Source organism: Streptomyces sp. NPDC004610 (assembly GCF_040609715.1).
Classification (GTDB): domain Bacteria; phylum Actinomycetota; class Actinomycetes; order Streptomycetales; family Streptomycetaceae; genus Streptomyces.
In genome coordinates, this window is record NZ_JBEXLA010000014.1 from 113,965 (window position 1) to 216,088 (window position 102,124).

A 102,124-nucleotide genomic window follows, 5' to 3' on the forward strand; every position below is an offset into this window, starting at 1 on the left:
GACCCCCGAACCCGGCGAGCACGACATCACGACCACGGTCAACTTCGACACGGTCAAGGACGGCGAATCCTGCTGACCGTCCCGCCGACCGGCCCGGCCCTCGCCCGTGCGAGGCCGGACCTTCGCCGTACCCGAGGAGGCCGCCCGTGCACACCCCGCAGATCACCAACGAAATCCGCGAACTGGCGCCCGTGGACGGCTGGGCAAGCTACGAGGCCACCGGCCGGGCCTGCGTCGTCTGCCCCTGCGGCCTCAACACCGGCTTCATCGACAAGACCACCGCCGCCGAGGTATACCGCGAACACCCCAGGACAGGCACCGACCGCACCCGCTGGCTCACCGAGAAACCCGAGCCGATCCGCATCACCGTCGACGGCGGCGGGCCCGTCATCCGCGAACTGATCCGCCGCATCGTCAAGAACAACTCCCGTGGCGCCGCGTAGAGCCCTCCAGGTCTGCCCCACCCCCGGCTGCCCCACCCTCACCCCCGGGGGGCGCTGCGACCCCTGCCAGCGCAAAGCAGGCCGCCAGCGACCCAGCGCGGCCTCCAAGGGCTACGACACCCGATGGGCCCGCACCCGCGCCGCCTACCTCCGCGCACACCCCTACTGCGAGTGCCACGCGTGCCAGGCCCAGCCCCCGCTGCTGCGGCCCAGGGCAACCGAGGTCAACCACCGTGACGGGCTCGGGCCGTTGGGCCCACGCGGTCACGACTGGGCGAACCTCCAGGCCATGACCAAGGCCCACCACTCCCGCGAGACCGCGAAACACCAGCCAGGAGGCTGGAACGACCGCGAAGAGTGACAGAAATACAAAACCCCAGGTCAGAAGCACTTTTGATTGCAAAAGTGCAGGTCAGGGGGGTGGGGGGTGACCCCTGGCCTCTAGGGGGGCCGGAACGCCGGGGAGGTCTCTGAGGGGTCGGTCAGGTTCAAAGGGTCGAGACCGTCACGCAAGGTGACGGGTTGTCTGGTGCTGCGCAACGCGGCTCGGAGGAGTGATCGTCATGTCCCGTGGAGGTGCCCGTACTGTCTCCGGACCGCCGCCGGACCCGGCCGCGCTGCGCCGCAACCGGCCTTCGGACAAGGCCGGATGGACTCTCCTTCCCTACGAGGGCCGTCCGGGGATGCCGCCCGGGTGGCCGCTGACCGAGGCCACCGAGCGGGAATGGCATCTGTGGTGCGAGCTGTGGGAGAAGCCGCAGGCGGTGATGTGGGAGGAGCTGGACCAGGTCTTCGAGGTGGCGCTGTTCGTGCGGTGCCTGGCCGAGGCCGAGCAGCCGGACGCGAAGGTCGACGTCCGCAAGCTCGCCCGGCAGTACCTCGACAGCCTCGGCCTGTCCGTGCAGGGCATGCTCCGCAACCGGTGGAAGATCAGCCCGGGTGAGCCCGGCCCGGTCCTGGTCCCGGACACGCCGGAGGACGCGGAGACGCCGGCGCGGCCGTCGGCGCGGGACCGTATGAAGGTTGTGCCGTTCCGTGCCCCGGGGGCGTGAGCCCGAGGCCGCAGAGTTCGTCGTCGACTTCCCCACCATGTGGGTGGTGCCGGACTGGATCGAGCGGCACTGCCCGGTCCCGGACGGGTTCCGCGCGGGCGGGGACCTCCAGCTCTACCCCTGGCAGCTGTGGTGCACCGCCAACCACTACCGCGTGAAGCCCACCGCGGTGGTGGGGCAGTTGGCGCCGGCGTTCCACTACCGCCGCTCGCAGGTGATCGCGCCGCAGAAGACGGGCAAGGGCCCGTGGTCGGCGACGGTCGTGCTGGCGGAGGCATGCGGGCCGGTCGTGTTCGGCGGGTGGGCGCGCGGCGGGGAGCGGTTCATCTGCGCGGACCACGGCTGCGGGTGCGGCTGGTGGTACCGGTACCGGCCGGGTGAGCCGATGGGTGTGCCGTGGCCGACGCCGCTGATCCAGCTCACGGCGACGTCCGAGGACCAGGTCGCGAACGTGTACCGGCCGCTCACGTCGATGGTGAAGAAGGGGCCGCTGGCCGAACGGATCAGGGTCGGGGAGGAGTTCGCTCGGATCGGCGAGGACGGGAAGATCGACGTCGTCACCTCGTCGGCGATGTCCCGGCTGGGCAACCCGATCATCTTCGCCCTCCAGGACGAGTCCGGTCTCTACACCGCGGCGAACAAGCTGCGGAAGGTCGCCGAGACCCAGCGCCGCGGCGTCGCCGGTATGGGCGGCCGCAGCATGGAGACGAGCAACGCCTTCGACCCGTCGGAGGACTCGGTCGCGCAGACGACATCGCAGTCCAAGCGGCGGGACATCTTCAAGTACCACCCGCAGGCCCCGAAGTCGCTCTCCTTCAGGGACAAGCGGCAGCGCCGGAAGATCTTCCGGCACGTCTACGCGGGATCGGACCACGTCGACCTCGACGCGATCGAGGCGGAGTGCGCCGAGATCATGGAGAAGGATCCGGCCCAGGCCGAACGGTTCTTCGGCAACCGCAACGTCGCGGGCACGGCCGCCTGGCTGGACGGCACGAAGTGGGCGGCCAAGGCCCGCAAGCGCCGGGTACGCGCGGGCACCAGGATTGTGCTCGGGTTCGACGGCTCGGACATGGACGACTGGACTGCGATCCGCGCGGAGACGATGGACGGCTTCCAGTTCACGCCGCTCTACGGGATGGACGACCGGCCGGCCATCTGGAATCCGGCGGATTTCGGCGGGCAGGTGCCTCGGGCCGAGGTGCGGGCGGCGATGGCACAGGTGATGCGCCGCTACGACGTTGTCCGGCTTTACGCCGATCCGCCCTATTGGGACACGGAATGTGACGATTGGATTGACGAGTACGGCGAGGAGCGGGTGATCCGCTGGTACACCCGCCGCCTGGTGCAGATGCACGCGGCGGCTGAGCGGCTGCGCACGGATGTCCTCAAGCGCAACTCCGACGACGGGTCGCGCTCGGCCGCGTTCACGCACGACGGGTGCGAGTGGACGCAGTCGCACGTCGAGAACACCCGCAAGGCCGAGCGCCCCTCGGGGCTCTATGTGCTGCGCAAGGCGTCCCCTGCTCAGAAGATCGACGTCTGTGTGGCCTCGGTGCTGGCGCATGAGGCGTGGGGCGACGTGATCGCGGCGGGGCTGGCCGAGCCGGCGGTGTCCTACTACTACGGGTCGTGACCGAAGGGGGGCGCTGGTGGCCACCCTTGTGCAGGCGCTGGAGCTGGTGGGGCTGCTGGAGTCGGAGCTGATCCGGCGGCGGCCGGAGATCGAGCGGAATGACCGCTACTACCGGGGTGAGCAGCCGCTGAACTTCGCCAGCGACGAGTTCGCGAAGTTCCACGGGGACCGGTACCGGGACTTCGCCGACAACTGGGTCCAGGTCGTGGCCGACAGCCCGGTGGAGCGGCTGGGGGTGACGGGGTTCCAGGCGGCCGGGGAGGAGCGCGCGGACGCGGATCTGTGGCGGGTGTGGCAGGTCAACGGCTGCGACGGCGAGAGCCAGCTCGGTTTCACCGGCTCGGTGAACAGCGCGCGCAGTTTCGTGCTGGTGTGGGGTGACCCGGACGACGAGGAGAATCCGGTCGTCACCTTCGAGGACGCGGCCCAGTGCATCGTGGCCTACGAGCCCGGGTCGCGGGTGAGGCGGCGGGCGGGGCTGAAGCGGTGGCAGGACGGCAACAGGGACTTCGCCACCCTCTATCTTCCTCACGAGCTGTGGAAGTTCGAGCGCCCCCTCGCGCGACAGGACAAGTCCCCGCAGATGGCCGGGGTGGACGAGGCGGCGCTGTGGCTGCCGCCGGGTGAGCGGGAGCGCCGGCGGACGTGGGAGCCGCGCGACGAGATGGTGCTGGGCGAGCCGAACCCTCAGCCCAACCCGATGGGCCTGGTCCCGCTGGTGGAGCTGCCCAACAAGCCGGTCCTGGTGGGTGAGCCGATCTCCGACGTGTCCGGTGTCGTGGCGATGCAAGACGCAATTAACTTGATTTGGGCCCAATTGTTCACGGCATCGGACGCTGCTTCGTTCCCGCAGCGGGTGATCATGGGTGCCGACCGGCCGGTGATCCCCAAGCTGAACAGTGCCGGGGAGATCATCGGGAAGCAGGCCGTCGACCTGGACAAGTTCCAGATCGACCGGGTCGCGTGGATCACGGGCAAGGACGCGCGGATCGCGGAGTGGCAGGCCGCGAACCTGTCCTGGTGGACCGGCATCATCGAGGTCGCCGTCGGGCACGTCGCAGCCCAGACCCGCACCCCGCAGCACTACCTCGTCGGCAAGATGGCCAACCTGTCCGGGGATGCGCTGCTCGCCGCGGAGACCGGCCTGGTCAAGCGGACCGACCAGAAGAAGCTGTGGACCGGGCAGGGCCTGCGCGAGGTCGCCCGGCTGATCCTCCTCGCGCGCGGCGAGGACGCCAAGGCCCGCGCGATGCGCGCGGGCAGCGTGCTGTGGGCGGACTCTGAGTCCCGTTCTCAGGCCCAGCTCGCCGACGCGCTGCTGAAGCTGAAGGACGTCGGTTTCCCCTTCGAGTGGCTCGCCCTGCGCTACGGCCTGACCCCCACCGAGGTCGCCGATGTGGTGGCGATGCGGGAGGCGGAGGCGGAGATGGACCCGATCGGCGCCGCCACCCGCATGCTCGCCCAGGCCCCCGGCCCCGGCGAGGACGACGGGGACGAGGCGGCCGGGGACGGCGGGCCGGGGCTGTGACGGTTCCGGTCCAGGCACAGCGGCACCAGGCCGAGCGCGCCGTGCAGGCGGCGACCACCGCGGCGGCGGTCCGCGCCGTGTGGGGCTCCGTCGACCCGGACCAGTTGGAGGCGTCGTGGCTGCGGGCGGCGCCGCTCGCCGCCGACCTGATCCGCGCCGGACAGCTGGCTGCCGCCGCTAGCGCTGAGGAGTGGCTGACCGGGGAGGCCGGCCCCGGACGGGCGGCGGTGGACCCGCGGGCGGCGGTCGCCGCGACCGGGGATCTGACCGGGCCGCTGCTGTATCCGCTGCTGATCGCGTTCAACCGGCTCAGGCGGGGCCTGTCGGTTGCCGCGTCGATCCTGTCGGGGGCCGCGTTCCTGGAGATGGTGACCCGCTCCCTGGTCGCGGACGCCGGGCGGATCGCGGACATGGCCGGGATGATCGCCCGCCCGCGCGTCGTGTCCTACGTGCGGGTGGTGCACCTGCCCGCGTGCGCGCGGTGCCTGATCCTCGCCGGTCGCGAGTACTCGCTGTCGGAGGGGTTCGTGCGGCATCCGCGGTGCGACTGCACGATGGCGCCGCGCAGGCCCGGCGATACCTGGGAACTCCCTTCCCCGGCGTCGCTGTTCGAGGAGATGACCGAGGCGCAGCGGCTGCGCGCGTTCGGGCAGGCCGCGATGGCGGCGATCGCGGACGGGGCGGACATCGCGCAGGTCGTGAACGCCCGGCGCAGCATGGCCACGGTGACCCGGTACGGGCGTCAGGTGCAGGCCACGCGCGAGGGCACCACCCGGCGCGGCCTGTACGGGGCGCGGCGGGCGAAGTTCCAGAAGGCGGCCGGTGTCCGCTTCGGCGAAGCCACCCGCGGCCGGGCCCGCGCGGTGACGCCGCGGCTGATGCCGGAGGAGATCTACCGCCTGGCCGACGGCGACCGCGAGCAGGCGATCCGGCTGCTGGAGCGCAATGGCTACCTCTTCGCCGACAGCGGCGCCGCCGGTTCCGATGGGGCGCCGTCGGCGGGCCGCTCCGGTGGTGCGGGCGGGGAAGCCACCGGGGGTGGCCGGGCCGGTGCCGGTGTGCCGCCGGTTCCTCCGGGTGCGGGGCGGGTTCCGGCGGCGGGCGGGGACGAAGTGCCGCTGATGGGCGACCTCCTTCCGGCGGAAGGGGGGAGCACGGACATCGGCCGTCTGGAGGCCGGGATACGGGCCCTGTTCGCAGGGGACTTCGCCGGGTTCACGGTGGAGGTCACCCGGGTGCGGCCCTCGGCGAACCGGGTCATGGTGACCGCGAACGTCATGCGCGACGGGGAGCAGGCGGGGGAGATCTGGCGGACGTTCCGCCGCGACGCCGAGGGCCGCCTGTACGCCACGCACAATGTGCTGGAGCTGGAGGCACCGTTCCGGCGGCGGGGGTTCTCCAACGCGGTCAACGCGCATCTGGAGGACTGGTACCGGCGCTCGGGCGCGGACCGGATCGAGCTGAACGCGGCCGAGGACAACGGCGGTTTCGTCTGGGCGCTCAAGGGCTACGACTTCGTCGCCGCCGATGACGCCGAGGGCATCGCCGACCAGCTGGAGCGGCGGCTCGCAGAGGACGCGTCCTGGCTGGACGCGCACCGGGACGACGACGGGACGCCCGAAGACGAGTACGAGGCCCGCGAGGACGCGTACGCTGACGGGGCGGCGCTGCTGCGCCGGATGCGTGACGAGCCGTTCGGCAGTGCCGGATTCCCGACGGCGAGCGAGATCGCGGCCCTGGGCCGCCGTCCGGAGCACACTCCGGAAGATTCGTGGCTGGGCAAGAGGACACTGATGGGGTCGGTCTGGAACGGGGTGAAGTACCTGTGAGCGAGCGCAGCGAGGAAGCTATCGCACGCAACCGTGCGATCAGCGCGTTCCGCCGGCAGTGGATCGCCGATCACGGCGGCCGTGAGCCCGAGGACGACGACACCCCGCCCGAGGAAGAGTGGGCCTACATCCAGGAGACCCGCCGCCTGTCCGGACTGGACCCCGACCGCGGGCACCCGGTCGGCCAGCCCCCGCCTGTGCGCCGCCGACGCCGCGAGACCTGACACTGTTGGCACCCCCCGGCCTTTCAGGAGCGAGGACATGGAACTGGACCCGCTGAACCAGTTGCAGATGAACTTCCGCCTGAACGAGGACGGGATCTACCAGGCGGTCCCGCTGAACCTGGACGACCTCCCGGAGGACGAGCGCAGGCGCCTGGCCGAGGAAGCCGCAGAGATCGAGGCGCACTGCCTCGCCGAACTGGAGAAGCGCGGCCTGCTGTGACCCCTGCGGACATGAACCCGCTGAACCAGCGGCAGGGGAACTTCCGCGAGGACGGCACCGCGATCCCCTTCAACTTCGAGGACCTCCCCGAGGACGAGCAGCGGCGCAGGCAGGAAGAGGCCGCCGAACTCACCGCCTTCTGCGAGGCCATGGCCGACGCCGCGGAGAACAACCAGACCTGACCCGCCCCACCTACGAGCCCCCGGCCCGCATCCGTTTCCGGTGCGGGCCTTTCTCATGCCCGCGCGCAACGCCCAGGGCACCCCCCTTTCACCCCGCAACGGGAGACCGATCATGCCGATCACGCACGCCCCCCTGCCCGTACATCCCCGCTCCGGCGTCCGCGCGCTGGGCTGGCGCAAGGCCCGCCCCGGCGAGGACCCGGACGAGTTGTTCCCGGTCTGGCCGGTCCTCGGCGGCGCCGGGGACGACGAGGACCAGGACGACGACGGCGACGGCGGGGACGACGGGCAGGACGACGACGCCGGGGACGGTGACGACGGCCAGGACGACGACGGGGACGGTGACGGGGACGACGAGGCGGATCCGGAGGGCGCCGACCAGCTCGGCGACGCCGGGAAGAAGGCCCTGGCCCGGATGAAGGACCGCCTCAAGGCGGAGAAGACCCGGCGGCGCCAGGCCGAGGACCGTCTGCGCCAGAACACCGGCAGCGGCGGAACTGATGACGCCGTGGCGAAGGCGACCGCTGCCGCAACGGCCGCGGCGAACGCCCGGGTCCTCAGGGCGGAGATCCGCGCGGCGGCGGCGAAGAAGCTCGCCGACCCCCGTGATGCCCTCAAGTTCCTGGACCTCGGCCAGTTCGAGGTCGACGCGGACGGCGAGGCCGACGCAGAGGAGATCGCCGAGGCGATCGAGGAACTGATCAAGACGAAGCCCTACCTGGCCGCGCAAGGCGGCAAGAGGTTCCAGGGCACCGGCGACGGAGGGGCAGCGCGCAAGGCGGGCCGTCCGAAGCAGCTCAGCGAGCGCGACCTGAACACCATGACCCCCGAGCAGATCGTCAAGGCCCAGGAGAAGGGCCAACTGGACGATCTCCTCGGCGGCAGAGGCTGACTAGGAGGGCCCCGTGTCCATCAACAACTTCAAGCCGCTGATCTGGAGCGCTCAGCTCCTGGTCGCGTGGCGTACCGCACTCGTCTACGGCGGCCCGCAGGTCGTCAACCGGGACTACGAGGGAGAGATCGCCGAGTCCGGCGACGTCGTCAAGATCACCTCGATCAGTGACCCGACGATCTCGGACTACGTGCCGAATTCGACGGTGATCACCCCGGAGGAACTGACGGACGCCCAGCGCAACCTCGTCATCGACCAGTCGAAGTACTGGGCTTTCAAGGTGGACGACGTCGACAAGCGGCAGGCCAAGGGCAACGTCGTGCCCGAGGCGATGTCCCGGGCCGCCTACCGGCTGCGTGACGTCACCGACCGCTATCTGGCCGGTCTCTACACCGGTGTCGTGGCGGGCAACAACCTCGGCACCATCGCCGTCCCGGCGAACACCCCGACGGCCGCCTACGACAGCATCCTCGTCCCGCTCGGAGTCGCACTGGACGAGGCGGACGTGCCCACCGAGGGCCGCTACTGCGTCGTGCCGCCCTGGTTCTACGGACGCCTCCAGCGCGACGACCGGTTCATCGACGCGTCCAAGTCGGGCACCACCGAGGCCCTGCGCAACGGGTTCGTGGGCCGCGCGGCGAACTTCAACATCATGAAGTCGAACAACACCCCGAACCCCACCGGCGACGACAACGTGATCCAGGCCGGCGTCAACGCGGCGATCTCCTTCGCCGAGCAGATCAACAAGACCGAGGCGTACCGCCCCGAGTCCAGCTTCTCCGACGCCGTGAAGGGCCTCGCCCTGTACGGGGCGAAGCTGATCCGCCCCGACGGCATCGCCATCGCCACCGCCTCCCAGACCTGAGCAGGAAGGAGAACCCGTCATGCCCCGTACCGCTGTCGCGTACCGCACCCTGGCGGCGAACGCGTCCGTGAACGCAGCCACCGGAGCGACGACCGTGGACGCCACGCTCGTCACCAACGGTGTGGTCATCAACGACGCCGTGCCCGAGTACACCCTGATCCGCACCACCCACACCGACGGCGCCGCACACGACCTGATCGTGCGAGCGGGAGACAGCCCGCCCGCCCTCGCCGCCGGGCAGGGCGACCTGGTCGCGGAGGTCGCGGCGACCTCCGGGGTCCGCTACTTCGGACCGTTCGAGTCCGGCCGCTTCCTCCAGTCCGACGGCACCCTGCTCATCGACTTCGAGACCGGCTACGCCGGGACCATCGACGTCCTGCGCATCCCCCGGAGCGTGTGATGACCGGCCCGAACACACTGCCGGACGACGTCACCGAGGCCGAACTCGCCGAAGCCGTGCAGGCCCTGCGCCGTGCCCGCGGGCACCGGACGCCGGAGGCCACCGTCCACATCCGCGGCGAGGGCGGTGCCGTCTTCGAGATGGACCCGGCCCGTATGAGCGACGACATGAAGCGGCGGCTGCGTCTGGGCTACCTGCGGGAGGTCAGCGCCGACGGCACCCCCCTCAGGGACCGGGCCGCCCCTGTTCCGCCGGCAGCAGCAGCCGGTCAGGAGCCGGTGGCCCGTCCGCCCAAGTCCGCGCCCAAGGCGGACTGGGTGCTCTACGCGGTCCGGGAACTCGGGCTCGCCCCGGAGCGTGCCGAGGCCATGACCCGGCGGGAGCTGATCGACCTGCCCGCAGACCACGCCGAGCACCCGGGCCCGGCACCCGGCGACCAGTCGGACGGCGCCCCGTCCGGGGACGGGCGGCCGTCCGACGACGCCCCCAAGGCGGAGTGGATCGCCCACGTCGTGCGCCGCGGTCTCGCCTCCGTCGAGGACGCCGCCACCCTCACCAAGGACGATCTGATCGACCTCGCGTCCTGAGGAAGGAGGTGGCGCCGTGGCCCTGTCCCCGCTGGCATCGGTCGCCGACCTGACCGCGCGCGGCCTCACCGTCGCACCCGAGGAGGAGACCCTGGCCGCCGTCTACCTCGACGTCGCCTCGGCCGCGGTACGGGAAGCGGCCGGCGTCCCGATCAGCCAGACCACATCCACCGTCACCCTCACCGGGCCCGACGATTCCCAGTGGCTGACCCTGCCCGGCCCGCCCGTCACCACTGTCACCTCGGTGGAGATCGACGGTGTGCCGGTGACCGGCTGGCGGCTGCGCTCCCACCGGCTGTGGCGGGCGTGCGGCTGGCAGCCCGGCTGCGAGCCCGCCGAGGTGGAGGTCGTGCAGACCCACGGCCTGCCCGTCGTGCCCGCGGACATCGTCGACCTGGTGTGCCGGATCGCCGCCGCGACCCTGATCGCCTTCCGGTCCCAGCCGGACGGCGAGGGCCTCGCCGCCCGCGACATCCGCTCGGAGCGGATCGGGGACTACGCGGTGACCTACGGCGACTCCGGGCGGATCACCGAGGTCGAGCTGCCGGAGTACCTGCGCGAGCAGCTGGCCGCGCGGTTCGGCGGCGGCCTCGCGGTGGTGAGGTTCCGGTGAGCCGCGTCGGACGCCTCCTCAACCGCCGGGTCCCGCTGTGGCGCGCGGTCACGGTCGACGATGGCGGAGGAGGCCAGGACGTCACCTGGGTGCACCTGGACACCGTCCGCGCCCGCATGTCCCAGCCCACCGCGCGCGAGCGGCAGGCCGCCGACCAGGCCGAGGCCCGCCTCGATGAGACCTGGTACTTCGCGCCCGGCACGGACGTGCGCCGCGGCGACGAACTACGGCCGGACGGGCGGGTGGTGGAGGTGTTCGCCACCTTCGAGCCCAGCGAGCCCGGCACCTACCTGCGCGCGGACTGCACCGTCCGCCAGCCCACCACCGGAAACTGAGGAAGACCATGGCCATCCTGTCCGTACAGCGGCTGCCCCTGTCCGGGCTCCAGCCCACCTACGCCAACGCCGCGAGCGGCGGCGACCAGGCCCCCGTCGGGGAGAAGCTGGTGCTCCACGTCCGCAACGGCGACGCCGCCGCCAAGACCGTCACGATCGCCACGCCGGGCACGGTCGGTGACCTCGCCGTCGCGGACGCCCAGCAGGTCATCCCCGCCTCCGGGAACGCGTTCATCCCGCTGAAGTCCGTCTACCGGGACCCCATGACCGGGCGGGCCGCGATCACCTACAGCGCGGTGACCTCGGTGACCGTCGCCGTCCTCCAGCTCCCGTAGCCGTGGCACGCCGGTCGCGGCTGGACGGGCTGCGCGGGGCCCTGCGCGCGGTGGGGCGGGTGCCGGAGGCGATGCGGGAGGCCCGCGCGGAGACCCTCCGGGAGTGGGCCGACAACGTCGAAGCCAGCGCCGAGGACCGGGTCCCGGTCCGCAGCGGGGACCTCAAGGCCCAGATCGAGCAGCGGGTGTTCGAGCGGTACGGGCGGGCCGAGGTAGGGGTGTGGGACCCCGACGCCCTGGAGTACGCCCAGTACGTCGAGCAGGGCACCAGCTCCATGCCTGATCAGCCGTTTCTGGTCCCCGCGTTCGACCTGCACCGCAGGCAGGTGACCCGCACCTACCGGGTCGCGTTCCGCCGGAACGTGGGGGGTGGCAGCCCGTGACGGTCGCGCTGTGGCCGCTCCAGCAGGCCGTCATCACCGCTCTGCGCGCCGACCCGGCGCTCACCGCGGTGGTGACCGGGGTGTTCGACGAGGTGCCGGAGGAGCAGCCGCACCCCTACGTCTCCCTGGGAACGGTCACCGAGACCGCCGCCGACGCCCACAACCAGCGCGGCCTGGACGCCCGTGTGGTGCTGCACATCTGGTCGAAGTACCGGGGCTTCAAGGAGGCCGCCGTCATCCTGGCCGCCCTCGACGCCGCCCTGGACCGCGAGCCGCTCGCGGTGGCCGGCTTCCGGGACGTGTCCGTCGCGCACGAGCAGCACACCGGGATGCGTGACCCGGACCCCGACATCAGGCACATCAACGTCAGCTACCGCGTGTGGCTGACCGAAGCGTGAGAAGGAGGCAGACCCATGGCCGGTCTGGACGCTTTCGGTACCCAGCTGCAACGCGGTGACGGTGCCACCCCGAGCGAGACGTTCACGGCGATCGCGAACGTCACCGACATCACCCCGCCCGCGCTGGAGCGGGAGACCTACGACGTCACCGCACACGACAGCGCGGACGGCTGGCGGGAGCACACCGGCGGCCTCAAGGACGGCGGTGAGGTCGAGATCGAGATCAACTACGATCCCCGCGAACACGATGCGCTGGTCGACGACTTCAACGACACCACGCCCCGCAACTACAAGATCGTGTGGCCGGGCAGCCTCGGCTCCTGGGCGTTCGCGGCGGTGCTGACGAACTTCGAGCCGGAGGCGCCGCACGACGACAAGCTCGCCGCGTCGGCCACGTTCAAGGTGTCGGGCAAGCCCGTCATCACCACCGGCGCCTGATGGCGCGGACCGTCGTCTACGAGGCGGACTGGTGGCCGCACATCAACCTCAGCGGGCAGCGCGCCGAGCTGTGCGCGTGGCTGGCCGAGAACGGCATCGACCCCGACGACGTCCCGGTCGGCGCCAGCATCGTGATCGAGCCCCTCACCCCCGGCGGGGGTCGCGCGATCCGGCACACCGTCCATCTGCGCAACGCCGCCGGCTGCAAGTACCACGACGAGGCCCTCGGCGACCCCGCCCAGGAGGAACGCGTCGTCCCCCTGGTCGCAGATCCCCCGCCGCACTGGCCCACCCTCAAGGAGAGTCCCTGATGACGCAGTACCTGTCCGCCGAGCAGATCCTCAACGTCGACGACCTCAAGTACGAGGACGTCGCCGTGCCGGAGTGGGGCGGGACCGTGCGGGTGCGGGAACTCACCGGCACCGACCGCGACAAGTTCGAGTCCGCGTTCGTCGGCAAGGACGGCAAGTCCGTCCGCGCCGAGGGCCTGGAGGGCTACCGGGCCCGGCTCGCCGCGGCCTCGATCGTGGACCAGAACGGCAAGGTCCTGTTCCGGTCGGCGGCCGAGGCGAAGCGGCTCGGCGAGAAGTCCGCAGCCGCGCTCCAGCGGGTGTGCGACGCCGCCACCCGCCTGTCGGAGATCACGGAAGAGGACGTCAAGGAACTGACGGGAAACTGAGAGCGCGGCCCGCCCGGCAGTTCTACTTCCGGCTGGCCGCGCACCTCGGCGGGATGACCGTCCGCGAACTCCTGGCCCGCACCACGTCCAGCGAGCTGGCGGAGTGGCAGGCATACGAGCAGCTTTCGGGCCCGCTCGGGCCCGCGCGCGGTGACCTCCAGGCCGCGCTGATCGCGTCCGTCGTCGCGGGCGTCAACCGCGGCAAAGGCCAGCGCGCCCCGAAGATCAGCGACTTCATGCCGCGCTGGGACCGCACGAGAACCGAGAAGTCGCCGGAGGAGCTGTTCCAGCTCGCCCGGATGACCAACGCCGCCCTCGGCGGCAGCACCAACACCACAACTCCATAGAGACCTAGCGGCACGCCCCCTGAGGGGGGCTGCGTCTGCCCGAGGGGGTGATGGCCTGTGGCCACCCTCGCGAGCATGACGGTGCGCCTGGGCATCGACACCGACGCCGTCCGCGCCGGAGCCGACCGCGCCAAGAAGATCCTCGGCGGCCTCGGCAAGGCGGTCGCCGGGCTCGGCGTCGGCCTGCCGGTGGTTGCCGCGCTGGGCGCCGGGGTCGGCGGTCTGGTCGCCGCGTTCGCCTCCGCCGGGGTCGCGGTGAAAGCGTTCCAGCTCGCGGTCGGCCCGCAGATGCAGGAGGTCGCGGCCGTCGCGGACCTTGCCGCGGAAGCGGAGAAGGCCGCCGCCGAAGGGGCCGAGGACGCCGCCGAGAAGCAGCAGGCATACAACGATGCGCTCGCCGAGCTGCCGCCCGCGACGAGGGCGACGGCGAAGGAGTTCATCGGCCTGAAGTCGGACTACGCCGCCTGGTCCGACAGCCTGTCCGGCACGACGATGCCCGTGTTCACGCGCGGGTTGCAGGCGGTGCGGCGGCTGCTGCCGCTGCTCACCCCGTTCGTCAAAGCCGCGGCCGGAGCGTTCGGCGAGTTCGTCGACTCGATCGACCGGGCCAGCAGGGGCAAGGGCCTTCAGTCGTTCGCCGACTCGATGGCGAAGGTCGCCGGGCAGAATCTGGAGTCGCTGCTCTTCGGCCTGAAGAACATCGCCGTCGGTATCGGCGGGGTCATCAAGGCGTTCCTGCCGCTGTCGGACGAGATGTCCGGCGGCTTCGAGGAGAGCACCGCGGCGTTCGCCGCCTGGGGGCAGGGCCTCGGTGAGAGCGAGGGCTTCGCCGAGTTCGTCGCGCTGGCCAAGCAGGGCGCCACCACCCTGGGCACCCTCGCCACCACCGCGCTGGTCCTGTTGCAGGCGTTCGCGCCGCTGATCGGCCTCACCGCGGTCGTCGCCCTGCACCTGGCGCAGGTCATCAACGCGATGCCGCCCGGCGCGGTCCAGGCCATCGCCTACGCGATCCTGGCCGCGGTCCTCGCGTTCAAGGCGTTCGCCCTCGCGAGCAGGGCCGTCGACACCGCGTCGGACCTGATGGAGTCGCGGCTCGGACGGGTCGCCCGCCGCTGGGTGTCGACCGCGACGACAGCGGTCAAGGCGCAGCTGCGGATCGCGGCGGGCGCGGTGCGCGCGGGCCTGCGCACCGCGGGCGCGTGGGCGGCGACCGCCGCCAGAGCGACCGCGACATGGCTCGCCACGATCCTGCGGATCGCCGCCGTCACCGTCGCCCGCTACGCGATGATGGCCGGCCGCGCCCTGTGGTGGGCCGCCCGCATGGCCGCCAGCTGGTTTGTTGCCATGGGCCCGATCGGCTGGGTCCTGCTGGCGGTCGCCGGTCTGGTCACGCTGATCATCGTCTACTGGGACGAGATCAAAGCCTGGACCGCCGCCGCCTGGGACTGGGTGTGGCAGAAGATCAAGGCGGCGATCGGGTTCGCGCTCGCCTCGATCGGCCTGCTCGCCCAGGTCCCGGGCTGGATCGCGGACTGGTTCACCCGGGCCAAGGACTGGGCGATCGAGAAGGCGCTCGCCCTGGTCGCGTGGATGCTCGGCCTGCCGAAACGTATCTACGGCGCGCTGGCCGCGCTGCCGGGGTTCCTGCGCGAGCGGGCGCTCGCCTCGCTCCGCGCGTTCCGGGACGCCGCCGTGGACCGGGCGACCGCGTTCCTGACGTGGATGAACGGGCTCCCGCGCCGCATCGGCAACGCGGTGGGGTCCCTGGGAAGCCTCCTCTACGGCAAGGGCCGCGACGTCGTGACCGGCCTGTGGAACGGCATCAAGTCCATGGGCGCGTGGCTGCGTTCCACCCTGACCGGCTGGGCGAGAGACCTGATCCCCGGGCCCATCGCCGACGCCCTCGGGATCTCCTCGCCGTCCAAGCTCATGGGCGACGAGATCGGACGGTGGCTGCCGCCGGGGATCGTCGAGGGCGCCGAGGCCGCCGCTCCCGCCATGAACAAGGCCCTGGCCGGGCTGGTGCAGGTGCCGGGCCTGGACGCCGTGAACCGCTCCCGCCGCTCCCAGCTCGCCGCCGCCCCCGCAGGGCTCCGTATCGAACTGGCCGGCCCGGACGACATGAAGCGCCTCATCCGCAAGATCGTCCAGAAGACCGGCCGCGGCGGCACCACCGACGCCGCGTTCAGCGCCGCGTAGGTGCCGGTCTGCGGACCAGGCACGGCCGCCCGGACGAGCATCCCAGAGAAAGGGGGCGGCGGTTGTGCCGTTCGACATCCTGACCGAGATCGAGCTGCCCGGCGGGCAGTGGATCCCCGTGCGCACCTACGAGCGCGACACGATCGAGGTGACGACCGGCCGCCCGGACATGGGCACCCAGACCGACCCCGGCAGCCTCACCGTCACCATCGACAACCGGGCCGCCCGCTACTCCTGGCGCAACCCCGAGTCGGACCTGTACGGGCTGATCGGCCCCAACACCCGCATCCGCACCAGCGTGCCCGGCCAGGTGACCTACCTCCAGCTGGACGGCAGCCCCGCCAACCTGGCCTCCACTCCCGACCACACCAGCCTGGACATCACCGGTGACCTGGACGTCCGCTGGGAGGGCGAGGCGGACTGGCACGGGGCCGGTGCCCGGATGCTGGTCGGGAAGTGGGCAGACGCCGGGCAGCGGTCCTACCACCTGCGGATCCAGGACGGGTTCGTCGTCCTCCAATGCACGACCGACGGCACCTTCGGCGAGTGGCACTCGGGAGAGCTGCCCGCGCTGCCGCGCCGTGCCGCCCTGCGCGGCGTCCTCGACACCGGCACCCCCGCCGGGGGCTTCACCTTCACCTTCTACTGGGCGCCGTCCCTGGACGGCCCCTGGACCCGGATCGGCGAAGGCGTCTACCCGACGGGCGCGTTCAGCACGTTCGTGTCCACGGCCCCGCTGACGGTCGCGCCGTCGCAGCTCGACGCGCTGGCCGTGCCGCAGCGTCCGCCGATGGCGGGCCGCTGCTACCGCGCCGAGGTCCGCAACGGCATCAACGGCACCGTCGTCGCCTCGCCGGACTTCTCCGCGCAGGCGCCGGGCACGACCGGGTTCACGGACTCGGCGGGCCGCGCGTGGACAGTGGCCGGGAACGCCACGATCCGGGACCGCGAGGACCTGATCGTCGCCGAGGTCCCCGAGTGGCCGCAGGGCTGGACGCCGGACGAGTCCGACGGCTGGGTCACCATCGAGGCCGCCGGGATCCTGCGGCGCCTCAGCCAGGGCCGCAAACAGCTCCAGTCCACCCTGCGCCGCCGCATCCCCTCCGGCCTGCCCCTCGCCTACTGGCCCATGGAGGACGGACGTGATGCGACCAGCGCGTCCAGCCCGCTCCCGATGGTGAGGCCGCTGTTCATGCGGGGCTGGGACATGGCTGCGGACGACGGCCTCGCCGGATCCGCCGCGCTGCCCGTCATCCGCAGCCAGGCCACCCTGTCCGGCACCATCTGGCGCGGCCCCACAACCGGCCAGTGGCACACCGAATTCATCTACTTCCTCCCCAACACCGGGCCCGCCACCGCCCGCACCGTCCTCCAGTGGACCAGCAGCGGCACCGTCAAGCGGTGGCGGCTGATGCTGAAGACGCTGGAGGCGTCCGTCCTCGGCTACGACAGCGAGGAGCAGCTCGTCATCAACCAGCCCGTCACCCTCGGGACGAACCTGTTCAACGCGTGGGTGCGCTGGCAGCTCATGGCCGCACAGGACGGCAGCACGGTGGACTGGAGGGTCCGCTGGATCCCCATCGGCGGCACCGGCGGCGCCGTCACCGGCTCCTACACCGGCACCGCGGGCCGTATCACCGGCGTCCGCGGCACCGACGGCGGAGCCTCGGGCGACCTCGACGGCCTCGTCATCGGCCACATCGGCGTGTTCGCCGAGGAGAACACCTTCATCTACAACTTCGCCGACCACGGCTTCAACGGCGACTCCGCATGGGCCCGGATGCGCCGCCTGTCCAGCGAGGAAGGACTCCCCATCGGCCGCGTCCGCGGCCCCGTCCCCTCACTGCCCATCGGCCCCCAGCGGCAGGACACCGTCCTCAACCTCGTCCAGGCCGCCGCCGACTCCGACGGCGGCCGGCTCCTGGAGGACCGGGCCCGGCCCGCCCTGCTCTACCGCGACCGGACCAGCATGTACAGCCAGACCCCCACCCTCACCCTCTCCTACAGCGACGCCCCCGGCCTCGCCCACCCCCTCGACCCCGTCGACGACGACACCGCCTACCGCAACGACCGCACCGTCACCCGCGACGGCGGATCCAACGCCCGCGCCGTCCTCGAAACCGGCCGCCTGTCCATCCAGGCCCCGCCGGACGGCATCGGCCTCTACGACGACTCGGTCACCCTCTCCCTCCACACCGACGACCAGGCCGAAACCGTCGCGTTCTGGCGCCTGCACCAGGGCACCGTCGACGCCCCCCGCTACCCGCAGGTGAAAGTCCTCCTCCACAAGGCCCCCCAGCTGATCCCCGCGGTGCTGGCAACACCCGAGGGCAACCTGATCCGCATCACGGGCCTGCCCAAGCGGGTCGGCGGCGGCACCGCCGACCTCCTCGTCGAAGGCATCAAGCACGAACTGACGCTGGAGACCTGGACGGTGACGTTCAACTGCTCGCCCGGCCAGCCCTGGAACGTCGCCAAGGTGAGCGACCCCCGGCTCGGCCGCGCCGACGCCAGCGCCGCAGGATCCACCGTCGCCGTGCCCGTCTCCGCGACCGGCACCCAGTTCGCCGTCCACACCCCCGCCCGCGACCACCGTGCGCCCGTCCCCTGGATCACCTCCCTCGACCGGCTCACCACCAACCCCGACATGGAAGCCGACCTGGCCGGGTGGACGCCGACCGGCGCCACCACCGCCCGCGTGCCCACGCCGGCCGCGGCACCGTTCGGCGGGGACTGGAGCATGCAGCTCACCCCCACCGGCGCCGCCGCCACCGCCTACGCAGAGTCCACCCCGGTCACCACCGGCATCACCGCGGGCAGCACATACACGGTCCACGCATGGGTGCGCTGCGCGGTCGCCCGCACGGTCAACGTGAACGTCAACTGGTACACCAGCGGCGGGACGTACATCTCCACCACGGGCGTCAGCCAGGCGGTCACGGCCGGGGTGTGGACACGGATCAGCGGGACGCTCACCGCACCGGCCACCGCCGCCCGCGCCTCCCTGGCGCCCACCATGACCGGCACCCCGCCCAGCTCGCACGTCCTCCTGGTCGACGTCGCGTTCCTCGGCACCGGCACCCGGGGCCAGTACGCGCGGGACTTCCCCTTCGACCTTCGCACCGGGGGCGAGGTCATCCGCATCCGCGGCTGCGAGCCGGCCGCGCGGGACACCTTCACCCGGAGCGCCGGCAGCACCTGGGGCACCGCCGACAACGGCCTGGGCTGGGCGCAGAACGGGGGCGCCAACTCGGACCGCAGCGTCAACGGGACCTCGGGCGTGATCACGCTTGCGTCCGCTCCGGACACCGTGCGCTTCCAGCGGATCCTCGCCGGGATCGCCGACGCCGAGGTCCTGGTCCGCCTCAGCGTGGACCAGATCGCCACCGGCTCGTCGTTCGTCCCCGGCGTCCTGCTCCGCTACACCGACGCCAGCAACTACTACCGCGCCCGCCTCCACTTCGGGACGGGCGGGGCCATGTTCACCTCGATCACCCGCACCACCACCGCCGTCGGCGGCACCCTCTCCCTCCCCTACACCTACACCGCCGGCCAGTGGTTCCGGCTGCGGGCCCGCATCACCGGCCACCGCATCCAGCTCCGCGCCTGGCCCGACGGCACGCGTGAACCCCGCGCGTGGCACAGCGACGAGACCGTCACCACCAGCCCCATCGCCACCGGCCAGATCGGCCTGACCGGCTCGGCGTTCACCGCCAACACCAACGTCAACCCGCAGCTGCGGTTCGACGACTTCCAGGTGCCCACCCCGCAGCTGATGACCGTCCAGCGCTCCGTCAACGGCATCACCAAACCCCACCCCGCCGGCGGCGAGGTCCGCCTCGCCCAGCCCGCCATCGTCGCCCTGTAGGAGGACCCGCGTGCCGTTCGAGACCTGGCAGCCCGGCATGATCATCACCGAGGAACGGCTCGCCGCGATCTCCCCGACATGGCAGGACTGGACACCGGCCTGGACAACATCCACCGGCAACGCCACGCCGAGCCTGGGAGATGCGGCGGTCACCGCCCGGTACGCCGTCGCCGCGACCACCGTCCACTACGAGCTGGTCATCACCTTCGGCGCCACGACCAACTTCGGAAGCAGCCCCGGTTCCGCCGACAACTGGCGCCTCTCCCTGCCGGTGGAGGCCGCGGCCACCACGACGATGGCCGGCTGGGGAGAGATCACGGACACCTCAGCCGGCGTCGGCTCGCGCACCCGCGTCCGGGTACGGCTGACGACGACCAGCCACATGGAGCTGGAAATGTCCGGACCGAGAATCGACGGCACCGCACTGGCCGGGCCGGGGCTGATCGACTCGGCCTCGCCGTGGGTCTGGGCGAACGGGGACATCGTCCGCCTCATGGGCACCTACGAAGCGGCCGTCTGACCACCCACCACACCCCACGCCCCGCGCCCCTCCGGCCGGGGCTTTCCTATTTCCTGGAGCCCTTCATGGCCTGGTACAAGGGCGCGACCCGGTTGGAGTTGCAGCCGGAGTCCCGCGAGCAGAGCAGCATCCGTCCGACCCAGTTCATCCTGCATTCCGTGGTCGCCCCGTGGGACGAGAAGCGGATCTACGCCTACTGGCGCGACTCCACCAGCCTGGAGTCCCACTTCGGCCTGGACTACGACGGCAGCCTCGGGCAGTACCTGTCGACCACCACCCGCGCGGACGCCAACGCGGGCGCCAACCGGCGGCCCGACGGCTCGGGCGCGGTGTCCATCGAGACCGCCTCCAACACCAACGCGTCCGACCCGTGGACCAAGCAGCAACTCGGCGTGCTGATCGACCTCGGCGTGTGGCTGCACCGCGAGCACAAGATCCCCCTGCGGATCTGCCGCAGCGCGAGCGACCCGGGGTTCGGCTACCACTCGCTGTTCCGGTCCTGGTCGACGTCGGGCACCGCCTGCCCCGGCGCGGCGCGCATCAAGCAGTTCCGGGAGGTCGTGTTCCCCGGCATCGTCGCCGCCGCCAATCCCACCACGTACGCGGTCCGCAAGGGCGACACGCTCTGGAGCATCGCCGCCGCCAAGCTGGGCAAGGGGACGCGCTGGACCGAGATCGCCAAGCTCAACAAGCTCTCCGACGCCGACGAGATCACTCCCGGCCAGAAGCTCAAGCTCCCCAAGAAGTAAGGAAGGACCACCATGTTCACTACCGCTTTCTGGAAGGCGACCGGCGAGCGCACCACCCGCACCGTCGCCCAGACCCTCGTCGCCACCCTCGGCCTCGACACCACCGGCGTCCTCGACGTCGACTGGGGCCAGGGCCTCGCGCTCGGCGCATCCGCAGGCGTCCTCACCATCCTCACCGCGCTCGCGGCCGGAACCGTCGACGGGCCCGGCCGGACGGAGAGCGCTCGGAGGACCTGATGACCGTGCCCGAGGCGTCCGTCGCCGTGGAACTGGCTCAGCTGCGGGGGGAGATGCACGCAGGCTTCGAGCAGATCAAGGGGACGCTCGCCCTGCTGGTGGAGCGGACCAACAGGACGGACGCGGATGTCCGGGAGTTGCGGGCCGACCTGGATGCCGAGCTTCAGAAGATCCGGGAGGAGGAGGTCAAGCCTCTGCGGGCGAGGGTCGATGCGCTGGAGAGCCGCCGCTTCCCGCTCCCGGTCGTCGGCGCGCTGGCCACAATCTGCGCCCTGCTCGTCAGCGTCATCGCGCTCATCCTCACCAGCTGAACCACCACGCCCCCTGCCATGGCCACCGCGGCCGTGGCAGGGGGCGTTTCGGCGTGTCCGGGGGTGTAGCAAACGCGGTAATAAAATGACGCCGATTCCTACATCAGACCGGGCTCAGCGGACGTTCAACGATCGCCGCGCTCCAGCGATCAGGTTCTGGGCATCCGCGCCATAGACCGCGGACTCCCGCAGGAGTCTCCAGGTGCGCAGGTAGAGAGCGACACTATCGGCGTCGTCGAGCCACATCTCGGCGTGCCAGACCTCAGTCACGACCTGCTGGTCGTTGTAGATCCAGAAGCCCGTGCCGGGAGGGACCTTCATCGACGCAGCGAGCGGCACGATCCCCAGCTCGACGCTGTCCATACCGATGACACCGGAGAGACGATCGAGCTGAGCAGCGAGCACCGAGGGCGAGCAGACAAGGGACCGCAGCACCGGCTCCCAGAGGAGAACGTGATACTTCCGGCCTCCGCTGTACAGAAGCTTCTGCCGCTGCATGCGGGCCCGCACCGCCGCCTCGATATCCCGGGGCGACTGGTGGAGTTCAACGGAACGGGTGAGGACGGCGCGCGCGTAGTCCGGTGTCTGGAGGACCCCGACGATCCACGAGGATTCCCAGGCCCGGAGCACGGAGGAGCTGGCCTGAGCCTCATTGTGCGCGTCCTGGACGTGTCGGTGCCCCGTGGCGAGTTGCCGCCGCCAGGAGCGGATATGCGACTCGAATCCGGCGAGCCGGGCCCGTAGCTCCTCGTACACCTCTGGCTGACCGCATGCCTCTGCCCACTGGCGCAGGTCCTCGATCGTGGCCGTCTGCCTGCCCAGCTCCAGTTTGGAGATGCGCGAGTTCGGCCAGCCGAGAATCCGGGCGAGCGCCGTGCCGGTGAGCTGACCGTCAGGGGCTGTCAGCCGAAGTTCGCGGAGCCGCAGCCCAAGCGCTTCGCGTGCCTTCTGGTAGTCAGTGCTCACCGGGCCATACTCGCTTCCGCTACTCCTGTGCGTGAACCGCCGCGTTGAACTGCTCGTAGGGAACGGCGAAGTGGCGGGCCACGTCGCGCAGCCTGTTGTACTGGTTGACGCGGGCGGGTTCGGTGATCAGCTCGGCGCCGGTGAGGTTGTCGTCATCGTCGAACAGGCACGAGGCGACGATGTGGGAATCGAAGATCCAGAAGTCTTCGTTGGGCAGGTTCAGCTGTTCGGCGTCCGCCCGCCACATGTTCCCCACTTCTTCGCCCAGCGCAGCGTTCTTCACGGCGTGCGCAAGAAGGTACAGCTGGCCGGGCGTCGGTGGGCTATCGACGATCCGGACCCGTCCGACGTGCGCACCGTCCTGGGTCTTTGCGCGGATCATCTGGCTCCACGGCGTCTCCAGGTCCCAGGTGGGCTGCTCGCCGCGAGCGAACTGGGCGTAGGTGTCCGTGGCCTCGTCCACGGCGTACCGGCGGCGCATCTCCAGATGCCACGCGCTGTGCTGGAAGTTCTCGAAGAGCCGCGCGAACTGCTCCGGTGTGAAGATCCGCGGCTCCGTGTCCCTGTCTCGGGGGCCGAAGTCGATCAGCGTGTTGCGGGGCATCACGATCGGGATCTCGTCCTCGTCGATGTGCTGGAGCTGGGCGAGGGCTTCGGGGTCGGTGAGCCGGGGCCCGTGCACGATGATCTCGCCGCTGTCGAGGTCCTCATGCACTGCGGGGCAGCTCCCTTCGCCGCTGCCCGTGCCGTTGAAGCGCAGCCGTCGGGCCATGACCAGTCCTTTCGCCGGAAACCGATCACCCCAGCATTCCCACGCGGGAAGCCTGAAGCTATGGACCTCTCCCACCCTTCTGAGAAAAGGCAAGGGAAGCAAGGGAAGGGGTGAGAAAAATCAAGAAAAGCGCCTCGCGTCGGCCAAATACCTATCCCTACCGTCCTGTTCATGGCCCAAGAACGCGAATTGAACGACGCTCCGAGCGTCGACCCCTTCACCGCCGTCGAGTCGCTGCGGGCCGCGCTTGATCAGGTCGGCATAGTGCTGCCGTCCCTCGCCGTCGCCCACGGCTCGCCGAGTATTCCACTCGTCGATCTCGGCCGAGTACGCGCAGACGTCGCGGTGCGGCTGGCACACGCACTCCAGCGAGGAGCCCCCGTATGAGCACACTCGTCAACGACATCCCGGCCGAGACGCTCGTCCTGCCAGCGTTGGGCACGCTGTCCGACGCGCAGGTGCGGGGCGAGGTGTGCGTGTGGGACGCCGCCGAGAAACCGCTCACCGTTGAGACGGCGGTCGACCTTGGCGAGCGCGAGAGCGACGGGGACCGCCGCTGGTTCCCCCGAGCCTGCCGACACCACGCCGAACAGCACGCACAGGAGCAGCACCGCACCGGAACCCCCGGCGGCACCAGGGGCGATCCGCTGGACATCACCACGATGCGTAGGGCCGTGCAGCGTCTCCTCGGCCCGGCGGCGGATCCGCCCGGCGAGCACGACATCGACACCCTCACCCTCCAGCTGCGCGGCCACATCATGCTCGTCATCCCGGAGATCGAGCGCCTGGCCGCCACCCTCCCCGCGGAGGACATCCCGCGTGCTTGTGCCGTCGAGGGCGTGGCCGAGGCCCGCAGGCGGCTGGACGCGCAGCCCCGCAGTACCGTGCTGCCCGCGGGGATCGCTCACGCGCAGCGCCTCGCCCGGTCCGTCCGGGCCCTGTGCGACCACTACGAGACCCTGACCGCCGTCCCGCCGTCGTCCGGCGAGGTGGCGCCGTGACCGCGCACTCCATTCTCGATGCCGAGCTGGGGCAACTGACCGACGAGATGCCCGCACCGGGCACACTGACCGTGGGCCAGCGGCAGGGCGAGGCGTGCGTGTGGTGCGCGGTCCACGCCCACGCCGTCGGCGGTCTGAGGCCGCTCGCGTTCGCGGGGGAGCCGAGGCCCTCGGCCTGTCACCGCTGCTGGGCCATCAGGCTGCGCGCACTGCGGACCTACACCGCGTGGCGCGCGCACTCGGACACCTGCTGGTACTGCGCCGGCAGCCGCTGCGCCGCCGCGCGCCCCCTGGCCGCCGCCCACACGGCGGCCCGCGCGGCGGTGACCCGGGACCCGGCGTACTGCGGCCGGTGCAGCGGCGCCCTGCTCGTCACCCACGACAACGTCGTGCCCTTCATCCGGGAGGGCCTCAGCGGCCTCTACCGGTCCTATGCCCACACCATCTGCCCATGACCAGCCCTCTGTCCCCACCCGACCCCCTGCCCCACTGCATCCAGTGCTGGGACTGGGCCTCCGCCCGGCGCCGGGCCCTGGCCGCCGGCAACCTCGCCCGCGTCATCGACCTGAACATTCTCCTGCGCACGCACCACACATGGGATCCCGTCCGCGCCTACCTGGGCGGCCAGATCGGACACATACCCAGGCAGCCGGGCACCCCCTGAACCGCCGTCCGCCCCCCAGGTCGGCGAGGGGCGCACGGCAACCCCTGCGGTCCCGGCCGGTGACCCCGTCCCGGCCGGGACCGCTCAGCGCACGAGCCCATCCCAACCGCCGGAACCTGACAGACCCGACGCCCGAAGCCTCATCACACAGACCGCGGACCCCTCGCTGCCCAACTCCAGTGCTGCGCAGCCCTACGAGGACCGCAGCCCCGAACTCCCGTACCCCCGGAGCACAACCCCCGCGCGGTACGGGACAGCCCCGCCGGCATCCAGCGGCGGGGAGGCAGACGCCAACGCATCCGACAGAATCGGAGGGCACCATGGCAACACCAACCACCGACACCGATCGCTCGCGCGAGACCTACCAGGTCACCCGCGACCCGCGAACCTACGTCAGGCCGGACGTCTGGGACCGCGAGATCGCCCTGCTCATGCGCGACCACCCGTTCGACGAGGTAATGGCCGAACGCCTCTTCTCCGCCGCCGTCTCCTACCTCATCACCGCCATGGAGACGTGGGGCCAGCAGCGGGAGATGTGCTGCGGGCGGATCGTGGACATCGCCGTCCACGTGTTCATCCTCGACACCCGGAACTACCGCGAATTCTGCGCCGAGCACTTCGGCGGAAGGTTCCTGGAGCACATCCCGGAGATCGCCTTCAAGTACGACGGCTCCGTGGAGCGCACCGCGCACATCATCGCCGACAACGGCTTCCCCGTGGACTGGAAGCTGTGGGAAGCCGACTTCGCCAAGTGCGGGCCGTGCAGCCCCGGTTCCAACTGCCACTGATCCGGTAGCCCCGTAGGGGCCGCGCCCGCCCGGGACCGCCACACGGCGGCCCCGGGCGGTGTGCTGTTTACGCTCATATGCGAAGTATCTGGGTTTCCCGTTCGCCACCGGAGGCAGGCGAGTAGTTTGACGCCCCTGGAACCCCACCGCCTCCGGAGGATCGATGTCCAGCGCCGCCCCCACGACCGCAGCCGAGTACTGGGACAAGTACAAGCCCCACCGCGGGCAGGGGCCCCAGCCCAGACCTGCGGCCACCCGCTTCGAATGGACCGGAACCCCCGGCCACGGACCCGGTGCGGAACTCCTCGGCAGCCCGGCGGCAGCACTCGACCTCGGCCCGGCGGAAGGCGAGAACGCGGCCTTCCTCGCCCGCACCGGCGTCGCCGTGACCGCCGTGGACTTCTCCCCCGCACAGGTGGCCAGGGCCCGCGCGTTCTGGGCCGACGTCGAAGGGCTGGAGTTCGTGCACGCGGACGCCTGCGCCTTCCTCGACGGGGACGCGCGGTTGTGGAACACCGTCTACTCGACGTGGGGGGCTGTCTGGTTCACGGACCCTGAGGACCTCCTCCCGCTCGTCGCGCAGCGGCTCGCCCCTGGCGGCGTCTTCGCGTTCTCCCACCGGGAACCGGTAGCCGGCCAGTACGGGGCACAGCCCATGGGCGGCAAGTGGCTCGAAGACCGTGAGACGGAGCTGACGGTGTACCGCTGGCAGTACACCGCCGAGCAGTGGTCGGACATCCTCAAGCGGCACGGATTCACCACCGTCCACACGCGGATTCTCCCCAGCCCCGACCCCGGCGCCCTGGGCACACTGCTCGTGCAGGCGCGGACAGCCTGACCGCACAGACACCGGCCCCGGTCGTCATCACCCGCCGACCGGGGCCGTTCTAGGTCTGCTCGTTGTGGTGAGCGGGGGAGTGCGGGACAATGGGATCGGACCAGCTCAGGACCGATTCCACTCAAGCGGATTGCGTGAGCGGTGCGTGAGCGGAGGTCCCACCGGGCCCCGGATTTTCCGGAGTGGTCCAGAGTCGGGGCCCGCGTGAACAGGGACTTTCGGAGCATCTGGAGTCTGCCAGAGTCTCTCAGAGTGAAACCTAGCGACTCATAATCCGTCGGCCGTGGGTTCGAGTCCCACCCGCCCCACCAGCGTGCCTCTTCGCAGGAACGTTCTGGCCTGCATTCTGATCGCTTCCTCCGCTTGTTTCGGCGAGAGTCGAAGCCTTTCAAGATCGCTTGCCGGCCCGCTGCTGGCCCGAGCGCCAGACGATCAAGACATGAGACGGCCCCCGGTCGGCGAGGCGCCGACCGGGGGCCGCTTCGGACCACCTCTGAAATTTCGGAAGCGGCCTTCGAGAGGGGTCAGGTCACTGGGCGGGCTGTCCGCTGCCGGGGCAGGTCTCCCTGCTGCCGGGCTTCTGGTGGTGCGCGGCGGGCCGGCCGGGCTCGGCGCCCACCCCGGATCCGCAGACCGAGCAGGCGCCCGCACACCGGCCGGGATCGAACCGGCCGCCGGGCCGGTGGTGCATGCATCCCATATCTAGCTCCTCACTCGCGTGGTGGTGCTGGACTGGACGTGCTGTGCAACTCCCCGCCCGGGAACGGGGACCGGCCGGCGGGGAGGACCTAGAGCTTACGGATGAAGACGCGGGCGCTGTTGTGGAAGAACACCGTCAGACCCTGCTTGTCGGGGCGCTCGCCCTCCCGGGTCGACCAGCGCTCGATGCGGGCGATCTCGGGGGACTCGGCCCGGCCGAGAGCGGCGGCGAGCCAGCCCTCGACGTTGTCGCCCGGCTTCGGCTCGGCCCAGGTGGCGGGGGTGCCTTGCTGCGGCTGCTCGTCGTGCTCGTGGCGCTCGCCGTCGGCGAGCTGGCCGACGATGCCCCAGCGGGATTCCTTGCCGTCCACCGTGACGGCCAGACCGTTGGGGGTCTTGGTGTCCCCGGCTTCTTCCAGGGTCTGTACGCGGGTCACCCCCGGCGTGTTCTTCAGTACGTCCAGGGCGAAGGCGGCGAACCGGCGGGAGCGCATGGGCATCAATTCCTCTCGGGGCGGGCCGCGCCAGTCTAGGAACATCTGGGGCCCGACGCGCCGGTGGTGCCTGCGGTCCCGGCCGGGACACGGGTCACCGGCCGGGACCGCAGTGGTTGCCGTCCGTCCCCCGCCGACCCGAGGGGCGGACGGCGGCTCATAGGTATACGGGCGGGCAGACGGTGTACTGGCCTTGTGCGCGGCGGCGACGTTCACATCGAGCGCGGCCCAGGCGTCCGCCGCCCAGACCGGCTTGCCGTCGAGCATGCACGGTGAACTGGTCGACCTCTTCGAGTGACAGGCCCTGGAGGAATCGGCGTGCGTCGTCGGCGCGCAGCCCACCTTCACTCCATCACCCCCGTGCGGGGGAGCGACGCGCCGTACTCCCTCAGGGGGACTTCCTACTCGCAGTAGTGGTCCAGGACATCCGGCAGACGCCGTGCCCAACCGTCGAACGTCAGGTCATCGGGCGCGGTGAGTGTGCAGTCGTACGGAATGTCGTCCGTCACCTCGATGAACAGGGTGCACTGCCGGTCGGGCTTCGAGAGGGTGTGGCTGATGGTCGCGATGTCGCGCCAGGGGAATTCGATGCCGGTGCCCCGGTACCCGACCAGTCTGATCTCGATCCCGTCGGGATCGATGACCACGGCACGTTCGTCGTCCTCGGCGTGGAAGAACTCGGTTTCTCCGACGGGTGCGGTCACGGTCGTCGGCGGTGGCATGACGAGTGTGGTGGGGTAGGGGGCGTCCGCCAACTCGGTGAGAGAGTCCAGTAGTTGCTCCGTGGTGGGGCGGTGGTCGGGGTTCTTCTCCAGGCATGCGCCCACGATCGCGCGCAGGTCTTCCGGGACCGGTGACAGGTCCGCCGGTGAGTGCACCGAGCGGTACATCAGCATCATCGGTGTGCCTGCCCCGAAGGCGCTGCCGCCCGCCGCCGCCACGAGGACGGCGCCGAGCGCGAACACATCGGCGGCGCCCGTCACCTCCCGGCCCTCCGCCTGCTCGGGCGCGAGATAGCCGGGGGTGCCGAAGGTGTGGCCCGTCAGTGTCAGCCGGGTGGACTCGACGGCCCGCGCGATACCGAAGTCCACGACGCGTGGGCCGTCCGGCGCCATGATGATGTTGCCCGGCTTCAGATCGCGGTGGACCAGTCCGCACCCGTGCACGGCCTGAAGGGCCTCTGCGAGCGCCGCGCCGAGGAGTCGCAACTCCCCTTCGGGCATGGGCTCTTCGGCGGTCGCGATCATCTGGGCGAGGGTCGGGCCGGGTACGTACGCCGTGGCCAGCCAGGGCGGTTCGCCGTCCGGGTCGGCGTCCACCACCTGTGCCGTGTGGAAGCCGCCGACCCTGCGCGCCGCGTTCACCTCGGCCCGGAACCGGGCCCGGAAGGCGGTGTCGGAGGCCAGCTCCTGCCGGGCCACCTTCACCGCGAGCAGGCGTCCGCCGCGCGACCGGGCCAGGTACACGGTGCCCATGCCGCCCGCACCGAGTTCCCGCACCACGACGTACGAACCGATCCGCTCCAACTCGTCCTCCCGAGCCAGTGCCCAGTTCCCAGTGCCCAGGGGCTCAGCGCACGTCGATGTAATCGGCCGTGCTGGTGGTGGCGCCGGTCGTGGAGTTGCCGTGGTACACCCAGCGGTAGTAGCCGTCGACCGACGCGGTCACCGTGGTCTTCAGACCGCCGCTGCTGCTGGTGGTGGCCTTCTTGACCGTCCTGTAGGTGTCGGTGCCCTTGGCGCGGAACTGGAGGCTGACCGTACGGCCGCTGTAGGCGTCGTACTTCTTCGTGCTCCAGTTCGCCCGGGTCAGCTTGCCCGTGACGGTGATCGGCTTGCCCTTGGTGACCGGCTCCGGCGAGGCGTTGGTGGTCGCCTTGGCCGCGCGCCTGAGCTGGGCGGTGAGGGACCGCGTCTCCAGCTCCTCGGCCTTGAGCTGGCCGTTGGGCTTGAACAGCTGCAGCACGACACCGACCTTCCAGGTCGTGGCGTCGCTGTTGGAGTCGACGTGCTCCTGGCTCGGGTGCGGGTCGATGAAGAGGCGGCCCTCGCACTCGGTGCGCTTGGAGTCGATCTCGTAGCAGGTGTAGCTGCCCGCCTGGATGTAGTCGTTCCCGGTGGCCGCCGCCGTCTTGATGCTGCCCCGGTAGAGGAAGGGGTGCGCGTCGTACGAGAAGGGGTCGTCGGTGCTGTACCCGGCGGGCAGCCTGACCTTGAAGCTGAGGGGTGGCTCCACCTCCTTCGATGTGCCGACGACGATCGGCTTGCCGTTGTTGATGACGATGTCCGACACGGTGATCCCGGTGTCCGCCGCCTGGGCCGTCGGCGCGTTCAGCACCGAGAGGCCCAGCGCCCCCACGAGCGTGGTCACCGCGACGGTTCGTCTGCCTGTCTTCATGCACAACCTCTTCAGGTGAAATCCACTGCAAAGGGCGGCAGCTTATCCGAAGAGTTCTGAGAGGCCGAAGAGTTTTGAGTGGCTGAAGAGTTGTGAGAGCCCTGAGGGTTTTGAGAGTTCTGGCGGAAAGCCCCGCTCCCGCCGTCCGGGTCTCCTTCGGGTGAATCCGGTGGAACGGCGCGAGGGCCGGGGGCCGGGTGCCCTGTGGACCGTGGACTGTGGACCGTGGACTGTGACCAGGACGCCTTCGCGATCGCGGGGGCGTCCGCCTGGGCCGCAGAGTGAGTTCCGGAGGTACCTATGACGACGTCCGTCTTCTCGTCCGCTGCCGGTGTGGAGGGCGCCTCGCTGATCGGGCGGGCCGCGGAGCTGGTGCCGGTCCTGCGCGCCAACGCGGCGCGCACCGAGGAGGACCGCAGGATCGTGGGCGAGAACATCGCGGCCTTGGGCGAGGTCGGTCTCTTCCGGCTCACGGTGCCGCGGCGCCTCGGTGGGCACGAGGTCAGTATCAGGACCCTTCTCCAGGTCAGCTCGGAGCTGGCGCGCGGCTGCGGTTCGACGGCCTGGGTGAACGCCCTCGTCAATGTGAGCAACTGGATGGTCGCGCTGTTCCCGGAGCGGGTCCAGCGGGAGGTGTGGGGGAGCGATCCGGACGCCCGGGTGTGCAGTGTGCTGTCCCCCAAGGGGATCAGCGGGCAGGCCGACGGCGGCCGGGTGGTCACCGGGAAGTGGGGCTTCGCCTCGGGCAGTCCGCACTGTCAGTGGGCGCTGCTGGGCCTTCCCCTCGTGGACGCCGCCGCCGGACAGCGGATCGACCAGGGTGTGGCGCTGATCCCGATGGAGGAGCTGACGATCGAGGACACCTGGTTCATGGCGGGCATGCGCGGCACCGGGAGCAACACCCTCGTCGCCGACAAGGTGTTCGTCCCCTCGCATCGCATCATGTCGCTCACCAAGGCCATCGGCGGTGAGTACGGCACCGAGCGCACGGACGAAACCCTGTACCGGTCGGCGCTGGTTCCGGTGCTCGCCCTGGTGCTGGCCGGGCCCCAGGTGGGGCTGGCGAAGGCCGCGCTGGAGGTGGTCATGGAGTCGCTCGCCGAGGGGAGGGGCATCGCGCACACCTCCTACGAGCGTTCCCGTGAGGCGCCCTCCACCCAGACGCAGCTCGCCGAGGCGGCACAGCTCATCGACACCGCCGAACTGCATCTGCTGCGATGCGCCGATGACATCGACGCCTGGGCCGCGAAGGGCACGTACATGCCTCTGCTGGGCCGGGCCCGTGCCCGTATGGACACCGGGTACATCGCGCGCTGCGCGCGGGAGGCGATCGACCGGCTGCTCAGTGTCCAGGGCGCGGGCAGCTTCGCGGAGGCCGCCCCGCTCCAGCGGATCTGGCGGGACCAGGAGACCGGGAGCCGCCACGCGATCGTCAACCCGGCCATCGCGACGGAGCTGTACGGGCGGGCCCTGCTGGGTGTCGAGGAGCAGGTCACCCTGATGATCTGACCGGGTGCGGCTGGTCGCTGAGGAGGGGGGCGGAGGCCGTGCCCTGCGGGGCATCGACCCGCGGCGCCGCCCGTCGGCGGTCCTGAGCCGCCTGCCCCGTCATCGCCGCCCGCCGACGCGTCCTGAGCCGCCCGCCACCCTCATCACCGGGCCCGCCCGCCACCCTCATCACCGGGCCCGCCCGCCACCCTCATCACAGGACCCGCCACCTTCATCACCCCCGGCCCAGTGATGAGTTTTCGCGCCCGTACCCGTCACACCTACGACAGGCCGGGACCGGACGGAAGGGTGATGTCATGAGTGCGAGTGCGAGTGCGAGTGCTGGTGTGGGCGTGTGGCTGGAGGAGCTGGGCGTGAGCGGGCCGGGTGAGGGCGACGAGCCGGCGTTCTCGGGGCTGGCGGAGCGGCATCGGCGGGAGCTGCATGTGCACTGCTACCGGATGCTCGGGTCGTTCGAGGACGCCGAGGACGCCGTACAGGAGACGTTTCTGCGTGCCTGGCGGCGACGGGAGACCTTCGAGGGGAGGTCGACGTTCCGGGCCTGGCTGTACCGGATCGCCACCAACACCTGTCTGGATCTGCTCGCCCGGCACCGCCCCGAGCCCGCGACCGGTGGTGAGGTGCCGTGGCTCCAGCCCTACCCGGACCGGCTGCTCGACGAGTTGCCCGCGGCGGACGCGGACGAGCCGGAGGCCGTCGCCGTCGCGCGGGAGACGATCGAGCTGGCGTATCTGGTCGCGGTGCAGCATCTCGCGCCGCGACCGCGGGCCGTGCTGATCCTGCGGGATGTGCTCGCCTGGCCGGCGAAGGAGGTCGCGGCACTCCTCGGGGACTCCGTCCACTCCGTGAACAGCGCGCTGCAACGCGCCCGCGCCGGGATGCGGGACCATCTGCCCGCCGAGCGGCAGGACTGGACCGGCGGTGAACCGGACACCGGGACACGCGAGCTGGTGCGCCGCTACACCGACGCCAGCGTGGCCACGGACATCGACCGGCTCGCCACCCTGCTGCGGGACGACGTCCGCTGCTCGATGCCGCCCACCCCGGGCCTGCACATCGGCCGGGACGCGGTGGTCCGAGACTGGGCCGGGAGCGGTTTCGTGGGGATGCGGGGCCTGCGCCCCGTCCTCACCCGGGTGAACCGGCAGCCCGCCGTCGCCTTCTACCTCTGGCGGGAGCGGGAGGGCGCGTATCTGCCGCTGACCCTCGATGTCCTGCGCGTCACCGGCGGGCTGATCGCCGGGATCGTCACCTTCCACGCCGACCGGTTCCCGCGGCTCGGGCTGCCGGAGCGGCTTGCGGCGGACGGTACGGAGTAGCTCCGGTGTGAACGCGCGGTGCGCCCCGTCGGGCATGCCGGTCAAGATCCTCACCCTCTCCCGGGTCGCCGATGTCGACCCCACGGCTAGCTATACCCCCTAGGGGTATGTTACCGTGCGGCAGCTTGATACCCCCTAGGGGTATTGAAATGTCGCTGATTCAAAGGGGTGGTGGAGTGATGTCCGACGTCAATCCCAGACGGTGGTGGGCGCTCGCCGTACTCGCCGCGGCTCAGTTCATGGTGATCATGGATACGTCGATCATCGGCGTCGCGCTGCCCGAGATGCAGAAGGATCTCGGGTTCTCGCAGGGTGAGTTGCAGTGGGTGTTCAACGCCTATGTGATCGCCTTCGGCGGGCTGTTGCTGCTCGGTGGGCGGTTGTCCGATCTGCTCGGGGCGCGGCGGGTGTTCAACGCCGGGTGGGTCGTGCTGATCGCCGGGTCCGTGGTCGCCGCCGCCGCGCAGAGCGCATGGGTCGAGGTCGTGGGGCGGGCCGTGCAGGGCGTCGGGGGCGCGCTGATCGCGCCGGCCGCGATGACGCTGCTGATGATGCTCTTCGCCCACAACCCCCGGGAACTGGGCAAGGCCATGGCGCTCTACGGGGCCGCCGCGCCCGCCGGGGGGACCGCCGGGGTGTTTCTCGGCGGGGTGTTCACCGAGTGGCTGAGCTGGCCGTGGATCTTCATCATCTATGTGCCCATCGGGATCGCCACCCTCGCCGCCACCAAGGTGCTGCCCGCCGTCCAGGGCCGCAAGGGCGGGGTCGATGTGCTGGGTGCCGTCGCCGTCACCGCCGGGCTGGCGCTCGCGGTGTTCACGGTGGTGCGGGCGCCCGAGGTGGGCTGGGGTGCCACGGAGACCGTGCTCCAGCTGATCGGGGCCGCGGTGCTGCTGGGGCTCTTCCTGGTCGTCCAGCGGGCCGTGCGCGAGCCGCTCATGCCGCTCGGTATCTGGCGGGTGCCCCGGCTCGGTTCCGCCAACCTGGCCATGACGCTGCTCGGGGCCGCCTGGATCCCGATGTGGTACTTCCTGAATCTGTATCTCCAGCAGGTGCTGGGCTACGGGGCCTTCGCCTCCGGTGCCGCGCTGCTGCCCATGACCGGGCTGCTGATGGTGTTCATGACGGTCATCACCGCCCGGCTGATGGGCCGGTTCGGTGCCAAGCCGCTGATCGGCACCGGGCTGCTGGTCCTCGCGGGCGGGCTGCTGTGGCTGTCCGCCGTCGAGCCCACCGGCACCTTCGTGGTGGACGTCCTGCCCGCCTCGCTCGTCGCCGCGCTCGGGATGTCGCTCGCCTACATCCCGGCGATGATGGCCGCGATGTCCGGCGCCCCGCAGGAGCAGGCCGGGCTTGCCTCCGGCATCGTCAACACCACCTATCAGGTGGGGTCCGCGCTCGGGCTGGCGGCACTGACCGCCGTCGCCACCTCCCAGGGGGCCGGGCAGCTCGGTGATCTGCCCGCGCTGACGGACGGATTCAGCGCCGCCTTCGTCTGGGCCGCCGTGATCGCCGCGGTCGGCGGGCTCGTCACCCTGCTGGTGATGCGCCGGGAACCGGCCGCCGCGGCGGCGCAGGAGCGGGCGGGGACGGGGGAGCGGGCCGGGGTCTGAGCACCTCGGGCCGGTGGCCTCGTACCACGCCGAACGGGCCGTCCCCTGGGGGACGGCCCGTTCGGCGTGCGGGGGGTGGGCGCTCAGGACGCCGCCGCCCGGCCCGCGTAGGCGTAGCCGGCCTCGTCGACCGTCTTCGCGATCAGGGCGTCCAGTGCCTCGTCCGGCTCGGCGGCGGTGGTGACCGTCACCAGGCCGGTGCCGATCTCGACCTCGATCGCGGTGATCTCCGCGAGCTCGCCGACGGCCTTGGTCACCACGCCCTGGCAGTGGGCGCTGCCCACGCCCTCGACCCGGTAGACGGTCGTGACCTCGGCGGTGGAGTGGCAGCTTCCGTCCGTGGTGCAGCAGTTCGACATGGCGTTCGTTCTCCCGTGGGTCGGTGGTGGGTGGGAAGGGGATGCTCGGATATCCCCGGATACCCCCCCGATACCCCTCAGGGGTATCGGGGGACTCGACTGCCATGTATACCCCCCGGTGGTATTCGTCCGCAAGCTCCGCGTCGGCGGGCCGCCCTTGACTCTGGATACCCCCTGGGGGTATGTTTCCCTCAGTCGTCCGGTCACGGGCGGTGAGAAAGAAGACGAACGAGGAGTCGGTCATGAGCAGCGCCGCGCACCACGCACACGCCGGTCACCAGGGGGACCACGCAGGCCAGGGGAGCCACGGGGGTCAGGGGCACGGGGCCTCCGCCGTCGGTCACCGGATCGAGCTGGTCACCCCCCGGATCACCGCCCGGGAGAAGACCGATCTCCGGTTCAGCGTGGTCGAGGACCGCGAGCACGGACGGCTCCTCGCCGCCGCCGAGGAGTACGAGGAGTCGCACGGCAAGGAGCTGCATCTGATCGTCGCCTCGCGCGATCTCGCCGTGTACCGGCATCTGCACCCGGTGCTGGGCGGGGACGGCGTCTGGTCGGTGCCGGTGGAGCTGCCGAAGGGCGGGGAGTACCGGGTCTTCGCCGACTTCCGGCCGCGCGGCGGCGACGCGGTGACCGCCGGTGCCGATCTGGTCGCCGAGGGGGCCGGTGAGTCCGCCGCGCTGCCCGAGCCCACCGGGGTCGCCCTGGTCGACGGCTACGAGGTGCGGCTGGACGGCGAACTGGTCGGCGGCGAGGGCGGCGCCCTGGTCTTCTCGGTGCACAAGGACGGGCGGCCCGTCACCGACCTCCAGCCCTACCTCGGCGCCTACGGCCATCTGGTCGCCCTGCGCGCCGCCGACCTCGCCTATCTCCACGTCCACCCGGGCGGCGAACCCGGCGACGGAGTCACCCCGGCCGGACCCGAGGTCTCCTTCCACGCCGTGGCCACCGGTCCGGGCCCGTACCGCCTCTTCCTGGACTTCCGGCACGGCGATGTCGTACGGACCGCCGCCTTCACCACGCGCTGAGACGACTCCCTGAAAGGGGCCGCTCAGGGGCGGGTCGCCGCGAAGTACGGCATCGAGTCCAGGTCGGTGACCTCCACGTTCTTGCCGGTGCGCGGGGCGTGGATCGCCTTGCCGTCGCCGACGTAGAGGCCGTTGTGCTGGGTGTTGTTGTACCAGTAGATGATGTCGCCCGGCTGGAGGTCCGCGCGGGCGACCTGGCGGCCCGCCGTGTACTGCTGGTTGACCGTACGCGGCAGGGAGACGTCCGCGGCGGCCCAGGCGGAGCCGGTCAGGCCCGAGCAGTCGAAGGAGTCCGGGCCGGTCGAGCCCCATTCGTAGGGCTTGCCGAGCTGGGCGTAGGCGAACTCGATCGCGGTGCGGGCCCGGCCGCTCGCGGCGCCGTCGTAGGTGTCCGGGGCGTCGCTGCTGCCGGCCGCCTCGTCCGCCTTCTCCTCCGCCGCCTTCAGCTCCGCGCGCTCCTCGGCGGTCAGGCTGTTCAGCAGCTTCTGGGCGTCGCGCAGCTTGCCCTGGATCTCGTCCTTCTTCTCGCTCATCCGCTCCTGCGCGGTACGGGCCGCCGTCAGCTTCTCCACCGCCTCGGCGCGGGTCTGGGCGATCTCGCGCTGCTTGCGCTGAAGGCTGTCCAGCAGGGTCCGCTGCCGCTCGCTGGTGCGGTCCACCAGGGACGCCTGCTCCAGGAAGTCGTCCGGGTCGGCGGAGAGGAAGAGCCGCACGCTCGGATCCAGCCCGCCGTCGCGGTACTGGGAGGCGGCTATCGGGCCCATCTCGGCGCGGATCTCATTGATCTCCTCCTGCTGCCGGGCCACCTCCTCCTGCGCCTTGTTCGCGGCCTCCTGGAGGGTCTTGCGCTTCTCCTGGGCCTCGTTGAACTCCTCGGTGCTGGCCTCCGAGTCGTGGTACAGCTCCTCGACCTCGGTGCGCACCTGCTCCACGGACGGCTTCGGCTCCGCCTGGCTCTGGGCCGTCGGCAGCAGCGAGAACGCCCCCGCCGAGGCGGCCAGCACGGCGAGCCGGGGCCGGGTCGGCGGCTTGGGGCGGCGGTGGGTTCCCATGCTGCGGCTCACATTCCTGGGGAGGGGCGATGATCCCGACGTGTCCTACGTCAACACGTGCGACGTCAACAAGTGCGATGTCAACAAGTAAGACATCAACTTAGTAGCTTCGTAGATGAGGGTGCAATGCGGGGGGCGGGGGAGACGGTGAGACGGGCGGGGCTCAGGTGAAAGGCGTCGGTACGCAGCCGAAGAGCAGCGGGATCACCGGGGGCAGCGCCGCCCCCACCGCCAGCGCGGCCCGCAGCACCGGATGCGGGCGCCGCTGCGGATGCAGCACCCGCCGCAGCCGCACCAGCGCCCCGGCCCCGCCACCCGCCGCGCTCGGGCCGCCCATCGCGAACGCGCCCGGCGGCACCGAACGCGCCGCCGCCATCTCGTACATCGCCGTGGCCAGCAGATCCGGGGAGTGCTGGTCGAGCGCCCGGTCGTCGGCCGCCATCTCCAGCAGGACCGCCGTCTGCTCCCGCGCATGCCGGGCCAGCGGCAGCCACCCGCACAGCCGCGCGAACGCCTCCGTCACCGCCAGCGCCAGATGGTGCCGCCCCGCGATGTGCGCCCGCTCATGGGCGAGGACGGCGTCCAACTGGCCCGGGGAGAGCAGCCGCAGCGCGCCCGCGCTCACCACGATCCTCGGACGCCGGCCGGGGAGGCAGTACACGGCGGGCCGTTCGTGCTCGACGACCGTCGCCGCCAGCCGTGGGTCACGGCGGCCCACCAGATCCAGCACCCGGCGGTGCCGGGCACGGGCGCGGCGGCCCCGGAACAGCTCCACGGCGACGGCGGCCAGCGCGGCGGCGACCACCATCAGGGGGAGGGCGACCGTCAGCCGGTCGGTGATCGTCGGATCCGGCACCCCGGTCGTGGCGGTCAGACCGCACCAGTGCAGAAAGCCGACCAGATCGGCGTGCAGATGCTCGGTGGGCGCGGCCAGATGGTGCGCTGCCAGGGCCACCGCCAGCACGAAGGAGACGATCAGCCCCTGCCAGACGGCGACCGCCAGCGCCGGGGCCCGGTACGGCCACGCGCGGCGCAGCAGCAGCCCCGGGGCCAGCAGGCCCACCACCGCCGCGTACCCGAGCAGGGGCAGTGCCGGGCTCACGAGCCCGCCTTCCGCCCCACCGTGCGCAGCGCCCGGCGCAGGGCACTGATCTCGTCGGCGTCCATCTGCTCCACGAAGTGCGCGAGCGCCACCGGCCGGTCCTCACTCGTCCCGAGCGCGTCCTCCATCAGGGCCGCCGCGTACTGCTCCCGGCTGCGCACCGGGGTGTAGACCCAGGCCCGGCCCTGCTTGCCGCGCACCAGCCAGCCCTTGTTGTAGAGGATGTTGGCGACGGTCATCACGGTGGTGTAGGCGAGCGGGCGCTCCTCGTTGATGTCGTCGACGATCTCCCGCACGGTCGCCGGGCGCCGCCACCGCCAGAGCCGGTCCATGATCTCCGCCTCCAGATCACCCAGCCGCCGCATCCGCCGCTCTCCTCGTTCCTTCGGGTTCTCCCGGCCTCTTCCGGCCCCTCCGCAGGCCGCCATCGTAGGCCGGGGCCGGGCTGCTCAGGAGAAGCGGGCCACATAGCGCCGCTGCCAGGGGGTCTCCACCGCCTTCGGCGAGTAGTGCGCGCGGACATAGGCGACGGCCTCGGCGGCCGGGACGCCGTCCAGGACCGCGAGACAGGCCAGCGCCGTGCCGGTACGGCCCCTGCCGCCGCCGCAGGCGACCTCCACCCGCTCGTTCCCGGCCCGCCGCCACGCCTCGCGCAGGGCGGCGGCGGCGTCTGTCCGGTCCGCCGGGAGCCGGAAGTCGGGCCAGCGCACCCAGCGGTGCTCCCACTCCACCGGCTCCGGTGCCCGGCCCAGCAGATACAGGGCGTACGAGGGCCGGGGCCCCGGCGGCAGCGGATGCCGCAGGGCGCGTCCGCGCACCAGCCGTCCGGAGGGCAGCCGTAGCACTCCGTGCCGCGCGGGATCCCAGGTCCCGTTCCCGGTCCCGTTCCCGGTCTTGCTCCCGGTCTCGGTCTCGGTCTCGGTCTCGTTCTCGGTCATCCGTCGACCCTAGACCGGCTGAACGCGGGAGGGGCGGGGTCCGTACCACTCGTCGTACGCCCGGGGTTCAGGGACGGGGGACGGAGGGGCTCGGATGGAACGGGTGCGCGCGGTGCTGCTCGCGGTGGGGGGCGCCGCCGGTCTCGCCCTGGTGGCGGGGTGCGGCGGGGACGCCGTCCGGCCGCAGCCGGTGGGGAGCGGGGTGCCCCGGGTGTCCGCGGCGCCCGAGGTTGGGGTGATGGCGCCCGCCAAGGTCGAGGTGATCGCCGCGCTGGCCGGGTGCGAGGCGCAGATCCGGATCGACGCGGACGAACTGCGCCAGGGCGTCTGCGAGTCCGGCGGCGACGGCTATGTCATCACCACCTTTCCCGAGGACCGGCTCAAGGAGACCTGGCTCGACTCGGCCAGTGTCTACGGCGGCACCTATCTGGTCGGCGCCCGCTGGGTCGTCGGCGCCGAGCCCGCGCTGCTGACCGGGCTGCGGGAACGCCTGGGCGGGGACGTACGGGAGTTGCGGGGGATCGGGCCCACCACCGGGCCGTAGGGCCGGGTCGGTAGGGCCGAGTCGTAGGACAGGGCCTTGGCTGCGTGCCCTGGTCCCGGGCCGCGGAGCGGAGCCGTGGTTCTGCTCGGGGGGCCGGAGTGGGAAGCTGGGTGTTCATGACGACCCTGAACTCCCTTGATCCGCTGGCCGTCGCGGTCACCGAGGCGATCCGGACCGGTGATCTCGCGGCGCTGCGCGCGCTGCTCGCCGACCGTCCCGACCTGGCGTCCGCCGGGATCGCCGAGGCCGAGGACAGCGAGCGCGCCGGGACCCGCAGCCTGCTGCACATCGCCACCGACTGGCCCGGTCACTACCCGCGCGGTCCCGAGGTCGTCGCCCTGCTGGTGGCGGCCGGGGCCGATCCCGGCGCCCGGTTCGTCGGCGCGCACACGGAGACCCCGCTGCACTGGGCGGCCGGCAACAACGACGTCACCGCGATCGACGCGCTGCTGAAGGCCGGTGCCGACATCGAGGCGCCCGGCGCGGTCCTCGGCGGTGGCTCCCCGCTCACCGACGCCTGCGGCTTCGGCCAGTGGCGGGCCGCCCGGCATCTGGTCGAACGGGGCGCGCGGGTCGGCCTCGACGAGGCCGCCGCCCTCGGCCTGCGCGACCTGGTCGAGGAGTATCTCCGCGAGAACACCGACCGGGACGCTCTGGACCGCGCCTTCTGGAGCGCCTGTCACGGCGGGCAGCTGGAGACCGCCCGCCGGTTGCGCGAGCTGGGCGCCGACCTGGACCGGGCCGGGTACGACGGGATGACCCCGCTGGACATCGCGCGGGCGCAGGACGCCGACGCGGTGGTGGCCTGGCTGGTGGCGGAGGGGGCGCGGGGCGCGAAGGCGGGGTGAGCGTCACAGGGGGGACTGCCACTCGGTGGTCCCGCCCCCGGTGACCCCGCTGGCCCCGGTGCCCTCGCCGTCGTCCCGTACGGTCAGGCGGACGACCTCTCTGCCGTCCGGCAGGGGGGTCGTGGTGTCGACGGTGATCTCCAGCCGGGTGACCGGCGGGCGGTGGGCCGCGGCGGTGAGGGCGCGGCGCAGGACCGTCAGGAGCTGGGCCGCGACCGGCGCCGGGACGCGGGAGTCGATCGGGCCGGTGAACCGCACCGACGGCTGGAAGCCGAGCAGCGCCGCCGCGGTCGCCGTCTCCCGCAGGACCTTGCCGCGCAGGGTGGTGGGCGCCTCGGACGGCGGCTGCTGGAGGGCGTAGATGGTGGTGCGGACCTCCTGGATGGTGGCCTGGAGTTCGTCCGCCGCCCGGCCGAGGGTGTCGTGGACATCGGCCGGGGGTGTGCGGCGCTGGGTGGACTCCAGCATCATCGCCGTCGCGAACAGCCGCTGGACGACGAGGTCGTGCAGATCGCGGGCGATACGGTCGCGGTCCTCGTAGACCGCGAGACGGCCCTGCCGCTGCCGGGTGTCGGCGAGGACCAGGGCGAGCGCGGCCTGCGAGGCGAACTGCGTGGCCAGCAGCCGTTCCACGTCCGTGTACGGCCTCTCGCCCCGGGCGCGGGGCAGGGCGAGGGTGCCGATGAGCCGGCCGCCCGCCTGGAGCGGCAGCATCATGCTGGGGCCGAAGCGGTGCCGGACATGGGTGGTCATCCGGGGGTCGGTCGCCGAGTCGTCGATGAACACCGGCTCCCCGCCCAGGAGCTGGACCAGGACCGGGCTGCCGGGCGCGATGGTGGTGCCCACGATGTCGCCGGGGTCGGCGGGGGCGGACGCGATGACGATCTCCATACCGCCCTCGGCGGTGGCCTGGAGGATGACGCCCGCGGCGGCCCCGGCGACGACCCGGGCGCGTTCGGCGACCGTGCGCAGGGCGTCGGCGCTCTCGCCGGTGAGCAGGGCGGTGGTGACCGCCGCCGAGCCCTCGATCCAGCGCTCGCGGTGCCGGGCCGCCGCGTACAGGCGGGCGTTGCCGATGGCGATACCGGCGTGGGCGGCGAGCAGCCGCAGCAGTTCCCCGTCGGCGGGGGTGAAGTCGCCGCCGCCACGGGTGCCGGTGAGGCGGAGCCGGCCGAAGAGGCGGCCGTCGACGTGGATGGGGACGTCGAGGGAGGGGGAGTGCGCGGCCTTACAGGTGCCGGTGCCGGTGCCGGTGCCGGTACCGGCACGGATGTCGGTGAGGCCGTCGCGGGCCGGGTCCGTCATGTCGAGGACGGCGTGCCGGGCGCCGGTCACCTCGGCGGCGCCGGACACGATGTGGCGCAGGGTGCCCGCGAGGTCGAGATCGGCGCCGACGCCGAGGACCGCGTCCAGGAGCGGGGCGGGCAGCGGGGTCGGCGGCGGGGCCGGGAGCGGGGTCGGGAGCGGGGTCGGGAGCGGCGCGGCGGGGTCCTCGGGCATTCTCAGGGGCCCAGCGGGTTCAGCTCCAGCGGCTGGATCCGGCCCTCCAGCATCGCCCCGAGCCCCTGCACCGCGCAGATGTCGGGGCGTTCGGCGATGTGCACCGGCATTCCGGTGGCCTGGCGCAGCATCTCGTCCAGGCCCGGCAGCAGCGCCGAACCGCCGACCATCACGATCCCCCGGTCGACGAGGTCGGCCACCAGGTCGGGCGGGCACTCGCGCAGCACCTTGCCGATGCCGTCGAGGATCGCGGTCAGCGGGGTCTGGATGGCGTCCCGGACGGCCGCCGTGTCCACCCGGACGCTGCGGGCGAGACCGGTGGCGACATCGCGGCCGTGGATCTCGGTGGAGGCCGGGCCGTGCTCGTTCAGCCCGTTGCCGGACAGGGCGAGCTGGAGCGGCCGGACGGACTGGCTGGGCAGCATCAGCTCATGGGCGTGCCGCAGATGCTGCACGATCGCCTGGTCCACGGCCTCGCCGCCGACCGGGACCCGCTTGGCGGTGACGATCGAGCCCAGCGAGAGCACCGCGACCTGGGTGGCCGCCGCCCCGCACACCAGGACCATGGTCGCCTCGGGCTGCTCCACGGGCAGTCCGCTGCCGACGGCGGCGGCGATCAGGGTGTCGACCAGTTCGACCCGGCGGGCGCCGAGGCCGACCAGGGTCTCGATGGTGGCGCGCTGGGCGAGCGGGTCGGAGTCGTGCGGGGTGCAGGCCGCCGCGCGCAGCCGGGGCTTGCGGCGCAGGGCGCGGCGGACCTTGTCGCCGAGGAGATGGCGCAGCATCCGCTGGGCCATCTCGATGTCGACCACGGTGCCGCCGGAGACCGGGCGCACCACCCGGATGTAGTGCGGGGTGCGGCCGGTCATCTGCTCGGCGAACTCACCGACCGCGATCAGCGCGCCGGTACGGGTGTTCACGGCGGCGGCGGAGGGCTGATCGACGACCAGGCCGTCGCCCTTCACATAGACCCGGGTCCGCGCGGCGCCCAGGTCGACGGCGAAGTGGCAGCGGCGCAACGCCTCCAGGCTGGCGGTCATGGCGGATCCTCCCGAGAACACGGAGCGGGCCGCCGGGCGGCGGGCCTCTGCCTGGAATCCTCCGCCGGGGAAGGGGGTGGCGCCTGCTGTGGGGGGCCGGGTGGGGGGCCACTGAATGGGGGAATTATCGCGTTTGTCGGGTGTCGGAGTTGCTTGTCGCCCCTGCTTCCCTCGCTTTAGCTTCCCTCTGCCTCTCTCTCCTCTGCTTCCCTCCCCTGCGCTTCCCTCCTCAGATGGTGCGGGCCTCCTCAAAGCGTGCGGGCCGCCTCCATCAGCGTCGTGAGATCCGTGCCCAGGAAGGACGCGCCCGCCGCCGTCGCCGCCCGCTGCTCCGCCGCCGCCGAGCCGATCACCAGGCACCGGGAGGCCGGGACCCGCAGTTCCTCGATGGCCCGCGTCAGGATGTCCGGCTCCGGGGGCAGCGGGGTGCGCCGGTCGTTCCGGCCCTCGATGGCCTCGAACTGCTCCAGTTCGTGCCGGTCGACGAAGGTCCACAGCGCGTCGTCGGAGGTGTCCCCGACGATGCCCACCCGCAGCCCCCGCCCGGTCAGCGTCCGGACGCAGGCCACGGCGTCGGTGGCCGGTTCCGCCCGGCGCGCGGCGGCCTCCTCGATCTTCGCCAGCCGCACATGCAGCTCCACGCCGTACGGGGTGAACCGGAACGCGTCCAGCAGGTCCAGCGGGTGCGGGCGCTCGCTGCGCTGGCGCGCGACCGTGCCGTCCGGGTGCGGCAGCGGCACCCCCGCGAGGGCGTCCGCCGCGCTGCGCCGCTCCACCACGACCTCGGCCAGCCGCCGTGCCGCGTCGGTCTGCTCCTCCGGTTCGTAGAGCCGGGTCAGGGTGCCGTCGAAGAACAGCAGGACGGCGTCCACCTCGCGCAGGGCGCGCTGGGCGCTGACGACCGGCGGCGCGAACCGCAGGGCGATGTCCCAGCGGACGGTGCAGCCGGGGACCGCGTCGGGGGAGAGCCGTTGGGCGAGGGCCGCGTCGGTGGGGAAGCCGCGCAGCGTCACCCGGCGCAGGGCGTCCCTCAGATGGGTCCGCAGTACCCGCTCGGCGTCGGCGCGGCCCTCCCGTACATAGGTCTCCGGGTGGACGATCCGCCACACCGCGCTGCCCCGGGCCCCGAGGGAGTGCCGGGAGGCGTCCCAGCGCACCGACTCCTCCAGCACGCTCCGGCGCTCGGTCAGATCGACCTCGTAGTACCGGTCCCCGGTGCGGACCACCGTCCGGGTCACGCTGCTGGAGGGGGCCGCGTGCGGCGGTTCGGGGAGGTGGGGAGGCAGCGGGTACGGTCCCCGGACCGGCGGCAACGGTTTCGACCGCTCCGGCAGGATGACGGGCAGGGGCCCGCGCCCGCCGTCCAGCCGCGCCCGCACGGCGGGCGGTACGACGATCAGGCCCTGCGTTTCGGATCGGTCCAGCGCGGTGAGGGCCTCGGCCCAGTCCTCGGCGTCCGTCACATGGGCGAGGCCCAGCCGGGCCCCGCCCAGCTCCCGCAGCAGGCCCGGGAAGCCCTCGACCGCCGTGCGCAGCAGGTCGGGCACCGGACGGCCCGGCCCGCACGGCAGCGAGTAGCCCCCGGCGTGGGCGCGCGGCGGGAACGCCGCCTGGCTCAGCCCGGCCGCCGCGACCAGCCGGGTCAGCGCCCGGCCCAGCAGCGCGTGCAGGTCCGCTGCCCGGGCGCCGTCCGTGAACTGGAACACGAGGAGGGTGTCCGGCGGGTGCTCGCCGTTCTCCTGGCTGTCTTCCCTCTCCGCACCCTCCTCGCCGAGTTCCTCGCGCAGTTCGTGGCCGAGGGCGAGGAGGTCGGGGCTGGTGCCGCCGGAGAGTTCGTACTCCTCGAAGACCTCCAGGGCCTCCCGGCCCCGGCCCCGGCGGCGCAGGGCGATCAGATACAGGCGGCGGAAGTCCTCGTGGGAGGGATGGGCGTCGACCAGGACGGCGAGGTCGGCGGCGGCCCGCTCCACCTCGCCGAGGTCGAGGTCGAGTTCGGCGCGGGTGCGCAGCAGGCCCAGCCGGAGCTGGACGAGCCGGGCGCGGGCGGTACGGGCGGCGGGGCCGGGGACGCCCTCCAGAGGGGTGTCGGAGCGCCAGAGAGCGAGGGCCTCGGCGATCTCCGCGTGGGCCCGGATGAGTTCGCCACCGGTGCGGCTGCGCTCGGCCCGCCAGACCAGGTCCTCGCAGTGCGTGACGTCCAGGTGGTCGGCGCTGATGTGCAGGGCGTAGCCGTCGGGGCGGGCGGACAGCGCGGCCTCGGGGCCCAGCAGGGTGCGCAGCAGGGCGGCCATCACATCGAGCGTCTCGACCGTGTTCCCGGGCTCGTCCGGGGAGTCCCAGATGCCCTGGCGCAGTTCGTCATGGGTCACCGTGCGGCCGTGCTGGAACAGGAGCATCGCCAGCATGGCCTGGTCGACGGGTGGCAGAGCGGGCCCGCTCCCCATGCGCACCGGCCCCAGCAGCAGGTAGCGGCGTTGGGTGTACCAGTCCCGGGCGTCGTCCCCGTCCCACGCGATGAGCCGGTCCCTGCCCTCGGCCTGGGTCCTGGGCGAGGGGGACATCAACTGATCCAGGACCTCGGCGCACCGCGCCCGCAGCGGCGTCGGCAGATGGGTCAGCGACGACGGCTCGATGGGCAGGTGCACCCGGGACGTCCCGCACGCCAGTTGGAGCAGCAGCTCGCCCAGGGCCCGCAGATCCTCCGACCGCTCCGCCGGACCCGAGCCGCGCCCCGGCTCGAACGGGCTGAGCTTGACCGCCCCGTCCGGTTGCAGCACCACCCGGGACGGGATGACGCCGCCATGCGTGAGCCCGGCCGCGTGCAGGGTCTTCAGGGCGCTCGCGAGCTGCCCCGCCAGTGACACGAAGAGCGGCACGGGCAGCCGGTACCCGTACGGGGCCGCCAGACCGCCCAGGGCCAGACCCTCCACGAACTCCATGACGAGATACGGCATGTCGTCCTCGATGCCATGGCCGTGGACCGCCACGAGATGGTTGTGCCGCACCTTCCGCAGCAGCAGGGCGTCCCGTTCGAACGCCGCGCCCCGCGCCGGGTCGGTGACCCTCGCGTACGTCCGCAGGGCCATCGTCCGCTTCAGCCTGGATCCCGTCACCTGCCACACCGGCCCGGTCGCCGTCAGCCGCCGCACCGCCCGGAAGCGCCGCGCCAGCCCCTCCGGCCAGTCCGGTCCCGGCCCCTCAGGCCCTCCCGGCCCTCCCGCCCCACCTCCCAGCCGCCGTACGCTCCCCGGGCTCACCGTGGCGAACGCCTCGCCGTCCGGTGCCGGGGCCGTGCCGTCCGCCGCCGGGGCCGTCGCCGCGAACTCGCCCGGCGCGCGGCCCGCCCGGCTGTCGATCAGACCGCCGACCCGTGCCAGCAGTTCCGTCGTCCGGCCCCGGTCGCTGCGCGGCAGCCCGCGCAGCAGCAGTGCGCGGACGCCGGGCCGGAAGGCGTACGTGCCGGGCGGGCCCGCGACCGCGGTGAGCATGCCGCTCAGGACGACCTCGGCCAGATGCTGCGGGCGCGGATCCGGCTCCACCGCCGCCTGCACCAGCCGCATCACCGGCAATGCGGGCCGCCCCACCGCCACATGCCCCGCCAGCCGGAACGCCTCCGGCGACGCGGTCGAACGGAACCGCCGGACCAGTTCCTCGGGGGTCAGCCGGGTCAGATCCGTACGGTCGCCGTCCCCGTCCGGCGGCGCCGGGCCCAGTGATGCCACCGCCGCCGGGAACCCGGTGCCGCCCGGCGCGGCGACCAGCGCCGCCCAGTTCGCCAGCCAGCCCGCGTCCGGCTCCAGCACCGGCAGCGGGAGCACCCCGGCGCCGGGCCCGGCCTCCGGAGGGTCGTACGGGGTGAACGTCAGGGACGCGGCCGGGGCCGCCGGGTGCGGGGCGCTCAGCCGGCCCGGGACGGCGGGCAGGGCCGTGTCCCGCCACAGATGCTCCGGCAGCGGCTGGAGCACGGCGAGCGGCATCCGCCGGGCCCAGCGGCGCAGCGTCCGGTACCAGCGGTCGCCCGCCGGGCCCCGGCGCCACTGCGGGCCCATGCAGTCACTGATCACCAGCGTCACGGTCCGGCCGTCGGCGGGCGCGTGCGCGGCCTGTCCGCGCACCGAGCCGTCGGGGCCCGCGGCGTGCAGGGTGACCGTGCGGAACACCCCCGACTGGGCCAGCGCCCGGTGCAGTTCACGGACCAGGGGGCGCCACAGCGGCATGGTGGGGCCGGTGTCGTGCACCAGATGCAGCCGCAGCCAGCGCTCCCGCGCGGGGCGCAGCACCGGTAGCCACCAGCGCGGATCCGCGTCCAGCCGGGCGATCCGGTCGGCGGTGGCCCGCTCGTCCAGCTCCCGGCCCACCGGGGCGTCCGCCCGCCGCTTCAGTGGCCGCAGCGCCCGTTGCAGCGCCAGCGGGTGGCGCAGCATGGGCGGCGCCGGGGCGAGCAGGGAGACATGCCGGGGCCCCGAGGCGGAGGGTCCCGGCCCGGGATCCCCGGCGGGGCCGGGGAGGTGGAGGGGGACGCGGGGGTCGGCTCCGTGCCGTTCCGGCGGGGGAGGGGGAGAGGGGGCCGGGGACACCTCCGGTTGCCGCTCCGGCACGGGCGGCCGGTCGGGCGTGGCGTTGTCGTCGCCAGGGGCCGGGACCGGGGTCGGAGTCGGCGTCGGGGACTGGGTCGAGGGCGGTTCCATCCGCCCCGCCAGCCACAGCAGTTCGGCCAGTTCGCGCGGGGCCGGGCGGTCGCCGGAACCCGCCTCGGCCAGGGCGTCGGCCAGCCGGGCGAGGAGGGCGGCGGCGGCCCCTTCGGTACCGCCCGGCCGGTCAGCAGGCATCAGCAGGAGCCGTCGGAAGGCATCAGAAGGCATCAGTCCCCGGGTTCTGCCCCAGATAGGGCATCAGCCGCTCCGCCAGTTCGTCCAGCGACCCGGCGTCCAGCTCGGAGGCCCCGGCCAGATAGATGGCGTTCAGCAACTGGTCCGTGGCCAGCTCCCCGCCGCCCACCCGGGACAGGAACCGTTCGATCAGCCGCCGCGCGTACGCGTCGGGCTCGCCCAGGTGGGCGCGGACGATCCCGGCGAGATGCTCGTCGTCGGGCTGGCGCAGCCGCAGGGTGACACAGCGGCGCAGGAACGCGGGCGGGAACTCCCGCTCCCCGTTGCTGGTCAGCACCACGAACGGGAACGCCAGACAGCGCACCCGGCCCCGTTCCACCGGGACCCGGGCGTCGGTGCCGTCGGCCAGCACCTCGGCCGTCGGGGTCCGCCGGGCGGCCCGCACCAGCTCCGGGATCTCGTACTGCCCCTCCTCCAGCACATTCAGCAGATCGTTCGGCAGATCGAGGTCGCTCTTGTCGATCTCGTCGATCAGCAGCGCGCGCGGGCGGACGTGCGGCAGCAGGGCGGTGCCGAGCGGGCCCAGCCGGAGATGGTTCTCCACGCCCTCGCTCTCGCCCTCGCCGTCGTCGGGCCGGGTGCTGCGGGCCGCGTACAGCCGGGACAGCGGGTCGTACTGGTACAGCCCGTCGTGCAGGGCGCTGCGGCTGGTGATGTTCCAGCGCAGCACCGGGCCGAGCCGCAGCTCCCGGGCGACCGCGTAGGCCAGCGAGGACTTGCCGGTGCCGGGCGGGCCGGTGACCAGCAGCGGGCGGCGCAGATACAGGGCGGCGTTGACCAGTTGCACGGTCTCGGCGGTGGCCCGGTAGGTCTCGGCGCGATGGGTGCGGTCGGGGGAACCGGCCGAGGAGTCGTCGGACGCGCCGGGCGGATCGAGCGGCGGACCGCCGTCGAAGGCACGCCAGGGCGGGGGGTCGGGCAGGCTGTCGATGCCGTCGTGCGGCTCGCCGGTGCCGGTGTAGACGGGCCACAGGGGCATGGATCGCGCGTCCCTTTCTTTCGTTTTCCTTCGTTTTCCTTCGTTTCCTCGGTGCCGGTCATCGGTTCAGGCCACCGGGGAGTGGTCGCAGGCGGTCGGTTCCGGGAAGCGGCGCGGGTCGTCCCACATCAGCTGGACGTCGTACGCCCAGTGCTGGTCCGGTTCGTCGGCCGCGGCGGCCGTCTCGCGCAGGTCCAGGAGGTGCCGGGGGAGCTGCGCGGGCGGGACGCCGGTGACGGACTCGGCGACCCGGTCCAGGAAGGCGGTGCCCGCGCAGTCGCCGGGGTGCCCGAGGCCGGGACAGCCCGCGCGCGGCCACAGCAGCACCGGTACGGGGGCCAGCAGCCCCACCTCGAAGTGCGCTCCCGCGGCGCCGGGCGCGGTGGCGTACGCCGCCATCACGACCTCCGGGCCGCGCAGCCGATGACGCAGTCTGGGCGGGTGCTCGGAGGTGTCGCAGGCCACCCGGTGCGGGGCGGTGCCGCCCTCCGCGTCCAGCTTCTGCCACTTCTTGGCGAGCTGGTGGCGATGGCCGCCGCTGCGGTGCCGGGAGCGGTCGGCGACCACCAGGGGGTAGGCGCAGCCCAGCGGGGTGGAGTCGTCGGCGCCGCGCGCCCAGCGGGCCACCGGTTCGTTCAGCAGATCGCGCGGCAGGACGAAGGTGAGCAACTCGTCCGCGCCGGGGGAGAGTTGGGTGAACGCCTCGTCGATCCGCTCCTGGACATAGGCCCGCACCCCGCCGCGCGGCAGCCGGCGCGCGCCGACCGGGCGGCGGTGGCCGTCGCGGTAGGCGAAGACCTCGACGGTGACCTGATCGGCACCGGCGCCGCTGTGCTCGATCTCGACGACGATCGGCGACCAGTCGGCGGGCGACCAGTCGGTGGGCGGCGGGGAGGCCGGGGGCGGGGGCTCCGAGGGTTCCGCGGGCGGTCGTGGGGCGAGCAGTCGTTCCAGCAGGTCCGCCAGTCTCGGTACCGCCTCCGCGTCCGCCACCTCCCACTGCACATACGCCGCCACCCGCTCCAGCGACCCGAAGCCGCCCTCCGGCAGCGGTGGCCCGAACTCGCCCACGGCGTCCACGTACACCTGGTCCGGCCGGTACGGCAGCCCCGCCCGCTCGGCCCGGCGGACCAGCCCGTACAGCCGGTGGCGGAGTTCGCGGCAGTGGCCGTCGGTGGGGACGAGTTCGCCGAGGCCGCCCCAGTGGCGGGCCATCACCTCGGTCGGCAGCATCCGGCCCACCCGGGTGTCCGGGCCGCCCGCGACCGCCGTGACCATCCCGACGACCCTGCCGTCCGCCAGGGTGGCCGCCGCCCCGCTGAACCCGCCCGCCAGCGGCTGCCCGTGCCCGGTCAGCGCCTCCAATTGCACCCACTCGCCGGAGATCAGCGGGCCGGGCAGCGCCCGGTAGGAGGCGACCATGCCCTCGTCGTAGCCCCGGGGGAAGCCGTACGCCACCAGCTCCGCGCCCCGCCCCTCGGCGCCGGGCGGCGCGAACGCGGCCGGGGTCACCGGCACCGCGCGCTCCAGCTCCAGTACGGCGAGGTCGCCCGGGTCGGTGGCGCCGCCCCGCCAGCCGCCGTGCACGGCGACGGACGCGGTGAGGGCGCCGAGGTCGGCGCGGCCGGGGAACCGGACGGTGACCTCCGCCGTCTCGCTGAACCGGACGACATGGGCGCAGGTCAGCACCCGGCGCGCGGAGATCAGAAAACCGGCGCCGACTTCCCTGCCGCAGTCGATCCTGGCGTGCCAGGCGTCCGTCCTCATGGCGCCACCGGCCTCAGCGGGCCGTCGCCGGGTCGGTGTCGCGGGCGTCGGGGGTGAGGGGGCCCGGTGTCCAGGTCAGTTTGACGATGAGGTGGCCCTCGGCGGCGCCCTTGGCGATGACCGCCCCGGTCTCCGCGCTGAGCTTCACCCCGAACTCCAGCTCCACGGCGTCCGGCTGGAGGGTGCCGTCGCGGAACACCCGCAGCGCGGACTCGGCGGCGGCGCGCACGCCGGTGAGTGCGCTCTCGAACGTGCGGGCGGCCTGTGCGGGGGAGTCGCCCCGGGAGATCAGCCGGGCGCCCGGGTCGTCCGGATCGCCCTCCACCACGATCAGCGCGCCGTCCTCGGTCTTGAACTCCACGAGACTGTCCATACGCCGTCCGCTCCCCGTGCCCCTGTTGTGCCGCTCCGACGCACTCCATTCTGGCGGAGGTCACTTGCCGCTGTCCCGCCGAACACCCCCCGGGCGTGCGGGACATGCGGCGGCGCCGCCACCCTGGGACGGGGGGACGGCGCCGCGCGGCCTTCGTTGCGTGACTCTTCGAACCGTCAGACCAGCCAGCCGACGAAGTGGAGGAGACCGGCGAGGATGTCGGTGAGAAGGTTCATGATCGTGCGTTCTCCTTGCGATGACGCATTGCTGCGCATGAGTGTGGGACCTGCGCTCAACTGCGGTATGCATCCCGCCGCTTGCGCACCGTAAGTATCGTCAACCGCATGAGCCCCGGGCACCCTCAAGGGCGACGATCACCTGTTCCAGGGAACAACTGATCGCCTGTTCGGTCCACGGCCCCCTCCCGTACGATCCCCAGCTCGGCCAAGTCCTGTGGACGGATGCGGAGTTGGTCCGCCGTGGCCCGTACCTGCGCCGGTTCCCGCTTGAGGATCTGGGCGGCAAGCTCGGGCGCGATGACCGAGAAGTAGCTGTCGGGGGTGGCGTAGGTGTTGCCGGGCGCGGCGAGGGCCAGTGCCCCGCCCGAGCCGCCCTCGCCGATCACCAGCGTGGTGACCGGCGTCCGCGCGGCGGCCACCGCGCCGAACACCTCGGCGATGGCCGCGCCCGCCCCCTGCCGCTCCGCCGCCGCGTCATTGGCGGCGCCCGGGGTGTCCACCAGGGTCAGCACCGGGATGCCCAGCCAGCCGGCCAGCCGGATCAGCCGGGCGGCGGTGCGGTACCCGGCGGGCCGGGTCGCCGCCCCGGTCTGCGCCGCGTAGGCGACCGTACGGCCCTCATGGGTGCCGAACCCGCACAGCATGCCCTCGGGGTCGGTGCCGCCGCAGCGGTCGCCGCTGATCTCCGCGCGCTCGCTGAAGTAGGCGTCCAGATACTGGCGGGCACGGGGGCGACGCGGGTCCCGGGCGGCGACGACCGCGTCCCATCCGGTGACGGGGAGAGCGGTGGCGCCGAGCGGGGCGGGTGGTGGGGCGGGGGTGCGCTTGCGGGTCCCCTCGGTCTCCTGCATGGCCTGCCCGGCGTCCTGCCCGGCCTGTCCGGCGTGCCGCCCGGTGCTCGCGGCGTCCCGCCTGGTCTGCCCGGTCTCGTGCCCGGCGTCCCCGGTCTCCTGCCCGGTCTGCCCGGCGTGCCGCCCGGTGCTCGCGGCGTCCCGCCCAGCCTCCCCGGTCTCCCGCCCGGCGTCCCCGGCGTCCTGACCGTCCCGCCCGGCCTGCCCGGCGTCCTGCCCGGTCTCCCCGGTCTCCCGCCCGGCGTCCCACCCGGCCCGCGGGGCGTCATACCCGGCGTCCCCGGCGTCCCCGGCGTCATACCCGGCCTCCCCAACCTCCCGCCCAGGACCCAGCAGCCGCAGCCAACGCCCCATCACCCCCCGCAGCTCCCCCGCCGGGATCACCGCGTCCGCTGCGCCTGCCGCTAGCTGGGCCTCGGCGGTGTATGCCGTCGGGTCGGTGTCCGGTGGGCGGACTCGGGAGCCGGCGAAGCCGACCTGCGCGCCGGGCAGTGCCAGGATCACATCGGCGCCCGCACCCAGCGTGGCCCAGCCGCCGCCCGTGGTCGGGTCGCGCAGGACGGCGATCTGCGCCAGCCCGGCCCGCCGGGTCAGCTCCGACTGCCGGGCCACCCGCTGGAGCTGGGTGAGCGCCACCATGCCCTCCTGCATCCGGCTGCCGCCCGTCGCGATCAGCGGCACGACCGGCAGCCGCCGCTCCCGGGCGTACGCGTACGCCGCCTCCAGCCGGTCGCCGGTGCGGGCGCCCAGTGAGCCGCCGAGGAAGCCGAACTCGAAGGCGATCAGCACCGCCCGGGTGCCCTCGACCCGGCCGGTGCCGCAGACCACGGACTCCGTCTCGCCGGTGCGGGCGGCGGCGCGGGCGCGGGCGGCGCCGTAGCCGTCCCAGGCGAGGGGGCCGTCGGGGGCGTACTCGCCGGTGGGGTGGGGGAGTTCGGTGAAATCGTCGGTGAGCAGGGCGAGGAAGGCGCGGGCGGAGAGCCGGTCAGCCATGGCGCAGGGCCCGCTTCATGATCTTCCCCATGTCGTTGCGGGGCAGGGCGTCGAGGTGGTGGACGACCCGGGGCCGTTTGTGCGGGGCGAGCCGCCGGGCCACATGGTCGGCCAGTTCCTGGTCCGGCGGCGGGTTCTGCGGGTCGGTCGGCACGATCCAGGCGACGATCCGCTCCCCGAGGTCGGGGTCCGGCTCCCCGGTGACGGCGGCCTCGCGCACCCCGGGGTGCTCCAGCAGGGCGTTCTCGATCTCCCCGGCGCCGATCTTGTAGCCGCCGCTCTTGATCAGGTCGGTGGCCTTGCGGCCGACGATCCGGACCGAGCCGTCGGGGTCGCGGACGGCCATGTCGCCGGTGCGGAACCAGCCGTCGGGGGTGAACGCGGCGGCGGTGGCCTCGGGCCGGTTGAGGTACGCGGTGAACAGATTCGCCCCGCGCACCTGGATCTCCCCGACGCTCTCCCCGTCGAGCACCGGGACCGGCGTCCCGTCGTCCTCCACCAGCCGCAGTTCCACCCCGGGCAGCGGGACGCCGACGGTCCCGGCGCGGACCGTCTCGGCGTCCACCCGGACACTGGTGTTCATCAGGGTCTCGGTCATGCCGTACCGCTCGACGACCCGGCGGCCGGTGGCGGCGGCGATGCGCTCATGGTTGTGGACGGGCAGCGCGGCCGACCCGGAGACCAGCAGCCGCGCCCCGGCCAGCCCCTTCACCAGCTCGGGTTCGCCCGGGAGGGCCTCGGCGATCCGGTGGTACATGGTCGGCACCCCGAACAGCATGGTCGCCCCGTCGTTCAGCTCCCGGGCCACGCCCACGGTGTCGAACCGCCCCAGATGCCGTACGGCCCCGCCCCGCCGCAGCGGCCCCAGCACCCCCAGCACCAGCCCGTGCACATGGAACAGCGGCAGCCCGTGCACCAGGACGTCGGCGTCCGTCCACCGCCAGGCGTCGGCCAGCGCGTCCAGGGTGGCGGTGACCGCCCGGCGGGGCAGCACGGCGCCCTTGGGCGGGCCGGTGGTGCCGGAGGTGTAGACGACGAGGGCGGGCGCGGCGGGGTCGGTGTCGTCGTCCGGGGCAGGGGCTTCGGCGCGGGCGTCGACGTCGATCCGCTCCAGCCCGGCGAGGGCGGTGGGGAGTTCGGTGCCGGGGGCGGCGAGTACGGCGTCCGGGGCGCTGTCGGTGAGGATGTGCGCGAGTTCCTTCTCTCCCGAGCGGGGGTTGAGCGGCACGGCGGCGGCACCGGCGCCGAGCACGCCGACGGTGGCGACGGCGGTCTCCAGCACGGGCACCGCCCACACGGCGACCCGCCGGGCCCCCCGCACCCGCCCGGCGACGGCACCGGCGGCCCCGGCCAGCTCCCCGTACGTGAGGGAACGCGCACCGAAGCGGAGGGCGGGCCGGGCGGGCGGGGCCTCGCGGAGGGCGGGGAAGAGGGCCGGGGCGTGGACCGGGGGGCGTGGGGACACGTGGGGTGCTCCTTGGGTCGGGGGCCGGGACGGCGGGGAGGGGCCGCCGGGTCGATCCTGCCGTAGGCGGGTGGGGGAGGGCTCCCGCCCGAGGTCATCGGGTGCGGGGCACCCCGTGGTACAGCTCGGCCGCGTGGCCGTGGTCCCGGGCGGCGAGGCTCGCCCCGATGCGTCGCAGCGGGTGACCGGCGGCGTGCTCACCGAGGGCGGCGCGCTCGACCCACCGGGCCTCACCGAGACGCCCGTTCGCGGTGACGACCGGCTCGGCGCCGCCCGGCAGGCGGACCGCGTACACGAAGTTGAGGCCCTCGTAGTGCTCGTTCTCCCTGGCGGGGACGGAGTCGAAGGCGAGGAGGTCGCCGGTGGTGGCCGTCAGACCCAGCCGCGCGGAGAGGATGCGGGGGAGCGCGTCGGACGGCGCCTCGCCGGGCGCGGCGGAGCCGCCGGGCAGGCTCCACGCGGAGTCGCCGGCGCGGTAGGGCTTGGTGACCAGGAGGATGCGGGTACCTCGCGTGATCACGGCGTGGACGCCCATCCGGCGCCGGGGCGGGGCGGTGAACCAGTCGGGGCCGTGGACGGGTGGGGGGTTCGTCATGGGTTGCTCCTGGTGGTGGTTGTCGTGCGGTGTGACGGCGGCGTGGACCGGTGTGTGCCGGGGAGGGCGAACCGGCACCAGGTCTGTGCTCCGTCGTGGGTGGTTCCCCAGGTCCCGCCGTGTTCCTGGGCGGTGGCATCGACGATCAGCAGGCCCCGGCCGCACTCGGCGTCCTCGTCCACCGACGTCCGGGGTTTCGCCGCACCGGACATGCCGTCGATGACGACTACGCAGAGGAAGCCGTCCCGGATGCCCAGGACGAGACGGATCTCCTGGGTACCGCTGTGCCGCAGCGCGTTCGTCAGGAGTTCGGACACGACGAGACCGGCCGGGGCGATCAGCTCCTCCAGCCTGGCGAGCCGCAGCCGCGCGGTTGCGATCCGCCGCAGGATGCCGACGCGATGCGCGTTGTGCGGGTGAGGCGGGCTCCCGGGCTCGCGTGGCAGGACCGCGATCCGCTCGTCCAGCAGGCTCCTGGTGCGGGGCAGGTCGAGCACCCATGCCTCGCCGTGGTCCTGGCCTGGTCGGGAAGTCTGTGCAGCGCTCGGTGACATGGGGGGCTCCGTCCGTTCTGTCGGGAGTGCACGCGGGTCGTTGCTCCGGTTCCCGTGGCTCAACAAGGCTGTCGTATGCGAGAGTTGCGATGCAAGTCGAACTGAAGATTTCACTCTGACTGGCATATTCGAGAGTCATGCGGACTGGACTTTGCAAGGTGAGCTGAGAGTGGCAGACTCCGGGCTGGAGCCGAGCGGTGACGGGCCGTCGGGACGACCAGGCGGACTCTCAAGGGAGTTCGATGGGCTCTCGACTGGCCGCACCGGACTCGGGGCAGAATCTGGTGGACTTGAAAACGGAGGCAATGTGGCCGCTCCGACAGGACCAACGGTCAGGCGCGTGCAGCTCGGGCTGGAGTTGGAACGCCTGCGGAAGAAGGCGGGCTTCACCAACCTCAGGGAAGCGGTGAGCGGCCTTGATATCTCCGACTCACAGCTCTACCGGGTCGAGAAGGGCACCTCGGCGTTCCGCCGGGCAGCGGATCTCGTCGCGCTGCTGGAGCGATACGGAGTCGTGGACCAGGAGGATGTCGACTTCCTCGTCGGCATCCACCGTGACGGCCTGAGCCGTGGATGGTGGTCGATGTACGCCCGGACGATGCCGTCCGGGATGGCGCAGTACATCGGCCTGGAGGACGGCGCCAAGTCGATGAAGACGTGGCAGCCTGATGTGGTCCCTGGTCTGCTCCAGACCGAGGGCTACGCGCGAGCGCTGTTCGCGGCAGGAAAGCCGGTCGAGGAGCGCACCACCGAGTTCATGGAACGCGGCGTCGCACTCCGTATGGAACGCCAGGCCATACTGACGCGGCCCAACCCCGTGGAGATCCGCACCATTTTCGATGAGGCGGTGCTCCGCAGGGTGATGGGCAGCCGCGAGGTCATGCGAGCCCAGATCCTGCATCTGGCCGACATGACCGCACTCGACAACGTGACCATCCAGGTTCTCCCGCTCGCGAGTCCCACCTATCGAGCGCCTTTCGATTTCACCCTGCTGGAGTTCGCCGCTCCCATCCCGACAACTGTCCAGATGGACACGTACGACGGTGCCTCCAACCTCAGCGACAAGGACTCTGAGGTGTGGATGTTCTCCCGCAGGTTCGACGCCTTGCGGGATGGTGCTCTCCCCGTCGCGGAGACGCCGAAGTTCCTGCATCAACTATCCCGAGAGATCTGAGACATGGCCCTCAACGCCCTGGACATCGCCCCTGACGGCGACTGGTCCGTTTCCTCCTACAGCGGCAACGGCAACAACTGCGTCAAGGTCGCCGCGCCCACCGCCGGTCGGCATTCGGTCGGTGTCTGTGACTCCAAGCGGGACAACGGCCCGGCGTTCACGGTCCGGCCCGAAGCGTGGCAGGCGTTCGTCGCCTTCATGTCGTAGGCCGACGCATCCATCGGGGCCCCGCACCCACCGCGCCCGGAGCCCGCTTCGACCATCGGAACCAGCCTGTCCGGAAAAGGGCTTCCCGGCGCCCGTTCTGTCGCCTCTCGATCCAGGGGCGTAGGCGGCCCGGTGACGGACAGCGCCCCGCGGACAACGAGGAGCCGTTGTCCGCGGGGCGCCGGGTGCGGTCGTCTAGGGACCCGCACTCACTTCCGGGCCTACGCCCACTTCCTCTCCAGCCACAGGTTGGCGGAGTTCCAGGACGGCCCGCCCGCGCAGTAGTAGTAGTACGTGTGGTACGGGAGCGTTCCCTGGCGTCTGCTGGCCTCCGCCCAGCACTTGTTCCACGCGTCTCCGCCGTCGTTCCCCCAGACGGTCTGGACGTAGTAGTTGGTGCTGGCCGCCGCGGCCGGAGCCGCGCTCACGGCCATGGTCCCGGCGACCATCAGGCCGGTCAGACCTGCGCCGACGAGTGCCTTCCCGAGCTTCATGCGCTGTCCTTTCGTGGGTGCCCGCCTGCCTCACGAGGGGCGACGGATCGTCAGCGGAAACGTAGGCTTCGCAGGGCCATGGCGAAATATGTGGCTGAAAACCTCAGTACGGAAGGGCAGTCGTCCTGCCCGAACGGGGTTCTCCGGCCGGTTTCGGCCACTCCTTCGGGCGCTCTGTGCCCGCACCTTGGAGCCGAAATGTCACGCGGCCGTTCAGCCGCGTTCAGCCGGTGAGGCCGAGAGGCGCGAGTACGCGGTCGTCATGGTCGATCTCCACCTCCAGCGGCGCCGGCGCCGGCGTCGAGAGCGCGAACAGCGAGCCGTCCGAGAGGACCGCGCCCCGTGTCCGCCCTCCCGTCGAGGTCTTGTGGAACGCGAAGAGCAGCTCGAAGTCATGTCCGAAGCAGAGGGATTCGAGGCGCGGCCACGTCGCCGTTGTTAGCCTGCCCGCAGTCCCGATGATCCGTCCCGGAGGAACCGTGAAGCCCCGCATCGCCCTCGTCACCAGCACCCCCGGCCCCGAGGTCCACGCCGATCCCGATCTGCCGGCGCTGCTGGCGGCGGTCCGGGCGGCGGGCGCCGACGCGGAGGCGGTGCGGTGGGACGACCCGGGCGCCGACTGGGCGTCCCACGACCTCGCGGTGATCCGCTCCACCTGGGACTACAGCTGGCGGGCCGGGGAGTTCCTCGCCTGGGCCGACCGCTGCGCCGCCCTCACCCGGCTGGCCAACCCGGCGCCGATCGTGCGCTGGAACGCCGACAAGCGCTATCTGGGCGACCTGGCGGCGGCGGGCGTCCCCACGGTCCGGACCGTCTACGCGGCCCCGGGTGAGCCGCCGGTGCTCCCGTCCGGCGAGGAGTACGTGGTCAAGCCCACCTCGGGCGCGGGCGCCCGCTTCGCCGCCCGCTACACCCCCGACGAGCACGACACCGCCGTACGGCAGGTGGAGCGGATGCACGCCGAGGGCTTCACCGCGATGATCCAGCCGTACGTCCGTGCCATCGACACCTCGGGCGAGCGGGCCCTCCAGTTCTTCGGGGGACGGCTGATCCACGCGATCCGCAAGGGCCCGGTCCTGTCCCCGGGCACCCCGTACGACGCCCGTAAGACGGCCCACCCGGGGGTCCGGCCCTGGCAGCCGACCCGCGCGGAGACCGCCGTCGCCGAACAGGCCCTCGCCGCCGTGCCCGGCGCCTCCGGGCTGCTCTACGCCCGGGTCGACCTGGTGGACGGCGAGGACGGCCGCCCGCAGCTGATGGAACTGGAACTGGTCGAACCCCATCTCTTCCTGGATCTGCATCCGGAGTCGGTGGGGAAGGTGGCGGGGGCGGTGGTGGAGGCGGCGGGGCGGGGTTAGGGGTGCCCGAACGGGCACCGCACCGCGTCGGCCGTCCCGGTCCGCCCCGTTATTGGTCGCTGCACAAGAATCGCGTTATTGTGCAGTGACCAAGAGAGCAGAAGGAGCGAGCCCGTGACCCTCGATGCCGAATTCCGCCCCGTCTACGAGGTGCTGCCCGAACTCGACGCGTTCGCCGACATCCCCGCCTCCCGCGCGGCCCTCGCGCCCGCCAGCGGGGACGGGAAGCCGGATGACCGCGTGCAGGTCGAGGACCGGACCGTCACGGCCGCCGGGGTCACCGTGACCGTGCGGATCTACACCCCGCTGGCCCCCGCCGAGGGCCCGCGTCCCGTGGCGCTCTGGTTCCACGGCGGCGGGTTCGCCCTCGGGGGGCCCAACGCCGAGGACGGGACCTGCCGCAGGCTCAGCGCCGACCTCGGTATCACCGTCGTCGCGCCCGACTACCGGCTCGCCCCCGAGAACCCCTACCCGGCCGGGTTCGACGACTGCTACGCCGCGCTGGTCTGGGTCGCCGAGCAGGCCGCGAGCCTCAAGGTCGACCCGGCGCGGATCGCGCTCGGCGGGCACTCCGCCGGAGCCGCCCTCGCCGCCGGGGTCGCCCTCGCCGCCCGCGACCGCTCCGGCCCCGCGCTCGCCTTCCTCTACCTCGGCTACCCGGTGCTGGACGACCGGCTGGAGACCGACTCCGCCCGCACGGTCACCGACCCGAAGCTCTACAACCGCAAGGGCGCCGAGGACGGCTGGCGGCTCTACCTCCAGGACACCGACCCCGCCACCGGGTACGCCGTCCCGGCCCGCGCCACCGAACTGCGCGGACTGCCGCCGACCTACCTCCTCGTCAACGGCGTCGACCCGGTCCGCGACGAGGCGCTCGCCTTCGCCTCCCGGCTCAGCACCGCCGGGAACCTGGTCGAGCTGCATCTCGTGCCCGGCGTCCCGCACATGTTCGATGTCTTCGCCCCGACGATCCGGGCCACCCGGCGGGCCGTCGACGCCTGGACCAGCGCCCTCGCCCACGGTCTCGGGGTGGAGTGACCCGGCGCGGACCGCGGCTCAGCTCGTCACCGTGGTCCGTTGCAGCAGGCCCCAGGTGAACTCCGCGACCACCTCCCGCCGTACCCCCGCCCCGTCCGGTGCCGTGAAGGACAGGCCCCAGCGGGTGGGGGCGGTGCCCTGGAGGGGGCGGGCCGGGGCGAAGGCGCGGGCGGCCTCGTCCACCGTGCAGGACCAGGGCGTGAGGTCGGCCAGGGTCCGCAGCGGCGGGGCGGGGGCGTCGGGGGCGCGGACCAGCCACTCGTTCCAGACCGCCCGGTCCGGGCCCACCAGCACCTCGAACCGCAGATCCGGCCAGAGCGGCAGCGGCCACTGCCAGGCCGCGCAGTCCAGATCGCCGATCCGGCGGGCGGTCACCGACTCCGGGGTGCCGAGGACCGAGCGGTAGCGGCTCGCCGCCGGGCGCGAGCGCGGCGAACGGACCATCGCCTGCCAGCGCTTGTTCGCCTCCCGCATCCCGGCGGGCGGGACGCCCAGCGCCCGCCGGGCGTCCTCCACCAGGTCCGGGTTGTGGTCCGCCATGCGCCGCAGCAGCACCAGGGCGAGATCGAGCGGGGTGAAACGGCTGTCAGCGCCGGGTGTGGAATCCGAGGACATACAGTCCATCGTGGCGCACCCGGTCGCCCCGTCCGCTCTCCGGCCGCCGGTCCTTGGGGAGAAACAGCACCGAGTTCACATAGCGGCGCCGCCGGGGCGGCAGCACCCGCCGGACCAGCCCCACCGACGCCAGATGCCCGGTACCGGCCTGATGGGACTCCAGCGGGAACCCGGAAAGCGGCACCCAGCGCTCCCCGGGCAGCACCCAGCCCTCGTAGCCCAGCATCCGCAGATACGCCACCACCGGCCCCACCGGCTGGATCCGGGACTCCAGTTCCACCAGAAGCGCCGGACGGTCCCGGGTGAGCAGCCCCGTCGCGCCGCGCAGCACGGCCAGTTCGCTGCCGTCGACGTCGATCTTCATGAACCCGACGTCCCGCAGCCCCAGACCGTCCAGCGCCACACAGCGCACCGGCACCGCGTGCCCGTGCACCTCCCGCCGGACCAGCGAGGACAGCCCGCGCGCCCCGCTGTCCCCGGCGGGCAGCCACAGCCGGGCCGTACCGGGGTGGTCCGCGGCGGCGGCCTGGATCACCCGGACATTGGGCGGGGCGGTCGCGGTCAGCAGCCGGGCCAGCCTCGGCACCGGCTCCACGGTCACCACCCGCCGGGCCCGCGCGCTCAGCCGCCAGGTCCAGGGCCCGTACCAGCCGCCGACATCCACCGCCGTACCGCAGCCGTCCGGGCACAGCTCGGCCAGCCGGGTCAGCTCCGGTTCGAACCGGGGGTAGACGGCACGGGCGGTCGCCGCCACCAGCCGCTCGGGCAGGAGAGCGGCCACCCGGGAGGCCACCGTCGGCGACCCGGGGTCACCGCCGCCCGCCGCCGCCGTCATGGAGTCATCCGCTTCAGCAGGTCCGCGTGCTCGTCCTCGGGGATCTGCTCCCCGGAGGACGGCAGCAGATGCGGGACGCCGTCCACGATCGGATAGCGGCGGCGCAGCCGGGGGTTGTAGAGGGCCCCGTCCTCGTCGCCGGTCTCCCCGGTGGGTGGCAGCAGGTGCAGCGGCTCCTTGTCCAGCGGGCAGGCGAGGATCCTCAGCAGGGGGTCGTCCGGCTTCATGGCGGGGTCAGCTCCTTGGCGCCGATGGGAGAGGGGGGTGCGGTGTCGTGTCTGGGCATGGCCAGCAGCACGGTGACCGCCAGCGCGGTCCCGGCGATCCGCAGCCCCAGCCGCAGCGGATCCGAGGGCAGCGCCTCACCGAACGACAGCGTGCCCAGCACCGCCGTGAACAGACAGGTCACCGTCGTGCACACCGGCACGATCAGCGAGGCCCGGCACCGCTGGAGCGCCGCCTGCGACAGCACCAGCCCGAACGCGCCGGTGAAGAGGAGAAGATAGGGGTAGGGGGAGCGCAGTACGGCGGTCAGGGCGCCGCCGAGGCCGCCGTCGGTCGTCAGCCGGCCGGAGACGCCCTTGATGGCCAGCGAGCTGACCCCGTACAGCAGCCCGACCGCCACCCCGTACTCCACGCCGGTGGTGGGCAGCCGGTGCCGGTGGCGGGCGCCGCGCTCGGCCGACCGGTACAGCCACACCCCGGCCGCCAGCGTCGGCAGGCACACCAGCAGCACCAGCGGATAGGGGGCGCCCTCGCCGACCGTGTCGGCGCCCTCGTCCAGCGACAGCACCACCATCAGCAGCGCCAGCAGGATCGCCGCCAGCGCGTACCGCTCCCGCCCGCTGGTCTCCTCGCCCAGCAGCCGCGACGACAGCAGCACCAGCAGCACCAGCCCCGACACGAACAACCCCTGCGCGGCGGCGATCGGCAGCGTCCGGTACACCAGCAACTGGGCCCCGAAACCCGCCGCCAGCGCCAGCGACCCCGCGATCCACAGCGGACTGCCCAGCACCAGCCGCAGCAGCCGCGCCGGGCGCCGCACACTCACCTCGGGCAGCGACCCCAGCGCCCGCTTCTCCAGCACGAAACCGGTGCTGTAGAGCACATTCGCCAGCAGCGCCGCGCCCACTCCCCACCACACCGCCCGGCCCCCTACGTCCGCCGGGCGTGCAGCAGCAGGATCGACGCCAGCGCCGGACGCGCGCACGCCAGCCGGTCCAGCGGACGCAGCGCCCGGGGCACCCCGTGGAAGGGCGCCCCCGACAGCCGGACCACCTCGAAGCCCGACGCGGCCACGAAGGCGCGCAGCGCGCGGGCCGTGTACAGCCGCAGATGGCCCACCACCTCCGAGCCGGGGCGCCCGTGGATCGCGCGGAGGCTCACCTCGGAGAACACCGGCTGCACCCCGGCCAGCAGCAGCCCCCGGTTGTACCAGGCGGCCAGATTCGGGGTGGACAGCATCAGATGGCCGCCGGGCCGCAGCACCCGCCGGATCTCGTCCAGCGCCGCGTCCGGGTCGACCAGATGCTCGATCACCTCGCTGAACAGCACCGCGTCCGCGCAGCCGGTGCGCAACGGCAGCCCGCCGCCGGTGAGTTCCCCCCGGACCACGGACGGCAGCCGGGTGCGGGCGCGGGCCAGGGCGTCCTGCGACCAGTCGACCCCGACGATCCGGTGGCCGCGCAGCAGCGGGGCGGCGGTCGCGGCGGAGGTGCCGTCGCCGCAGCCGATGTCGAGGACGGTCGCGCCCGGCGTCCCGGCCAGCGCCGCCGCCAGCACCCGCGCCTGCCGCAGCGCGCGGGGCGTGCCGGAGGCCACGGGGACGGCCGGGTTCTCGTAGAAGTCCCGCAGACCGGGCGGCGGGGCGACGGACGGGGGTGACGGGGGTGCGGTCATGGGGCGGTGGCCTCCGTCGTGTGGAGGTGCTGTGCGAACAGGTCGAGGAGGCGGGCGCCGTCGTCCGGGCCGAGCAGGGTCCGGGACCAGCGCAGCGCCAGATGCAGCCGGCCCCCGGTGGACGCCGTGGTGACGGTCAGTCCGCGCGGCAGCCGCGCCGGGGCCGAGAACCACACCGCCCGCGCCCGGCCCGCCTCCCCGCCGAAGTCCAGCGGGTACGGGATCCGGCCGATGTTGCTGAGCAGGGTGGTGGACGTCCAGGGCGCGGCGGCCCTGCGCAGCGCCCGGGTCACACCGCCCCGCCAGACGACCGGCACGACCGGCGCCGTCAGCAGGGCGGCACCATGGCCGAGCTGGGGGCGCTGGACTGCCTTGAGGGCGCGGGTGCGCAGGGCGGTGCGGTGGAGCAGGGCGGGGGTGTCGCCGGTGCCGAGTTCGTCCGGGGTGAAGGAGACCTCGACCAGTCGGGTGCCGTTGCCGATGGGCATGGTGAGGTCCCGGGGGCGGTCGTCCACGGGCATGGTGATGCGCAGGGGGCGGGGCGGGACGCCGTGGTCGCGGTTCCAGTGGGCGAGGGTGCGGGCGGTGGCCACCATCAGCTGGTCGTTGACGGTGTAGGGGGCGCCCTCGGGACGGTGGGGGAGGGCGAGTTCGGTGAGGGTGAGGTCGTTGCCGGGGACGGTGGTGGCGGGGGTGCCGGGGGCGACCCGGGCGGGGCGGGACCAGGTGCCGGGGGCGCCGGGGGCGGACCGCGGGGGCTGCCCGGGGCGGACGGGGGGAGCGGCGGGGGAGTTGTCCGTGCCGCCGTACAGCTCCGCCGCGGTGGCGAGGATCCGCAGACAGGCGGGGCCGTCCAGGGCGGTGTGGTTGACGGTGAGGACGAGGGCGGTGCCGTCGGCCGCGCGGTCCACCGCCTCCAGCCGGACCGGCGGGGACGCGGTCAGGGGCGGGGTCTCGTCCAGGGACCGCCGCCGGGCCGTGGCCAACGCCCGGCCGTCCGGCCCCGAGAAGCGCACCGCCTCGACGTCCGGTTCCGCCGTCAGCTCCCAGGTGTACCGGCGCCGGTACCAGGGCCCCGCCGCCTCCCGCATCAGGATGCGGGGATGGCGCCCCAGGGCCTCGGTGAACGCCTTCCGCAGCCGGGGCGGGTCGACCGGGCCGGGGAGATGGACCTCGATGTGGACGGTCTCCGGCTCCGCCTGCTGATGGCAGTGCCGGGAGACCTCGTCCACGACGGGGAAGGGGATCGTGGTCGTCGTCATCGTCACGGACGGCCCTCCGCGCCCGGACCCGGAGCGGTCATCGGACCCGGAGTGCTCACCGGACCCGGAGCGGTCCCAGGACCCGTGGCCGGAGCGGTCCCAGGACCCGTGACCGGAGCGGACCCCGGAGGCGTCACCGGCAGCGGCGCTGTAGGAGCATCGTCCCCCGCACCCGCACCCGCCCCCGTCCGCGCCCGCCGCCGCCCCCGCCGCTCCCCCACGCTCACCAGCGCCGCGAACAGCCCGATCAGGGCGAGGAGCTGGGCCACCGGTCCGAACGCGCCGTCCGCGTCGCCCACCGGCCGTCCGGCGCCGGTCGCGGCCACGATCCCGGCCAGCGCGAGCGAGCCGAAGGCGATCGGCACCAGCAGGGCGTGCCGCCACCGGGCCAGCACCGCCAGCGCCGGGACCAGCAGCGCGAACCAGCCCGCGATGACCACGCCGACCAGCGTCAGCGCCACCGTGCCGAGCCAGGGGCCGGGCAGCGGCGGGACCGGCTGGGCCGCGTCCGGGTTGGGCTCGCGGCGCCGCCACAGCGCCAGCCCGATCAGCGCGGCCAGCCCCGCCCCGCTGCCGATCAGAGCGGCGTCGTAGGTGGTGGCCGGGCCGTAGGAGAGCTTCAGGGTGCCGCCCTCGCCGGCCGGGACCAGCCAGCCCTGCTGCCAGCCGTCGAGCCGGACCGGGGTCAGCTCCCGCCCGTTGAGGGTGGCGTTCCAGCCGTCGTTGAAGTTCTCGTACGTCGTCACATACGAGGCGTCGCCCGAACCGACGGTCAGTTCGCGCTGGTCGCCGAGCCAGTCCCGGACCTCCAGCGCGCGGTCGGTGGCGACCGGCGCGGCCACCGTGCCCCGGGTGAGGGTGACATCGGTGAGCAGCAGCGCGCCCGCGTCACCGGACTCCACCCGGTGCTCGCCCGCGGACAGTTCGAGCCGGTCCTCGTCGGTGCCGCAGAACGACAGCGCCAGCCGCCGCCGCTCGGTGAGGTCGGCGACCCGGCCCGAGACGGAGGTCTCGTACAGGGTGCCGGAGACGGCCACGTCGGGACCCGAACCGCAGGGCAGCTCGAAGGTGCGCTCGGGGCCGGGCTGCGGGGTGCGCAGCGCGTCCAGCGCCGGGATGTACGCCTCGGTCAGCCCGACCGGGAGCCGCAGATCCTCGTCCACCAGGGGGTTGTGGACGGTGATCGGGGCGGTCTCGGTGACGGTGATGTCGAGGCGGTCGGTGGTGATCGCGGGGAAGCGGACCCAGCCGTTCTCGTCCACGGCGGCGACCGTCGCGCCGTGCGGGGAGCTGATGCTGACCTCGGTGGGCCGGGTGGTGAGCCCGCCCGCCCCGGCCAGCACCAGTTCGTCGACGGCCTCCATGGCGCCCCACTCCAGCCGGACGGTCGGGTCGTCCCCGGCGATCCAGGCGGTGGTCAGATCGCCGTCGGTGAGATTGCGGGCGGACAGCCCGGTGCCGAGGCGGGCGGTGGACGCGGCGGTCGCGGTGATCCGGCGCGCCTGGTCGGGGGCGATCTCGTAGAGCAGCTTGTCGAGCTCCTCGCCCGGGACGGCGACCGCGCTCGCCTCGATGCCGTAGGTGCCCGGCGCGTCGGTGGTGAAGGAGCGGTGCAGGCCCGCCTCGGTGCCCGTCGGGGACATCCCGGCCGGGTCGGCGGTCCGGTGCAGCGAGATGACCTCATTGGCCGCCCCGTTGCCCTCCGCGTCCGCCGGGAGGTTCAGGATCCGGGTCACGGCGATGTCCGGCAGGGTGATCTCGGAGAAGCCCGCGCCCAGCAGTCCGGGCCTGCGCTCCACCGAGTCGAGGATCGTCAGCTTCATCCAGCCGGTCGCCCCCTCGGGCGCCTTCACCGACTGGACGGCCCCATTGGGCTGGAGATAGCTGGTCCGCTCGCCCCGCTCGGTCTCCACCCGCACCCGGGTCGGCGCCGAGCGCACACTCTCCTGCGGCAGCGGCGTCACCCGGAACGAGCCCGGCATGTCGTACTCCCCGGTGAACCCGATCCGCAGCCACTCGCCGTCCGGCGAGTCCGCCGCGCCCTCGGTCCACGCGGTGTCCGGGTTCCCGTCGAAGGCGTTCACCGGGTCGAACTGCGGCAGATGGAAGAACCAGCTCCCGTACGAGGACGCCGTCACCGACTCCGCCCCGCGCAGCTCGGCCACCGTCTGATGGTCGGTCCCGGTCAGCGGCAGGATCTGGTGCGGCGCGTCCCCGGCGTCCTGGAGCGCCTCGGGCGCGTTGCGCTCATCGCGGGTGTACGTGTACGAGGTGTGGGCGCTGACCAGGCCGAACCGGGTGTCCGCCCGCCGCATCCCGTCCCCGGTGAGCTGCAACGGCGGTGAGTCGAGCCCCGGATGACCGTCCCCGGTCAGCACACTCGCCCGGCCCCGCAGCTCGGCGGCCACCGGCAGCAGCGCCTCCGGCCCGCCCGACACCGTCGCGGTGTCCGCGGCCGGGGTGATGCCCGCCTGCCTGGGACGCGGCACCTCGGTGCCGGACGGCCGGTAGATCTCCACCGCCCGCTGCCGCCCGTACAGCCCCTCCACCTGGATCGGGGTGCCCTCGGCGATCCGCCCGGCGGTCACCACCGGCCCGTACCCGGCGACCCGCTCGTACCCGGACTGCTCCAGCGTCCGCTTCACGGTGGTGGTCGGCGTGTAGCCGACCTGATCGGGGTCGAGATCGTTGCGGACGACGACGTAGTGGACCCCGGCCCGGCTGAGGAAGTCGGCGAGGCCCGGCACCTCCACCCCGGTCTGGAGCGCCTGCTCCACCGCGTCCATCGCGCGCCGGTTGCCCGCCTGCCCGAACGGCACATAGTCGCGCTGGCCCCAGCGGGACTCGGCGACCACGTCCAGCGGCTGATCGACGGTCGAGCCCCAGGTGTAGACGCCGTGCGCGGTCGCCGGGACGACCAGCGCCCGCGCGTCCGGCGACAGCTTCTCCAGCTCCTTCGCCGTGGTCCGCCAGTACTCCGGGATCTCCTGGAACGACCCCGCGTTCAGGATCGACCCGTTGAGATACGGCCACACCAGCCCCGGCAGCACCAGCACCGCCGCGACCAGCGGCACGAACCGGCGCCCGCGCACCGCACGCGCCCCGCGCGGCTCGGCGGCCACCGCCACCAGATGCGCCAGACCCAGCGTCAGCGCCAGCGCCGGCCCCGTCTGGAACTTGTAGATGTTGCGGAACGGCGCCAGCCAGCCGTCCAGCCAGTCCTGCACGGTCCCGTGGAAGGGCGCCCCGAACGCGCCGCCGTACCCGGCGAGCAGCACCAGCGCGCACACCAGCACCGTCAGCACCAGCCAGCGCCGCTCCGGCAGATCCCGCCGCGCGAGCCCGGCGAGGCCCAGCCCGGCCGCCAGCGCCGAGCACACGATCACCAGCACCGCGGACACCACGGTCCACCCGGCTGGCAGCCACGCCTCACCGAAGTGCAGATACGCCACCCAGTTCCCGGCGCCGCGCAGCGCCTCGGTGGCCGCCATGGTGTCGGTCGTGGTCTGCGCGTTCTCGATGTACGGCAGGAAGTTCTCCCCGTACACCCCGAGCAGCAGCAGCGGGATCCACCACCAGGCCGTCGCCACGATCATGCCGGGCAGCCACCAGGCGATCAGCTTGCGCTGCCGGGGGCCCGGCGGCCGGGTCAGCAGATACAGCCCGACCGGCAGCAGCGAGGCCAGCGTCGAGGCCGCGTTCACCCCGCCCATGAACGGGATGACCAGCACCGACCGCAGCGCCGCGACCCGGGCGCTGTAGCGCTCGTCGGCCAGCGGCAGCAGCACCCACGGCAGAAACGCCCCGGGCAGCGCGGCGGCCGACGTCGACCCGATGACCACGGTGAACACCGGCCACAGCGCGTACGCCACCGCCCCGAGCAGCCGCGAGGTGCCGTTCCCGATCCCCAGCCGCTCGGCCAGCCTGAGCGCGCCCCAGAACGCCACGGCGACGATCAGCGACATCCACAGCCGCTCCGCCAGCCACACCGGCAGCTGCACGGCCCGCGCCAGCCCGTGGAACGGCAGCATCGGCCAGAGATAGCCGACGTACTGGTCCTGGATACCGCCGAACCCGGCCCGGTCATGCCACAACTGGCCCAGATCGGACAGGAACCGCACCGGGTCGACCGTCACCCCGAGCTTGGTGTCGAAGGTCTGCCGCCCCGGCTTCACCGCCAGGAACAGCACCAGTGCCACGGCCCAGAATCCGAGCAGCCAGCGCCGCGAGCGCGGGCCCTCGGGAGGGACCGCGTGGATCGCTGTGGTGGGCACGGCTGCCGGGGGAGGAGCCTGGACCGTGGTCGTCATGGTGGACACCGCCGGAGAATGAGAAGGAGATTCCAAGTGGCGAACTCACGGAGACCGGGGACCTTGACGATCCACTCCGTGAGGAAGGGCCAGTAGCGGGAGCGCGCCGCGACGACCGTGAGATCGTCCCGGGCGCGCACCTGCCGCAGGGTGGTACCGATGTGCACGGCGAACAGGTTCTCGCCGAGGGTGTGCTTGGCGGCTCTTCCGGTGCGCCGCCGGTACCGCGCGCGGGCCCGCTCGGCACCGAGGTAGTGCCAGGGCGCCCACTCGTGACCGCCCCAGGGGGACAGCCAGTTGGTGAACGACACATAGACGAGCCCGCCGGGCCGGGTCACCCGGGCCAGCTCGCTGAGAAACGTCTGCGGATCGGCGACATGCTCCAGCACGTTCGAGGTGAACGTGACATCCGCGACCCCGTCGCCGAGCGGCAGCAGATACCCATCGGCGACGACGGCCCCGGCCGGCGGCCGGTCCCCCAGCTCCCCGGCATCGGGCTCGAACAGAAACGCCTCCGCGCCCCGCCGCCGGAACTCCTCGGTGAAGTACCCGCTCCCCCCACCGACATCCACGACGACCTGCCCGTCGAGCCCCCCGTGATACCGCTCGACCTGATCCACGGCATCCCGAGCGAGCAACGAGTAACAGACCTCGGGCTCGACCTGCTCCCGCATGAACGCCCTGAAGAGGGCAACGGACCGGGAGAAGGAGGGATCCTTGAAACTGGCGTCGGCTGCAACATGCCTAAAGGGGCGCGGGTCCCTGACATTTGCGGCTCCGCCGCGTGGGCGCGACAAGCCACGACGCACCCGCACCCGGGCCCCACCGTCACCCCGCAGACGCATAGCCGCCCGTCCCCGCCCCGAACGCCTCACACGCCACAGCGCGAAACCGCCGAACAGTGCGTTCCCACCGAAACCCCGCCGCATGACCCAACGCCGTCTCCCCCATCGCCCCCCGCCGCGGAGCGGACAGCGCGAGAGAACACCACGCCGCCGCGAAAGAGGACTCCCCCCGCACCAGCACCCCCGTCTCCCCGTCCACGACGGAGTCACGAAGCCCCGGCACATCGAACGCGACCGTAGGCGTCCCCCGCGCCGCCGCCTCCGTCACCACCAGCCCCCACCCCTCCACCGCGGAGGGGTGCAGCAGCAGCCACGCCGCGCACAGCAGCCGGTGCTTCTCGGCCTCGGAGACATGCCCGGTGAAGGTGACATCCGGTCCGGCGAGCCGCTCCAGCCGCTCCCGTTCCGGCCCGTCGCCGACGATCAGCAGCCGCCCGCCGGTGACCGGGCGGACCCGCTCCCACAGCCGCAGCAGCAGATCGATCCGCTTGTACTCGACCAGCCGCCCGACGGCCACGAACAGCGGCTCCGGCGAGCGCCCGGTGACGGGGCCGGGTTCCTCGACGCCGTTGTGCACCACCCGGATCCGGTCCGGGGCCACCCCGAGCGCGCCCAGCGCCTGCGCGGTGGACGGGGAGACGGCGACCAGCAGACTCCGCTGCTGCCGCCGCCCGCTCAGCGCCCACTGCTCCAGCCGTCGGCCCAGCCGCGCGGCCGGGGCCAGGGGCCCGCCGAACCGCATGCCCCACAGTTCGCTGTGGACATGGTTGACCAGGCACATCGTCGGCCCGCGATGCCACAGCGGGGCCAGATAGGGCATGCCGTTGCACACCTCCACCAGCAGATCGGTCTCGCCGACCTGACGGGCGAAGACGGACCGGGCCCGCAGATAGTGGGCGTAGGCGCCGCCCGCCGACACGACCCGGTAGTCACGGAAGGCGGCGGGGCCGCCGCAGACCAGGGTCACCTGGTGGCCGAGGCGGGTCAGCCCGTCGGCCAGCCGGTCGACCAGCAGCTCGGAGCCGCCGGCGGCCGGATTGCCCAGGTCGCGATGGGCGAGGAAGGTGATGCGGCGCGGTACCGGCGGCAGCGCCGCGGGGTGCTGCGGCCGGGGGAGCGTGGCACGCAGCGAGGACGGCACGTGCTGGGGCATAGGAGCTCCAACTCGTCTCAGGGTGCGGAACTCGGTGGGGGAGACAGCGGGCGGCCGGAGGACACGGCCGGAAGTCGGGAACGGAAGACGGGACGGAAGACAGGGACGGAAGACAGGGACGGAAGACAGGGACGGGGGGACGCGATGGGAAAACGGAACGGAAGGCAGGGCCGGAGGACCGGGCCGGACGATTGCGGGACGCGCTTTCTGGGAGTGGCCTGTGGACGGATTGTGCGGGGGTGGGGTGGCACAGTTTTCGCTCACCCGATCCGTACGGCTACTCACCGGGATGACAATTTCGGGCCCTGAGGGAGCTGACGTCACGTCATTTCATGAGCGTCGGGAGGAACCGCCCCTTGACGGCACGTGCACACGCATCAACACTGACCCGACAGGCAGGGGTGGGACGACCTCATTCACCAGAGAGGCTGACCCTGCGATGTCCAGACTGACCGCCGCCGCACTCACCGTCGTGGCCGGAGCCGCGCTCGCCGTGGCCGCCGCGTTCGGCGTCGTCGCGCTGCTCGACGCCACGCCCGAGCAGCCGAACACCCCGCTGATCACCTATGAGCAGGCCGGTCAGGGGAGCTGAGCCGTGACCACCCACCCGGCCCCGGCCCTCTCCGCCCGCTCCGCCTGGCACGACGTGCCGCGCTTCCAGGTGCGCCGGTTCGCCTCGATCGCGCTGGCCGAGGCCCCCGGCCTGGCCGAGGAGATCATGCGGGAGATCCGCCGCGAGTACCCGCAGCTGCCCGTCGTCATGGACGAGAACGGCGAGCCCATGGCCCTGGTCGGCATCCGCCGGGCCATCGAGGTGTTCGTCCAGCACCTGGACCGCTCCGGTGGCCGCCCGACCGTACCGCCCGACGTCTTCCACGACTTCGGCCGCGGCGAGGGCTACGGCGGGCGCAGCCTGGACTCCCTCCAGGCCATCTACCGCATGGGCGTCCGCCTCGCCTGGCGCCGCTTCGCCGACATCGGCCAGCGCGTGGAGATCCCGCCCCCGGCGATGTACGAACTCGTCGACGCGGGCTACGAGTATCTGGACGGCCTGGTCGACCAGTCGGTACGCGGCTACGCCGAGGCCGCCGCCCGCCAGGCCGGGGAACGCCTGCGCCTTCAGCGGCGGCTCATGGAACTGCTCCTCGCCGAACGCCACCGGGGCGATCCCGCCGAGGCCCTCGGCGAGCGCGCCGCCCGGATCGGCTGGCCGCTGCCCCGCAAGGTCGCCGTCGGGGTGCTGCTGCGCCCGGCCCGCGAGGCGGTCGCCCCCGCCGTCCCGCAGGGCGTCCTGCTGGACATGGAGTACGAGCAGCCCCGCATGGTGGTGCCCGAGCCGACCGCCGCCGGCCGTTCCGAACTGCTGCAACGCGCGCTCGGCGGCTGGGCGGGCGCGATCGGACCGCCGGTGGCGCTGGCCGACGCGGCGAAGTCGCTGCGCTGGGCCGAGGCGGCGGTGAAGCTGATGGAACGGGGGCTGCTGCCGGCCGGGGAGATGCTGTTCTGCACCGAGCACACCGAGGCGCTGGTGCTGCTCCAGCCCGAGGAACTGATCGACGATCTCGCCGTGCGGTGTCTGGCACCGCTGGTGCACTGCGGGCCCACCCATGGGCGGCGGCTCGCGGAGACGCTGCTCGCGTGGCTGGAGACGCGGGGCGGGGCGCCGGAGGTGGCGGGGAAGCTGGGCGTGCATCCGCAGACGGTCCGGTATCGGTTGCGGCAGATTCGTGAGCTGTGGGGGGATGAGATCGACGATCCGGATCGTCGGTTCGAGTTGGAGCTGGTGCTTCGGGCTCAGCGGTTGCGCGGGCGGTTGGGGGAGGCGGGGTAGTCGGGCGGGTGCGGGTCGGTGGGGGCTGTTCGCGCAGTTCCTCCCCCAGAGGGGGTACCCCCAGCGCCCCTGAGGGTGTTGCGCCGCCGCCGTATGATCATCGGTGACCCGAGCCGCCCGGCCCGGTCATCGCCCCGGGGGACCCATGAGCACGCGCTACGACATCGCCGTCGCCTCCGAGGCCCTGCTCGGTGAGGGGGCCACCTGGGACGTGGACGCGGCACGGCTGATCTGGGTGGACATCCTCGGCTGCCGGGTGCACACCTACGACCCGGCGACCGGGCACCGCACCGTCCGCACCACCGGCCAGCACGTGGGCGCCGCCAAACCGCGCGCGGGCGGCGGACTGGTCCTCAGTCTCCGCGACGGCGTCGCCCTCCTCGACCCCGATGCCACCTTCACCTGGCTGCACCACGAACCCGTCCCGGGCCGCCGCGCCAACGACGCCGCCGTGGCCCCCGACGGCTCCCTGTGGGCGGGCACCATGTGCTACGACGAGACCCCGGGCGGCGCCACCCTCACCCGCCACACCCCCGACGGCACCGCCGAGGTCGTCCTCCCGGACGTCACGGTCGGCAACGGCATCGGCTGGAGCCCGGACGGCACGCTGCTGTACTACATCGACACCGCCACCCGCCGCGTCGATGTCTTCGACCACGAGGGGGCGGGGAGGCTGCGCGACAGGCGGACCCTCACCACCGTCGGCGACGGCCACCCGGACGGGCTGGCGGTCGATGCCGACGGCTGTGTCTGGGTGGCCCTCTGGGACGGCGGCGCGGTCCACCGCTACACGCCGGACGGGGTCCTGGACCGGGTTCTGGAACTCCCCGCGCCCCGCGTCACGTCCTGCGCCTTCGGCGGCCCTGGGCTGCGGGACCTCTACATCACCACCGCCCGTACCGGCCTAGCCCGCCCGACCCCGCTGTCCGGCTCGGTGCTGGTGGTGGAGGGGGCGGGACAGGGGCTGCCGCAGCCGGCGTTCGGCGGCTGAGCCGCCGTCAGGCGCCGACCCCGGTGCGGTCCAGTTCCCGCAGCACCGTGCGCTCCCGCGCGGTCAGCGGGGGGCCCGTCAGCGGGGGGAGGGGGGCGCCGAGGGCGGCGGCGAGGGCCGCGCCCGGGTGGAACAGCCGGTTCGGGCCCGCCGTCATGCTGGTGACCGCCATCAGGGCCGAGGCCGCCGGGTAGGAGCCGGTCGCGGCGGCGGTGAGCCGGCGCGAGTAGCGGGCGGCGACGCGGTCGGCGAGGGTGGGGCCGCCGCCGTCTGCGCCCGGGTACCAGACGTCCTGGCTGACGGCCATCGTCCAGGCCGAGTCGACCGTCCCGGCCACCCCCCGCTGCACCCTGCGGGCCAGCCCCGGTGCCGCCGGACCCCCCTGCCGCATCTCCTGGGCGAGCACCTGGGCGCCGAACGCGGCGACCGACATGCCCTGCCCGTACGCCGGGTTGAAGGTGGCGACCGCGTCGCCGAGCACCACGAACCCCTCCGGCCAGCGCCGGGCCCTCTCCAGCTGGCGCCGGACATTGCTGGTGCTGTGCCCGACCTGGATCGGGGTGAGCGGCTCGGCGCCCGAGATCAGCCGGCCGACGATCGGGTCGGGCAGCTCCAGGGTGTAGCGGAGGAAGCCCTCGGGGTCGGCGGGCGGTTCGCCGCCCCGGGTACCGGCCAGGCTCACCATCCAGCGGTCGCCCTCGATCGGCAGCACCATCGCACTGCGCCCGGGACGGCCCGCGTACGGGTCGGACTGCACCATCGTCAGCGGGAAGTCCCCGGCGCCGGGCGGGGTGCGGTAGATCCGGGTGGCGTTCACCAGACCGGCGTCCACGGTCCGCTCCGGGACACCGGAGATCCCGAACAGTTCCAGCCAGTGCAGCATCCGGGAGCCGCGTCCGCTCGCGTCGACCACGAAGTCCGCGGCGAGGTCGTCGCTCCCGCCGTCCGGCGTGGACAGCCGCACCCCGCGCACCCGGTCCGCGTCGCCGAGCAGGCCCTCCACCCGGGCGGTCCGGATCTCCACCGGGGCGGTGTCCAGGACGGCCTGGCGCACCGTCCAGTCCAGCAGCGCCCGGGTGCAGGTGATGATGTGCGGCCCGGAGTGCCGCCAGCGTCTGAGCCAGCCCTCCGGGGAGAGCACCACCATGCCTCTGCCCAGCGATATCTCATGGGCGCCCGCGGCCAGCAGATCCTTGCGCAGCCGCCCGCCGGGCACCAGTTCCTCCATCGCGGCGAGGCCCCCGGCCATCAGCAGATGGGCGTGGCGGCCCTGCGGCAGGCCCCGGCGGTGCTCCGGTCCCGGCGGCAGTTCGTCGCGCTCCAGGACCACCACCTCGTCCACCACGCCGGCCAGGGCCGCCGCGGCCAGCATGCCCGCCAGTCCGGCACCGATGACGACAGCTCTGCGCGACACGGGACGCGACACGGGACGCATGGGACTCCTCAAGGATCAGAAATCAGCCATGGTTGAGGCCATGGGAGGTCCTCACGGTACCCTCGCGCGCGAGCGCGGAGACCGGTGAGTACCGCATGGCGTGGGCGAGTTCGACCAGGCCGCTGCTGTCGGAGACCTCGGTGGCGTAGAGCCGGTACGTACTGGGCGGATCGAGCGGCTGCTCGCGGGCGGCGGCCCGGCGCGCGGCGTCGGTGACCATCGCCGCCTCGGCGGCCATCCGCGCCCCGTGCGGGGTGCGCCCGGTGCCGGTGGCGCTGTCCCGGGCGCGCTCGCGCACCAGGTCGTCGAAGTAGGGCGCGAGGGCCAGCAGGGCGTCATGGATGGCGACCTCGCGCCAGTGCAGCCGCTGGCGCGGCGACTGCCACCAGCCGCTCGGCGGCTTGGGCGCGGTGGACACGAACCCCACCCGCGACCACAGCGGACGCAGCCTGCGGTGGTCGCCCAGACAGCGCCAGTGGGCGCGCAGCGGCGGCAGCAGCCGGGGCAGGGTGTACCCGGCGGAGCTGATCAGCGCGGCCAGCGCCGCCATCGGCGGGGCGACCGCCGTCGACAGGAAGTCCAGGTCGGCGCCCGCCCAGCGGGCGGCGACCGCCGTGTACTTGGTCAGCTGGAAGCCCAGCAGATCCAGCACCGAACTCGCCACGATCAGCCGCAGCCCGGTGCGCAGCAGCCCGGTGACCTCCCGCTGCCACTTCCAGCACAGCACCGCCATCACCACCGTCGCCACCGTGTGCCCGGCCAGATAGAGCACGATCACCTCCCGCATGAACGGGGTGGTGGCGTAGTAGGTGTCGAGGTCGGCGAGGCGCTCGGTGCCGGTCTCGGCGAGCACGAACAGCACCACGATCGCCACGATCAGCGCCCCGTAGGCGGTGACACTGCGCCGGACCGTGCGCCGGACCCGCTCCCGGGGCCCGCCCCGCCAGTGGATCAGCAAAATCACCAGCGAGCAGGAGTACGCGGAGATCAGCCCGTAGGTCAGCGGCGCCCCGAAGTTGGGGACGCCGGTGATGTCGTTGACCACGGCCAGCGTCATCGGCGCCGAGCAGACGAACACCAGCGCGGCCAGCGCGATGGCCACCGACGTCGACACCGCCAGCGGGCCGCGCCGCCCGGTTCCCGCGCCCGGCCTGCGGTACAGCACCACGGCGGCCAGCGCCAGCAGCGCGGCGGCGACATACACCACGAGGCTCATCGACGACCGCCCCGGCCGCCGTGCGCCTGCCCGCTCCGGGCCCGGTCCGCCGCCCCGGGAGCACCGCCGCCGAGGCGGGCCGAGGCGACCAGCGGGGAGCCGGCCAGCGCCCGCGCGATGGGCAGCAGCGACGCCGGTGCGGGACCCTCGATGGGTGGCAGGGCCCCGGCCGGGGGCGGGTCCCCGAGGTGCTCGGCGCGGGCCGCCGCCGCTATCACGGCCGCCCACGCGGTCGCCTCGGCCCGCCGGGGATCGCCGCTCACCTCCAGCTCGGCGTCATGGACGCGGTCGTACAGCTCGCGGTCGAAGTAGGCGTCGAGATAGCCGAGCGCGTTGTGGATGCTGGTCTGGCGCCACATCAGCCGGGTGCCGGGTCCCGCCCAGCGGGGCCGGGCCAGCCGCAGCCGCCGCCGTCGGAGCACCCCGTCCAGCTCCCGCTCCAGCGGCGCGAGCCCCAGATACGTCCGCCAGGTGCCCAGCCAGCGGGCCAGCGCCGGACCGGCCAGCGGCACCAGCACACCGGCGCAGGTGGCGAGGGCGCCGAGCCCGGCCGCCGCCCGGGACACCTCGGTGTCCAGCGCCGACCAGTCGTAGCCGAACCAGCGGCCGGTCACCGCCGCCAGCTTGGCCACGCCGTACCCCGAGGAGCACAGGGTGCCCAGGCCCAGGATGACCAGTCCGGCGCGCAGCCAGCCGTGTACCTGCCGGGCCCAGCCCAGCGACGCCACGGTGGTGACGGCCGTCGCGAACAGATGCGCCACCAGGTACAGCACGATCATCGGCCCGATGAACGCCGTACGGGCGTAGTACGTGTCGAGGTCGGTGCGGCGCTCCACCGGGGCGTCGCCCAGCGCGAACAGCACCGCGATGCCGAGCGCCACCAGCGCGTACCCGACGACCCAGCGCCGGGAGACCCGGTGGGTGCGGGGCCCGCCCCGCCAGCACACCACCAGCACTTGCGAGGCCGCCCCGTACGCGGTGATGGTGGCGTACGTCATCGGCGCGGCGAGGTTGGGGATCCCGCTGAGGTCGTTGACGGTGCCGACCGTCGGGGGCGCCCCCAGCAGAAAGCTCAGGCCGCCCAGGAACAGCACCGCGCAGATCGCCCGCAGATAGGGGTCCTTGGGGTGGCGCAGCAGATCGGGCACCTTCACGGCGAGTCCGAGCCAGAGCAGGGCGCAGGACAGATAGTTGACCAGGCCGCTCATCTGCGGTTCCCGCGGTAGTTCAGGGCCGCCCCGATCCGTCCGGCGATCCCGCCGGGCCCGTCACCACCGCCGCCGGGGTCCGCTTCCCGTACCGCCTCCGTCTCGGTCTCCAGCAGGGTCCGCAGCCGCTGCCCCATCAGCATCCCGAACCGGTCGGCCTCCTGCTCGTCGGCCAGGGAGAAGTCGGTGCGCAGCGCGGCCGGGGCGTCACCGGACGCGGGGTGCGGCTCGCGGTGCATGTGCCACACCTCGTGGCAGAAGATCACGATCTGGTGCCAGACGGCGGCCCGCCGGTCGACCACGATGTCGTCGCGGGCGTCCCGGTTCAGCCACAGCCCGCTGGCGGTGTGCGGCGGGAACACCTCACGGTGCAGCACCACTTCCCGCCCCCGCCACCGGCCGACGGCGGCGACCAGAGCGGCGAACAGGGCCTCGGGGTCGTCCGGCACGGGGGCCGGCAGGGACGCGATGAGGGCGTCGGCGAGCCGGCGCATCTCCTTCTTGGTACGCACGTTTCTTCCCCGGGGTCGTCTGGTCGTTCGGCGTCGCGGTGGTGGTGGGGTCACTCATGGACGGGCACGCTCCGTACGGGAGGGGACGCGCACGCTCCGTACGGGGGCGGCGGTGCGCGAGCGTACCGCCGCGAGGAGGTCGGGGCGGCGCAGCGCCGTGGAGACGGCGGCGATCTCCTGGAGCAGCAGGGTGGTGTCCGGGTCGCCGTCACCGGGCGCGTCCGGCGCCGCACGGTGGCGGGCGACGGCGTCCTGCACGGCCAGCGCGCCGGCCGCGGCCCGCGCCCGCGCCGGGTCCAGGCCCAGACCGAGGGCGGCGTCGTGGGAGCGCCGCCACAGGTCCTCGTCGAGATGGGGGGCGAGGGGCAGCAGGGTGTCGCGGATGAAGGTCTCCCGGCGGATCAGCCGCAGCTCCGGCGACGAACGCCCGCTGACCGGCGCCCCCGAGCCGTGCGCCGAGCGCATCAGCAGATACAGCGGGCGCAGCCGGTGATGGGCCCGCCGCACCCGCCAGCGGCCGTGCAGATACTGGCCGGAGTGCGGCAGGATGAACCCGGCCGCGATCAGGATCGCCGACAGACAGGCCACCGGCGGGGCGACCTCGGTGCTCAGCCGGTCCAGATCGCCCCCGGCCCAGCGGGCGGCGACGGCGGTGAACTTGGCGGCGTCGAAGACCAGATTGAGCGCGTATCCGGCGCCCAGCGAGATCAGCCCCCAGCGCAGCCAGGCGTCCAGCCCCTCGGTCCGCACCCAGTCCCACACCAGCCGGGACGTGATGAGCACGGCGACACAGTGGGCGACCAGGTACAGCACGATCATCTGCCCCATGAACGGGGTGGTGGCGTAGTGGGTGTCCAGATCGTGCAGCCGTTCCTCGTCCGCGTCGGCGAGGGCGAACAGCACCCACAGGGCGGCGATCACCCCGGTGTACCCGCCGATCACCCACCGCCGCGCCCGGCGCGCGGCGCCGGACGGGCGCACGGTTCCCTCCCGCCAGGCGATGATCAGCAGCAGACAGGCCGCGCAGAACGCCATGAGCAGCGAATACACCCAGGGCGCGGCGATATTGGGCACGCCGGTGACCCGGTTGACCCAGGCGATGGTGGGGGGCGCGACGAACACGAACACCGCGCAGGCGAGCAGCAGCAGCCCGCCGACCGCCCGCAGCAGGGGTTCCTTCCACATCCGCACGATGGTCGGTGCCTTGATCGCCAGCGCGGCCAGCAGCACCAGCGTCGGAATCCAGCTGAAGGTGCCGTAGAACTCGCCGACGAAGGCTGCGGGATCCAGCGCGAGCGCGCCCGCGATGCTCATCGGACCCCCTTCTCACCGCCGTCCGGCAGCTTGTCCGAGGTTACGCGGCTGGAAGTGTCCGCGTCACGCGCCCGCTGCCCCCCGACCGGCCCATCGCCACCGGTACGGCCGGAAAACGCCGGTCCGCCGGAGCCCCCGCTCAGCGCTCGATCCTGACCCGCGCGGGCGGAAACGGAGCCGAGGAGTCCGTCCCGACGGCCCCGTGTCCCCCCGGCCGAACCGGTCCCGCGCACAAGCGAATTGAGAACCACCGGCGTCCCTGCCGAGGGCCCCCGCTCGCTCACCGACACCCCGCCCTCCCACCGCAGACAGTGGACCCGGCTCCGGTCCCGGAAGCCCCAACCGGAGATCCGGTCGGGGCCGTCGCCCGGTCGTCGGCGGTGAGCGCGGTGAGCGTCCCGACCGTGAACGGCGGGGTCACACCCCGCCGGTACGCCCCGTCGCCGTGCGGCAGGGTGACCCCGGGCTGCTTGCCGGGCGGCCCGCCGACACCGTACGCGTATCCCGTCACCCAGAAGTCGTCGTGCGCGACCGGCGGCGGATCGGAGACAACGGCCCGAATCCCACGCGGCGGATCGGAGACAACGGCCCGAATCCCACCCGGCGCGGGCAGCACGCTCCACCCGGCACCGGCCCGAGCGGCGACCTGAACGTCCCCCCCCCGCCGCGCCCTTCCTCCCCCAGGCCCAGGCGAGCGAGGGCCCGGCGGCGACATCGAGCAACCGGGCGGCGGCGCAGGAGGCGCCGGGCACGGCGGGGGACGGCTGATTCCGGCCAGTCGCTCGGCGGACCGCGCGGCACCCCACAATGGGCACATGAGGATCTCGGCAAGGGCGGACTACGCGGTGCGGGCGGTACTGGAGCTGGCCGTCAGGGCGGGCGGCGACCCGGTGAAGGCGGAGACGATCGCCGCCGTCCAGGACATCCCGCACAAGTTCCTGGAGGGCATCCTCGGCGATCTGCGGCGCGGCGGCATCGTGGAGAGCCGCCGGGGCGGGGGCGGCGGCTACCGCCTGGCCCGCGACGCGGCGAAGCTGACGGTGGCGGATGTGATCCGCACGGTCGACGGCCCCATCGTCTCGGTGCGCGGCGAACGCCCCACCACCCTCACCTACACCGGCTCCGCCGAACCCCTCCTCCCCCTCTGGATCGCCCTGCGCGCGAACGTCCGCAAGATCCTGGAGGGCGTCACGATCGCGGACATAGCGGGGGCGGACCTGCCGGTGGCGGTACGGGAGCTGGCGGCGGACCCGGCGTCCTGGGTGAACCCTTGAGCACGGGATGGCTGGTGGAGGGCTGGGGTGCGGGAGTGCCGGGTCCCCGACGGGTCGCCCGGCACGGGCGGGCGCGCTAGTCCCCCCGCGGGCCCTCTAGTCCCCCCACCCGCCCCTCCAACCGCTTCCGCACGATCCCCGGTCGCCCCCACAACCCCAGGATCTCGTTCGCCAGTTCCACGATCGCGAGGGGATCCTCGTCGCCCCGGGTCTCGACGGACGCGGCGAGCAGGGTGCGGGGGACCGCGTCCGCGCTCAGGAGGGTGCGCCAGTCCGCGGGGCTCAGTTCGAGGAATTCGAGGTGGGCGAGGGCGGCGATCTCCAACGGGTCCGCGAGGGTGCCGGGGTAGGCCGACAGGGAGCGCAGCCGGGGCAGCCCGAGGACCGGGGCCAGCGTCATGGGCGGCGCCTCCCAGCCGCCCAGGGAGAGAACCTCCAGGTCAGGATCGGCCGCCGCCTTCACCGAGGTGACGCCGTGGACATTGACGTAGGCCACCTCCGGGTGTTCCCGGCGGGGACCGGGGCGGCCCTTCGCGCGGCGGCCCTCCACCAGGTCCGTCAGCGAGTCCGCCAGCAACTCCGCGCCCAGGTACTCCTCGTGGCCGATCAGGATGATCTGGCCCAGGTGCCCGGCCGGGCCCGGCGTCAGATCCACCGCCAGACGGTCGCCGCCGCCGTTGTCGCCGAAGACCAGCCAGCCGGGGGAGCCGACCAGGCCCTGGACGGCGTCGCCGGGGCGGGTGACCGCCGCCTCCATCGCCGCGTGCGCCCAGGGGGCGGGCCGGGTCGAGGGTTCGGCCGCATAGAGCCCGGCGAGGGGGAGCAGCTCGCAGCCGACCGCCGTCGCCACCTCGTCGCCGGTGTCGTCCTCCCAGCGGGCCCTGGTCACCCGGTACAGAGCCCGGAGTTCGGGAGGCAGCGGCAGACCCAGGCGGGCTTCCGTCTCGGTCAGGGCCACCTCGGTCGCGGGGACGGCTTTCGGGAGGCGGGTGCGCAGGATGCGTTCCAGGGCCTCCGGGGACGCGGTGGGGGCGGGGGCCGCGCCGGGGCTCGGGGCGGGTCGCTGACGCCAGGGCAGGGGCAGCGCGTCCGGGACGAGGAGCAGTGTCCCGGGGTGCGGGGTGCCGATGCCCCCCTCCACCGCCGGGCTGCGGGCCAGCAGCCGGAGCACGGCCTCGCCGGTGGGGGAGATCCGCGTCGTGAACGAGATGTCGTCCACGCCCGCCTCGGCGAGCGCCGCCCGTACCCGCTCCACCGCCTCGTACTCGTCCCGGGTGTCCTCGATCCGGGCCGCGCGGCCCGGATCCGGGCGGGGGCGGCGGCTCGGCAGGCTCCAGTCGTCCCGCCCGATCCGGCCCGCCACCTGCCCGCCAGGGGCGGCCAGCCGCTCCGCGTTCGCCTCCCGCACCACCCGTAGCAGGGGCTCCCAGGTGGCGAAGTCATGAAGGGAACGGAGGGGCGCGGACGAGGCTGGCACGGGGGTCTCCGGAGGAACAGAGGCGAGGCGAGGAGGGGGGGAGCGGCTCCCGGCTCGCACCACCGTTCCCGGGAGCACCGTACCCGGGACCCGCTCGGCCGCCCCCTCACAGCCCTCCTGCCGCTCAGTCACAACCCTCGTGTCAGTCACCCACCCTCGTGTCGCTCAAAGCCCTCCCACAGAGACCCCGTCTACCGTCCGTCCCATCCCCGGCATTCCTACTCACCCGGTGGGAAAACCATGGTTGGGGGGACGAAGGAGGACCGCACACCCATGCGCACACTGATCCTGCTCGCCCTCGCGGGCTTCGGGGCCCAACTCGTGGACGGCAGCCTCGGTATGGCGTACGGGGTGACCTCGACCACCCTGCTGCTGGCTCTCGGCACCAACCCGGCCGCCGCCTCCGCCACCGTGCACCTCGCCGAGATCGGCACGACCCTGATGTCCGGGGCCTCGCACTGGCGGTTCGGGAACGTGGACTGGAAAGTCGTCGCCCGGATCGGTGTCCCCGGGGCCGTCGGCGCGTTCCTCGGCGCGACGGTCCTCTCCCGCCTCTCCACGGACATCGCCGCGCCCGTGATGTCCCTGATCCTGCTGGGCCTCGGCGCCTACGTCCTGACCCGGTTCACCCTGCGCGGCATCCCGCGCCGCCGGCTCGGCGCCCCGCTGCGCCGCCGCTTCCTCACCCCGCTGGGCCTGGTCGCCGGGTTCCTGGACGCGACCGGCGGGGGCGGCTGGGGCCCGGTCGGGACGCCCGCGCTGCTGGCGTCGGGCCGGATGGAGCCGCGCAAGGTCATCGGCTCGATCGACACCAGCGAGTTCCTGGTGGCGGTGGCTGCCAGCCTGGGCTTCCTCTTCTCCCTGGGCTCCCAGGGCATCGACTTCACCTGGGTCGCCGCGTTCCTCATCGGCGGGCTGCTGGCCGCGCCGCTCGCGGCCTGGCTGGTACGGCTGATGCCGCCGCGCATCCTGGGCTCGGCGGTCGGCGGCATCATCATCGTCACCAACGTCCGGACGCTGCTGAACAGCGACTGGCTGTCGGTGTCGGGCGGAACGGCCGCCCTCGTCTACGTCCTGGCCTACGCGCTGTGGGCCGCCGCGCTCACCTACTCGATCCGCGCGCATCTGCGGGAGCGGACCCTGACTGCCGACCCGGATCCGGACCCGGACCCGGTCGCGGAGGCGGGCGCCGCGCGCTGACGACGGCGACCGCTTCCGCGTACCCGTCGACTACTGGAGCAGCTTGGCGTCCGCCGCGATGAGCTTGGCCGCGTCCTTGGGGAGGCTGCCGGTGCGCCCGGCCAGCTCCGCGGTCTTGGCGAGGAGGGTGTACTTGCCCTTCGCCAGCTCGGAGAGGAGCAGGGCGACGGTGTTGTCCTTGCCCTTCGAGGTGAGGATCAGATGACCGAGGCCCGCCTGATCGGCCTTGACGGTGAAGGTGCTGGAGGCGGTGGCGGTCCCGGAGGCGCCGGTCGCCTTGACGGTCACGGTGTGCGTGCCCGCGCTCAGCGTCGTCAGGTCGAGGGTCTCACCTGCCTTGCGGGCGACTCCGTCCACGGTGATCTCGGTCGCGGTGGCGTGGTCGGCGTCGACGGCGAGGACCGGGCGCTGGGCGCGGTTCAGTACGGTGCCGTCGGCGGGGGAGGTGACGGCGACGGCGGTGGCCGGGGGCACCTGCTGGGCCTGGGCCTGGTTCCAGCCGGTCAGCTCGGTGGGCCGGTTGGTGATGATGGCGTCGACGCCGTACTTCTCGTACTGCTGCCACTTGGCGGAGGAGTCGATCGTCCACACCATGGTGGCGACCCCGGCGGCGTGCAGCTCCTTCACGACCTCCGGCCGGGCTTCCAGAGCCCCACCACTCGGGTTGTACGAGGTGAGTCCCAGCTCCTTGGCGACGGCGACGGGATCGGCGTCCAGGGCGCCGACGAGCAGACCGGTGGGCAGCTCGGGGGCGATCTCCCGCACCCACCGCAGATGGTCCTTGCTGAAGCTCTGCACGAAGACCCGCCCGGTCATCCGCTCGGCACGCACCACCTCGATGACCTTCGCGACCTGCTCCCTACTGTCCGCCCGCTTGACCTCAAGCAGCAGATTGCCGCCCCGGGTCCGCAGATCGGCGAGCTGCTGGGCCAGCGTCGGCACCCGCGCGCCGGTGAAGGTCGGCGCGAACCACGACCCCGCGTCCAGCGCGTCGAGCTGGGCGGCGGTGAGGGTGGTGATGTCACCGGTGCCGTCGGTGGTGCGGTCGACGGTGTAGTCGTGCATCAGGTAGGGGACGCCGTCCTTGCTGAGCTGGACGTCGTTCTCGATGAAGTCGGCGCCGCCGCGGCGGGCGATCTCCTGGGCCTGGAGGGTGTTCTCGGGGGCGGCGGAGGAGGCGCCGCGGTGCGCGATGACGGTCATCGGGGCGCCGTCGGCCCGAAGATACCCATTGTTGTCGAGCGCGGTCACCTTCACATCATCGAAGGACACCTTGGCCCCATTGACGACGAAGGCGAGACCGCCGTCGGTGGAGCGCTGGAGCTGGTTGGTGCGCATCAGCTGCTTGCCGTCGAGGAACCAGGCGGCCTGGTGGCCGTGCACCTCGATCCGGACCTTGACGTCCCGTCCGGTGGCGGCGGCCTGCGGCGCGGCGGCGGTGTTGGTGACATTCCAGGCGCCGGCCGGGTTGAGCTGGGCGAACTCCACACCGTTGGCGGCGGTGGAGCCACTGCGCAGGGTGGCGATCCACCACGGGGTGGCGCCGGACGCGGGCACGTCCAGCCCGAGGGCGAACCACCGGGTGGCCTCGTTCACGGACTCGAAGCGGGCGGTGGCCTCGAAGCGGTAGTTCTCCAGGTGGGAGCCGAAGGTGAGCTTCTTGGTCCCGGAGGCGGCGGTGCCGACCAGACGTCCGTCCTGCACCCGCCACTCACCGTCGATCGCCCGCCAGCCGGTGGGTATGGCCCCGGAGTCGAAGCCTTCGTTCACGACGACATCACCGGGCTCGACGGAGGAGTCCGCACTCGCGGAGGAGGCGAGCGGCAGCAGGAGCAGCGACCCGACAGCGGCGAGCGCGACACCGGCTCGGGTGGGTCTGGGCTTGTATCGGGGGTTTCGGAGGATCATGCCCGTGAAGGTAGGAGGGGAGATCGTCCGAGGGGCAACCGGAGGGTGGCCGGTTGGAGAACGCCCCGGTGGCCGGATGTCTCCGACGGCCGGGGCGCGCTGGGCTACCGCCCGAGGTGGGTGAGGAAGGCCGCCCAGGTGGTGGGGGTGAGGGCCAGTTGGGGGCCGGTGTGGCGGTTCTTGGAGTCGCGGACGTGGATGGTGTGCGGGCAGGTGGCGATCTCTACGCAGTCGTCGCCGTCACCGCCGCTGTGGCTGGACTTGCACCAGGAGGGCGCGACCTCGACGCAGTCGCCGTCGCCGCCGCTGCTGTAGCTCGACTTGTGCCAGGCGAGTGCGACTTCTACGCAGTCGTCACCTGATCCGCTGCTGTAGCTGGATTTGAACCAGGCGAGTTCGCTGGAGTTCATGGGCCTCCTCAGTTGCGTCAGCTGGTGAGGTGGGTGATGAAGGCTCCCCAGGTGCCGGGGGAGAGGGCCAACTGGGGGTCGGCCTGGCTCTTGGAGTCCCGTACGTGGATGGCGAATGGGCTGGTGGCGATTTCAACGCAGTCGCCGGAGGCGGTGCTGCTGTGGCTGGACTTGCGCCAGGACAGCGCGATCTCGACGCAGTTGTCGCCGGACGCGGTGCTGTAGCTGCTTCTGTACCAGGCGAGTTCGCTCGTGTTCATACGTCTCCTCGTCCTGTTCTCGACGAATCCGCCGTGCACGTCCGGTCCCGGGCGCCGATCGGTGCGGTACCCGGGGCCTATGGCGGTCAGTGGCCGACGTGGGTGATGAAACTGCCCCAGGTGTCAGGGGAGAGGGCCAGGTAGGGGCCGTCCTGGGTTTTGGAGTCCCGTACGTGGATGGCGTCTGGGCCGGTGGCGACCTCGATGCAGTCATCGCCGGAAGCGGTGCTGTAGCTCGACTTGAACCAGGCGAGTTCGGACGTGTTCATAGGGCTCCTCGCATCCGATGTAACAGGTTCACGGAGTCCTCAAGAGAGAGGGCCTGTGAACGCATCCTGGCATATCGCTGCTGGAGCACGCTCACGATCTTCCGGTCGGAGATCAACTGGCCGCTCTCCGGGGCTTCTGTGTAAGCAAACCACCGATTTGCAGGGGTTTCCAGGAGCCGCTTGGGGCCGTGGAGTCCCGAATGGGACTCCTTCGTCAGCGGCATGATCTGAACTTCGACGTTGCGTTGCCCTGCGATCTCCAGTACGTGGTCGATGAGTGCCCGCGTGACGTCGACGCCACCAGTGCGCCGCAGAAACAGGTGCTCTTCGAGGAGAAAGCTGAACGCCGTGTTCGGCCTCTCCCGCAACAGCAGTTGCCGCTTGGCGCGGGCCGCCAACTGCGCCTTCATCTGCTCGTCTGTCAGAGGGGGTAGTGCGTCGACACACAAGCGTCGGGCGTACGCCTCCGTCTGCAACAACCCCGGAATCAAGCGGCATTCGTAGGTGTACAGCGTGATCGCCTGACTCTCCATTCGAGCCCACTGACGAAACCACGCCGCCAGTCCTGGCTGCCGAGCCACGTGCTCCAGGGCCCTGCGCAACGCCCCCGTGTTACCCAGTGCGTCCTCTGCCCGCTCCACATACTCCGGGTCCGGCAACCGGCGGCCCAGCTCCACAGACGCCACCGTGTGCTTCGAGAACTGCACCAGCTCCGCGAACTCCTCCCTGCTCAGTCCCGCGTGTTCCCGCAATGCCTGGTGCACCGCGCCGAACGTCCGCATACTGTCCGAGGATTCCGGCTCACCGCCCGCCCCCGCCGTCGCCCCAACCCCATTGCTGTCGCTCACCGTTGGCCACCTTTCGCATGCGCCACCCCGACCACAGCATCGTTACGGGACGTGACCGGTACTGTCCAGAGCGTGAGCGCGTACGCTGCGGCAGCGTACGTGGCTTCTGGCTGGTTAAGTCGGGTTCGGCGCCGTCACATTGGGCCCATGCAAACCCCCCTCGCCCCCCAGCCCCCCGTCACCGTACGTGTGTTCGCCGAGCGGATCATCGCCACCCCCCGAGGCGCGCGCCTCGCCCGATTCCTCGCGCTCACCCGGCTCGACATCTGGGGGATCCCCCGCCGCTCCGACCTCTCCGAACGGATCGGGCTGATCGTCGCCGAACTCGCCGCCAACGCCGTCACCCACGGCCGCGTCCCCGGGCGGGACTTCGAGCTGCGGCTGTCCGTCGTGACCGGCAGCGTACGGATCGAGGTCACCGACACCCGCGGCGACGGCCGTCCGCCAGGACCCGGGCAGCTCCAGGCCCCGGACGCGCTGGACGAGTCCGGGCGCGGGCTGCTGCTCGTCGCCGAGATGGCCGACCGCTGGGAGGTACTGGACCGGCCACCCGGCAAGACCGTACGCGCCGAGGTCGACGTCCCCGGCTGGCTCCGTCTCTTCGGCCTGCCCGACCCGCGTAGGCTCGGCGGCCATGAACAGACGCCGTCGCAAGAAACTGTCGGCCCGGCTGGTCCGGGCGGCGATGCAGGGTGACCCCGCTACGGCCACCCGGCTGCTGCGCGCGGGAGCCGACCCGAACCACCCCGGCCCCGACGGCACCACCCCGCTCTACGCCGCCTCCGTCCAGGACGAACCCGCCGTCGTCCGCGCCCTGCTCGCCGCCGGCGCCCACCCCGACGCCGAGAGCGCAGCCCCCGGCGCCGAGGGCACCCCGCTGTGCGCGGCGGCCTGCTGGGGCCATACCGGCGTCGTCCGCGAGTTGCTCGCCCACGGCGCCGATCCCGGGCTCAGGGAGGACGCCGGAACCGGCCGCACCCCGCTGGAATGGGCGCTGGCCGGGCCGTATCCGGAGACCGCCGAGCTGCTCCGCGCGCCGTCAGTCCCCCCGCTGAACCCCGACCGTCAATGACCCCCGGTACCCCGACCCCAGCGGGGCCAGGGTCAGCAGGCCCGAGACCGCGCCGCCGCCGTCGTAGAACTGGTCGTCGTCCAGGGCCGTACGGCTGCCGTCGTTGTCCGCGTACGCGGGCCCGGTCGACACCTCCGCCGTGATGTCCTCGGGGAAGAACAACTGGCCCGTGTGGAGTTCCTGGCCGCCCTCGAAGGAGTCGTCGTCGGTCAGTTCCACCTCCGTGTGCACCTTGATGTGGATATGCACACAGCGATCCCCGTACCAGCCCGGAAAAACCGTCGTGAACTCCGCCGCGCCCTGCGCGTCCGTGCGCAGCCCGCCGCGCAGGAAGCGGCCGTTGTCGGGGCCGTCATGGCCGTTCGCGCCGACGAAGCCCGAGTACTCGCCCAGCGCGTCGCAGTGCCACAGCTCCACCATCGCGCCGGACAGCGGGACGCAGGAGTCCGCGTCCACCACCGTCAGGGCCACCCGCAGGGGCACACCCTCCCTGTCCTCACTGATGTCCGCCCGGACCAGCGCGCCTTCCAGGTGGTACGGGCCCTCCGTCATCTCCCGGGTGAGGGTGCAGACGACCGGGGTCGCCGAGGAGGAGGGGGTGGAGGAAGGGGTGGGCTGTGAGCTTGGCGGGGGTGTTTCCGCGGGTTGCGGGTCGGCGGTGCCGCCGCCGTCGTCCGTCGTGCAACCCGCCGCCACCAGCGCCACCGCCGCTGTCGTACCGGTCGCGATCAGTACCGTCCGGCGGGTGGGTGCGGGGCTTCCCGAAGTATGTGCCATGACCATAGGACCGTATAGGAACAAACTGTCGGCAACCTGTCGGGAACATAGCGAACATCAACCCGCGTTCGGCCAGCCCGCGGCCGGGGACAGCCCGTTGGTGCCCCGCACCTGCGCCGCCGTCAGCCCGCCGTGCGCCGGCACCCCGGGCGGGGTCAGCCCACCACCACCGGACACCGGCATGGCCATCGGCGGCGCCACCACCGCAGCCGCCGCAGGCACCGGTACCTGCATCGGTACAGGTACCTGCATCGGCTGCTCCGCCGCCGGAGGCAACCGCAACCCGGCCCCGTTCGTCGCGCTCACCAGGCGGTCGACCGCCGCCGTTCCCGAGCTGTAGCCCATCCCGCCGGACTGGTCCGGCACGGCCGCCGCTCCCCGTCTCGTCGTCCCGTACAGCACCTGCTCCAGGCCGGACACCAGGCGGCGGACATCGACCTGCGGGCGCACCACGAGCCGCAGAAAGCGGCTGGACGAACCGATCTTGTTGCCGCACTCGCGCACCAGGATGCGGTGCTCGGTCAGCAGCCGGTCCCGGACGACCGTGCCCTCCGCGCCCACCGGGAGCCGGACGAAGAGGAAGTTGCCCTGGGAGGGGTACACCGTCAGGCCGGGGAGGGAGGAGAGCCCGCTCGCCATGTCGAGGCGGTCGCGGCGGACCTGGTGCAGGCTCTGCGCGTACTCGGGGCCGTGCTCCCTCAGCATGAAGACCACATACTCGGCGAAGGAGTTCAGGTTCCACTTCGGCAGCATCGCGCGGACCTTGCCCGCGAGGGCCGGGTTGGCGACCAGATAGCCGAAGCGGATGCCGTGCAGGCCGAAGTTCTTGCCGAGGCTGCGCAGCACGATGACATTGGGGCGGATCATCGCCTCCTGCACCACGCTCGGTTCCGCCTCCGCGTCCGCGAATTCGAGGAAGGACTCGTCGATCACCACCAGATCGCGGTCCGCCATCGCGTCCATGAACTGCACGATGGCGTGCTTGTGGAGGAACCCGCCGTCCGGGTTGTTCGGGTTGCAGAGCACCGCGACCCGGGTGTTGCGGGCCCGGATGAAGTCCGCGTACTGCGCCAGGTCCAGGGCGAAACCGCTGGACTCCTGGAGCGGGAACATGTCCACCCGCTTGCCGGTCTCCATCGGCTGGTCGGTCCAGCGGCCGAAGGTGGGGACGGGGATCGCGAGGGACTCCCGGACGAGGAGATGGTCGATCCAGGTGATCAGCTCCGTGGAACCGTTGCCCATCGCCACGCACTGCGGGGGCAGATGGAGGAGGCTGCACAGCTCGGCCGTGATGGTGTCGGCGCCGCTGGGGTAGTACGTGATGATCTCGCGGAGCCTCGCCGCCATCTCGTCGAACATCCCGGGGGTCGGGAAGTACGGATTGCAGGGGATGCAGAAGTCCACCGGCCCGGCACCCTCGCCGCCGCCCTCACGCGTCAGCGCCGCCATCGACGGGCTGTGTGCCGCGGTACCGCGGAACAGCGAGGTGACGTTGTCAGCCAAAGCGACCTCCGTGGGGGCGGGCCCGGCGGGGACGACCGGGCCCGCTCGATCTGGGTGGCCCGCGCGAGGGGGAGCGCGGGCCGCCCATAGATACGGGGGGCGGAACGGGGGCGTTCAACAGTTGTGAGAGAAGTGTGATGCCGGAGGTGAAGTCTGGGGGTGGTGCGTTGTATTGGACCAGGTCAGGGGGGTGGGGGTGGCAGGGGCGGTAGGGGGCCTGTGGGTGGGGGTCCGGTCGGCCGGGGTGGGAGCGGGCCGGTGGGTGGGGGTCCGGTCGGCCGGGGTGGGAGCGGGCCGGTGGGAGGGGGCGGGAGCGGGCCCGTCGGCGGAGGCGGGAGCGGGCCGGTGGGCGGAGGCGGGAGCGGGCCGCTCGGGGGTGTCGGCCTCGTCCCTGCCCGTCGCGGCGGGCGCCGGATCGAGGGCTGCGGTCGCTGCTCGGCCTGCCGGACGGCCTCGGCCGCCTCCCGTACGGTGATCCTCGCCAGCTCGATCGAGTCCCTCTGGTCGGAATCGGCGTCCGATCCCTGGGCGGTCAACGACGCGGCTAGCTCGGTCAGTTGCTCCTCCAGGGACTGGAGATGGCGGCTGAGCACGGCGGGGCCTTGCGCCCCCATGGAGACGGCCGTCGTCTCCGCGGCGAGCTGCGCCCGCTCGTTCGCCAGGAGCAGGGGGCGGCGATGACCCCCGCGGTGCACGGCCACCGGATCGATGCTGTCGAGGACCTGTCCGACCTTGACGACCAGATCGTCGGCGAGGAGTGCGAACACCGCGGCCGGCGACAGCCGGCGTACGCCCCCCTCGATGCGCTCGGCGTGCGCGTAGCCCTGTTCCGCGACGGAGGCCACTTGCCGGAGAGCCACCTCCAACTGCTCCTCCGTCATCATCCAGTCCAGGTGCCCGGGGTTGCTCATCGCCTCGTCCGTGGCGTACGAGCGCAGTTCGAGGAGGGTCAGGGGATGGGCGAGGTTGCCCTTGTCGTTGTCGAGCGGGTAGTCGGCCATGCCGAACACCGCCGTCTGCCCGATGGTGCGTCCGTCCTCGGTGCTGCCGCGCAGGGCGGTCCGGAGGTAGTCCCCCGTGCGGATGTCGTCGACCGTCTCGTCCAGGAACGACCGGGTGGCGAACTGCTCCCTGTCGATCCTGCCGCCGTTGAAGAGGTAGGCCATCTCGCGCAAGGAGTCCTCGAAGTCCTCGGAGATGATGTTGTCGTGGTTCGCGAAGAACGCGGCGACCTCCGGGCGCAGCGCGGTGCGTACCTGGGCGAGGGGTACCCGGGACGCCACATGCAGCCAGTTCTTGGCCAGTGAGTTACTGCCCGCTTCCTTGGAGGCGGGGAGGGCGGCGACCTGGCTGAACACCAGCATCGCGTACCCGTGGACCTCGGCCAGCCCGGGGATCTCGGTCAGGAAGGCGGTCTGCTCCGGGCTCACGGGCCGCCCGATGTACTTCGAGGCGAACTCCGCCGCGACATTGTCCGCGAAGCTGCGGCCCAGCATGGACAGCACCATCAGAGTCTGCAACTGGGGAGACAGATGGGCCGCCGCCAGGTCGAACATCCGGGTCAGTCCGGCGGGCGGCACGCCGATGGTGATCTGGGTGTAGACGGGGTGGGCGGGGCCCGGCAGCGCGGGATACACGGGCACGTCCATGTAGTCGAACTGAAGGGTCCAGCCGGGCTCGTCCTTCAGCAGATCCTCCAGCAGGATCGTTTCGCCGCGCTCATTGGTCTTTTCGAGGAGCCGGCGGGTGTGGAGGTAGTGCCTGATCCCTTCGTCCAGCGAGAGCTTGCCGCGCTCTCCCGGCAGATGTCCCAGCGCGGGTGTGACGACCTCGGTGATCGGATGCGGCTCCTCCGTGCCCTGCTGTCCCGTGGCGGCGTACGCGCCCTGGGGCGAGGAGTACAGCTTGCCGTCGACACCCCGGTAGAACGGGTGCTTGTCGATGACGATCCGCGTCCCTGACTCATGCTTCGCGAGCGCGGGCTGCTCGTTCCCCTCCGGGATCTCCATCCGGTGCTGGACCTCGCCCTCGAAGCCGATTCCCCCATAGGCGTTCGTCGAGGGAGGGTCGGTGAGGGCGTGGGCGAGGGTGTGATCGGGCGTGGCCGGGAGAGCGTCGGGCAGCACCCGCCCCTCGGCGGTGAGGACGACGGCACGCGTGCCGGAGGGGAACGGGGTGGGCGGCGACTGGCTGATCAGGGGCCGGTTCCCGCCCGGTTGCAGCTCCACCCAGCGGGCCCCGGAGTCGGTGGAGTCCACCTGACGGACGGCGTAGGCGTGGCCCATGTCGTTGGGGCGGCTGCTCAGCACGAGCGCGGTGGCACCCTCGCCCGCCGTCCTCAGCGCCCGGGTCAGGGTGTCCCAGGAGGTGACGGGCGCCCAGCCGGGTCCCCCGGCCAGCCGCTGATCGGTACGGCCGGTGCCGACGTTGATGTCGTCCGCGGTCCCGGCGGCCCGCGCCCCGCTGCCCGGCAGCAGCGAGCCCGGCCGCCCGAAGTCGTCACGACCGCCGGTCGTCCGGTACGTCTCCCGCACGAACCGTTCGAGACGGATCACGCAGTCCACCAGCCGCACCCGGCCGTCCGCCGCCGCGTCCGGGTCGGGGGTGGCCTTCCCGGCCTCCCGGAACTCGGCCACCACCTTCTCCGCGGTCGCCTGGAGTTCCCGCTCCGCGGCCGTGTGCGCCACCCACTCGGTGTCGCGGGTGGAGTCGTCGAAGAGGGCCGTGAGCAGCGCGGTACGGAGTTCCTCCCGGGCCGGTGCGGGGGCCTGGCGGGCATGGCCGCCGCCGTGCGCGGTCCCGGAGTCCGTGAGGAGGTCCGGCCGGACGGTTCCGCCGGGGGCGATGACGACGGCGAGGGCGTCCCCGGGGGTGGGGCGGGGCTGCTGTGCGGTGACGGTGACGCGGGGGCCGCCGTCCGCCCCTGCCTCGACCCAGCGGACCCCGGTCTCGGTGCGATGGGCTGCGTAGGCGGGGCCGGGGGCGTCGGTGCCCTGGGTGAGGACGAGGGCGGTGGTGCCGGGTTCGGCGGTACGCAGGGCGGTGGTGACGGTGTCGAGGGAGGGGATGGGGGTCCAGCCGGGGCGGGAGTTGGGGGTGGGGGTGGGCGTGGAGGTGGGTGTGGGGGTAGTGGCGGGGGTGGGGCGTTGGTCGGCTCGCCCGGTGCCGGTGGCCGGGGCGGGGGCTGTGGTCGTGGTCGTGGTGGGGCCCGTGCCGGGCCGGGGCTGGGTCTGGTCGCCGTTCTGGAAGAGGTCCAGGGTGTGCGCGGGGTGCAACTGGAGGGTCAGGCGCTCCAGCAGCTTCAGACCGTCGGGGCGTTCGCCGCTGCCGCCGTCGTCCGGTCGGAGGGTGTCCACGGCTGTGCGCAGTCCCTCGTCGTCGAGGACGGGACCGGGCGGGAGGATCTCGTCGCCGAGGTCGGTCGCGTCCGTGGTGTCCGTGGTGTCCGTGGTGGCGGAGTCCTCGGAACGCCAGGAACGGATGCTGGTGTTGTCGGACTGGGCGTCGTCCAGCACCAGCTCCCTGTCCGTGCTGGTGGTCTGGTCCGTGGTCGGGCCGGGGGCCATGTCCGGCACGAGGATGTTGAAGAGATCGTCGGCGGTGCTGGTCGTGGGGCGGTCGGTGCCGGAGCCCTGGCCGGGCGGATCGGAGGGGGAGCGCTCCCAGGTGGCGCGGCCGGGGTCGCCGGAGGAACGGAAGTCACCGGAGGGTCGGGGGTCACCGGTGGGCCGGGGGTCGCCGGGGGCGCGGAGGTCACCGGAAGAACGGACGTCACCGGGGGAACGGACGTCACCGGGCGAGCGGACGTCACCGAAGGAGCGGACGTCACCGAAGGAGCGGGGGTCACCGGGGGAGCGGAAGTCACCGAAAGAGCGGAGGTCGCCCGAGGCGCGGGGGTCACCCGACCGGTCGGGGGACATCACCGGAGTGTCGAGGCGCGGCCCCCCGGTCAGCAGGTCGTCCGCGTTCTCCGGCGTGCCCCCGCTCACCCGGTCGCCGCCGCCCTGCTGCCACGCCCCGGGGTCGCCGGAGCCGTTCCCGCCGACCACCGGTACCGGCGTCGGCGGCTCGATGTCGATCAGCGGAGCGTTCAGCACCGTGGGCGTGAGAACCGGCATGCCCGGGACGTCGAAGGTGTCGGTGGCGATCAGCAGATCGGGCATGGTCGGTAGGACCGGTACCGGCGCGGCTCCGCCCCCCGTGGCGAGCGTGCTGACATCGATGTTGGAGACGTTCCCGGCACCCGAGTTCACCGGTGCCGGGGCGGGCACGGTCCCGTCGTCCCCGCTCATCGCGGAGAGGAGCCCGACCCGTTCCAGGTCCGGATCCTGGTCCGTGCCCAGCCGCAGGCCGTTGCCCAGACCCATGCCCAGGCCCGTGCCCAGGTCGGGCAGCATCGGACGGAACTTCCCGGCCAGCCAGTCCCCGGCCGCGTTGAAGCCGTCCGCTGCCCGCTCACTCGTCATCGACCACAGGAACCCGCCACCGCTGACACTGAACTGCCGCAAGGCGATGGCGTTGTAGAGCAGCTCCGAGCCGACCCCGATGACCCCGTCACCGATGCCGTGCAGGGTGAACGACAGCACCTTGCCGCCCAGGTTGTGCGTCCCGAACGCGTCCGCCACCGAGGTGGACATCGCCCGCGTCACATCGTCCCCGAACAGATCCGTGAACCGCCGTTCGTCCAGGACCGTGCGCAGCGCGCCCCCCAGCCCCGCGTTCGGCAGATCGTCCAGGAAGGTGCGCGCCCAGTCCGACCCCAGGGTCCGCGCCGGATCGCCGCCGCCGAGGTCGTCGCCGAACCGGCGGGCGAACAGTTCGCCCATGTCCCTGGTGAACGCGTCGCCCACCGCGTCCAGGTCGGCGCCCCGCACGAGCAGATTGCTCACCTGGGTGACCCGGTCGGTGAAGCCCCGCGCGAACACCTCGTCCGCACCGGTTCCGGTACCGGGCAGGCCGCCGCCGGTGAAACCGCCCGGGTCGTCCCCGGGCCGGGTCGGCGGCAGCGGCTTCGGGCCCCCGCCCACCGTGCCGTCCGCAGCGTCGTCGGCCACGTCGTCCGCCGCGTTCCTCGTCAGGTTCTTCGGACCCGGCCGATTCGCCAGCGCATTGTTCAGGCCACCGAAGAGACGGTCCCCTGCCCCTTTGTTCATTCGCTTGAGAACGTTCTGCGCCAGCCACGACGCCGCGAACTGCACCGGCACAGCGACGAATCCGGCCACCGCCCCGAAGGCGACCGCCTGCGTCAGATAGGTGCTGCCCTTCCTCGTCACCAGCCCCTGCCGGGCCAGCATCCACTGCGCGAGGCGGTCCATGGCCACCGCGAGGCCGATCTGGATGATCTGCTGCGAGGCGATCGCCGCCACCACCCTGAAGACCAGGCTGTTCAGAATGTTCCGGTACAGCGCCCGCAGCATCGCCTGCCGCACCATCGCGCCGAACGGGTTCCAGATCGCCATCACGAACGTCAGCGCGAACTCCAGCAGGAACATGCCGAGCTGGAGCAGGATCATCAGATTCGTGTATTCGACCTGGTAGGCGGCCTCCTCCGAGTAGTCCCCCAGCTCCTTGGCGGCGTCGCGCAGCCCCTCCAGCGCCGACCGTCCCTCGGGCGAGGCCAGCGTCAGCATCGCCTCCCAGTAGGCGTCGGAGAACTGCCCGTTCGACTGGTCCGACACCGACTGTGCCACCCGCACCACCAGTTCCTGCACCTGCATGAGCTGCTCCTCCAGCTCCCGCTGCGGGACGACCAGAAACGCGCGCATCAACGCCGGGTCGGCGTCCGGCATCTGCTGGCCGGTCAAGGCCAGAAAGAGACCGTTGAGTGCGTCCGAAGCCATGCCAGGAAGCGTACTTCCGGCCCGGCGTCAATCCCCTGTGCAGTGAACAAACGTATCCGAACCGGCAGTCCGCTTCGCCCGAAAGGGTAATGAAGGTGGAGTTTCAGCCATCCGAGGGCCAAAAGGGAGGACGTGCGGCGCCCCGTACCGCCCACCGACGGCTTCACCCCGTCCCGCCCCCCGACTTCCGTGCCCCCGTCACGCCCCCAGCTCCCTCGCCCCCCACAACGTCCTCACCCGTCACGCACTCACGCCCCCACCCTCCGTTTGTTCCACACGTCGAACCCCACCGCTGCCAGCAGCACCAGCCCCTTGATCACCTGCTGCCAGTCCGTGCCGATGCCGACCAGGTTCATCCCGTTGTTCAGCACCCCGAGGACCAGACCGCCGATGATCGCGCCGAGGACCGTGCCGACCCCGCCGCTCATCGACGCGCCGCCGATGAAGGACGCGGCGATGGCCTCCAGTTCGAAGTTGAGGCCCGCCTTGGGGGAGGCCGCGTTGAAGCGGGCCGCGAAGACCAGGCCCGCCAGGGCGGCCAGCACGCCCATGTTGAGGAAGACCAGGAAGGTGACCTTCCGGTCCTTCACCCCGGACAGCTTGGCGGCCGGGAGGTTGCCGCCGATGGCGTAGATGTGCCGTCCGACGACCGCGTTGCGCATCACGTACCCGAAGCCGACCAGCAGCGCGCCCAGGATCAGCAGCACGATCGGGGCGCCTTTGTAGCTGGCCAGGAGGAGGGTCAGGGTCAGGATCGCCGCCGCCAGGGCGACCAGTTTGAGCAGGAACAGATTGCGGGGCAGCACCTCCAGGGAGAACTCCTGCTGGCGGCGGCGGTCCCGGGTCTCCTGGTGGACGACGAACGCGATCAGCGCCAGGCCCAGGAGCAGGGTGAGGTTGTGGTAGTTGGTCTCGGGGCCGGTCTCCGGGAGGAAGCCGTTGGCCACCTTCTGGAGGCCCTGGGGGAACGGGCCCAGCGTCTGGCCCTCCAGGAAGATCTCCGTCAGCCCCCGGAAGATCAGCATCCCGGCGAGGGTCACGATGAACGACGGGATCCCGCCGTACGCGATGAAGAACCCCTGGATCGCGCCCGCCACCGCGCCCATCGCCAGACACAGCAGCGCCGCCACCGGCCAGGGGAGGTCCCCCCGGACCATGAACACCGCCGCCATCGAGCCGATGAACGCCGTCAGCGAGCCGACCGACAGATCGATATGACCGGCGATGATCACCAGCATCATCCCGATCGCCAGGATCAGGATGTAGCTGTTCTGGAGCACCAGGTTGGACACGTTGCGGGGCAGCAGCAGATCGCCGTCCGTCCAGACCGCGAACAGCGCGACGATCAGACCGAGCGCGAACAGCATGCCGTACTGGCGCGTATTGCGGCGCAGTCCGGCCATCAGCAGCCGGGCGATGTCCGTGCTCATCCGGAGACCTCCGTGTCCTGCGTGTCCTGCGTGTCCTGCGTCTTCTGCGTGGCCCCCGGGGCTTGTGCGTCCTGCGTGGCCCCCGTGTCTTGGGTCATCCGGCGCATCAGGGCTTCCTGGGTCGCCGCCGAGCGGTCGAACTCGCCGGTCAGCCGGCCGCCCGCCATCGTGTAGACGCGGTCGCACATCCCGAGCAGCTCGGGCAGTTCGGAGGAGATGAAGAGCACCGCCCGGCCCTCGGCGGCCAGCCGGTCGATGACCGTGTAGATCTCGTACTTGGCGCCGACATCGATCCCGCGCGTCGGTTCGTCCAGAATCAGGACATCCGGCTCCGCGAAGATCCATTTGCTGAGGACGACCTTCTGCTGATTGCCGCCGGACAGCTTCCCCACCGGCTCGAACACGGTCGGCGCCTTGATGTTCATCGAGGTGCGGAACCCCTCGGCGACCTGCCGCTCCGCGTGCTCGTCCACCACCCCGTACCGGGCCACCCTGCCCAGCGCGGTCAGGGAGATGTTGCGGTGGACGGTGTCGATCAGATTCAGCCCGTAGTGCTTGCGGTCCTCGGTGACATACGCGATGCCGTGCCGGACCGCCTCCGCCACCGTCCGGGTACGGATCCGGCGGCCGTCCTTGAGAACGGTTCCGGAGGCGTGCCGGCCGTAGGAGCGGCCGAAGACGCTCATCGCCAGTTCGGTGCGGCCGGCGCCCATCAGACCGGCGATCCCGACGATCTCGCCGCGCCGCACGGTCAGCGACACCCCGTCGACCACTTTGCGCCGCTGGTCGATGGGGTGGTGCACGGTCCAGTCGCGGATCTCCAGCGCCGGTGCCGCGTCCGCCTCGGGGATGTGCGGGGTGCGTTCCGGGAACCGGTGCTCCAGGTCCCGGCCGACCATGCCGCTGATGATCCGGTCCTCGGTGGTCGCCGGGTCCTTCACATCGAGGGTCTCGACGGTCCGGCCGTCGCGCAGGACGGTCACCGAGTCGGCGACCCGGCGGATCTCGTTCAGCTTGTGCGAGATGATGATGGAGGCGATGCCCTGGCGCTTCAAATCCAGCATCAGATCCAGGAGTTGGGAGCTGTCCTCGTCGTTGAGGGCGGCCGTGGGCTCGTCCAGGATCAGCAGTCGCACCCGCTTGGACAGCGCCTTGGCGATCTCCACCAACTGCTGCTTGCCGACGCCGATATCGGCGACCCGGGTGTCCGGATGGTCGCCGAGCCCGACCCGGCGCAGCAGCCCGGTGGCGTGCCGCAGGGTCTCGGTCCAGCTGATGATCCCGCGCCGGGCGTGCTCATTGCCGAGGAAGATGTTCTCCGCGAGCGACAGATACGGTACGAGTGCCAGTTCCTGGTGGATGATCACGATGCCGTGCCGCTCACTGGCCCGGATGTCCCGGAACCGGCACACCTCCCCCGCGAAGAGGATCTCCCCGTCGTAGCTGCCGTGCGGATGCAGCCCCGACAGCACCTTCATCAGCGTCGACTTCCCGGCGCCGTTCTCCCCGCACAGGGCGTGCACCTCGCCCGCCCGGACGGTGAGGGTGACATCCGACAGCGCTCTGACGCCGGGGAAGGACTTCCCGATCGCCCGCATCTCCAGAACGGGTGGCGGTCCCGCCGGTTCCCCCGCCCCGCGCCCCGCGCTCATGTCAGATCGCTCTCGCTGAGGTAGCCCGAATCGACGACGACCTCCCGGTAGTTGGCCTTGTCGACGCCGACCGGCTCCAGCAGATACGAGGGCACGACCTTGGCACCGTTGTCATAGGTCTCGGTGTCGTTGACCTCGGGCTCCTCGCCGGCCAGTACCGCGTCCACCATGTTCGCGGCGACCTTCGCCAGCTCCCGGGTGTCCTTGTAGACGGTCATCGTCTGCTCGTCGGCGATGATCGACTTCACCGAGGCGACCTCGGCGTCCTGGCCGGTCACCACCGGCAGCGGCTTGTCCGCCGAGCCGTAGTCGTCCGACTTCAGGGCGGACAGGATGCCGATGGAGATGCCGTCGTAGGGCGAGAGCACGGCGTCGACCCGCTCGCTCTGGTAGGCCGAGGTCAGGATGTCGTCCATCCGCTTCTGCGCGGTGCCGCCGTCCCAGCGCAGGGTGGTGACCTGGTTCAGCGCGGTCTGGCCGGAGCGGACGACGAGTTGCTTCTTGTCGATATAGGGCTGGAGGACGTTCATGGCGCCCTGGAAGAAGTAGCGGGTGTTGTTGTCGTCGTTGGAACCGGCGAACAGCTCGACGTTGAAGGGCCCCTTCGACTCCCCGCTGTCCAGGCCGAGCCGCTCGACGATGTAGCCGCCCTGGAGTTCGCCGACCTTCTCGTTGTCGAAGGAGGCGTAGTAGTCGACGTTCTCGGTGCCGAGGATCAGCCGGTCGTAGGAGATCACCGGGATATCGGCGTCCTCGGCCTGCTGGAGGACATTGCCGAGCGACTTGTTGTCGATGGCGGCGACGATCAGGGCGTCCACGCCCTGGGTGATCAGATTCTCGATCTGCGAGACCTGCTGGTCGGGGTCGTCCTCGCCGAACACGAGCCTGGTCTCGTACCCCTTGTCCTCAAGGTTCTTCACCACGTTGTCGCCGTCGGCTATCCAGCGTTCGGAGGACTTGGTGGGCATCGAGACACCGATGGTGCCGCCTCCGGCGCCGTCCGCGCCCTCCTCGCTGCCGCCCTCGGCGGACTGGCCGCAGGCGGTCAGGGTGAGGGAGAGGGCGAGCGAGGCGGAGGCGGCGAGGGTGGGGAGTGCGGCTCTGCGGTTGCGCATGGTCATCTTCCCTTGCGTCGCGGCATGGCTGCCGTGTCGGACAGTGGGGCGGGAGAGCGCTGAACCATGGGGCGGCCCGGACCGTGCCGGACCTGAGTGTGTGGGATTCTGTTTGACTCCGTCGCCTTCTGTGAAGGGGGCGCGGGGCAAGCTTTACGAACATGTGTCGAAGGGGCGGGGCGGCGGCCCCGGGGCCGTCAACGCCCCCTTCTCGCCCCTCTCCTGGCCCGTCTCCTCGCCCCCGGGTTCGCCCCCTCGTCGCCCCTCTTGGCGCCTCTTCCCGCCTCTTCCCGGCTCTTCCCACAGAACTTTCACAGCGCGGCCTAGGAACCGGACCGTCGCGGAACCTAACCTTCCCCGCGTCATGGATTACTGCCACCCGTGCCGAAGACACCTCAACGGCGCCCTCACCTGCCCGGGATGCGGCACCCCGGCGCGGTACGACGCCGGTCCGCCCCTCGGGGACGCGCACGCCCCGGAGGGCGAGGAGCCGCACCGCGACGGCCCTTCCCCGCGCGCCGCGCGCCGCGCCGCCCCGAGCCGACGGGACCGCAAGGCCGCCGCCCATCGCCGCAGGCGCCGCCGGGCGTTGTTCGCCGGGGCCGGTTTTCTGCTGGCCGCCGGTGGCCTCAGCCTGGCCGAACTCGGCGTCGACGGCTCGGGAGCGGACCCCAGGCCCGCGGTCGCGGGGGACGACACGGCGAACGGAGAGCCGTCCGGCACGCCGACCGGCGCCGGGGAACCGACGGCGGTGCCCGCCGGGTCGCCCTCGGACACCGGGTCGCCGTCGGCCTCACCCTCGGAGTCGCCCTCCGCCTCCCCGGAGGAGAGCTCGGCGCCCCCGACCAAGGACGCGCACACCGCCGACCCCGGGGACACGGTCCCCATCGTCAACCCCACGACACCCGGCGAGCCCTCGTCCCGGCCCACCGCCGCACCCCCGCCCGACGACCCACCGGACCCGACCCCGGAGCCGACCCCGACGAGGACCTGCGAACGCTTCCTGTGGTGGTGCGCTTAGCGGCGGTCGCCCAGCGACTGGCGTCCAGCCCCACCGCGAGCCCCAGGGCTGCGGCCCAGCCCGGTGCAAGCACCAGGGCCGGGGTACTGGGCCCGCGCCCGGCTCCCCGCCACCATCCGGCACTGGGCCGGCGCCAGCGCCCGGTGGTCGGCGCTGGGTCAACGCCCGGCGCCCGGCATCGCGTCAGCGCCCGATGTGGCACCAGCGCTCAGCTCAGCGCCAGCACCCGGTACTGGGCCAGTACCCGGCCCCGCGCTACCACCCGGCACCGGCACCGCGTCAGCGCCCGGCCTTCAGCACTGGGCCAACGCCCTGCACTCGGCGCCCGGCCCCGCGCCAGCGCCCGGCGCGGCACCAGCACTCGGCTTAGCGCCAGCGCCTGGTACTGGTCCAGCGCCCGGTCCCGCGCGGCACCTGGCACCGGCCCCGCGCCAGCGCCCAGCGCGGCACCAGCACTCAGCTCAGCGCCAGCATCCGGTACTGGGCCGGTACCTGGCCCCGCGCCCCCGCCCGGTACCGGCTCCGCGCCAGCGCCCGGCGGTCGGCGCTGGGCCAACGCCCGGCGCCCGGCCCCGCGCCAGCGTCCGACGCGGCGCCAGCGCCCGGCACCGGGTCAACGCCCGCATCCGGTACCCAGTCCAGCGCCTGACGCCCTGCGCTGGGCCAACGCCCTGCACCCGGCGCCCGGCCCGCGCCAGCGTCCGACGCGTCACCCAGCACTCGGCCCAGCGTCAGCGCCCGGCGCCCGGCACGCGCCAGCGTCCGACGCGGCACCCAGTACCCGGCCCAGCGCCAGCGCCCCCCACCCGCCACCGTGCCAACCCCCGCCACCACGCCAGCGCCCCCCACCCGCCACCGTGCCAACCCCCGCCACCACGCCAGCGCCCCCCACCCGCCACCGTGCCAACCCCCGCCACCACGCCAGCGC

General features: G+C 72.6%; 102 protein-coding genes (1 of these 102 cut by a window edge). 53 read left to right on the forward strand and 49 right to left on the reverse strand.

The window, feature by feature from the left end; all coding sequences use genetic code 11:
• From ABZX40_RS17890 to ABZX40_RS18030, 29 genes are all read left to right on the forward strand, one after another.
• Window positions 1–76: the end of a hypothetical protein gene (locus ABZX40_RS17890; RefSeq protein WP_355731713.1), read on the forward strand. 341 nt of this gene lie to the left of the window's left edge; 76 of the gene's 417 nt are visible here — the last part of the coding sequence; the start codon falls outside the window, past its left edge; its stop codon occupies window positions 74–76.
• Window positions 77–146: 70 nt separating this feature from the next.
• A complete protein-coding gene (locus ABZX40_RS17895; RefSeq protein ID WP_355731715.1) occupies window positions 147–443 on the forward strand; it encodes a hypothetical protein in 297 nt (98 codons plus the stop codon).
• Window positions 430–804, forward strand: a complete 375-nt coding sequence (locus ABZX40_RS17900) for an HNH endonuclease (protein WP_355731717.1) — start codon at window positions 430–432, stop codon at window positions 802–804. The genes ABZX40_RS17895 and ABZX40_RS17900 overlap by 14 nt, the downstream gene beginning before the upstream one ends.
• 202 nt (window positions 805–1,006) lie before the next feature.
• A complete protein-coding gene (locus ABZX40_RS17905) occupies window positions 1,007–1,495 on the forward strand; it encodes a hypothetical protein (RefSeq protein ID WP_355731719.1) in 489 nt (162 codons plus the stop codon).
• Complete coding sequence (locus tag ABZX40_RS17910; RefSeq protein ID WP_355731721.1) at window positions 1,479–3,128, forward strand: hypothetical protein; 1,650 nt, start codon at window positions 1,479–1,481, stop codon at window positions 3,126–3,128. Before ABZX40_RS17905 ends, ABZX40_RS17910 begins: the two co-directional genes overlap by 17 nt.
• A 16-nt stretch (window positions 3,129–3,144) precedes the next feature.
• Entirely contained in the window at window positions 3,145–4,656 is a 1,512-nt protein-coding gene (locus tag ABZX40_RS17915) for a phage portal protein (RefSeq protein ID WP_355731723.1), read from the forward strand.
• Window positions 4,653–6,485 carry a hypothetical protein gene (locus ABZX40_RS17920; RefSeq protein ID WP_355731725.1) on the forward strand — a complete coding sequence of 611 codons (1,833 nt, stop codon included), beginning with the start codon at window positions 4,653–4,655 and terminating at the stop codon, window positions 6,483–6,485. The genes ABZX40_RS17915 and ABZX40_RS17920 overlap by 4 nt, the downstream gene beginning before the upstream one ends.
• Window positions 6,482–6,709, forward strand: coding sequence for a hypothetical protein (locus tag ABZX40_RS17925; RefSeq protein ID WP_355731727.1), 228 nt, complete (start codon window positions 6,482–6,484; stop codon window positions 6,707–6,709). The genes ABZX40_RS17920 and ABZX40_RS17925 overlap by 4 nt, the downstream gene beginning before the upstream one ends.
• Window positions 6,710–6,746: 37 nt before the next feature.
• The gene (locus tag ABZX40_RS17930) at window positions 6,747–6,929 is read left to right on the forward strand and encodes a hypothetical protein (RefSeq protein WP_355731729.1); all 183 of its coding nucleotides are present in this window, start codon (window positions 6,747–6,749) and stop codon (window positions 6,927–6,929) included.
• 11 nt (window positions 6,930–6,940) lie between these two features.
• On the forward strand, window positions 6,941–7,111 hold the full coding sequence (locus ABZX40_RS17935; RefSeq protein WP_355731731.1) for a hypothetical protein: 171 nt from the start codon (window positions 6,941–6,943) through the stop codon (window positions 7,109–7,111).
• 112 nt (window positions 7,112–7,223) lie between these two features.
• Window positions 7,224–8,003 (forward strand): hypothetical protein, encoded by a 780-nt coding sequence (locus tag ABZX40_RS17940; protein ID WP_355731733.1) that lies wholly within the window; start codon window positions 7,224–7,226, stop codon window positions 8,001–8,003.
• A gap of 13 nt (window positions 8,004–8,016) precedes the next feature.
• Window positions 8,017–8,868 carry a P22 coat protein - protein 5 domain protein gene (locus ABZX40_RS17945; protein WP_355731735.1) on the forward strand — a complete coding sequence of 284 codons (852 nt, stop codon included), beginning with the start codon at window positions 8,017–8,019 and terminating at the stop codon, window positions 8,866–8,868.
• A 19-nt stretch (window positions 8,869–8,887) separates the two neighbouring features.
• On the forward strand, window positions 8,888–9,268 hold the full coding sequence (locus ABZX40_RS17950) for a hypothetical protein (RefSeq protein ID WP_355731737.1): 381 nt from the start codon (window positions 8,888–8,890) through the stop codon (window positions 9,266–9,268).
• A complete protein-coding gene (locus ABZX40_RS17955) occupies window positions 9,268–9,855 on the forward strand; it encodes a hypothetical protein (protein WP_355731739.1) in 588 nt (195 codons plus the stop codon). The genes ABZX40_RS17950 and ABZX40_RS17955 overlap by 1 nt, the downstream gene beginning before the upstream one ends.
• Before the next feature lie 16 nt (window positions 9,856–9,871).
• Window positions 9,872–10,468, forward strand: coding sequence for a hypothetical protein (locus ABZX40_RS17960; protein WP_355731741.1), 597 nt, complete (start codon window positions 9,872–9,874; stop codon window positions 10,466–10,468).
• Window positions 10,465–10,803 carry a head-tail adaptor protein gene (locus ABZX40_RS17965; protein WP_355731743.1) on the forward strand — a complete coding sequence of 113 codons (339 nt, stop codon included), beginning with the start codon at window positions 10,465–10,467 and terminating at the stop codon, window positions 10,801–10,803. The genes ABZX40_RS17960 and ABZX40_RS17965 overlap by 4 nt, the downstream gene beginning before the upstream one ends.
• An 8-nt stretch (window positions 10,804–10,811) precedes the next feature.
• Entirely contained in the window at window positions 10,812–11,138 is a 327-nt protein-coding gene (locus tag ABZX40_RS17970) for a hypothetical protein (protein WP_355731744.1), read from the forward strand.
• A gap of 2 nt (window positions 11,139–11,140) precedes the next feature.
• A complete protein-coding gene (locus ABZX40_RS17975) occupies window positions 11,141–11,521 on the forward strand; it encodes an HK97-gp10 family putative phage morphogenesis protein (RefSeq protein ID WP_355731746.1) in 381 nt (126 codons plus the stop codon).
• Window positions 11,518–11,919, forward strand: a complete 402-nt coding sequence (locus ABZX40_RS17980) for a DUF3168 domain-containing protein (protein ID WP_355731748.1) — start codon at window positions 11,518–11,520, stop codon at window positions 11,917–11,919. The genes ABZX40_RS17975 and ABZX40_RS17980 overlap by 4 nt, the downstream gene beginning before the upstream one ends.
• Before the next feature lie 15 nt (window positions 11,920–11,934).
• Window positions 11,935–12,357: a phage tail tube protein gene (locus ABZX40_RS17985; protein ID WP_355731750.1), complete on the forward strand. Its 423-nt coding sequence runs from the start codon at window positions 11,935–11,937 to the stop codon at window positions 12,355–12,357.
• Window positions 12,357–12,668 (forward strand): hypothetical protein, encoded by a 312-nt coding sequence (locus ABZX40_RS17990; protein ID WP_355731752.1) that lies wholly within the window; start codon window positions 12,357–12,359, stop codon window positions 12,666–12,668. Before ABZX40_RS17985 ends, ABZX40_RS17990 begins: the two co-directional genes overlap by 1 nt.
• On the forward strand, window positions 12,668–13,036 hold the full coding sequence (locus ABZX40_RS17995; protein ID WP_355731754.1) for a hypothetical protein: 369 nt from the start codon (window positions 12,668–12,670) through the stop codon (window positions 13,034–13,036). The genes ABZX40_RS17990 and ABZX40_RS17995 overlap by 1 nt, the downstream gene beginning before the upstream one ends.
• A 53-nt stretch (window positions 13,037–13,089) precedes the next feature.
• A complete protein-coding gene (locus ABZX40_RS18000) occupies window positions 13,090–13,383 on the forward strand; it encodes a DUF4035 domain-containing protein (RefSeq protein WP_355731756.1) in 294 nt (97 codons plus the stop codon).
• Window positions 13,384–13,458: 75 nt separating this feature from the next.
• Window positions 13,459–15,582 carry a hypothetical protein gene (locus tag ABZX40_RS18005; protein ID WP_355731758.1) on the forward strand — a complete coding sequence of 708 codons (2,124 nt, stop codon included), beginning with the start codon at window positions 13,459–13,461 and terminating at the stop codon, window positions 15,580–15,582.
• A gap of 64 nt (window positions 15,583–15,646) precedes the next feature.
• Window positions 15,647–19,450: a carbohydrate binding domain-containing protein gene (locus ABZX40_RS18010; protein WP_355731759.1), complete on the forward strand. Its 3,804-nt coding sequence runs from the start codon at window positions 15,647–15,649 to the stop codon at window positions 19,448–19,450.
• Between the two features lie 10 nt (window positions 19,451–19,460).
• Complete coding sequence (locus ABZX40_RS18015; RefSeq protein WP_355731761.1) at window positions 19,461–19,970, forward strand: hypothetical protein; 510 nt, start codon at window positions 19,461–19,463, stop codon at window positions 19,968–19,970.
• A gap of 65 nt (window positions 19,971–20,035) precedes the next feature.
• On the forward strand, window positions 20,036–20,719 hold the full coding sequence (locus tag ABZX40_RS18020; protein ID WP_355731763.1) for a LysM peptidoglycan-binding domain-containing protein: 684 nt from the start codon (window positions 20,036–20,038) through the stop codon (window positions 20,717–20,719).
• Between the two features lie 12 nt (window positions 20,720–20,731).
• Entirely contained in the window at window positions 20,732–20,956 is a 225-nt protein-coding gene (locus ABZX40_RS18025) for a holin (protein ID WP_355731764.1), read from the forward strand.
• Complete coding sequence (locus ABZX40_RS18030; RefSeq protein ID WP_355731766.1) at window positions 20,956–21,267, forward strand: hypothetical protein; 312 nt, start codon at window positions 20,956–20,958, stop codon at window positions 21,265–21,267. Before ABZX40_RS18025 ends, ABZX40_RS18030 begins: the two co-directional genes overlap by 1 nt.
• Window positions 21,268–21,381: 114 nt before the next feature.
• Here the strand turns inward: ABZX40_RS18030 and ABZX40_RS18035 are convergent, their stop codons facing one another.
• Window positions 21,382–22,233 (reverse strand): helix-turn-helix transcriptional regulator, encoded by an 852-nt coding sequence (locus ABZX40_RS18035; RefSeq protein WP_355731768.1) that lies wholly within the window; start codon window positions 22,231–22,233, stop codon window positions 21,382–21,384.
• Window positions 22,234–22,252: 19 nt separating this feature from the next.
• Window positions 22,253–23,005, reverse strand: coding sequence for a DUF6879 family protein (locus ABZX40_RS18040; protein WP_355731770.1), 753 nt, complete (start codon window positions 23,003–23,005; stop codon window positions 22,253–22,255).
• Between the two features lie 171 nt (window positions 23,006–23,176).
• On the opposite strand from ABZX40_RS18040, the gene ABZX40_RS18045 reads away from it, so the two are divergent.
• The 6 genes from ABZX40_RS18045 (at window position 23,177) to ABZX40_RS18070 (ending at window position 26,296) form a co-directional block, all read left to right on the forward strand.
• Window positions 23,177–23,392, forward strand: coding sequence for a hypothetical protein (locus tag ABZX40_RS18045; protein WP_355731771.1), 216 nt, complete (start codon window positions 23,177–23,179; stop codon window positions 23,390–23,392).
• Window positions 23,389–24,006, forward strand: coding sequence for a DUF6415 family natural product biosynthesis protein (locus ABZX40_RS18050; RefSeq protein ID WP_355731773.1), 618 nt, complete (start codon window positions 23,389–23,391; stop codon window positions 24,004–24,006). Before ABZX40_RS18045 ends, ABZX40_RS18050 begins: the two co-directional genes overlap by 4 nt.
• Window positions 24,003–24,461, forward strand: coding sequence for a hypothetical protein (locus ABZX40_RS18055; protein WP_355731775.1), 459 nt, complete (start codon window positions 24,003–24,005; stop codon window positions 24,459–24,461). The genes ABZX40_RS18050 and ABZX40_RS18055 overlap by 4 nt, the downstream gene beginning before the upstream one ends.
• Window positions 24,458–24,670, forward strand: a complete 213-nt coding sequence (locus ABZX40_RS18060; protein WP_355731777.1) for a hypothetical protein — start codon at window positions 24,458–24,460, stop codon at window positions 24,668–24,670. The genes ABZX40_RS18055 and ABZX40_RS18060 overlap by 4 nt, the downstream gene beginning before the upstream one ends.
• Window positions 24,671–24,990: 320 nt before the next feature.
• Window positions 24,991–25,458, forward strand: coding sequence for a hypothetical protein (locus tag ABZX40_RS18065; protein WP_355731778.1), 468 nt, complete (start codon window positions 24,991–24,993; stop codon window positions 25,456–25,458).
• Window positions 25,459–25,621: 163 nt separating this feature from the next.
• Window positions 25,622–26,296: a class I SAM-dependent methyltransferase gene (locus tag ABZX40_RS18070; RefSeq protein WP_355731780.1), complete on the forward strand. Its 675-nt coding sequence runs from the start codon at window positions 25,622–25,624 to the stop codon at window positions 26,294–26,296.
• Window positions 26,297–26,825: 529 nt separating this feature from the next.
• On the opposite strand, the gene ABZX40_RS18075 is transcribed toward ABZX40_RS18070, so the two are convergent.
• From ABZX40_RS18075 to ABZX40_RS18090, 4 genes are all read right to left on the reverse strand, one after another.
• Window positions 26,826–26,996 carry a hypothetical protein gene (locus tag ABZX40_RS18075; RefSeq protein WP_355731782.1) on the reverse strand — a complete coding sequence of 57 codons (171 nt, stop codon included), beginning with the start codon at window positions 26,994–26,996 and terminating at the stop codon, window positions 26,826–26,828.
• 88 nt (window positions 26,997–27,084) lie between these two features.
• Complete coding sequence (locus ABZX40_RS18080; protein ID WP_355731783.1) at window positions 27,085–27,489, reverse strand: hypothetical protein; 405 nt, start codon at window positions 27,487–27,489, stop codon at window positions 27,085–27,087.
• A gap of 401 nt (window positions 27,490–27,890) precedes the next feature.
• On the reverse strand, window positions 27,891–28,964 hold the full coding sequence (locus ABZX40_RS18085) for a serine/threonine-protein kinase (RefSeq protein ID WP_355732126.1): 1,074 nt from the start codon (window positions 28,962–28,964) through the stop codon (window positions 27,891–27,893).
• 94 nt (window positions 28,965–29,058) lie between these two features.
• Window positions 29,059–29,886 (reverse strand): hypothetical protein, encoded by an 828-nt coding sequence (locus ABZX40_RS18090; protein ID WP_355731785.1) that lies wholly within the window; start codon window positions 29,884–29,886, stop codon window positions 29,059–29,061.
• A 300-nt stretch (window positions 29,887–30,186) separates the two neighbouring features.
• Between ABZX40_RS18090 and ABZX40_RS18095 the strand changes: the two genes are divergently transcribed.
• The 3 genes from ABZX40_RS18095 to ABZX40_RS18105 all read left to right on the forward strand — a co-directional run bounded on the left by ABZX40_RS18095 (window position 30,187) and on the right by ABZX40_RS18105 (window position 34,327).
• Window positions 30,187–31,395 (forward strand): acyl-CoA dehydrogenase family protein, encoded by a 1,209-nt coding sequence (locus ABZX40_RS18095; protein WP_355731787.1) that lies wholly within the window; start codon window positions 30,187–30,189, stop codon window positions 31,393–31,395.
• A 296-nt stretch (window positions 31,396–31,691) separates the two neighbouring features.
• Window positions 31,692–32,714: an RNA polymerase subunit sigma-70 gene (locus ABZX40_RS18100; protein WP_355731789.1), complete on the forward strand. Its 1,023-nt coding sequence runs from the start codon at window positions 31,692–31,694 to the stop codon at window positions 32,712–32,714.
• A 179-nt stretch (window positions 32,715–32,893) separates the two neighbouring features.
• On the forward strand, window positions 32,894–34,327 hold the full coding sequence (locus tag ABZX40_RS18105; RefSeq protein ID WP_355731791.1) for an MFS transporter: 1,434 nt from the start codon (window positions 32,894–32,896) through the stop codon (window positions 34,325–34,327).
• Between the two features lie 83 nt (window positions 34,328–34,410).
• On the opposite strand, the gene ABZX40_RS18110 is transcribed toward ABZX40_RS18105, so the two are convergent.
• Window positions 34,411–34,686 carry a heavy-metal-associated domain-containing protein gene (locus tag ABZX40_RS18110; RefSeq protein WP_355731793.1) on the reverse strand — a complete coding sequence of 92 codons (276 nt, stop codon included), beginning with the start codon at window positions 34,684–34,686 and terminating at the stop codon, window positions 34,411–34,413.
• Between the two features lie 242 nt (window positions 34,687–34,928).
• Between ABZX40_RS18110 and ABZX40_RS18115 the strand changes: the two genes are divergently transcribed.
• Window positions 34,929–35,714: a hypothetical protein gene (locus tag ABZX40_RS18115; protein ID WP_355731795.1), complete on the forward strand. Its 786-nt coding sequence runs from the start codon at window positions 34,929–34,931 to the stop codon at window positions 35,712–35,714.
• Between the two features lie 23 nt (window positions 35,715–35,737).
• Here the strand turns inward: ABZX40_RS18115 and ABZX40_RS18120 are convergent, their stop codons facing one another.
• The 4 genes from ABZX40_RS18120 to ABZX40_RS18135 all read right to left on the reverse strand — a co-directional run bounded on the left by ABZX40_RS18120 (window position 35,738) and on the right by ABZX40_RS18135 (window position 38,806).
• Window positions 35,738–36,766 carry an NlpC/P60 family protein gene (locus tag ABZX40_RS18120; RefSeq protein ID WP_355731797.1) on the reverse strand — a complete coding sequence of 343 codons (1,029 nt, stop codon included), beginning with the start codon at window positions 36,764–36,766 and terminating at the stop codon, window positions 35,738–35,740.
• A 163-nt stretch (window positions 36,767–36,929) separates the two neighbouring features.
• Window positions 36,930–37,868, reverse strand: coding sequence for a M56 family metallopeptidase (locus ABZX40_RS18125; protein ID WP_355731799.1), 939 nt, complete (start codon window positions 37,866–37,868; stop codon window positions 36,930–36,932).
• A complete protein-coding gene (locus ABZX40_RS18130; RefSeq protein ID WP_355731800.1) occupies window positions 37,865–38,233 on the reverse strand; it encodes a BlaI/MecI/CopY family transcriptional regulator in 369 nt (122 codons plus the stop codon). The genes ABZX40_RS18125 and ABZX40_RS18130 overlap by 4 nt, the downstream gene beginning before the upstream one ends.
• A gap of 84 nt (window positions 38,234–38,317) precedes the next feature.
• Window positions 38,318–38,806 carry a protein-tyrosine phosphatase family protein gene (locus ABZX40_RS18135; RefSeq protein ID WP_355731802.1) on the reverse strand — a complete coding sequence of 163 codons (489 nt, stop codon included), beginning with the start codon at window positions 38,804–38,806 and terminating at the stop codon, window positions 38,318–38,320.
• 94 nt (window positions 38,807–38,900) lie between these two features.
• On the opposite strand from ABZX40_RS18135, the gene ABZX40_RS18140 reads away from it, so the two are divergent.
• Both ABZX40_RS18140 and ABZX40_RS18145 read left to right on the forward strand, forming a co-directional pair.
• Complete coding sequence (locus ABZX40_RS18140) at window positions 38,901–39,350, forward strand: hypothetical protein (RefSeq protein WP_355731804.1); 450 nt, start codon at window positions 38,901–38,903, stop codon at window positions 39,348–39,350.
• 116 nt (window positions 39,351–39,466) lie between these two features.
• Window positions 39,467–40,198: an ankyrin repeat domain-containing protein gene (locus ABZX40_RS18145; RefSeq protein WP_355731806.1), complete on the forward strand. Its 732-nt coding sequence runs from the start codon at window positions 39,467–39,469 to the stop codon at window positions 40,196–40,198.
• Between the two features lie 3 nt (window positions 40,199–40,201).
• On the opposite strand, the gene ABZX40_RS18150 is transcribed toward ABZX40_RS18145, so the two are convergent.
• The 10 genes from ABZX40_RS18150 to ABZX40_RS18195 form a co-directional block, all read right to left on the reverse strand.
• A complete protein-coding gene (locus ABZX40_RS18150; protein ID WP_355731808.1) occupies window positions 40,202–41,698 on the reverse strand; it encodes a GAF domain-containing protein in 1,497 nt (498 codons plus the stop codon).
• A gap of 2 nt (window positions 41,699–41,700) precedes the next feature.
• Complete coding sequence (locus ABZX40_RS18155) at window positions 41,701–42,738, reverse strand: rod shape-determining protein (protein WP_355731810.1); 1,038 nt, start codon at window positions 42,736–42,738, stop codon at window positions 41,701–41,703.
• A 248-nt stretch (window positions 42,739–42,986) separates the two neighbouring features.
• Window positions 42,987–47,600, reverse strand: coding sequence for an SAV_2336 N-terminal domain-related protein (locus ABZX40_RS18160; protein WP_355731812.1), 4,614 nt, complete (start codon window positions 47,598–47,600; stop codon window positions 42,987–42,989).
• Entirely contained in the window at window positions 47,590–48,606 is a 1,017-nt protein-coding gene (locus tag ABZX40_RS18165) for a MoxR family ATPase (RefSeq protein WP_355731814.1), read from the reverse strand. Before ABZX40_RS18165 ends, ABZX40_RS18160 begins: the two co-directional genes overlap by 11 nt.
• A 66-nt stretch (window positions 48,607–48,672) precedes the next feature.
• Complete coding sequence (locus ABZX40_RS18170; RefSeq protein WP_355731816.1) at window positions 48,673–50,373, reverse strand: trypsin-like peptidase domain-containing protein; 1,701 nt, start codon at window positions 50,371–50,373, stop codon at window positions 48,673–48,675.
• A gap of 13 nt (window positions 50,374–50,386) precedes the next feature.
• Window positions 50,387–50,746, reverse strand: a complete 360-nt coding sequence (locus ABZX40_RS18175; protein WP_355731818.1) for a CU044_2847 family protein — start codon at window positions 50,744–50,746, stop codon at window positions 50,387–50,389.
• A 361-nt stretch (window positions 50,747–51,107) separates the two neighbouring features.
• On the reverse strand, window positions 51,108–52,829 hold the full coding sequence (locus ABZX40_RS18180; RefSeq protein ID WP_355731820.1) for a carboxyl transferase domain-containing protein: 1,722 nt from the start codon (window positions 52,827–52,829) through the stop codon (window positions 51,108–51,110).
• Window positions 52,822–54,294: an acyl-CoA synthetase gene (locus ABZX40_RS18185; RefSeq protein WP_355731822.1), complete on the reverse strand. Its 1,473-nt coding sequence runs from the start codon at window positions 54,292–54,294 to the stop codon at window positions 52,822–52,824. Before ABZX40_RS18185 ends, ABZX40_RS18180 begins: the two co-directional genes overlap by 8 nt.
• Window positions 54,295–54,388: 94 nt before the next feature.
• On the reverse strand, window positions 54,389–54,889 hold the full coding sequence (locus ABZX40_RS18190; protein WP_355731823.1) for an NUDIX domain-containing protein: 501 nt from the start codon (window positions 54,887–54,889) through the stop codon (window positions 54,389–54,391).
• Entirely contained in the window at window positions 54,886–55,443 is a 558-nt protein-coding gene (locus ABZX40_RS18195) for an ATP-binding protein (protein WP_355731825.1), read from the reverse strand. Before ABZX40_RS18195 ends, ABZX40_RS18190 begins: the two co-directional genes overlap by 4 nt.
• Window positions 55,444–55,783: 340 nt before the next feature.
• Between ABZX40_RS18195 and ABZX40_RS18200 the strand changes: the two genes are divergently transcribed.
• Together ABZX40_RS18200 and ABZX40_RS18205 are read left to right on the forward strand one after the other, a co-directional pair.
• Window positions 55,784–56,617 (forward strand): helix-turn-helix transcriptional regulator, encoded by an 834-nt coding sequence (locus tag ABZX40_RS18200; protein WP_355731827.1) that lies wholly within the window; start codon window positions 55,784–55,786, stop codon window positions 56,615–56,617.
• 3 nt (window positions 56,618–56,620) lie between these two features.
• Window positions 56,621–56,824 carry a DUF397 domain-containing protein gene (locus ABZX40_RS18205; protein WP_355731828.1) on the forward strand — a complete coding sequence of 68 codons (204 nt, stop codon included), beginning with the start codon at window positions 56,621–56,623 and terminating at the stop codon, window positions 56,822–56,824.
• 221 nt (window positions 56,825–57,045) lie between these two features.
• Here the strand turns inward: ABZX40_RS18205 and ABZX40_RS18210 are convergent, their stop codons facing one another.
• Window positions 57,046–57,318, reverse strand: a complete 273-nt coding sequence (locus ABZX40_RS18210; RefSeq protein WP_355731830.1) for a hypothetical protein — start codon at window positions 57,316–57,318, stop codon at window positions 57,046–57,048.
• Between the two features lie 223 nt (window positions 57,319–57,541).
• Window positions 57,542–57,811 (reverse strand): hypothetical protein, encoded by a 270-nt coding sequence (locus ABZX40_RS18215; protein WP_355731832.1) that lies wholly within the window; start codon window positions 57,809–57,811, stop codon window positions 57,542–57,544.
• On the opposite strand from ABZX40_RS18215, the gene ABZX40_RS18220 reads away from it, so the two are divergent.
• Complete coding sequence (locus ABZX40_RS18220) at window positions 57,798–58,676, forward strand: hypothetical protein (protein WP_355731834.1); 879 nt, start codon at window positions 57,798–57,800, stop codon at window positions 58,674–58,676. The genes ABZX40_RS18215 and ABZX40_RS18220 overlap by 14 nt on opposite strands.
• Window positions 58,677–58,790: 114 nt before the next feature.
• The gene (locus tag ABZX40_RS18225) at window positions 58,791–59,714 is read left to right on the forward strand and encodes an alpha/beta hydrolase (RefSeq protein ID WP_355731836.1); all 924 of its coding nucleotides are present in this window, start codon (window positions 58,791–58,793) and stop codon (window positions 59,712–59,714) included.
• A gap of 18 nt (window positions 59,715–59,732) precedes the next feature.
• Here ABZX40_RS18225 and ABZX40_RS18230 read toward each other — a convergent pair whose 3' ends face one another.
• From ABZX40_RS18230 to ABZX40_RS18270, 9 genes are all read right to left on the reverse strand, one after another.
• Window positions 59,733–60,329: a hypothetical protein gene (locus ABZX40_RS18230; protein ID WP_355731838.1), complete on the reverse strand. Its 597-nt coding sequence runs from the start codon at window positions 60,327–60,329 to the stop codon at window positions 59,733–59,735.
• Window positions 60,301–61,164, reverse strand: coding sequence for an FkbM family methyltransferase (locus ABZX40_RS18235; protein ID WP_355731840.1), 864 nt, complete (start codon window positions 61,162–61,164; stop codon window positions 60,301–60,303). Before ABZX40_RS18235 ends, ABZX40_RS18230 begins: the two co-directional genes overlap by 29 nt.
• Window positions 61,161–61,391: a Trm112 family protein gene (locus ABZX40_RS18240; protein WP_355731842.1), complete on the reverse strand. Its 231-nt coding sequence runs from the start codon at window positions 61,389–61,391 to the stop codon at window positions 61,161–61,163. Before ABZX40_RS18240 ends, ABZX40_RS18235 begins: the two co-directional genes overlap by 4 nt.
• Complete coding sequence (locus tag ABZX40_RS18245; protein WP_355732128.1) at window positions 61,388–62,296, reverse strand: hypothetical protein; 909 nt, start codon at window positions 62,294–62,296, stop codon at window positions 61,388–61,390. Before ABZX40_RS18245 ends, ABZX40_RS18240 begins: the two co-directional genes overlap by 4 nt.
• A gap of 23 nt (window positions 62,297–62,319) precedes the next feature.
• Window positions 62,320–63,063, reverse strand: a complete 744-nt coding sequence (locus tag ABZX40_RS18250; RefSeq protein ID WP_355731844.1) for a class I SAM-dependent methyltransferase — start codon at window positions 63,061–63,063, stop codon at window positions 62,320–62,322.
• On the reverse strand, window positions 63,060–64,325 hold the full coding sequence (locus ABZX40_RS18255) for a condensation protein (RefSeq protein ID WP_355732130.1): 1,266 nt from the start codon (window positions 64,323–64,325) through the stop codon (window positions 63,060–63,062). The genes ABZX40_RS18250 and ABZX40_RS18255 overlap by 4 nt, the downstream gene beginning before the upstream one ends.
• A gap of 2 nt (window positions 64,326–64,327) precedes the next feature.
• Window positions 64,328–68,635, reverse strand: coding sequence for a DUF3367 domain-containing protein (locus ABZX40_RS18260; protein WP_355731846.1), 4,308 nt, complete (start codon window positions 68,633–68,635; stop codon window positions 64,328–64,330).
• On the reverse strand, window positions 68,632–69,309 hold the full coding sequence (locus tag ABZX40_RS18265; RefSeq protein WP_355731848.1) for a class I SAM-dependent methyltransferase: 678 nt from the start codon (window positions 69,307–69,309) through the stop codon (window positions 68,632–68,634). The genes ABZX40_RS18260 and ABZX40_RS18265 overlap by 4 nt, the downstream gene beginning before the upstream one ends.
• A gap of 154 nt (window positions 69,310–69,463) precedes the next feature.
• Window positions 69,464–70,633, reverse strand: a complete 1,170-nt coding sequence (locus ABZX40_RS18270) for a glycosyltransferase family 4 protein (protein WP_355731850.1) — start codon at window positions 70,631–70,633, stop codon at window positions 69,464–69,466.
• Window positions 70,634–71,072: 439 nt separating this feature from the next.
• Between ABZX40_RS18270 and ABZX40_RS18275 the strand changes: the two genes are divergently transcribed.
• The 3 genes from ABZX40_RS18275 to ABZX40_RS18285 all read left to right on the forward strand — a co-directional run bounded on the left by ABZX40_RS18275 (window position 71,073) and on the right by ABZX40_RS18285 (window position 73,455).
• Window positions 71,073–71,225, forward strand: a complete 153-nt coding sequence (locus ABZX40_RS18275) for a DUF2613 family protein (protein ID WP_355731852.1) — start codon at window positions 71,073–71,075, stop codon at window positions 71,223–71,225.
• 3 nt (window positions 71,226–71,228) lie between these two features.
• Complete coding sequence (locus tag ABZX40_RS18280; RefSeq protein WP_355731854.1) at window positions 71,229–72,464, forward strand: helix-turn-helix domain-containing protein; 1,236 nt, start codon at window positions 71,229–71,231, stop codon at window positions 72,462–72,464.
• A gap of 145 nt (window positions 72,465–72,609) precedes the next feature.
• Complete coding sequence (locus ABZX40_RS18285; RefSeq protein ID WP_355731856.1) at window positions 72,610–73,455, forward strand: SMP-30/gluconolactonase/LRE family protein; 846 nt, start codon at window positions 72,610–72,612, stop codon at window positions 73,453–73,455.
• A gap of 7 nt (window positions 73,456–73,462) precedes the next feature.
• Here ABZX40_RS18285 and ABZX40_RS18290 read toward each other — a convergent pair whose 3' ends face one another.
• The 5 genes from ABZX40_RS18290 to ABZX40_RS18310 are packed head-to-tail and all read right to left on the reverse strand — an operon-like array spanning window position 73,463 to window position 79,140.
• On the reverse strand, window positions 73,463–74,869 hold the full coding sequence (locus tag ABZX40_RS18290) for an FAD-dependent monooxygenase (protein ID WP_355732132.1): 1,407 nt from the start codon (window positions 74,867–74,869) through the stop codon (window positions 73,463–73,465).
• Between the two features lie 43 nt (window positions 74,870–74,912).
• Window positions 74,913–76,106 (reverse strand): MAB_1171c family putative transporter, encoded by a 1,194-nt coding sequence (locus ABZX40_RS18295; protein WP_355731858.1) that lies wholly within the window; start codon window positions 76,104–76,106, stop codon window positions 74,913–74,915.
• Entirely contained in the window at window positions 76,103–77,314 is a 1,212-nt protein-coding gene (locus ABZX40_RS18300) for an MAB_1171c family putative transporter (protein ID WP_355731860.1), read from the reverse strand. Before ABZX40_RS18300 ends, ABZX40_RS18295 begins: the two co-directional genes overlap by 4 nt.
• Window positions 77,311–77,826, reverse strand: coding sequence for a toxin (locus ABZX40_RS18305; RefSeq protein ID WP_355731862.1), 516 nt, complete (start codon window positions 77,824–77,826; stop codon window positions 77,311–77,313). Before ABZX40_RS18305 ends, ABZX40_RS18300 begins: the two co-directional genes overlap by 4 nt.
• A 54-nt stretch (window positions 77,827–77,880) precedes the next feature.
• On the reverse strand, window positions 77,881–79,140 hold the full coding sequence (locus tag ABZX40_RS18310; RefSeq protein ID WP_355731864.1) for an MAB_1171c family putative transporter: 1,260 nt from the start codon (window positions 79,138–79,140) through the stop codon (window positions 77,881–77,883).
• 815 nt (window positions 79,141–79,955) lie between these two features.
• Here ABZX40_RS18310 and ABZX40_RS18315 point away from each other — a divergent pair.
• Window positions 79,956–80,414 carry an Rrf2 family transcriptional regulator gene (locus ABZX40_RS18315; protein WP_355731866.1) on the forward strand — a complete coding sequence of 153 codons (459 nt, stop codon included), beginning with the start codon at window positions 79,956–79,958 and terminating at the stop codon, window positions 80,412–80,414.
• Window positions 80,415–80,490: 76 nt separating this feature from the next.
• Here ABZX40_RS18315 and ABZX40_RS18320 read toward each other — a convergent pair whose 3' ends face one another.
• Window positions 80,491–81,891 carry an SMI1/KNR4 family protein gene (locus ABZX40_RS18320; RefSeq protein WP_355731868.1) on the reverse strand — a complete coding sequence of 467 codons (1,401 nt, stop codon included), beginning with the start codon at window positions 81,889–81,891 and terminating at the stop codon, window positions 80,491–80,493.
• Between the two features lie 273 nt (window positions 81,892–82,164).
• Here ABZX40_RS18320 and ABZX40_RS18325 point away from each other — a divergent pair, with 273 nt between their 5' ends.
• The gene (locus ABZX40_RS18325) at window positions 82,165–83,091 is read left to right on the forward strand and encodes a sulfite exporter TauE/SafE family protein (protein ID WP_355731870.1); all 927 of its coding nucleotides are present in this window, start codon (window positions 82,165–82,167) and stop codon (window positions 83,089–83,091) included.
• Window positions 83,092–83,121: 30 nt separating this feature from the next.
• Here ABZX40_RS18325 and ABZX40_RS18330 read toward each other — a convergent pair whose 3' ends face one another.
• The 5 genes from ABZX40_RS18330 to ABZX40_RS18350 form a co-directional block, all read right to left on the reverse strand.
• Window positions 83,122–84,999 carry a glycerophosphodiester phosphodiesterase family protein gene (locus ABZX40_RS18330; protein WP_355731872.1) on the reverse strand — a complete coding sequence of 626 codons (1,878 nt, stop codon included), beginning with the start codon at window positions 84,997–84,999 and terminating at the stop codon, window positions 83,122–83,124.
• Window positions 85,000–85,103: 104 nt separating this feature from the next.
• A complete protein-coding gene (locus ABZX40_RS18335) occupies window positions 85,104–85,409 on the reverse strand; it encodes a DUF397 domain-containing protein (protein WP_355731874.1) in 306 nt (101 codons plus the stop codon).
• Window positions 85,410–85,426: 17 nt separating this feature from the next.
• On the reverse strand, window positions 85,427–85,669 hold the full coding sequence (locus tag ABZX40_RS18340; protein ID WP_355731876.1) for a DUF397 domain-containing protein: 243 nt from the start codon (window positions 85,667–85,669) through the stop codon (window positions 85,427–85,429).
• 86 nt (window positions 85,670–85,755) lie between these two features.
• Window positions 85,756–85,938, reverse strand: coding sequence for a DUF397 domain-containing protein (locus ABZX40_RS18345; RefSeq protein ID WP_355731878.1), 183 nt, complete (start codon window positions 85,936–85,938; stop codon window positions 85,756–85,758).
• On the reverse strand, window positions 85,935–86,720 hold the full coding sequence (locus ABZX40_RS18350) for a helix-turn-helix transcriptional regulator (RefSeq protein WP_355732134.1): 786 nt from the start codon (window positions 86,718–86,720) through the stop codon (window positions 85,935–85,937). The genes ABZX40_RS18345 and ABZX40_RS18350 overlap by 4 nt, the downstream gene beginning before the upstream one ends.
• Before the next feature lie 213 nt (window positions 86,721–86,933).
• On the opposite strand from ABZX40_RS18350, the gene ABZX40_RS18355 reads away from it, so the two are divergent.
• Together ABZX40_RS18355 and ABZX40_RS18360 are read left to right on the forward strand one after the other, a co-directional pair.
• A complete protein-coding gene (locus ABZX40_RS18355; protein ID WP_355731880.1) occupies window positions 86,934–87,482 on the forward strand; it encodes an ATP-binding protein in 549 nt (182 codons plus the stop codon).
• On the forward strand, window positions 87,421–87,858 hold the full coding sequence (locus ABZX40_RS18360) for an ankyrin repeat domain-containing protein (RefSeq protein ID WP_355731882.1): 438 nt from the start codon (window positions 87,421–87,423) through the stop codon (window positions 87,856–87,858). The genes ABZX40_RS18355 and ABZX40_RS18360 overlap by 62 nt, the downstream gene beginning before the upstream one ends.
• Here ABZX40_RS18360 and ABZX40_RS18365 read toward each other — a convergent pair.
• The 6 genes from ABZX40_RS18365 to chvE all read right to left on the reverse strand — a co-directional run bounded on the left by ABZX40_RS18365 (window position 87,826) and on the right by chvE (window position 100,175).
• Entirely contained in the window at window positions 87,826–88,635 is an 810-nt protein-coding gene (locus ABZX40_RS18365; RefSeq protein ID WP_355731884.1) for an intradiol ring-cleavage dioxygenase, read from the reverse strand. The genes ABZX40_RS18360 and ABZX40_RS18365 overlap by 33 nt on opposite strands.
• A 57-nt stretch (window positions 88,636–88,692) precedes the next feature.
• Window positions 88,693–90,138 (reverse strand): histidinol-phosphate transaminase, encoded by a 1,446-nt coding sequence (locus ABZX40_RS18370; protein WP_355731886.1) that lies wholly within the window; start codon window positions 90,136–90,138, stop codon window positions 88,693–88,695.
• A gap of 182 nt (window positions 90,139–90,320) precedes the next feature.
• Window positions 90,321–95,978 (reverse strand): hypothetical protein, encoded by a 5,658-nt coding sequence (locus tag ABZX40_RS18375; RefSeq protein ID WP_355731888.1) that lies wholly within the window; start codon window positions 95,976–95,978, stop codon window positions 90,321–90,323.
• 248 nt (window positions 95,979–96,226) lie between these two features.
• Window positions 96,227–97,408: a multiple monosaccharide ABC transporter permease gene (gene mmsB, locus ABZX40_RS18380; protein WP_355731890.1), complete on the reverse strand. Its 1,182-nt coding sequence runs from the start codon at window positions 97,406–97,408 to the stop codon at window positions 96,227–96,229.
• Window positions 97,405–99,060, reverse strand: a complete 1,656-nt coding sequence (gene mmsA / locus ABZX40_RS18385) for a multiple monosaccharide ABC transporter ATP-binding protein (protein WP_355731892.1) — start codon at window positions 99,058–99,060, stop codon at window positions 97,405–97,407. The genes mmsB and mmsA overlap by 4 nt, the downstream gene beginning before the upstream one ends.
• Window positions 99,057–100,175, reverse strand: a complete 1,119-nt coding sequence (gene chvE / locus ABZX40_RS18390; RefSeq protein ID WP_355731894.1) for a multiple monosaccharide ABC transporter substrate-binding protein — start codon at window positions 100,173–100,175, stop codon at window positions 99,057–99,059. Before chvE ends, mmsA begins: the two co-directional genes overlap by 4 nt.
• A gap of 364 nt (window positions 100,176–100,539) precedes the next feature.
• Between chvE and ABZX40_RS18395 the strand changes: the two genes are divergently transcribed.
• The gene (locus ABZX40_RS18395) at window positions 100,540–101,196 is read left to right on the forward strand and encodes a hypothetical protein (protein ID WP_355731896.1); all 657 of its coding nucleotides are present in this window, start codon (window positions 100,540–100,542) and stop codon (window positions 101,194–101,196) included.
• The last annotated feature ends 928 nt before the right edge of the window (window positions 101,197–102,124 follow it).

Excerpts from the sequence above, each read along its gene's own strand:
- ABZX40_RS17905 (WP_355731719.1), top strand. The coding sequence starts at position 1,007 with ATGTCCCGTGGAGGTGCCCGTACTGTCTCCGGACCGCCGCCGGACCCG.
- ABZX40_RS17930 (WP_355731729.1), top strand. The coding sequence starts at position 6,747 with ATGGAACTGGACCCGCTGAACCAGTTGCAGATGAACTTCCGCCTGAAC.
- ABZX40_RS17935 (WP_355731731.1), top strand. The coding sequence starts at position 6,941 with ATGAACCCGCTGAACCAGCGGCAGGGGAACTTCCGCGAGGACGGCACC.
- ABZX40_RS17940 (WP_355731733.1), top strand. The coding sequence starts at position 7,224 with ATGCCGATCACGCACGCCCCCCTGCCCGTACATCCCCGCTCCGGCGTC.
- ABZX40_RS17950 (WP_355731737.1), top strand. The coding sequence starts at position 8,888 with ATGCCCCGTACCGCTGTCGCGTACCGCACCCTGGCGGCGAACGCGTCC.
- ABZX40_RS17955 (WP_355731739.1), top strand. The coding sequence starts at position 9,268 with ATGACCGGCCCGAACACACTGCCGGACGACGTCACCGAGGCCGAACTC.
- ABZX40_RS17970 (WP_355731744.1), top strand. The coding sequence starts at position 10,812 with ATGGCCATCCTGTCCGTACAGCGGCTGCCCCTGTCCGGGCTCCAGCCC.
- ABZX40_RS17985 (WP_355731750.1), top strand. The coding sequence starts at position 11,935 with ATGGCCGGTCTGGACGCTTTCGGTACCCAGCTGCAACGCGGTGACGGT.
- ABZX40_RS17990 (WP_355731752.1), top strand. The coding sequence starts at position 12,357 with ATGGCGCGGACCGTCGTCTACGAGGCGGACTGGTGGCCGCACATCAAC.
- ABZX40_RS17995 (WP_355731754.1), top strand. The coding sequence starts at position 12,668 with ATGACGCAGTACCTGTCCGCCGAGCAGATCCTCAACGTCGACGACCTC.
- ABZX40_RS18000 (WP_355731756.1), top strand. The coding sequence starts at position 13,090 with ATGACCGTCCGCGAACTCCTGGCCCGCACCACGTCCAGCGAGCTGGCG.
- ABZX40_RS18005 (WP_355731758.1), top strand. The coding sequence starts at position 13,459 with ATGACGGTGCGCCTGGGCATCGACACCGACGCCGTCCGCGCCGGAGCC.
- ABZX40_RS18020 (WP_355731763.1), top strand. The coding sequence starts at position 20,036 with ATGGCCTGGTACAAGGGCGCGACCCGGTTGGAGTTGCAGCCGGAGTCC.
- ABZX40_RS18025 (WP_355731764.1), top strand. The coding sequence starts at position 20,732 with ATGTTCACTACCGCTTTCTGGAAGGCGACCGGCGAGCGCACCACCCGC.
- ABZX40_RS18030 (WP_355731766.1), top strand. The coding sequence starts at position 20,956 with ATGACCGTGCCCGAGGCGTCCGTCGCCGTGGAACTGGCTCAGCTGCGG.
- ABZX40_RS18040 (WP_355731770.1), bottom strand. The coding sequence starts at position 23,005 with ATGGCCCGACGGCTGCGCTTCAACGGCACGGGCAGCGGCGAAGGGAGC.
- ABZX40_RS18045 (WP_355731771.1), top strand. The coding sequence starts at position 23,177 with ATGGCCCAAGAACGCGAATTGAACGACGCTCCGAGCGTCGACCCCTTC.
- ABZX40_RS18050 (WP_355731773.1), top strand. The coding sequence starts at position 23,389 with ATGAGCACACTCGTCAACGACATCCCGGCCGAGACGCTCGTCCTGCCA.
- ABZX40_RS18060 (WP_355731777.1), top strand. The coding sequence starts at position 24,458 with ATGACCAGCCCTCTGTCCCCACCCGACCCCCTGCCCCACTGCATCCAG.
- ABZX40_RS18065 (WP_355731778.1), top strand. The coding sequence starts at position 24,991 with ATGGCAACACCAACCACCGACACCGATCGCTCGCGCGAGACCTACCAG.
- ABZX40_RS18070 (WP_355731780.1), top strand. The coding sequence starts at position 25,622 with ATGTCCAGCGCCGCCCCCACGACCGCAGCCGAGTACTGGGACAAGTAC.
- ABZX40_RS18075 (WP_355731782.1), bottom strand. The coding sequence starts at position 26,996 with ATGGGATGCATGCACCACCGGCCCGGCGGCCGGTTCGATCCCGGCCGG.
- ABZX40_RS18080 (WP_355731783.1), bottom strand. The coding sequence starts at position 27,489 with ATGCGCTCCCGCCGGTTCGCCGCCTTCGCCCTGGACGTACTGAAGAAC.
- ABZX40_RS18085 (WP_355732126.1), bottom strand. The coding sequence starts at position 28,964 with ATGGGCACCGTGTACCTGGCCCGGTCGCGCGGCGGACGCCTGCTCGCG.
- ABZX40_RS18090 (WP_355731785.1), bottom strand. The coding sequence starts at position 29,886 with ATGAAGACAGGCAGACGAACCGTCGCGGTGACCACGCTCGTGGGGGCG.
- ABZX40_RS18095 (WP_355731787.1), top strand. The coding sequence starts at position 30,187 with ATGACGACGTCCGTCTTCTCGTCCGCTGCCGGTGTGGAGGGCGCCTCG.
- ABZX40_RS18100 (WP_355731789.1), top strand. The coding sequence starts at position 31,692 with ATGAGTGCGAGTGCGAGTGCGAGTGCTGGTGTGGGCGTGTGGCTGGAG.
- ABZX40_RS18105 (WP_355731791.1), top strand. The coding sequence starts at position 32,894 with ATGTCCGACGTCAATCCCAGACGGTGGTGGGCGCTCGCCGTACTCGCC.
- ABZX40_RS18110 (WP_355731793.1), bottom strand. The coding sequence starts at position 34,686 with ATGTCGAACTGCTGCACCACGGACGGAAGCTGCCACTCCACCGCCGAG.
- ABZX40_RS18115 (WP_355731795.1), top strand. The coding sequence starts at position 34,929 with ATGAGCAGCGCCGCGCACCACGCACACGCCGGTCACCAGGGGGACCAC.
- ABZX40_RS18120 (WP_355731797.1), bottom strand. The coding sequence starts at position 36,766 with ATGGGAACCCACCGCCGCCCCAAGCCGCCGACCCGGCCCCGGCTCGCC.
- ABZX40_RS18130 (WP_355731800.1), bottom strand. The coding sequence starts at position 38,233 with ATGCGGCGGCTGGGTGATCTGGAGGCGGAGATCATGGACCGGCTCTGG.
- ABZX40_RS18135 (WP_355731802.1), bottom strand. The coding sequence starts at position 38,806 with ATGACCGAGAACGAGACCGAGACCGAGACCGAGACCGGGAGCAAGACC.
- ABZX40_RS18140 (WP_355731804.1), top strand. The coding sequence starts at position 38,901 with ATGGAACGGGTGCGCGCGGTGCTGCTCGCGGTGGGGGGCGCCGCCGGT.
- ABZX40_RS18145 (WP_355731806.1), top strand. The coding sequence starts at position 39,467 with ATGACGACCCTGAACTCCCTTGATCCGCTGGCCGTCGCGGTCACCGAG.
- ABZX40_RS18150 (WP_355731808.1), bottom strand. The coding sequence starts at position 41,698 with ATGCCCGAGGACCCCGCCGCGCCGCTCCCGACCCCGCTCCCGACCCCG.
- ABZX40_RS18155 (WP_355731810.1), bottom strand. The coding sequence starts at position 42,738 with ATGACCGCCAGCCTGGAGGCGTTGCGCCGCTGCCACTTCGCCGTCGAC.
- ABZX40_RS18160 (WP_355731812.1), bottom strand. The coding sequence starts at position 47,600 with ATGCCTTCTGATGCCTTCCGACGGCTCCTGCTGATGCCTGCTGACCGG.
- ABZX40_RS18165 (WP_355731814.1), bottom strand. The coding sequence starts at position 48,606 with ATGCCCCTGTGGCCCGTCTACACCGGCACCGGCGAGCCGCACGACGGC.
- ABZX40_RS18170 (WP_355731816.1), bottom strand. The coding sequence starts at position 50,373 with ATGAGGACGGACGCCTGGCACGCCAGGATCGACTGCGGCAGGGAAGTC.
- ABZX40_RS18175 (WP_355731818.1), bottom strand. The coding sequence starts at position 50,746 with ATGGACAGTCTCGTGGAGTTCAAGACCGAGGACGGCGCGCTGATCGTG.
- ABZX40_RS18180 (WP_355731820.1), bottom strand. The coding sequence starts at position 52,829 with ATGGCTGACCGGCTCTCCGCCCGCGCCTTCCTCGCCCTGCTCACCGAC.
- ABZX40_RS18190 (WP_355731823.1), bottom strand. The coding sequence starts at position 54,889 with ATGACGAACCCCCCACCCGTCCACGGCCCCGACTGGTTCACCGCCCCG.
- ABZX40_RS18195 (WP_355731825.1), bottom strand. The coding sequence starts at position 55,443 with ATGTCACCGAGCGCTGCACAGACTTCCCGACCAGGCCAGGACCACGGC.
- ABZX40_RS18205 (WP_355731828.1), top strand. The coding sequence starts at position 56,621 with ATGGCCCTCAACGCCCTGGACATCGCCCCTGACGGCGACTGGTCCGTT.
- ABZX40_RS18210 (WP_355731830.1), bottom strand. The coding sequence starts at position 57,318 with ATGAAGCTCGGGAAGGCACTCGTCGGCGCAGGTCTGACCGGCCTGATG.
- ABZX40_RS18215 (WP_355731832.1), bottom strand. The coding sequence starts at position 57,811 with ATGCGGGGCTTCACGGTTCCTCCGGGACGGATCATCGGGACTGCGGGC.
- ABZX40_RS18230 (WP_355731838.1), bottom strand. The coding sequence starts at position 60,329 with ATGTCCTCGGATTCCACACCCGGCGCTGACAGCCGTTTCACCCCGCTC.
- ABZX40_RS18235 (WP_355731840.1), bottom strand. The coding sequence starts at position 61,164 with ATGACGGCGGCGGCGGGCGGCGGTGACCCCGGGTCGCCGACGGTGGCC.
- ABZX40_RS18240 (WP_355731842.1), bottom strand. The coding sequence starts at position 61,391 with ATGAAGCCGGACGACCCCCTGCTGAGGATCCTCGCCTGCCCGCTGGAC.
- ABZX40_RS18250 (WP_355731844.1), bottom strand. The coding sequence starts at position 63,063 with ATGACCGCACCCCCGTCACCCCCGTCCGTCGCCCCGCCGCCCGGTCTG.
- ABZX40_RS18255 (WP_355732130.1), bottom strand. The coding sequence starts at position 64,325 with ATGACGACGACCACGATCCCCTTCCCCGTCGTGGACGAGGTCTCCCGG.
- ABZX40_RS18260 (WP_355731846.1), bottom strand. The coding sequence starts at position 68,635 with ATGACGACCACGGTCCAGGCTCCTCCCCCGGCAGCCGTGCCCACCACA.
- ABZX40_RS18265 (WP_355731848.1), bottom strand. The coding sequence starts at position 69,309 with ATGCGGGAGCAGGTCGAGCCCGAGGTCTGTTACTCGTTGCTCGCTCGG.
- ABZX40_RS18270 (WP_355731850.1), bottom strand. The coding sequence starts at position 70,633 with ATGCCCCAGCACGTGCCGTCCTCGCTGCGTGCCACGCTCCCCCGGCCG.
- ABZX40_RS18275 (WP_355731852.1), top strand. The coding sequence starts at position 71,073 with ATGTCCAGACTGACCGCCGCCGCACTCACCGTCGTGGCCGGAGCCGCG.
- ABZX40_RS18285 (WP_355731856.1), top strand. The coding sequence starts at position 72,610 with ATGAGCACGCGCTACGACATCGCCGTCGCCTCCGAGGCCCTGCTCGGT.
- ABZX40_RS18295 (WP_355731858.1), bottom strand. The coding sequence starts at position 76,106 with ATGAGCCTCGTGGTGTATGTCGCCGCCGCGCTGCTGGCGCTGGCCGCC.
- ABZX40_RS18300 (WP_355731860.1), bottom strand. The coding sequence starts at position 77,314 with ATGAGCGGCCTGGTCAACTATCTGTCCTGCGCCCTGCTCTGGCTCGGA.
- ABZX40_RS18310 (WP_355731864.1), bottom strand. The coding sequence starts at position 79,140 with ATGAGCATCGCGGGCGCGCTCGCGCTGGATCCCGCAGCCTTCGTCGGC.
- ABZX40_RS18315 (WP_355731866.1), top strand. The coding sequence starts at position 79,956 with ATGAGGATCTCGGCAAGGGCGGACTACGCGGTGCGGGCGGTACTGGAG.
- ABZX40_RS18325 (WP_355731870.1), top strand. The coding sequence starts at position 82,165 with ATGCGCACACTGATCCTGCTCGCCCTCGCGGGCTTCGGGGCCCAACTC.
- ABZX40_RS18330 (WP_355731872.1), bottom strand. The coding sequence starts at position 84,999 with ATGATCCTCCGAAACCCCCGATACAAGCCCAGACCCACCCGAGCCGGT.
- ABZX40_RS18335 (WP_355731874.1), bottom strand. The coding sequence starts at position 85,409 with ATGAACTCCAGCGAACTCGCCTGGTTCAAATCCAGCTACAGCAGCGGA.
- ABZX40_RS18340 (WP_355731876.1), bottom strand. The coding sequence starts at position 85,669 with ATGAACACGAGCGAACTCGCCTGGTACAGAAGCAGCTACAGCACCGCG.
- ABZX40_RS18345 (WP_355731878.1), bottom strand. The coding sequence starts at position 85,938 with ATGAACACGTCCGAACTCGCCTGGTTCAAGTCGAGCTACAGCACCGCT.
- ABZX40_RS18350 (WP_355732134.1), bottom strand. The coding sequence starts at position 86,720 with ATGCGGACGTTCGGCGCGGTGCACCAGGCATTGCGGGAACACGCGGGA.
- ABZX40_RS18355 (WP_355731880.1), top strand. The coding sequence starts at position 86,934 with ATGCAAACCCCCCTCGCCCCCCAGCCCCCCGTCACCGTACGTGTGTTC.
- ABZX40_RS18360 (WP_355731882.1), top strand. The coding sequence starts at position 87,421 with ATGAACAGACGCCGTCGCAAGAAACTGTCGGCCCGGCTGGTCCGGGCG.
- ABZX40_RS18365 (WP_355731884.1), bottom strand. The coding sequence starts at position 88,635 with ATGGCACATACTTCGGGAAGCCCCGCACCCACCCGCCGGACGGTACTG.
- ABZX40_RS18375 (WP_355731888.1), bottom strand. The coding sequence starts at position 95,978 with ATGGCTTCGGACGCACTCAACGGTCTCTTTCTGGCCTTGACCGGCCAG.
- mmsB (WP_355731890.1), bottom strand. The coding sequence starts at position 97,408 with ATGAGCACGGACATCGCCCGGCTGCTGATGGCCGGACTGCGCCGCAAT.
- mmsA (WP_355731892.1), bottom strand. The coding sequence starts at position 99,060 with ATGAGCGCGGGGCGCGGGGCGGGGGAACCGGCGGGACCGCCACCCGTT.
- chvE (WP_355731894.1), bottom strand. The coding sequence starts at position 100,175 with ATGCGCAACCGCAGAGCCGCACTCCCCACCCTCGCCGCCTCCGCCTCG.
- ABZX40_RS18395 (WP_355731896.1), top strand. The coding sequence starts at position 100,540 with ATGGATTACTGCCACCCGTGCCGAAGACACCTCAACGGCGCCCTCACC.